The organism is Microbulbifer sp. ABF4_148, assembly GCF_056158985.1.
In genome coordinates this window covers 1,218,603-1,333,945 of the sequence record NZ_JBSWUI010000001.1, presented here as the reverse complement: position 1 = coordinate 1,333,945, position 115,343 = coordinate 1,218,603, and the positions used below count along the sequence as shown (strand labels likewise).

Sequence of the window (115,343 nt, the reverse complement as noted above, 5' to 3'; positions counted from 1 at the left end):
GCCATTGCCCCACACCACGATCGGCTTCGGGTACTGATGAATGCGGTAATCGAGGCGATATTCGTGGGTAAAGAAATCGGTAATAAATTCACCGGCCCCCGGCGCGTCGTAACTGCCAGACTCCCGATGCAGGGCCACCACATCGCCACCGGCACACAGCGCCTTCTCGCCAGCCCCTTCAATCCAGATACAGGCGACACTGTCGTCATGCTCCCACGCTTCCAGCTGTAGCCACAGGCCATCAATCATTTCCCGGTTAAGGGCATTGAGGGCCTTGGGGAGGTTGAGGGTCAGTTTGCCGATCGGGCCCTGACGTTCGACGATAAGAGGCAAATCCTGGGTCATTCTGCTTCCCGCTTGTGTTATTTGCGGCAAAGTTAAACATAGATAATGGGGTTATGGCATTACCATCTCCAGCCGTAAGCGATTGTTCATTCCCAACACAGCCAGACCGGTGGCGGCGTAGCGGCGGGGGGACTCTCTTCGAAACCGCTATGCATACATCCCTGTAAGCTGCGTCGGCGACGTCCCTGTCGCCGACGCTTTCGAAGAGAGTCCCCCCGCCACTCCGCCTTAAATCCTACCAGCAGACTCCGTAGCTTATTGAAACCAACAACCCTCCAGAGAAGGCGCTGGTTTCGGGAACACTCTGCGAGACCGTCTGCGGCCAGGACGGCCGCAGCCGAGCCTCCATGGATGGGTTGAGGGGGGGGGCGCCTAGCTCGAGTCTCGCAGAGTGTTCCCGGAATCATCGCCGCCACCGAGCTGCCCGAGCATCCGTAAAGCACAACCAGCCGACCACCAACAGGCCACAATGTCCAAAAAAGGGCATTAACAATGCAGGTTGCAGTTTCCGACCAACCTGCTAACTTGCGCGCAAAATCTGATCGACTGGAATTGAGCGCTAATGGCTGAATACGTATACACAATGAACCGCGTGGGCAAGGTTGTTCCGCCCAAGCGGGAAATCCTGAAAGATATTTCCCTGTCCTTCTTTCCTGGCGCAAAAATCGGCGTACTCGGCCTGAACGGTGCGGGTAAGTCCACGCTGCTGCGGATCATGGCTGGCGTCGATCAGGACTTCAACGGTGAAGCCCGCGCCATGCCTGGCATCAAGGTGGGCTACCTGCCGCAGGAACCCCAGCTGGACCCGGGGAAAGATGTGCGCGGCAACGTCGAAGACGGCGTGCGTGAAGCCATCGATGCCCTGCAGGGCCTGGAGCAGGTCTACGCCGACTATGCCGAGCCGGACGCCGACTTCGACGCGCTGGCCAAAAAGCAGCAGCAGTTTGAAGACGTGATTCAGGCGTGGGACGCCCACAACCTGGAGCACCGTCTGGAAGTCGCTGCCGACGCGCTGCGCCTGCCGCCGTGGGATGCGGATGTCACCAAACTCTCCGGTGGTGAGAAGCGCCGTGTGGCCCTGTGTCGCCTGTTGCTGTCCCGCCCCGACATGCTGCTGCTGGACGAACCGACCAACCACCTGGATGCGGAATCCGTATTCTGGCTCGAGCGCTTCCTGCACGACTTTGATGGCACCGTGGTGGCCATTACCCACGACCGTTACTTCCTCGACAATGTTGCCGGCTGGATTCTGGAACTGGACCGCGGCCACGGTATCCCCTGGGAAGGTAACTACACCACCTGGCTGGAGCAGAAAGAGAAGCGCCTGGAGCAGGAGCAGCGTGGCGAACAGGCCCGCGCCAAAGCCATGCAAAAGGAACTCGAGTGGGCGCGCCAGAACCCCAAGGGCCGCCAGTCCAAGAACAAAGCACGCCTGTCCCGTCTGGAAGAAATGCAGTCGCAGGAATTCCAGGCCCGCAACGAGACCAACGAAATCTACATTCCGCCGGGTGAGCGCCTGGGCGATAATGTGATTGAGCTGAATAACGTGAGTAAGGCCTTTGGTGATCGCCTGCTGATCGACGACCTGTCTTTCCGTGTACCCAAGGGTGCGATCGTGGGTATCGTCGGCGGTAACGGCGCCGGTAAGTCCACCCTGTTCCGCATGATCAACGGCGCCGAGCAGCCGGATTCCGGTGAGATCAAAATCGGCGAGACCGTGCAGATCGCCAGCGTCGACCAGAGCCGCGAAAACCTCGACGATAACAAGACCGTGTGGGAAGCCGTATCCGACGGCCACGACATGATCAAAATCAACAACTACGAGGTGGGTTCACGCAACTACATCGGTCGCTTTAACTTCAAGGGTAGTGACCAGCAGAAGCGTGTCGGCGAACTCTCCGGTGGTGAGCGCGGCCGCCTGCACTTGGCATATACCCTGAAGCAGGGCGCCAACGTACTACTGCTCGACGAACCCTCGAACGACCTCGATATCGAAACCCTGCGCGCCCTGGAAGAAGCCCTGCTGAGTTTCCCCGGCTGCGCCATGGTAATTTCGCACGACCGCTGGTTCCTCGACCGTGTTGCCACCCACATCCTCGCATACGAGGGAGACAGCAACGTGGTGTTCTTTGAAGGGAACTACACCGAGTACCACGAAGACTTTGTAGAGCGTATGGGCTCCGATGCAACACCGCACCGCATGCAGTACAAAAAGCTCAAGACCTGATCCCTTTCGGGACTTGACCTTCTGACCAAGCAAAAAAGCCAGCCCCAAGGGGCTGGCTTTTTTCATTGCACGATTCATCTCTATACGAAGTAAACGATGCACAACGGCGGGCCGAAGCGGCCGCTGCAGTTACCGGCGTCGCATAGAAGACACTACCCCTCAGGTTTTATGACTTCCATCGCATAGCGGTGGCGTGCCTGTCTGCTTACAGCCGCAGAAGAAGACTTTTTTGCTTTCGGTTGCTTCATATTTTACCGGGCTAAAGTCACTGCCCTTGTGGGACCCATCACAGAAGGGCTGGCTCTCACTTTTTCCACAGGCGCACCAGAAATAGCACTCTCCCGCCGTCACTTCTACGGCATATGGGGTGTCGGATGCTCGCTTTGGATCAGTCACTGGTCACGCTCCTCTATTCGGGCCCATTCGGTGCCATGCTCTATAAGCGTAGCCATATTCGCGCTTGCTGAGACTCTAATACCAATCGAATAGTCGTCCAATAAAGAGGGCGGCCAATGGCCGCCCTCTTCCGGTTTCCTGTGAACCTTATCCTTTCAGGTCAAAGCGATCCAGGGTCATCACTTTGTGCCACGCTTCAACAAAATCCTGCACAAACTGCTGGCCATTATCATCTGCCGCGTAAAATTCGGCGACGGCGCGCAACTCAGAGTTGGAACCAAACACGAGGTCTACCGGCGTCGCTGTCCACTTCACGGCATTGCCATCGCGATCACGCCCCTCATACAGACCTTCCTGCGTTGTGGATTTGCGCCACTGAGTGGACATGTCCAACAGATTCACGAAGAAATCATTGCTGAGGGTACCCGGACGATCGGTGAAGACACCATGCTTTACATCACTGTGGTTGGCACCCATGGTGCGCAGGCCACCGATGAGAACGGTCATTTCCGGAACGCTAAGGGTCAGCAGGTTGGCGCTGTCGATCAGCATATCCACCGGTGCCAAATGCGCTTCGCTGCTGTAGTAGTTCCGGAACCCATCTGCATTGCGCTCCAGGAAGGCGACAGACTGCACATCAGTCTGCGACTGCAGGGCATCGTTGCGGCCCGGTGCAAACGGTACGCTAACGTCATAGCCGGCATCTTGCGCCGCCTGTTCGATGGCCGCTGCACCGCCCAGCACAATAATGTCGGCCAGCGAAACCTGCTTGCCACCACGTGCGCTGCGGTTGAAGTCCTGCTGGACCTTTTCCAGTCGTGCCAACACTGCTTCGAGCTCTACCGGGTTGTTCACCGCCCAGTCACGCTGGGGTGCCAGGCGGAGGCGTGCGCCATTGGCACCACCGCGCATATCGGTACCACGGAAGGTGGCTGCAGATGCCCAGGCGGTACGGACCAGTTGCGGGATGGTCAGGCCGGTCTCGAGAATATCGGCTTTCAGGGCCTTGATATCGGCACGATCAATCAGCTGATAGTCCACCGCCGGAATGGGATCCTGCCAAACCAATACCTCTTCCGGCACTTCCTCACCCAGGTAGCGGGCACGCGGGCCGAGATCGCGGTGAGTCAGCTTGAACCAGGCCTTGGAGAAAGCCAGCTGAAATTCCTCGGGATTCTTTTGGAACCGCTCGGAGATCTTGCGATATTCAGGGTCGAAGCGGAGTGACAAGTCTGTGGTAAACATCATGGGCGCATGGCGCTTGCCAGGAATATGCGCATCCGGGACAAACTGTGCCTGGTCGGCATTTTCCGGCTCCCACTGGGTATGTCCCGCGGGGCTCTTGGTTTTTACCCATTCAAAACCAAACAGGTTGTCCAGGAACTGAGTACTCCAGGCAATCGGGTTCGCTGACCAGGCTCCTTCGAGACCACTGGTGACGGTGTCCTCGGCATTGCCTTTACCGCAGTTGTTCTTCCAGCCAAACCCCTGCGCCTCCAATGGCGCCCCCGCAGGCGCGGCCTCCAGGCACTTCTCGGGTTTGTGAGCGCCATGCGCCTTGCCAAAGGTATGGCCGCCGGCGATCAGCGCCACCGTTTCTTCGTCATTCATGGCCATGCGGCCGAAGGTTTCCCGAATGCGCTCTGCGGCAGCCCGCGGATCGGGATTACCGTTGGGACCTTCCGGGTTAACGTAGATCAACCCCATCTGGACTGCCGCCAGAGGCTTCTCCAGCTTGTTGCCATCGTAACGTTTGTCGGCGCCGAGCCATTCACGCTCGGACCCCCAGTACACCACGTCGGCCTCCCAGTCGTCCTCACGGCCGCCGGCAAAACCAAAGGTTTCAAAACCCATGGACTCCAGCGAGACATTACCGGCCAGCACCATCAGGTCTGCCCAGGAAATTTTATTGCCGTACTTTTGCTTGACGGGCCACAGCAGACGACGGGCCTTGTCGAGATTGCCATTGTCCGGCCAGCTATTGAGAGGCTCGAAACGCTGCTGGCCTCCACCTGCACCTCCGCGCCCATCATAGACGCGATAAGTACCGGCGCTATGCCACGCCATGCGGATAAAGAATGGACCGTAGTGTCCGTAGTCGGCCGGCCACCAGTCCTGGGAAGTTGTCAGTACTGTTTCAATGTCTGCCTTGACTGCATCGAGGTCGAGACTCAGGAATGCCTCAGCATAGTCAAAGTCTTCGGCCATCGGACTCGACTTTTCTGCATGCAGGCGCAGCGGCTGCAGGTCCACCATTTTTGGCCACCAGTCGGTGTTGGACATCGCAGAGGAAGATGGGGCTGCATTGGTATGTAGTGAAACGGCCGTCGCGAGTGCGACGGCAAAGGGAAGGGCTTTCTTAAGCATCACCAGGCGCTCCTTGTTCGCCAACTAAAGTACAGACAGACCTTATTCGGCGACGCCTACCACAGGAAATTAATCCTGCTTATGGCGCTGATAGCGAACCTGATTTTTTATTTCAACGATTAGAAAATACTAACAGCCTGATAAATTCACTTTATCGGCAATGCTACTTCCACACACAAATAATACAGACGATGACGGAAACACGGAGCGGTCTATTTGCCGCCCCGGGCTCCTTCAGACACAAAGGACTCGCGTCCAATTAATTGCCTATTTGCTCGTCGACAAAGGAGAGCATAGCTTCCAGTGCCTGCATACGGGTATTAGCGTTCTCGAGATAATGTGTCTCTTTTTCGAGTTCGACCAGCTTGACCTTCTTTTTTGCCTTTTTGAGTTTTTTATACATGTCTTTGGATTGTGAGAACGGCACAACCTGGTCATATTCTCCGTGGATCAGCAGAACCGGCGCCGCAAAGTCGCTCGCATACTCAGCCGGGGAAACGTCCTTCAGCCGCTGCTTGCCCGCGTCGCCATCACCGATGGAATCCTTCCAGTATGACACCACCCAGTGGTCATCGCCGTGCTGACGCTCCTCCTGGTAGAGCATGTCCCGTACGTCGGCCACCCCGTTGACTGAGACAACGCAGCGATAGAGTTCCGGTGTAAATGCGCCGCCTGCCAATGCTGCATAGCCCCCATAGCTGGAACCAACGATACATGTCCGATTGGCATCCACCATCCCCTGCTTGATGAGCAGCTGCAATGCGTCGGTAAGGTCGTCCTGCATCTTCCTACCCCACTCGCCGTCGCCAGCCTCACGATGTGCGTAACCGAACCCGGTCGAACCGCGGAATTGAGGCTGGATAACAAGGTAACCTCTATCGGCAAACGCCTGCGCTTGCCAGTCGAACGCCACGCGGTCATAGGCCGCCGGTCCACCATGCGGCATCATAATCGCCGGTAGTTGGCTCATGTCCTCTATGCGATCTCGCGGGATCGTCAGCAACAGGGGAATCGTCAGGCCATCACGTGACTTGAAACGGGTTTTCGCGATCGGGTGGATCATGTCTGAACCGATACCCGGACGGGCACTGGCCAGCAGAAGCGGAGCATCGTCACCGGAGACCTTAAGATACTCGCCGGAGACCTGGGATCCCTCGACATACACGATCATGTCGGACCAGCTCGCCGTCCAGTCTGCCAGAGACACGGAGTGCTCGGGGTACTGCGCCTGAACATTCTCCATCCGCTGCTGCAATTCGGGATCAACAAAGCGATAGGACGGTGTAAAACCAGAGTAGCGCACGCCCCACACGATGCGATCAAGCCCCATAAAGGTCTCCTCGATATCCGCATCCTCTCGGCCCCAGCCCGCGTTCGCAATTTCGCCGTCTGCCAGAGAGAGGGTGAAGAAGTCTTCACGATCCGTATCGGAATTGATCGCCTGGAATACCAGGGACTGGCGATCCGGCATCAATCCGATCACAGAAATATTCGGGATCTCGGTTTCTTCGCTGTAAATTTCTATCCACTCATCGCCCTGTTTAGACAGGATACGGTGCATATTCGATTTATTGTTGAAGATCTCGTGAACAACCACTTCACCGTTTTCGTTCAGCAGGAAGTCAACCGAGTGATCTGTACCCTTGAAATGTACCTTGGGGAAACGCGGTGCATCCAGCTCTACGCGCATCAGGGAAAAGCGCGGAGAATGGTCAGTTTTGCTATCCGGTACATAGGCGGGCATATAGGCGTACTTCTTATCCGGTGACAGGCCGGAAATCCTGCCCACAGCCGTTTGCCCCATATAGATCTTGTTACCCGGGGTCAGCAACTGCTGGATCTTGTTATTTTTCAGGTTTAAGGAAAAGGCAAGACTTACATCGTGCTTGTCGCCGCGGAAACCATACAGCTTGCGCATCTTCGAAGCGACAAAAATCAGCTGCTCGTCTGAAGCGAAGTACATCCGGCGCGGGCGGATTTCATTCAGGTCAACAGATCCAACCAGCTTGCCCTTTGCGAGGGAATACACCACGGCAATATCACGTCCCTGCTGCACCATGCGGTAGGCAATCATGTCTCCTTTTGGCGACACCGTCATCATGCTGACACCAGGCAGAGCACCATAGTCTTCCACCGTCAATTTCGCCGCGGCAGTGAGAGGCAAGAAGCTGAAAATGGAAACAATGACGACCAAAAGGCGAGAGCGGCAGCCAGTGGCATACCTCCCAAATACAGAGAAAAAGCTTGAATAAATATTAATCATCTCTAGAGATCTGTTTTGTTTTTTGTTCTGTGCAGTTGGCATGCAGATACTGAAAAATTTGCAAGCCGCCCGCTGCCGAAGGTTTGGTAACACTTCAGGCAGCGAGCACATCATACCAGAGAGACAAAATTCAGCACCCGCCCACACAGAAGCTTAGAGTGTTGAGCGGCTTCTTTCCGCCTGAATAAGGATATTTCTTGGCGTCAGCGTACGCTCACAAAATTCCGCCAACGCCACAGATGCGCCAAGCTCTTCCAGATAGAGCGCGCGATCCAAAACCAGCCAAAGTTCCAACGGTCTGCGGAACAAGTGTGTAACCAGTTCCATCCTTCGCAGCCGATGGACGCGCGCCCTACCCGCCTCCAGCCAGCGCTGCTCGTCTATCTCTGGCGGCAGCGCAATCTCGCGACGTGCCGCGGCCCAGCGCGAGAACTCCGTAAAACTACCCGAGAGCTTCTTTTTCTGTACGTTGGGTACCGTCAGGTATTCATCCCTACAACGTACTTCACGCTGCAATTCATCGAAGGCCATGCGGTACAGAAGCTCCTGGTTGCGATGCCTGCGCACACTGGCACCGGCAGTCACGGTCTCCTGCAACGGTAAATGCAGATCGTCACGGGTGAGCTGTAGCTGCCCTGCTAGGGCGGCCTTGGAAAGCGGGTGAAACACATCATCGCGGATCAAGTGATAGCAGCAAGGGGAGATACTCAGGCGACGTCCACCGGTCTCTGACCAGAGGCGCATCAACGTCGTGTGCAAATCGCCGCAGGCATGCAGTGCGACGGCATCTCTGTCAGGCGTCACCCAGTCGCTCGCCGCGGGGGAAAACGCATCGCACTCGACAAACTCCACCGGTGCATTGGCGCGCTGCGCCAACTCATGCCCCTCACCGCACAACTGCGGCTGCCATTCAAGGCTGGTGACGTTGCGATGATCACAAGCAGCAAATAGCCGTCCGAGGTGGCCCTTGCCCGCACACCATTCCAACAACGGGGCATCACTGGGCGGCTGCGCGGCAGCAAACGCGAGCACCTGCTGCCACTTGCGCCCGGGCACACCATGATCGAGTCGCTCGGGCGGACAGATGGTGCGAGGCGTCACCCGCGGGAGCCTGGCGAGTCGCTGGATCTCGCACAGGTCTGGTACCCAGCTCTGGAAAAACTCGACCGCTGCGACCGGGTCACTCTCCAGCTGGCTGACCTGCACATCGGTGAGCTGATCGAGGGCACGGCACAGCGCGGGTTGGGTTGCCGCCCAGTACCAGTCACGGTAGTGGAATGGCCGGAACTGCCACCGGTGACGGTTGTGGGCCAAAAGTCGATCGAGCTGCCGAAACCGCTGGCCCAGCTCTCCGATACCCACTGACATGACCACCTCGCTACTCATTCACAACCCAACAGACATCTGCAGAAGTTTACTGTGCGTATTTACTGAATCGAAAGGTGGCGCAGTGTACCATCCACAAAGCTCTGAACAGGCCCTTCGATTGATAGGCTAAGGAGCTCTTGCGCCAGCAGGGAGAAACCCGGCCTCGCAACCGATTGCTTGTCGTTGCCCAGGACGCCTTTAGATACAAGACCTGAAGCCTCTTCAGGACATCCAGTACAGCAAGTTCATGACCACCAAAACCATGCCCATTACCAGACCCACATTCCTGCTTGGCACCCTACTCTGCAGTGCCTTCGTACAAGCAGAACAGCTTCCAGAGACACTGGAAACCATTTCTGTGACCGCCGGGCGAGACGTCGTTTCCAATCATCGCTCCCTCCTGAACGCGGTCTATCTGGATCAGGAAACAGCGGAACTGATCGGTCATCAACATATCCAGGAGGCGCTCAATCGACTTCCCGGCGTCAATATTGCGAAGGGCAACGGGCAAGAGTACCTTCCTTCGCTTCGCTCACCGGTGTTAACCGGAGCGGGAGCCTGCGGCAGCATACTGACGGCGATCGACGGTATACCCGCGCGCGCCGCCGGGTTCTGCAATATTAATGAGCTGTTCGATACCCCGCACGAACTGGGCGGGGACGTCGAGGTGATCCGTGGAGCCGGGTCGGTGCTATATGGTTCCAATGCCATGAGTGGCGTCATCAATGTGCGATCACCGCAGGTGAGTGATAGCGCCTTTGGCGGCTTTGGCCTGGAAGTGGGCGCCAATGATTATCACCGGCTGACGCTCACTTCCAACCGCCCAGCCGAACTGCCAGCGCGACTGGATTTACTCGTGGCAGAGGACGGGGGATACCGGGATCAGTCCGGTTACCAGCAACAAAAGATGCGCTTCAAGCATGACGCCACATGGGGGAAATTTAATTTCTCGACGACAGTCAATGCCGCCAACCTCAATCAGGAAACGGCGGGCTACATTGTGGGGCAGGACGCGTATCGCTCCGAAGCAGCCAGCCGGGAAAACCCCAATCCGGAGGCATACCGCGATGCCGACTCTCTGCGCCTCGCCACCCAGATTGACTGGGCCAGTAGTGAAGATAGCAAGATCTTTGTAACCCCGTATTTCCGCTATACCAGCATGGCCTTCCTGCAGCATTTTTTACCGGGCACGCCCCTAGAGGAAAACGGTCATAAAAGCCTCGGTGTGCAAAGCGTCTACGTACGAAGCCTTTCTCCGACACTGGAAGTGAGCTACGGCCTGGATGCAGAAATCACCGATGGATTCCTGAAGCAGACACAGGCGGAACCCACGGTCGGTTCAGCATTTCTGGTGGAGACCATCCCGGCCGGCAAACAGTACGACTATGAAGTACAGGCAGCTTCAGTCAGCACCTTTGCGCACCTGTCCTGGATGCCGACCGACTACGCGACGCTCTACTTCGGCGCGCGAATTGAAACCACCCGCTACGACTACAACAACCGCATGGCGGATGGGCGCGTACGGGAAGACGGCACCGAATGTGGGTTTGGAGGCTGCCGTTACAGCCGGCCTGCCGATGACGAAAACCGCTTTACCAATGTATCCCCGAAACTGGGGCTCAATATTGCGGTGTCAGACAATTCAGAAATTTTCGCCAACCTTGCCCACGGATACAGGCCACCCCAGGCGACCGAGCTATACCGTTTACAGCGCGCACAAACCGTCACTGACCTGGACTCAGAATCTCAGGTGGGGGGTGAAATTGGCTATCGCTATACCCATGACGGGCTCGCCGTTGAATTCACCGGCTACGGGCTGGAGAAGGAAAATGTGATCTATCGGGACGCAGACTTTTTCAACATTGCAGACGGCAAAATCAGCAGTCAGGGGGCCGAGGCGGCGTTCAGCATGGATTTCGATGAGCATTGGTACACCCGCGCCGCGCTCAACTATGGGAAGCACCAGTACAAGGATAATCGCATTCTGGGGAATGCCAGTATTTACAACAACGCGGTCGATTCCGCCCCGACCGTCTTCGGCAATGCTTCACTCGGCTATCGCCTGGAGAATGGCGGGAAGATTGAACTGGAGTGGATCAACCAGGGCGACTACTACCTCGAACCGGAAAACCTGTATTCCTACGAAGGCCACGACCTGCTGAACCTGTATTCCAGCTTCTCTCTCGCGTCAGTCACGCTATCACTCAAAGTCCTGAACCTGACTGACGAGCGTTATGCGGAAAGAGCGGACTTCAGCAGTTTCTCGGGCTACCGGTACTTCCCTGGCACCCCGAGATCTGTCTATGCCGGTATTCAGCTGAGCTACTGATCGACGGCTTTATTCTGCAAGGGTCAGTCGTCCAAACACACTGGCATCCACCCAGCCCCAGTTACGCCCGTGAGGGGCGCGTTCTGCGATCGGGTGGCTGCCCATAAAGTGTTCCCGATCACCACCGTCGGCATCGATGTAGGCCGCCATAAAGCCCACTTCATCTCCCGCTTTTAATCGAATGGCGGGACTGCCCGACTGCGGCAGCCAGTCTTCACTGAACAGCGCGATACGCATTTCCCAGACAATCGGATAGGGAGATTCCGCACTGCGACGCCACACCGACTGCACATGGTCGTTATACAGTTGCGGCCCTACTTTACCGTGCTGGTCAGGGCCGATATCAACTACCTGATTGTCGATACCCACATGGTAGGCAAACGCGTTGTATTCCTGCTCGGGTTTAGCATCGGGGCCGCCATGGATGCCGCCAGAAGCATCGGGGTCGACAAAGATTTCAAGCGTATCGTCATCCCACCAGCGCTCTAAAGGGTTGGGGTAGGTATCGGAAAAATGATCGTCCTGAATCTCTGCAAGCAAATACAGGTAGCCCTCGGTCCATACCACTTTCAGGCGACCTGAATAGTCTTTGGCATCCGGCATCCCGCTGGCGGTGTTATCAATCAACATTTGATCGAGTGACATCCACGTGGCGCTTTCCCAGATTGCCTCTGTTGCCATACCGTCAACCGTCGGCGCCACCCGCGCGTGTGGCACGGTATAGGCGTATGTCGACGCGCTGGCGAACAGGCAACCTGCTACGACGCCACGGATCAAATTGCCTGTTTTGGGGAAGCTTGGTAAACACATAATCAGTCCAGTTAGTTTTCAATATCAGGTCGAAGGCCCGGAAGAGAGCCAGCCAGAAAGCGCGTCATCGAGGTGCTCCCCTGCATTCTCCAGCAACTCAGAGAGTGTCTGCTGCACGCGCAGCACAACCACATCTGGCTCATTGGCAGGATCCTCCAGATCGGCAAACTGGCTCGACAGTAAACTTGAAGGCATAAAGTGTCCGGAGCGATTTTCCATCCGCGCCTGAATCACTGCATGCTCACCATGCAGAAACAGGAACCGCGTTTGAAAGCCCAGCGCACGATAGCGATCACGATGCGCGTACCGCAGGCAGGAGTTGGACATTACCACCCCCCGGCCACGTGCCAGTGCGTCGACCAGGTGCGCACAGATACTATCGATCCATGGAGCACGCATGCATTCATCGAGCGGATGACCGGCCGCCATATGCGCACGGTTTTCCGCAGAGTGAAAGTCATCCGCCTCGACAAAATCCAGCCCATAGATATCCGCCAGCGCACCGGCCAGGGTGGTCTTGCCACTACCACTGACGCCACAACAGATGATCAGGGGAGGATGACGCACAGGATTGATGTCCTCTTTCACGTGCGAACACCCGGAACAAATACCTCGAGGTGATAGCGCCTTCCCGACTCGATATCCGCTACTTGCGGTTCGGAGAGTAAATCGCCATCGAGCTGGCAACGGATGTCCTGCAATCCCGGCTCCCGCGTGACGGTCACGTCGAACGTCGCCCCGCGAAACTCGCGGCGTATTTTTGCTGTCTGCCAGCTATCTGGCAACTGCGGATGAATCTTCAGGCCGCCGCGGGTGCCCCGCAGGCCGAACAGGTCCTCAACCACAACACGGTAAAGCCATGCTGCGGTGCCCGTGTTGAACAGATGGCTCGAACGACCAGCATGTTCCGGGAACTGATGGTAGGCCCCGCGATAGTAGTTGGGCACAAACACAGGGAGCTGACCGCGACGTAGCAAGTCGTCATGCTCCGGTCCCGGCAACATCTGCCTCAGTACCGCATATGCCTCATTCGCAAAGCCCTGCCGAAACAGTCCGTGCACATAAAAAATAGCGGCATGATTGTAGATCGAACCGTTTTCCGCCGTCCCGGGATACTTCTGCGTGACCCGACCAATGTCTTCGCGCATGCCGGTATACGCCGGCGATAGCATCATCGTACCAAAGGGGGTCGACAATTCCTTGTCGATGGCGGCCAGTAAACTGCGTCGCTGCTGGTCATCCGGTATATCTGCCATCAGCGCCCAGCTTTGTGGGTTCAGGAAGATCCTCCCTTCCGGATCATCGGCAATACCGAAGGGCTGTCCATCGTCAGTGATCCCGCGTGCGTACCAGCGACCATCCCACAGGTGCTCGTTAGCCGCGGCTTCGAGGGTTGCGGTATTGCGCAGGAACACCTGTGCCTGCTCATCGTACCCGGCGGCCGCACAGATCTTCGCCCAAACACCCATCGCATGGGCAGCGGCGATGGTGAGCCAACCCGACACCCCCTTGCCCCGGTACCCCACCATATTCATCGGGTCACACCAGTCACCCTGACCGATAAACAGGAGATCGCGCTCGTCTCGCTGACGGTACAGCCAGTGCAGGGCGTTCGTCACCCGATCGAAGACACTCAGTGACTCACCTTCGCCGGACCAGGGCGCTACGGGCTCGCTCAACAGCCCATAGTCGTCCGTCTCATCGAGATAGGCCTGCAGGCAAACGGGCAGCCACACGCAGTGGTCCGTGTGTGGTACCTGATTGATGTACTTCAGTTCCGCGGCGCGGGACAGCAGGATACCATCCGGCATGGCACCGCTATGCTCCTGCTGGGACAGCGCATGCAGAAACGCTTTCCGCGATGTGGCCGGAGCGATATAGCTCATCCCCATATGGTCCTGCAGGAAATTGCGTGTCTGCGGGTCAGTGGTCAGCCGGTTGACATCACCATGGTAAAACACCTGCCGCGGCAGCCAGTGGTTCACGAAGTGATCCAGACTCTCTTCCTCCGTGGTGATGTTGGCGCACCCTGTCCCGCTGGACTGGTAGCTCTCGTAGCGATCCAGCGCTTTTGCAAACTGACTCGCCCCTAAATAGGTTTCGCGCAAAAGTTCAATCTGTTGACGATCCCTCGCCGGACCGAACAGGAAACGATATTCCTGTGTCTCGCCTGCCGTCAGTCCGAGGGAATACTGCAGCGCAGCAACCGGGGTCTCATAGCGGGCGGTGCCGCATTCCAGCCGGGCGCTTTCAAGCGCAGACGGCGCATGCAGGCCGCCCTCGCCTTCAAAAACTTCGCGGCGAGTCTCATACGCCAATGGTTTCTGGTCTGCGAGAAAAAATGTGGAGTCACACAGGTCGCGGTTGCGGAAATAGTCCTCCACTTTCTGATAGGGCGTTACCGAGGATGCAACCACACCGCCCAGTACCTCATCGTACTCGGCGGATTGGTTCATCCAGCTCATATAGCCAACGGGAAAGTACGGGTAGACCGATAGTGTGCGTGAGCGATCGGTAAGATTAGTCACTGCCAGGCTCCACAGTTCCAGCGCTGCATCCTCCGGCAATGACAATGTCAGCAGGAACTCAATGCCGGCCTTCTCGATCCGCCACTGGATGTCGCCACGGCCCACCGAGAAATTAAACTGGTCCAGTGCAACACGGCAGGGTTCATAAGGCAGGGAAAATAGTGCGCCGTCCTCTTCGTCGCGCACATAAAAGAAGCGGCCCGGATGATGCGCATAGTAGGGCTGCTCCGGCTGCATAAATGTCTTGGCTTCCAGCGCAGGCCCATACGCATAGCGTGTCGGCTCAGGCTGCAGATGCTGCGCCACGGCAAAACCACGACAATTCATTTGAACCATCATCTGACGATTCCACAAAAAGCCGGCCGCTTTTGGCATGCTGACCGGGCACAACAAATCGACCCGGCCGTCCTCTCGACATGTTACAAATTTCGACAACTCTAATATTCCTCACTCTGCCGGCCCCGGATCAGGTGGCGAAACCCGACTCGTCTCGCGCTTCCAACTCTCGCTGTATGGTCGTCAAGCGATCGCGATCCAGACGGTAACCACGCAAGACAAATACGGCGATGAAGGCAAATAATGCGGGCACCAGGGTCTGCATCCATACGATACTGTTCAACGATGCTCCGGCTTGCATAGTGTTGGCCTGATAGCCACTCAGGGCCATCGCCCAGAGAATGACCGCCGACGCCAGTGCCCCACCCAGCTTTTGCGAAAAGGTCGCTGCCGAGAAGGTCATTGCAGTGGCGCGGCGGCCAGTTTTCCATTCGTTGTAGTCCGCGGCATCCGCGTACATCGACCAGGTGATGGGTGACTTGGGACCGAGCGCGAGACTGATGAGAATATTCAGCAGAAACATCAGTACAATTTCGCGAGGCCAGTCGGCACTGTCTGCCAGTACATTGCCCGCACCGTCGACCACCTGCACGCTGATCACCCGTCCAAGATTACCCGGTGCCAGTTGGAGCGCACTCCCGCCCTCTTGCACCAGCTGACGCTCCTCCTGAAACCACAGCACACCAGAGCGGTGTTCAAACCAGTGAAATTCTGCGTTGCCGAGACTGGTGCCCTGCTCTCCGAGTAATTGCTCCGCCTCCAGCGCAACTGGCTGCTCCGCCGGAATCGTCACAACACCCGTGCTCTCTGGCCGTGGGATCAGCGCAAACACGACGCTCAGGCAACCCACAATGGCCATGAGCAGCATCAGTAGTTTTGCCTTATCCATGAGCCTCGTCAGCCAGGGAGACAGCAGGCAACCGACCGCATAGGCCGCCATCTGCACGCCGATATAGGCTCCCATCAGGTCGGGACGCTCCACATAGTATTTGAAGTAGTAGGTGGCTGAACTGCCGCGGAATACGATCGTCATCATGATGATGAGCGCGAGCGCAAACAGGATGAGCCATGGGCCATTACTGAGCAGATCGCGAATATCCCGGGCCGGCGTACTGGTTTCTGTTGCCGTCGGCTGTACCCGCTCACGTGTGGAGAAAAAGACCGTAATAAAGCAGACGCTGGCGATCGCACTGTACAGAGCCATGGTCATCTGCCAGCCACGGGCTTCGCTTGCCCCTTCGGCAAAATACTCCGCAAGCCCAGGGGTACAGGCCCCAACGAAGATACCCGTCGCATAGGCGAAGAAAAAGCGCAGGCCAAAAATACTGTTACGCTCCCGTCCGTCGGCAGTGATGACGCCGGCCAGAGAAGAGTAGGGGGTACTCAACACGGTGTAACAGACCATCATGACGAAGTAGGTGGCGTATGCCCAGGCGAGCTTGCCGCCCTCACCCAGGTCCGGGGTACTCATCGTCAGGATTGCCGCACCAGCCATTGGTAGCGCACCGAACAGAAGATATGGGCGGAACTGGCCCCAGCGACTGCGAGTACGATCGGCGATCGCCCCCATGGCGGGATCCGTGCACGCATCTGCGATTTTGGTCACCAGAAACATGGTGCCCGCGGCGGCGGGTGTGATGCCGAAAATATCGGTATAGAAGTATGAGAGGTATGAACCGATAATGATCCAGTAAAAATTGAAACCGGCATCGCCAACCGCATAGCCGAGTTTCTCCCCCAGCCCCAGTTTGGCCGACCTTCCCTGCTGCATCGCTCGCCCCCACTTTATCGTTTTATATACAGGCGTAAACGCCTCCACTATACGGGCTAAGGTGGTCGGCACCGTTCGCTCTTGTCGCGATAACGGACCGCTTCAACGAAAGCGCAGGCGAGAGTGACTGTAGGGCAGCGATTCGACAGATGCCGGGACGGGGAGCGCCTCTGGTTACTGCGATGGACAGACAAAAAAGGGGATGCTCGGCGGAGCATCCCCTTTACTGCGAAATACGACTTTAACGCCAGTCGCTGTTACAGGCTAACGTTGACACCCAGGAAAATGCGTCGGCCGATGGCATCATAAATACTCTCATTGCCATCATAGCCGTCGACATATCCCGGCAGTTCATCGTCCAGCAGGTTGCGAACCCCACCGTTGATGACGATATTGTCATTCAGTCGCTGGCTGAAGTTAATGTCGTGGTAAATCTGCGAGTCCACGAACGCCGGGCTGGTATCCTCGGGGGTATCTCCATTTGGCGATACGTCGAAGCGGGCCTGCTCGTCGACCGCACGCATCACGTACCCAATGCGGGTGTCATTGAAGCTATAGTCGGCAGACCAACGGAACTGCCACTCCGGGTCACCCACTTCACCAGCCTCGAAGTTCACTTCATCCGGGCGATTCTGGAATTCGAAGACGTTCAGCTTGTCGAGATAGTTGGCTACCAACGTTGTGCGCAGGTTACCGTCGATACCGGCAATACTGAGCGGCGCATCGTAACTGGCGCGCAGGTCATAGCCACTGGTCTCCAGTGCCGATGCGTTGACGAAGCCAGAGCGCACCAGTGCGACATCGTTTTGGGCGTTACGATCGACCTGGGCACAGAAGTTCGCGTCCGGACCACCAGATGCATCGACACAGTTATCCAGAATCGACTGCGCGGTAACAGAAATGATCGCGTCGGTGATATCAATCTCGTAGTAGTCCAGCGTCAGCGCCAGTCCATCGACGAACGAAGGCTCCCAGATAATGCCCGCGGTAAAGGAGTCCGACTCCTCGGAAATCAAGTTCGGGTTACCGCCGCTGAGGGTTTCGATGGAGACATTGTCGTTGGCCTGGAAGCCTGCGGGGATACCCAGCGCGGCACAGTTTGCGGCACGATCCGGATCGTTATTGATCTGGTCCGCATCGCAGGGGTCACTGATATTGGCAAAGCCTGGTTGCTGCGGTGAAAACGCCTCGGTAATGTTGGGCGCACGCACGGCCAGAGACTGGGTCGCACGGAAAGTCACATCTTCAATTGGGCTGTACATCAAGCCCGCCTTCCATGCATTGGCAGAACCGGCGTGAGAATAATCGGCGTAGCGCACAGCACCGTCGACGCTCAGGCTGTTAACACCGGGCATACCTGCCAGCAACGGTACATTGATCTCCAGGAAGCCCTCGGTTACATCGAACTCACCAAATGAATCGGGGGTTGCCGCAGAGCCCAGCAACAGATTCTGCTTGCGGAGCGCATCGACTTGTTGCTCGGAGGTTTCTTCGCGGTACTCGAAACCCGCGGCAATGCCGACAGCCCCGCCCGGCAAAGTCAGGAACTCGGCCGTGTCAAACGCCACAAAACCGGAGTAAACCTTTTGCTCCACGATGGAGGTATCGGAAATCGGGGTAGAGATGAAAGCAAGGCTCTCTGGACTGCTGGAACGACCAAACGGGTTATAAGGCACACAGTTCGCGGCATTGGTTGCGGCCGGATCCGTGTAATCGACTCCCTGAGCGCTGGCGACCTGACTGCGGCAAGCGGCCTCACCGGTGGCCGGATCAATCACGGCATCCAGCGCCGCATCCAGATTACCTTCGATCACGGCGGCGGTTTGACGCAAAGTGTTGGTGGTGCGCCCGTAATTGAAAGACAGCTCATAGTCGACCGGCGTGGAGCTCGCCATGAACTCACCCTCAAAGCCACCCACATAGCGGAACAGTTCACGATCATTGTCGGCGTTGCGCGGTACGTCGGCGAGGAACTTGGCTAACAAAACCTGGGTCTGACCGGCGTCCAGCAATGTCTGGCGCAGACCTTCGTCCAGGAATGGATTCTCTTCAACATTGATAGCACGGTTGCCAAAGAAGAAGGCCGGCTGGAAAACCTGGTCGATTTCACTGGTGACATACTTGAACTCGGAGAAGAAGGTCAGCTCGTCGGCAATTTGATAGTTAAACGTAGAGTTGAAAATATTGCGCGTGAGACTTGGCATGACGTTACGATAGTCATCCAGCTCGAAGCAATAGTCACAACCATTGGGGAAGCTGCCAAACGCAAAACTGTTGGTCTGGTCACGCTCGGCCTGAAGGACCGGATTGCCCTGGTCATCAAAAACCCAGCGACCACCGGCACCACCGAACGGATTGATCACACCGTTTTCGTCGATCAATTCTGACACAACACGCGGGACGGCGATGCGGTCCGGAATACCATCATCTTCACCGGTGTCTTCCGGGTTGACGATCGTGCCCCAGTTATCGGTATGACGCAGGTCCGTCACCATGACATCGTCAATTTCTTCCTGTGCGAGGTAGAAGGTGAAGTTGCCTTTTTCATCACTGGTATTGAAGCCCGCGAGCAGGTTTACACCGCGGCTGCCAGAACCCACGCCTTCAACAGACTGGTCTCCGGTCAGATTAATCTCGAAACCTTCGAAGTCGTCCTTGGTAATGATGTTCACTACACCGGACACCGCGTCGGAACCATAAATTGCGGAAGCGCCACCGGTGACAATTTCTACACGCTCGATCAGGCCCGAAGGAATGGTGCCAAGGTCAACGGCAACCGAACCATTGGAGGAACCGACATGCCGGCGACCATCAATAAGGGTCAATGTACGGTCCGCACCGAGTCGACGCAGGTCAGCGAGGCTCAGTCCCGCGGCGGCATTGGAATCAGCGTTTCCCTGCAACGTATTGGTTGCACCAACCGTCGGCAGTTCCGCCAGGGCACTACCCAGGTCCAGCGAACCGAAGTTGGCCAAATCATCCGCGGTGAGTGCGGTCACCGGCGTTGGCTGGGTGAGGTTGCCTTCACGACTGATTCGCGAACCAGTGACAATCACCTCTTCCAGCTGGTCATCGGCAATCCGCTGTGCGTCTGCGCTCGCCTGCTCCTGTGCAATCACCTGCATGGAAGGGATCGCCAGCGACAAAGCCGCGACCCCCATCGTGGATCGAATTGCAGCAGAGATTAGGTTTCTCTTCATTGAATGACTCTCCATTATCTTTATTGGATAAGGTCACTTTTGATCCGACTTTTTGCACAAAACTCTGGCATCCCGTTCGGACCACAGACCCCCAGGCTGCTAACAACCGTTCCTCTCGCACAACAATCACCGACCACAGAAAATTGGAAGATGATTCAAAAAGAGGAACTGTTAACCGGTAGCGCTACGCAATACAGATTCATTCGGTTTTAAATTATGAAAATTTTGTCGCTTAGAGCACATAAATGAGCCCACGAAGTTCAGTTGTGAACGCTTTCAACACGCATTCGGCAGGATCGCAATATCCCAGACCAAAGACCAATCATTGCCTAGTCGCATCGGGAGAAGAAAATTGAAACAAGTCTTGAGAGAAACGATATTGCGGGCTTCGGCGAGGACATCCCGAGCCAACCAGATTCAGAAAATATTGAAAAAAGGAGGCATGAAGTTAGCAGCAGTAACGAGGATCAGCCTCAATAGAGCATGGCCCATTGCGGAGCCAGTGGAGCGAACGATACTGATCTTCGCCCGCTCCACTTTTCCGCGCATTAGATTGCGTCAGAACTTTTTATCCCATTGACCAGGCGCTGAATACCCAGCGGATTACCGTCGCGCAGTGCGGCCGGCAGCAGGCTCTCGGGAAACCCCTGGAAACAGATCGGATGCAGGAAACGCGCAATCGACATAGTACCAACAGAGGTAAACCGCGCATCGGTCGCTGCGGGGAACGGACCACCGTGCATCATGGCGTGACATACTTCGACGCCTGTGGGGAATCCATTGACCACCATCCGGCCCACGCGGCGCCGCAACACTTCCGTAAGGTCGGTGTAATCCGCCAACTCACCCTCCGCACAATGCAGCGTTCCGGAAAGCTGACCATTCAATACTTCTGCAACCGCCAGCATCTCTTCATGGCTACGACAGCGCACCACCAGGGAAGCCGGGCCGAACACCTCTTCCTGCAACGCCGGATTGTTCAGGAAGTCCGTTCCACTGACACCGAACAAACTCGCCTGGCAGCGGAAGCCGGCGGCATCTCCAGCGGTTTCGCCCTCAGCCAACACACTGACACCCGGCTGATCACGCAGATGACCGAGACCGCTCTGATAGCCGTTCAGGGTATTTTTATTGAGCATCACGCCGGCACAAACTCCGGACAGACGCTCTGCCGTCGCTGCCACAAACTGATCCAGCCCTTCACCATCGAGGCCGATGACCAGCCCAGGGTTCACACAGAACTGTCCGGTGCCCAGGGTCAGTGACCCGACAAAGCCCTCGGCAATCGACTTCGCGCGCTCTTCCAACGCCTGCGGCAGCAGGAACACCGGGTTGATACTGCCCATTTCGGCAAAGACCGGAATCGGCTCCGGGCGCTCATTGGCGAGTTTGAACAGCGCCATGCCACCAGCGAGAGAACCAGTGAACCCGACGGCCTTGATACCCGGCGCCTTGACCAGCGTCGCCCCCACCCGATTGCCCGCTCCAAGGATCAGGGAGAACACCCCCGCAGGCAGGCCGCACGCCCGCACGGCTTTGTCGATCGCCTGGGCCACCAGCTCGCTGGTGCCAGGATGGGAATTGTGGCCTTTCACAATCACCGGGCAACCGGCAGCAAAGGCCGCTGCGGTATCGCCACCGGCGACAGAAAATGCCAGCGGGAAGTTACTCGCTCCGAACACCGCCACCGGTCCCAGCGCCTGCTGGAAGCTGCGCAGGTCCGGACGTGGCAGCGGCTGCCGATCCGGCAACGCCGTGTCGATGCGTGCATCCAAATAGTCGCCCGCCACAATGTATTCGGCGAACAGCCGCAGTTGCCCGCAAGTGCGCCCGCGCTCACCCTCGGCGCGCGCACGGGGGTAACCGGTCTCAGCGGAGACCCGCTCCAGTAGTTCGTCACCCAGCGCCATAATCTGGTCGGCACAGGCATTCAGAAATTTGGCACGCTCTGCCGGCGCCAGATTGGCAAACGTGTTGGCGCAGGCGGTAGCGGCCGCTACGGCATCTTCCACCTGGGATTCGTCACCACCGACAAACTGCGGCTCCAGGTTTTCCCCTGTCGCAGGGTTCACGCCGTAAAAAGCATCACCGGTGCCGGCTACCCAGTGTCCTGCAATGAGTTGTTTTCCGCTGACGGTCATTGTTTGCTCCTGTCTCATTATTTAACGCGCACGAGTTTCCGGCGAATGGTCACCGGTGCATCTGTCGTGGTTGGCCGGGTGCATGTCGCCCGGATGCCAGTTGACACAAATTTTATATTGTACGCAAAGATATTTCAGCCCATTCACAAACAATATCATCAAACCTGTAAAATGAAAACGTTTACATTTTTTGGGTGCAGGCCGAGCGCTCTGGGGTTCAGCGCGATCTTTGCCGGATACCAACCCGACGAGTAGACTTCCCACTCCCGTTTGCTCCTCTGCAACCGACAGGCAGGTCACCCGTGCACATCTCCTCGCTGTATCACTTTCCGGTCAAGTCCCTGCAGGGCCACAGTACCCGCGCCCTTCCTCTGGATGCCTTCGGTGCAGCGGATGATCGTCGCTGGATGGTCGTGGACGAGGACAATCAGTTCGTCACCCAGCGTCGACTGCGCAAAATGGCGCAACTGCGCGCCACTACAGTCGGCGACCGGCTGCGTCTGGAGGCAAACGGCGAAGACCGGATTGAAGTCGAAGCTCCCGGCGCCGACGCTGTACGCCGCGAGGTCACCGTATGGGGTGATACGGTGACCGCCCGCGATGCGGGAGATGCACCTGCCGTCTGGCTGAGCCAGCATTTACATACCCCGGTCAGGCTGGTGGCCATGGGTGCCGAGTTTTCGCGACCGCTCGCCGCTCCGCGTCAGGACCGGCAGGTGGGTTTTGCCGATGCAGCCCCGTTACTGGTGATTGGCCAGGCCTCACTGGATGATCTCAACAGCCGTTTGCAGGAACCGGTTTCCATGTTGCGCTTTCGGCCCAATCTGGTGGTGAGCGGCTGCGATCCATTTGCCGAAGACCACTGGCAAACCCTGATCGTGCATTCGGCGTCCGGACCGCTCCGCTTCGATTGCACGCACCCCTGCGCCCGCTGTGCCATTCCCGGCCTGGATCCATTTACCGGCAAGGCCCAGAAAGAACCCCTACGGACCCTCGCCGGATACCGACGCTGGGACGATGGCCAGATTTACTTCGGTATGAACCTGGCACCCAGCGACACGCATTCCGGCGCTTCTCCCATATTGCAGGTCGGCGATCGCGTCGAGGTGTTATAAGCTGGTATCAACCGGGTTTGGCAAGGAACCGCCACAAGGAGAACCTGCAGCATGGGTATTACCCGTCAGTGCGCCGAACTGCTGGAAAGCGCCAGCCGCTTCCATGTCCAGTATGGCGACCGACTCGCCAATCACCTGCCAATGGTACTGATTGCCCTGGATCAACTGGATGCACCAGCGGAGCGCCTGCAGGACGCCTTTGAGCGCGGCGCCAGTCACTTGCCCCCGCGCCCGGTGGCGCCGGTAGAGCCCGTGTCTGATATACGTAACTGCCGGGGTGACAACACACAGTTCGCCAGTGCCCTGCACTACTACGAAACGCAATTACGCCAGCATGGCATCGACCAATGCCTGCGTAGCGAACTGCCCGCGCTCCTGCCCGCTATCGCCTGCTCGGCTTTTCACGGCGCTATTCGTACGGCCTATGGCATCGACGCCGCGCATTTGGAAGAAATCGCGATGGGCCTGACTTACTGGAATCTGGCTTATCAGGAGCTCTCCTGCAGCGCCGCGCGCACGCCGACCCCTGCGGCCACAGTGATTGGCGACGTGGCAAAAAAGTATCCGGAGATACAGGTTGCACCGGGCAACATTGCCGACCATATGCGCGGTGTAACCGGGCAACCCGGGTGGCAGGAAACCCCGGTTCAACCAGAGCGGTTATCTCTCGACGAAATCGCGACGGTGGCTCTACTCGCCTACCGCAGCACAGGCAACTTCACCTTGTTGCACGGTGTTACGGGCTGCCATGCGCTGCGCATTCTTTTACCTTATTGCGAGGATCCGGAACAGGCCATGCGCTTTTTCTGGGAGGGTCTGGTCATCGCGTACCTGAGTACCGGCCCCTTGCCGTTATCGATCCCTGAGGCTGAAAGCGACAGGGAAAGACTCACCGATTTGGAAGTGGACCAGCGGCGGGCCGTATTGCGAGCGCGCGCCCTCGAGAGTGACGACGATCATGTGGTGAAGCTCGCCTATTCGGCGCTCTCCGAGTTTTCCTATTACGGCGATCCGGAATATCTCAAGGTTTTTGGCTGAATCAACCCTGGCTACCGCTCGAAACCGGGTCAGGAAGTTTTCAGAGAAATAACAAAATAGCGCAATCACAGAATCGCGTGCTTCCATCATCAAAACAATAAGGAGAACCCTATGGCCCTGACCCCATCCTCAATGATTCCACTCGGTAGTGCCATGCCTGCATTTTCCCTGCCGGATGCAGCCGGGAAAAACGTCACCTCAACTGAGTTCGAGGGTGCACCGCTGCTGGTGATGTTTATCTGTAACCATTGTCCCTTTGTGAAACATATGGCGGAAGCACTGGCAGACTTCGGACGGGAGTATGCGAAAAAGGGAATGGCGGTCGTTGCCATTAACAGTAACGACTTTGCCGAATACCCGGCGGACAGCCCCGCCAAGATGCAGGAAGAGATTGCCCTGCGCGGTTACACCTTCCCCTATCTGGTAGACGAAGATCAGTCGATCGCCCGGACCTTTGATGCTACCTGTACGCCGGATTTTTTCCTGTTCGATAAAACGGGCAAACTGGCGTATCGCGGGCAGTTTGACAATAGTCGTCCAGGAAACGGGGAGCCGGTTACCGGTGCCGACTTACGTGCAGCCGCCGACGCGATCCTGAACAATCGGCAACCCGCGCAGGAACAGCAACCGTCGATCGGATGCAATATCAAGTGGAAAACCTGAGTATTTGATAAACGCTCGGGAAAGGGCAAAGGGGGCCAAGGGGGCTAAACAGGCTGAGAGCGCGACAGGGGCGACAGAAAATGTCGCCCCTGTCGCCCCAGGACGGGAGAATATTGGTCCGGCCTTTAGCCGCGACGCAGGAACTCCACCATCCACTTGGCGACAACGGACTCGTGGATATCATTCTGCAGAGAGGCATGGCCTTTCTCTACCAGGTCCTCACCAAAGATCTCTTTGCGCAAATCCATCAGGCTCTTTGAGTAGGGCTTGGTGAATTCCGGGTGGGCCTGGAATGTCAGCATGTGGTCCCCCACCTGCACGACTGCATTCGGGCAGAAATCACTCGAGGCCAGCACGCGGGCACCCGGTGGTACTTCCTGTACCTGGTCCTGATGACTGACCAGCAAGCTGAACTGATCCCGCGGTTCTGACATCCACTCCGGTGTTTCCTGGAACTCGTAGCTGTGTACACCAATACCCCAGCCTTTCTCGGATTTACGAGTTGCACCGCCCAGCGCCTGGGCAATCAACTGATGCCCAAAACAAATACCAATCGTGGGCTTCTTGCGCGCATTCAGTTCCCGCACGAAATCCATCAACGGCGCAATCCACGGCTTGTCTTCATAGACGCCCGTTTTGCTGCCTGTAATCAGGTAGGCGTCTACCTCGTCGATCTCTTTGGGGTAATGGCCACGCTGGACTTCGTAAGTGACAAATTCCAGCGAAGGATCCTGGGCTTGCAGCAGGTCTGCAAACATCTCCGGATATTCGCCAAATTCACCAACCAGCTCCTCGCGGACGTCATCAGTTTTCAAGACGCCGATTTTCATGTTTCACCACCGGTATTGTTATGTCTGTATATCTGTGTGCCACCTTCGGGCAGAGTGCCCGTGGCGCCGGCATTATGACACACTGTCAGGCGCTGTCAGCTTACCGAAGTGACGCGTCCAGTCACCCGATATGCGGGACGAGGAATCCCATCACCAGAGCCTGTGACTACACTGAATCCGACGCTCTAAATTCGGGATACTCCCGATGGGAAAAGGGACATGAAAGGATTCGGCCTGGCAGCCGCGCTGTGCGCCTTGTTACTGGGCAGTGGACCGGCACTTGCGGAATACAAGCAGGGCACCCTGATCGGCCGCATTGGCGCCGGAGAGGTTAATCCCGACGATGATTCCGGGTGGTTGCGCCTCGATGGGGTCGCTTTGCCCGACACCCGGGTTTATGTGGATTCGGGCCAGGCAGCAACCTTTACCGGCACCTGGCTGTTTGCTGACCACTGGGGGCTGGGGCTGCTGGCCGCGACGCCTTTCGAGCACGACCTGGACGTGCGCGGTCTTCCCGACCCGGCCGGCGGACCCCCACTGGGCCGTGTTTCCCTGGGAGATATCGAGCACCTGCCACCGACACTCACCGTGCAATGGTTCCCGGTCTGTACCGAGTCATGGGTACAACCCTATGTCGGGCTCGGGGTGAACTACACCACGTTTATGGATGAGAGTATCAGCCGTCAGGCGCAGGCCTATTTCGAGACTGCCCTTGGCGCAACGTCACGCGCGCGACTGGATCTGGATGACTCCTGGGGACTGGCCGGCGAAGTCGGCGTCGATGTCTCTTTCGGGCAGCACAGCCGCTGGCTGTTCAATGCCGCCATCTGGTATCTGGACATCGACACCGATGCCGATATTCGCTTCCGCAATGTGAATGGGACGCGCACGCGGATCAAAACCGATGTGGATATCGATCCGTTCGTTTATTCACTGGGGATTGGCTACCGCTTCTGAGCCCCTACATCACAGCAGGTCGAGCGGCACAAACTCCGCTCGGCCATCCCGCCAGCGCATCTCGCTACGCACGCCATACACCGCACCAATTCTCTCTTCGGTAAATACCGCGTGCGGATCGCCTTCGGCGACCACCTCGCCGTGATTCATCAGCACAATCCGATTGCAGAAACGCGCAGCCAGCCCCAGATCGTGCAGGGCCACCACAACGGTGTGGCCGCGCTCCGCCAGCGAACGCAAGGACTGCATCAACTGCAGCTGATGGCGAATATCCAGCGCGTTGGTGGGCTCGTCGGCAATCAGCAGTGGCGGATCGCCCACCAACAAACGCGCCAGCTGCACGCGACGCAGCTCACCGCCGGATAATTGTGTGACCGGCCGCTGGGCCAGCGCTGCGGCGTCGACCAGTTCCAGCGCGTCCCGTACGCGCTGATGACGATCTGCGACACGTCCCCAGGGCAACAGTCCCAGCGCGACCATATCCTCCGCGCACAGACTCCAGGCAGGCGCTTCTGCCTGCGGTAAAAATGCACTGAGTTGAGCGCGCTCACTACGGGATACCAGGGAAGCGCTGTGGCTGCCCAGTGAAATCTCACCGCCCAATGGCGACAGCACCCCTGCGAGCAATTGCAACAGGGTGCTCTTGCCGGCACCGTTCGGACCGACCACCGCGGTTAGCGCACCGGCGGGAAACGCGCACGAAACCTGATTGAGTACCGGCCGCTCTCCGCGCTGGAAGGACAGCTGATCACAGCTCACATCGAGCAAGTTAACGCGACTCACAGCTGACCCTCCCCACGACGGCGAAGAATCAGCCAGAAAAAGAATGGTGCTCCCAGAAACGCGGTTACGGCACCAATGCGCAACTCCTGGGTACCAACGGTATTGACGACCAGAATATCTGCGAGCAACAACAGCAAGGCGCCCGTCAGGGCACTGCCCCAGAGCAAATGTGCAGGATCCTGGCGCACCAGCGGGCGCACCAAATGTGGCACTACAAGGCCGATAAAGCCGATCGTTCCCGCAACCGCAACGCCGGCACCCACCGCTGCTGCAACACCCACCAGCACCAGCAAAGGGAAACGCCGCCCGCCATAGCCGAGTGACGCCGCACTGGTTTCGCCCAGCGCCAACGCGCGCAGGTAATTGCGCGAGAGAAACAGACACGCGGCACCGAGCAACACAAACGGCGCGGCGAGTAACAATTGGTCCCAGCCGCGGTTTGCCAGGGAACCGAGTAACCAGAACACAATTTCCTGCATGGCAAACATGCTCGGAGCGTAATTCAGGGCGAGCGCCATCAGGGCAGAAAGAAAGGCATTGATCGCGACGCCCGCCAATACCAGGCGACTTGTACTGGCGCCGCGCCCCGCCAGCATCCACACGCAGCTCGCGGCCACGAAGGCGCCGCCGATGGCCATCAACGGCAACAGCCAACCGGCTTTCCAGGCACCGCCCCACAGGCTGCCGTAATACAGCAGGACAATCGCCACCAGCGCGGCCCCGCTACTCACCCCCAGCAAGGCCGGCTCGGCCAGGGGGTTGCGCAACATGCCCTGCATGGCCGCCCCACCCATACCCAGTGCGGCCCCGACCAGGATCGCCAGCAAGGCACGCGGCAGCCGCAGTTGCCACAGAATCAGCGCATCACTGGCCTGGCTGTGCCAGCCTTCGCGGACCGCCGCGCCCAGATCAATCGTCACTGGCCCACTGCCCAGCGCGACCAAAACTGCCACGGGCAGCGCCAGCGCAATCAGGGGGAGGAAAAATTTCTTATTCGCCTGCAAGGGAAGCCCTTAACTCACGGTTTAACTCGGTCAGCTCGCGCAACGTGTCTGCCACCACCAGCGCCGGGCAAAAACCCAATTCTGCCGGCAGGCGATAGACACGACCGCGATCCAGATAATGACGCAGTACCGGATGCCGCTCTGCCAGGTGCGCGATGGAATACTCCTCACTATTGCCATACAGCATCAGGATATCCGGTGCTGCCGCAATGACCTCTTCCAGCTGCACACGCTGCAGCTGCCCGGCGCCATCGCGCGCCGCCAGATTACTGAACCCGGCGCGCTCCAGCAGCTCATGCTCCAGCATGCCACTGCCATAGGTAATATTGTTTGCCGAAAGGATCAGCGCCGTCACCGGTTTATCCTGTCCGGGCCCCTGCGACGCAGCATCCAACAGGCGCTGCAGCTTGCCACGCTCACCCTGCAGTTTTTCAGCGCCGCCCACGGCATCATCCAGCGCACCGAGCTGGGCATCCAGTTGCATCAGGCTGTAGGCATTCGGGATTTTTTCCACGCGAATACCGAACTCCTGCAAACGCGCCGCCGACTGCTGCGCACCAAACTGGCCGACCAGAACCAGATCGGGCTGCAACGCCAACAATTCTTCGGCCTGCCCGCGGTTTAACTGCACATGAGGCGGCAGGGGAGCGCGCCGATAGGGCCTGGTGTCAGACAGCCAGGTGACTGAGGTAATGCGTCGGGGCTCTACCCAGTGCAGCAGTATCTGGTCGAGACACAGGTTCAGTGAAGCAATGCGCTCTGCGGGCACCTCTGCGGATTCCGACTGCGCTCGGGCAACAGACGATACCTGCATCGCGAAGCACACGCACAGAACCCGGGCGATCACCCCATCAAGATTCATACGTCGATAGCCGCCAACGCTTCCGCCAGAGTTTTTACCGCGACAATCTCCATGCCTTCGATATCGTTCTGCAGGCGGTTGGCAGCGGGCACAATGGCTTTGCGGAAACCGTGCTTGGCGGCCTCGCGCAAACGCTCCTGGCCATGGGGTACCGGGCGAATCTCTCCGGCCAAACCCACCTCGCCAAAGACCATCAGGTCGCGCGCCAGCGGTCGATTGCGGAAGCTCGACACCACCGCCAGCAGCAGCGTCAGGTCGGCACTGGTTTCCATCACCCGCACGCCACCGACCACGTTAATAAACACATCCTGGTCGCCCACCAATACACCGCCATGGCGATGCAATACCGCCAGCAACATATTCAGGCGGTTCTGGTCGAGGCCCACAGCCACCCGGCGCGGGTTGCCCAGGCTGCTGTCATCCACCAGCGCCTGCAGCTCCACCAGCAGTGGGCGAGTGCCCTCCCACACGGAGGTCACCACCGAGCCGGCCGCCACTTCATCCGCGCGTTGCAGGAAAATAGCCGACGGGTTGGAGACTTCCTTCAGGCCCTGTTCGGTCATCGCGAACACACCCAGCTCGTTCACCGCCCCAAAGCGGTTCTTGTTGGCACGCAGGGTGCGAAAGCGGGCATCGTGGGAACCCTCCAGCAACACCGAGCAATCAATGATGTGCTCCAGTACCTTTGGGCCGGCGAGGCTGCCATCCTTGGTGACATGGCCCACCAGGATCAGCGCCGTACCGGTCTGCTTGGCATATCGGGTCAGGTAAGCCGCGCTCTCGCGCACCTGGGAAACTGAACCCGGCGCGGACTGCACTTCGCTCATATGCATGACCTGGATGGAGTCCACCACCATCACCCGCGGTTGCACATCTTTGGCCGCCAGGCACAGGCGTTCCACATCGGTCTCACTGAGCATCTGCAAATTGTCGGTGGGCAAACCCAGACGCTTTGCGCGCATGGCGACCTGCTGCAGGGATTCCTCCCCGGTCACGTACAGTGCGGGCATATGCTGGGACAGGTGGCACAGGGTCTGCAACAGGATGGTGGACTTGCCCGCGCCCGGGTGACCGCCGATCAAAACCACGGAGCCCGGCACCAGGCCGCCACCCAGTACCCGGTCCAGCTCGGACGTGGAGGTCGGGATCCGCGGCAGTTCACTCAGGTCGATTTCCGAGAGCTTCTGTACCTTGCCGGCACCGGCAGCGCCGGCGTAGCCACTCTGGGCATCGGTGAAGTTGGCCCCGCGGCTATCGCGATGCTCAGTGCCGAAACGCACCTCACTCAGGCTGTTCCAGGCCCCGCAGGCGCTGCACTGGCCGGCCCACTTGGAATAGTCGGCCCCGCACTCATTGCACACATAGGCGGTTTTGCTTTTCTTGGCCAAGTTGGTCCCCCGGGGCTGGCTGGTCGAAATCAGAGCGCAGAGTTTACCGCCCCGGGGCGGTGGGGGAGAAGGGTGAAATGCCCCGGTCGGTAGAGGAGTCAGGCGGCGATCTTGCCGCTCATCACATGGATACCGTCGTAGGGGAAGACGATTTCCGGGTCCGGTTCATCCGCGATCTGGTCGGTCTCGGGGCAATGCACCGTTTGCAGCAGGTGGCGGATCACGTTCAGGCGCGCCTGTTTCTTGTCGTTGGCCTGCACCACAGTCCAGGGCACCACTTCATTGTGGGTCATGGCGAACATCTCGTTGCGGGCCACGCTATAGTCGTTCCAGTGCTTTACCGCCACCTCATCAATCGGACTGACCTTCCACTGCTTGAGTGGATCCTCATGGCGGGCTTCCATGCGCTTTTTCTGTTCGTCTTTGTCGATATCCAGGTAGTACTTGATGATCTGGATACCGGAACTCACCAGCATATGTTCAAACGGCACCACCGAGACCATGAACTCCCGGTACTCGTCCTTGGTGCAAAACCCCATCACCCGCTCCACGCCGGCGCGGTTGTACCAGCTGCGGTTAAACAGCACCATTTCCTGGGTGGAAGGCAAATGGGGAACATAGCGCTGGAAGTACCAGCTTTCGCGATCGCGATCGGACGGTTTGCCCAGGGCTACCACCCGCGTCTCCCGCGGGCTGAGATGCTCGACGATCCGCTTGATACAGCCATCTTTGCCGGCGGTATCGCGCCCCTCGAACAGAATCACAATTTGCAGGTTATGGGCAATCAGATGCCGCTGTAGCACCACCAGCTTGATCTGCAGCTTGCGCAACTCTGCCTTGTAATCGTCGTTGTCTGACTTGCCCATAGTGCCTCCGGATACCGCTTCGGGGTGCAGGCATTACAAATTCAGACACCAATATAGTTTCCGCGAACGCGAACCAGCAGTCACAACAAGGGAAAGTTTGCCTAGCGGTGGGTTATCCGGGCAAACCCTTCAGTCACCTCGTTAACAGTCTCTGACAGGGCTGACACGCGCGCCCGCTCGATACCTTTCAGCTCCGCATCGAGGAAGGCCAGGGTGACCGCATTGGCCATTGTCAGTGCCTGTGCTTGCGGTGCCGCTTCCCGTTCCAGGCGACAGATCAAATTACCGAAGTAATGATCGGTCCCCTCTGTGACCAGCAGGGTATTCAGGCCCGCGGCACCGCGGTCAAAGCTCATCGCGTGCAGGCGCCAGTCCGGGAAAAAGCGGGGTTCCACATCCCAGGTGCCGGTGGTGACCAGCTGCGGAATCGTCATGTTCTGCCAGCTGTGCTCGTCAATCATGTCAAACATGGGGCCGGGCGGGCTGATGGCGACCACCGCCTGAATACGCGCATCGCGCACCTGCAGTCGGGCATTCGAATCGGGCACGGCAAAATCGGCCCCGCCGAGCATCTGCGCGGCAAAGGCGCCAAAGCTGTGTCCGGTGGCGGCCACCCGGCTGCGATCGATGCGGGTGTCGAGCAGGGGATATTCGCGCGCAAGCGTATCCAGCCCCTCGAGGATATTGATCAGGTCGCGGGGGCGCTGTTGCATCACGCCGTCCTGCCCATGGCGCATCGACGCCAGAATTCCGTTCACCATACCGCCCGCGTCGAGATGATCGGGCGCCAGCACCACATAGCCGTGACTGACCCAATGGCGAATGACAGCGTCATAAGCGCGACGGTCGGAAAAACTCCCGTGGGAAAACAACAAGAGCGGAAACCGTTCAGCGGCTTCCGGATAAAACGCGGTGAGCGCCAGCGCCCCATCCGGAGTCATCAGGGAAATTTCCGGTATCACCGTCACCGCATGGGGACCGGGGTCAATGCCATAAATGCGGGACAAATCGGCATCCACAGGCATCGGCTTCGCCTCGGCCAGCACGACCGGAGCCGGTGCGAAAAACAGTGCATAAGTGCCCCACCCGCCGAACACCAGCACCAGCAAGGTCAGAACCAAACGCCGCAACCGTTTCATGGCAACGTCTCCCCATCAATGAAGGCAAGCAGGTCGCCAATCGCACCCTCCTCATCCTCGACCGGCAACAGGTGGCCCGCGCCCGGATAGATGTGCAATGTCACCGGCGCACCGCCGCTTTCGATCAGGTCGCGGAAGCGTCCGGCCTGGGCCACCGGTAACTGGGGATTTTTCTCCCCCCACATCAGCAGCGTCGGCGCCTGTATTTGAGGCAGCACATCGACAGTGTGGGGAGACTTGAAGTCCTGCATACGGCCGATAATGCCGCGGCGGGTATCGAGATTGCGGAACCCGCGGATAAAGCCTGACTTGAACGCATCGCTGGCCCGGTTATCTGCCGTCAGCCAGTCCACGAAATAGTTCAGAGAGGGATCGGGAAGATAACGCAATACCCAGTAGGCACCATCCGGCACGCCGCCACTGTCGGCCTGATCGTGCCCCTCCAATCCGCCGGAGTTCACCAGCACCAGTTTTTCCACTCGCTGGGGATTTTCTGCAGCGTAATTAAACAGGGTCGCGCCTCCCATGGAGGCACCCACCAGGATGGCTCTGTCGATGCCGTGGTGATCCATAAAGGCCTGCAAGGTATCCATAGTGCCCTGCAGCGAATAATCGCCATCGGACGCCAGTGACGACAGGCCATGACCAGGCACATCAAACCGATACACCGGGCGGCTCTGGGACAGTTCCGCTACCCAGCTATCCCACATCCCCATATGGAAAAACATGGCATGTACCAGGATAACGGGGGTCTTCCCCTGATGATCGCGACCGTCGACGCGATAAGCAATTTGAGCAGGACCGGTATCCAGATACGCGACCCCGCTGGCGAAGCCGGTATCCCGCATCGGCTGGTCGCGGTACGCAACACCGCCGTACAGCGCAAATAGCAGTATCAGAACCAACAGCGCCCCGATCAGACGCAACAACCACCTCCAGACGAAAAGAGCCATGATGACATCCCCGTTTACCAGGCAGATGGCGAAATACTGCTTTTATCCCCTGCCGGATTGCATTGTTTTTTCACAATCGTAAGCAACTGCGGCGCCCGACGACCCGCCACAGAAAGCCAATCAAAAAAGATTGCCTTTTCCTGATCACAGATCCAGAACAATCCCGGGGAAAAATGGCTTTTATCAATTTTTTGCAAAAGAATCCGCCCGGCGGACGGAGGGGAAGACATGGCGAAAGGCGGCTCATTGGCCAAGCGCGTTTCGATCACGTGATAACCGAACGCGCCTGTCCACGCGCAGCGGGTTAGCGCACCAGCAAAAAACCTACTCGCTCGTCGCGATTGCAGGAGAAGCCTAGACGAATCGGTCCTTGCGCCAGATAACGTTAGGGCGCTGCCAACAGCGCCGGCTGTTCGGTGCCCAGCGTTTCTCGCCACCAGGTCAACGCCCTGGGCGGCTGCGCGATAGAGACGGCCTCGCCCATCAACGGTGTGACCAGGTGTACCTCGCGGCGCTCGGCTTCGGCCAACGCTCGATCAAGCGGTTCAAACCAGTCGTGTAAGGCCAGATCAAATGTACCGTTGTGGATCGGCAGCATCGCGCGGCCACCCAGGTCCAGATGCGCCTGCACACTCTGCTCCGGCAGCATATGGATTTCACTCCACAGGTCGTTGTACGCACCGGTTTCCATCAGGGTCAGGTCAAACGGCCCAAGGCGTTCACCAATCTCGCGAAAGCCCGGGAAGTAACCACTGTCGCCGCTGAAAAATACCCGGGTTTCCCCGGACTGTATTGCCCAGCTCGCCCACAGCGTGTGATCGCGATCCATCAGTCCCCGGCCGGAAAAGTGCTGTGCCGGCGTGGCGGTCAGTTTGAATGCGCCCACTCTGACGGACTGCCACCAGTCCAGCTCGACGATTTTGTCGGCGGGAATCCCCCAGCGGCGCAGGTGCGCCCCCACCCCCAGCGGGGTCACGAAGCGTTCAACACGATGCTGGAGCGCCAGCACGCTGGCTTTGTCCAGATGGTCGTAATGGTCATGACTGATCACTACGGCGCGCAGCATGGGAATTTCCTGAATGGCCAACGGCAGCGGATGGAAACGCCTGGGCCCGGCCCACTGTACTGGTGATGCGCGCTCACTAAACACCGGGTCAGTCAGTACATACTCACCTCCGAGGCGCAGCAGCACGGTGGAGTGGCCCAGACGATACACGGCATCTGTGGCGCCGGGCGCTGTGAGTTCGGCAGCGGGAATTGGCCGCAATGGTACCGGTGTAGTGGGCGCCGGTGCCGCACGCTCGGCACGGAAGTAGGCCTTGCCGATTTCCCACACATTGGCCGCTCCCACGCTGTAGTCCATATGGGTGTTACGGAACTTTTCCTGCGGTGTGGCGCAGGCGTTGATCAAACTGACCGTCATTACCATGACTCCTGTGACGACTATCCAGCGAATCTTCATTCAGTGCCCTTTTCGTTAACACCAAAAGTAAACTATACGGTGTAGTTTAGGTTTGCCCTGGGAAAAAGTAAACTAGTCAGTGTAAAATTCATTTCGATGACACCGAGCGCTACACTATGGCGCCTGAAACGACCGGATGAACCATGAGTCAAACAAAGCTGACCCGCAGCGAACAGAAACGCCAGGACATTCTCGACGCGGCCAAACAGGCATTCCGGGAACTGGGGGTACAGGGCACCAGTATGGATGAGCTGGCCGCGCGTGCGCAGGTTTCAAAACGCACCGTGTACAACCACTTTGCCAGCAAGGAAATTCTGATCCTGGAGCTAGTCAGTGCCCTGTGGCAACAAGCCACCCAGCCCATGGGCGAATCGTTTGATCCATCCGCTGACCTGCACACCCAGCTCTGCCGTTTGATCGAGGCAGAGATTGAGACCATTTGCAGCCGCGAATACATCGAGCTGAACCGGGTCGCCTTTGAATACTTTTTTCATCGGACGGAAGAACTCAAGGCGGAGATGGAAAAATTCAATGCCTACGAGACCGGTATCAAACTGTGGATTCGTGCGGCTCGCGATGCCGGCAGCCTGGTCCCACTGGATGAGGAAATTGCCAGCGGGCAGATTCACAACCTGATCAAGGGCAGCTGTTTCTGGCCGCAATTCCTGCAGGTGGGCCCGCTACTGGATGCCGAGGAAAGACACGCGCTGGCCGATCGCACCGCGGCGATGTTTCTCAACCACTACCAGCAAACCTGAACTGCTATCGCCGGCACTTTTGTGACTTTCTTGAATAAGATGATCGATCTACCTGAATGTCACATGATGATTTTGGCGAACAGAGCTATTGACGATATCATCGCAGAAAATGGTTGAGGCCCCATCTCGCCTTTCTATTTTATCCATTTCCAAACAACACAATAAACAAGAAAAACCATGCGTATTTTATTTCTGCTATGCAGCCTGGTCGCTCCAACTTTAGCACTCGCGCTGGACAACCTGGAGACATTTGGCCGACTCCCTGTTGTTAAGAGCTTCCAGATCTCACCAGATGGCGATCGGATCGCCTACCTGAAGGAAAATAAAGGAAAGTTTTTTATTGTTTCCCAGCAAATAGGAAGTGCAAAAAACCCGCAAATATTTGGTTTCACTGAAGGTGCGATCCGGAGTTTTACCTGGGCCAATAATCAGGTGATTCTGGTAAACGCCACTCAACCCTATTACTCGGAAGCCGATTACGAGCGCTTCACCTTGCATAGGATGGGAATGTGGAACGTCGTTAAGAACAAAATGGAATGGGCGTTCAATTCTTCCAGATTCAAATACAACGTTGCCGCACCCAAGCTCGTCAGCAAACTGCCCAATGATGACAAACATGTCCTGCTATCGTACTACTACAAGGGCACGGGAACCGGAAACCAACTGAATGCGGTATACAAGGTAAATGTATTCTCAGGCAAGAAAAAAGAAATATTCCAGGGCAAGAGTGCTGGAAACTGGATTGCCGGGGATGATGGCGACATCATCCTGTACCGGGAAAAACATAGAAAACTGGATCGCACTCTGACCTATCTGCGATCCAAGGATAAAAACAGTTTTGGCCCAATACGGGTTTCTGGCGGTGATCAGAGTGAATATTTTTACGGCCACACTGTAGGCATCAGCAAGGATCGCAGCAAGCTGTACTACACAAGCACGAATGAAGACAGCGTCTACTTACTTTATGCCGCTCAACTAGAGGGCGACACAATTGGCAACGGCGCACCCATCGGCCCTCTGCAAGATCATGAATTTGATCTGGAAAGCCTGAAGTATGATTACAATACCTCGCGTCTTGCAGGTTATTCTCTCATCAAGGATTTTGAAGAATCACGATATCTCGATAGCCAGCTCCGGCAAATTTATGCCGATTTAGGGGCAACCTTTCCAAACGCAGAAATCTCTTTAACATCTTACTCCGCAGATAAGCGAAAAGTAGTCGCGCGTATATCGGGGCCACAGAACCCACAGCAATACGTTCTATATGACATTACCGCGGGCGCCCTGCAATTGCTCGGACAAGGCTACAATATCGGAGACGATGTTTCTTCACTCGGGAGGGTAGAGTCTTTCAATTATTCTGCGAAGGACGGCCAGAAAATCCACGCCTATTTGACTCTTCCTGCCGTACTAAAAGAACACTCACGCCCCCCTTTAATCGTATTGCCACACGGCGGCCCGGAAAGTCGCGACACCATGGCATTTGACTGGATACGCCAGTTCTATGCAACTGCGGGGTTCGCGGTATTTCAGCCGAACTTCAGGGGATCTTCCGGCTATGGCAACAACTTCGCAGAGCTGGGTTACGGCCAGTGGGGAAAACTAATGCAGACCGATGTTGACGATGGCGTTCAGGCGCTGATCGACAAGGGCAAAGTTGATGCCGAGCGAATTTGTGTCGTCGGTGGTAGCTACGGCGGTTACGTCGCCATGTTTGGAGCGGTTGCCAAACCGGACACCTACAAGTGTGCTGTTTCCTTCGGCGGCATTAGCGAGCTGGGCGCCATGTTTTACCACGCAAGCGAACAAAGTCGCGGCCTAGCCTACTGGGGCATCTCGATTGGCAACGAAAATGATCCAGAAGAGCTGGACAAGTTCTCACCGCTCGAGCTTGTTCACAAAGACATGTCCCCGATCCTTCTGCTTCATGGCGACAAAGATACTGTGGTACCACCATTCCAGTCTGAAAAAATGTTCAAAGCAATCAAGGCAAAAGGACTGAAGCACAGCCGGCTAATCATGCTGAAGGATGAGGATCACTGGTTCAGCAAGGGTGAATCTCGCCATCGTTTTCTCAAGGAGTCACTGGCGTTTATTAACGAGAATATATAGAACAACGCTGGTAATTTTGCGCGACGCATTAAAAAGTCAGCAAACAGAAAACTTCCTTTAGCTTAGAGAAACCATCGGTGCTCAGTACCGGTGGTTTCTGATTACTCAACGGTTAACACTCCGCGGTACATCTGCATTTGGCAGTGAAACGGATAATTACCTGGCTGCAGAACGGGTAGCTGGATGGCCCGGGATACATTTACCGGCAGTTGCGCACTGACTTCGAGATCCGGGAACAATACATATTCCGCACACGGACTCGGATCCTCGCGTAAGAAGTGCAGCGTCACCGACTGGCCCGCCGGTACACGCAGCTGATCAGGCTCATAGACACCATTGCGCACAATCACTTCGATCGGCTGTCCCGCCACAGCGGCCACTGCCGGTACATCTTTTTGGCCATCATCACGCACTTTTGCAGCCAGCCAGAACCACCACACGATCGCGGCGATCAACAACAGCCCGAGCAGGTTAATCAGTAATGTCATGATGCCTCCCCCTTACCTGACGGTCGGAACCAGCGCAGGCGATTGGCATTGCTCACGACCGTCACCGAGGACATGGCCATGGCCGCACCGGCAACCACCGGACTCAGCAAGGCGCCGGTAAAGGGATAGAGCACCCCGGCGGCAATGGGAATCCCCAGGGTGTTGTAAATAAAGGCGCCGAACAGATTCTGCTTGATGTTACGCAGCGTGGCGCGCGACAGCTCGATGGCATCAGCCACACCGTGCAGCGAAGAACGCATCAGGGTGACGTCAGCGGTTTCGATGGCAACATCGGTACCACTGCCAATGGCGAAGCCGACGTTTGCCCGTGCCAACGCCGGCGCGTCGTTAATGCCATCGCCAGCCATACCCACGTTCGCGCCAGCGGACTGTAATTCCGCAACAATCCGCTCCTTGTCCTCGGGCAACAAGTCGGCGTGCACACTGTGAATACCCAACTGCTGTGCCACTGCTTCCGCCGTATGACGATTGTCCCCGGTGAGCATATGTACCTCCTGGCCCAGCGCGAGCAATCGATCAACCGCCGCGCGCGCGTCCGCTCGGATCGGGTCGGACACGGCGATCACTCCTGCCAGACGCCCATCCACCGCCGCGTACATCGCCGAGCGTCCCTGCTGCGCGAGCGCCTCAATACGGCCAGGCCAATCTTCCAGCGCAATGTCGGCATGTTCCATCAACCGCCGGTTACCCAGCAGTACCTGACACCCGTCTACCTGACCCCGTACGCCCTGTGCCGTCACTGCGGCGAAATGCTCAACCTCGAACAAACCCAGTTGCCGATCGCGGGCGGCTTCCACTACCGCCTCTGCCAGCGGATGTTCGGAGCCCTGCTCCAGGCTCGCCAGCAACGCGAGCAATCGGCTATCGCCACCGGTGAAACCTTCGCGGGTTTCGATCTCGGTCAGCCGCGGGCGTCCCTCGGTCAGGGTGCCGGTTTTATCCACCACCAGCGCATTCAGGTCGCTGGCCTGCTGCAGCGCCTTGCCATTGCGAATCAACACACCGTATTCCGCCCCCTTGCCGACGCCCACCATCACCGACATCGGCGTCGCCAGCCCCAGGGCGCATGGGCAGGCGATAATCAGTACGGTGGTCAGTACCACCAGCATATGTGCGGCCCGGGGTTCCGGGCCCCAGTTAAACCAGACCAGGGCAGAGAAGACAGCGATGATCATCACCGTCGGCACAAACACCGAGGAGATGCGATCTGCCAGTTGGGCAATAGGAACACGGGAGCTCTGTGCGTTGCGCACCATTTCGATGATGTGTGCCAGTCGGGTATCAGACCCAACCCGGTCGGCGCGGAACAACAAGGTGCCGTTCTTGTTCATGGTCCCGGCGGACAGCGCATCCCCGCGCTTCTTGGGAACGGGGACCGGTTCTCCGGTAAGCATGGACTCATCCACCAGGCTCTCACCCTCGGTCACCTCCCCATCCACCGGCAGCTTCTCCCCGGGGCGCACCCGGATGAGATCGCCGACCCGGACCTGCTCCAGCGGCACATCCTGTTCACCACCATCGCGCACAACCCGCGCCTGTGGCTCCTGCAGGTCCAGCAGTTTTTCCACCGCGGCGCTGGTGCGCCCGCGCGCGCGAATCTCCAGTGCCTGACCGAGATTGATCAGGCCAATGATCATCGCACTGGCCTCGAAGTACACATGTCGTGCCGCCTCGGGCAGCCACTGCGGCACCAGCACAACCGCCATGGAGAACAGCCAGGCAGCGCCCGTTCCCAGGGCTACCAGCGTATCCATGGTCGCGCTGTGATGGCGGAATGCCTGCCAGGCTCCGGAGAAAAAATGGCCACCGCAAAACACCAGTACCGCCAGTGTGACCAGCCCGACCACACCCCAGGCCAGTTGATCAGCCGGGGTATTGACCATCATATTGCCGCCGGCCAGCCCCCAGATCATCAGGGGGATCCCCAGCCCCAGAGCCAGTCCGCAACGCAGTAGCAGGGCCCGAAAGTGGGTGCGCTCCTCGCGGCGCTGTTGTTCGCGGCGGTCGCGTTCGCTCTGCTGCGCCAGTTCCGCACCGTAGCCGGCAGAGGTGACGGCCGCGATACAGTCGGCACTCGGCGCATTGCCCCGCACTGACAGGGTACGATCGGCCAAATTGACCCGGGCCTCGTCCACACCGGGCACGTCGGCCAGGGCCGTCTCGATGCGGCGCACGCATCCCGCGCAGGTCACTCCGCTGAGCTGATAGGTTCGGGTTTCAGCCATATTCCTTCCTGGTTCTTCGACATTTACCGCCACTTCGCTACCTGTTCACGACATTTGGCCACCGCAGACCATGCTTCCGGTACCTGACGATAGGCCCAACGGCAGCGGACATGTTACCGCTGTTGCGGACCCACCGGACAAATTTGGCCGTCATCTGCGCCTGCGCGGGGACTGGCACAGTGGTAGAATCGCGCCATGACTCACCCGCTGCTACCGGAACGCCCCCTCTGCATCTCGCCCACTCTGGCCGCCACCATCGGCCTGGAGGAAGCGGTGTTGCTCAGCGCGCTGGGGGATCTACTGCCGTTCCTGCCGGTGGAATCCCATCCCGGCCGCGACTGGTACAGCGTAGAAGGTAGCCAGCTGCGACAGTTACTGCCCTTCTGGCAACCAGCCGATATCCAGCGGGTTGCTACCAGCCTGCGAAACCAGGGTGCCATCCTGCTGGGCTCCGCGCCCTATGGCAGCAGCGAGATGCTGAAGTTCTCACTCCCGGCGGATGAGCGAATGCCCACCGCCCAGAGCAACTTCAGCCACGCATATCCGACCAGCGGCCAGACGACCCAAGCCGGCGCGACTAACCTGCCCGCCCAACGCAGCGCCAATACCATTGCACCCTCGTGGCAACCCGATCGGGAAACCCTCGCACGGATTGCCCAGCTGGGGGTGCCAGAACATTTTGTGCGCGAGCAGCTTCCGGAATTTGTCACCTACTGGCGCGAACGCGGCGAGCCACGCCATTCGTTTGGCGCCCTGTTCCTGAAGCAGGTTAAAAGCAAGTGGGAAGCCTTCCGCGCGACGGCCCAGCGCAAGCAACCGCTGCCGACAGACTGGCGACCGGGCGAGGACACCCTGCGCAAACTGTCCGATGAGGGGGTACCGAGTACCTTTGTACAGCGCGGGCTGCAGCGCTTTGTGGATTACCACCGCAACAGCGGCAAACTGTCGATTTCCTGGGACCTGGAATTCAATGACTGGATTACCGAAGACTGGGAGAAACAGGACACGCCATTTATCGAGAAGCGCAAACCCACACCGATGACCCGCGATTGGCAGCCCAGTGAGCACACCTGGGAGCAGCTGCGTCGCCTCGCCATCAACCCGAAGTTTGCCGCCGAAGTGCTGCCCGAATTCATCTACAAATGGCTGGAACGCGGTGGCCACAGCGCTCGCTGGGGCGAGCAGTTTATTGAATATGCACGCGAGGAATGGGCCTACTACTGCCAGGGTATCGAGAAGAATCCCGTGGCCAAGCCCATTCCACGCAACTGGCAACCGGGCGGCGACTGCTTGAGCCATCTGGTAAACCATTGTGAAATAGACCGGGACTTTGCCCTTGGCCTGGTACCGGAGTTCATTCTTTACTGGCGCAGCCGCAACGAGGCGCGCAAAAGCTGGGATGCCATCTTTGTACGACATGCCCGCCACCACTGGGCAGAGCGCAACAAGCTGGCGATAGGACAGACACATGGCACACAACAACCAAACACTGACAACCAGCGCAGCGACAACCAAAGGACAAGGGACCGATCCGTCCTCGACATCGTCACAGACACAGACTGGTAGCGACGAGCAGCTCAATGCGCGCAAGCGTGCCCTGAACGAAGTGTTTGGCCTGCTAAAGCTGGGCTATCACAACCAGTTCAACGCCGCCTTCCCGGATACCGAAACACTCAACCACGCCAAGCGCCTGTGGCTGGAGTCACTGGCAGCGTTCTCGCCGGAGCAAATCGTCGCAGGCGCCAAGCGCGCCATCAAACAAAGCGAGTACCTGCCCACCATCCACAAGATGCTGCAGCTCTGCGCCACCGGAGACAACGGCCTGCCGGACGCCCGTGCCGCATACCGCGAAGCCTGCAACGCCCCGAGCCCCAAGGCCAACTGTGCCTGGAGCCACCCGGCCGTGTACCACGCCGGGCGCGAGGCGAACTGGTTCTTCCTCGCCAACAACGCCGAGTCCGTCGCCTACCCGGTATTCGCAGAACACTACCGCACGATCTGTGCGCGCGTGCTGGAAGGGGAGAGCCTGCCGGCCCCGGAACAGCCGCTGCTGGAAGAACAGCCGGGCAAGCCGCTCAGCAAGCGCGAAAATGCCGAAAAAATGGCGGCGCTGCGGGCAGAATTGGACCTTTAACACAGAAAAACGGTTTTTTACGCCGACAATGGATACAAGTGTCGGCATCGCGCGTAACAACCCCGGTTAGTCGTGCGACACAAAGCAATAACAACTTACTTATCCACAAAACAGCAGGTATCGCCATGACCCGGACTGCGCTTCTGCTCGTTGTACCCTTACTCGCTCTGACCGAAGCAGCCAACGCGAACTTTTTCTCCCACCGCTATGGCGGGCTCAGTCTCGGCTCTGCCGAACTGGATGGCTTCTGTCAGGCCAGTCAGACCAGCATACAGTCGCTCAACAATGCGGACCGATTGTCGGTGCCCGGTGACTGTGACAGCGGAAGCGAACACATCAAACTTTATGTCGGCTGGCGCTGGAAACCTCACCTAGCATTTGAGGCCAACCTGCAGCAATTGCGCAACAGCGGCTTTGATTTCCGACTCAGTGATGACCAGGGGCAGTACCTCAACATTGAAGAAGAAATGGAGACCAGTATTCTCAGCGGCCATGCGGTCGGCCATCTGCCGATCTATGCCGGCCTCAGTGCCTACGCCAAAGTCGGGCTCGGGTTCTGGAACGCCAACCTGAAGGAAAGCCAACGTGGCGAGGTGTTGCTGTTAGTCACCGACGGTGAAAATATTTTCGAGGAACTGGTCGCTGTCGATGGCAGCACCACGGTGAACGACAGTGGCTTCCTCTATTCCTATGGCGCCGGGCTCAGCTATCGCCACAACAACAGCTGGACCCTGCGCCTCGAGTGGGAAAATCTCGCCGACGTGGGCAGTGATGACCTCCTCGGCCAATACGACCTGCAGACCGCCTCACTCGGCTGGAGCATGCACTTCTAATCGGCGCAACCGGCGGACGGACACCTAACGTTGCCCGCCGTCCGCCCCAGGGTCCCCGGCATAGGTTTCTCCTGCCGGGCTCTTGTTCCGATCCAGCGCAAGCCCCGCCGCAATGTCTTGCCAGGACACCAGCTTGAAGTTCTGCGCGGCGTCCGGCAAGCGGTTGCGGCCATCCTGTACCACCAACATCCCCTGCGGGAATTCCGGTCCGAGAGGCGCACTGGTCACGTCCAGACCATCCGTTTCAGAGCTGCCATCAACACCCAGTTGCAGATTGTTCCCCACCCGGAAACGACCGAAAAATTCGCGGCCATCGCGGCTGAACACAGCATAACTGTCATCCCCCTGACTGGACGCAACCAGATAGCCCGCATCACCAGCCAGGTACAGCGCCAGCCCCTCGACATCCGCAACCAGTTGCTCGCCATCAGCCTCTGCCACCAGCGTCGCATCACCAAAGGTTGCCTGCGCGACGTTCTCCAGCAACCAGATACCGCGATCTTCTTCCCCAAAGAACAGGCGCCCGTTACTGTCATCCGCCACGCACCCTTCGACCTGTCCACGAGTTTCCAGCTTCGCCAGCGGAGCGAGTTGCCACTGTGCGGGCAACTCCCGCCAGCCAATTTGGAATTTATGCAAGGCCCCTAACTTGTCGGAAACCCATGCGAGCAATTGATCTCCACTCTGTTGCAGGCAGATACCGTAGGGATCGCCCATCTCCATGGCACGATGCCCCAGGTGTTCCACAGTCCCCACTGCAGTAATGCCAAACAGCTCCAGGCCAATTTGACTCCGGTTGGTCGCCGCGGCCAGCGCCACATAGGGTAAGCCCGCATCCTCGGGCAGCACGCGCAAATCTACATTATTCAAACGTCCGAGCGGAAACTGTGCGCGCAACTCTCCGGCGAGGTTGTAGACATTCAACCCCCTGCGCTTGTCAGTAGCCAGTATCAGACTGGCCTGTGGTTCGCGCGCATTGACCCAGATAGCGGGGTCGTCCGCCGCATCTCCGGCAGACTCTACCGGCTGCGTTTGTGCAACGGCCGGGACTTGCGGCAATGCGTTCTCCACAGGCACTTGCAATTGGGCTTCGGCACTGCCCGGAGTGTGAATAGACACCAACGATTCATCGTCCGCACTCAACACCAGCAACTGATCGCGATATCGTGCCAGCGCGCGTGCCGGGCCAGAGATTCTGGCTCGCGGATTACGCGTAGCGAGCGTGCCGTCCGCGGCAAGCGTGAAAGCCGCGACGCCCTCTTCGGCAGCGACCCAGAGCTCTGCGTGATCACCACGCGGCTGGCGCCACAGATCTTCAATACCGCTTGCAGGCAAGTTGGTATGCTTGAGCTGCTTGCGCTCCTCGTCGCGCTCCGCACTCGCATTCAATTGCCACACGCCAAAGGGTTCCTGTGCGACCAGTAACTGCGCACTCAGAGAATCCGTAGCACAGGCGGTCACGCCCGGGCCAGTCAAAATGGAGCGCACTTCTCGTGCGCGTATGCGGCCAGGACCTCCGGCAGAGGGCGCTTGTGTATAGAACACCAGTTCTTTAGCAAGCCCCTCCTCACCAAAGGTATACAGGTGTGCTCCCCCGGCCTGTCGAGAAAAACACAGCGCGGACTGGGGCGGCATTTCCAGAGACGTCACCGCTGCAAAGTGGGGGGCACTTGTCGAGTCGCCGGGGAGTAGCCGATGAATGCGTAGCTCACCACGGTCTTCAAAGTAGGCCGCGACTAACCAGCTGTCCTGCTCCCAGGGAATCGCTGCCAGTCGCTCGACACTGCCCGGCTCTACCGCCACCTCTGCTGCAGCCTCGTTTCCCAGGTCGAGCAACAACAGACCGCGCGCCTCGCTGGCGGCCAACAAATAAGCTTTGCCGTCCAAATCCAGAGGCTGCAACCTCGCAACTTCCAGGCCATTCATCGCCAGGCGGGACGTTTCTGCCGCGGCTGTCGGCCCCCTGTCGGAGACTGCGGCCGCGCTGTCACCGTGATCGGAACAGGCTCCGACGAACAAACTGACAACCGCCGCTCCGAGTACCGCGATGATTCTGCTACAAACTTTTCCGGATGCAGATTCGCTACACTTCAACATCAATCTTCTCTCCAAACACGACCACTTCGATGGCCGCACTTTTTCATTATTGGCAAACGCAAAAAGCCCGGCACCTTCACCCCAGGTGCCGGGCTCGCCTTATCGGCGTGACTTAGAAGCTGGCGTAGCGCAGACCCAATACATAGGTAGACCCGTACTCCTCGTACTGACCGTTGAAGCCGCGACGATTTGCGTAGAAGGCTTCGTCAGTCAGGTTTACGCCGCTGAAGAAGACCTGCAGGCCGTTGTCGAAGCGATACTCTGCGCTCAGATCGACTTGCATGTGATCGTCTTCATACAGGTCAAACGCCTCGTCTTCCATATCGACTTCCAGCAGGCGTTCGCCCTTGAAAGCGGCAGACAGACGCACGCTGAACCCTTCACGCTCGTAACCAACCATCAGGTTTCCAACCATATCGGATTGCTGCGGCAGAGAAATCGTATTGTCACGGCCACTGGCGGCACCCAGCCCAAGATCCGCTTCGGAATCGGTGAAGGTCGCATTGGCACGGAGCAGCAGACCGTTATCGAATCCGCGCGTCCACGCCAGCTCGGCACCAGTCAGTGACGCACTTTCACCATTGATCGGCTGCAACACTTCCGCCTCATCGACCGGCATGCCACCGACAAAACGGGTCAGATCAACACTGTCGCTGACATCGGCAACCACAATAAAGTTGTCGATATCCTTGTGGAATACACCCGCGGAGAACATACCCAGCGTATCGGCGTAGTACTCGAAGGAGAAATCCAGGTTGCCGGATTCAAACGGATCCAGCGCAGGATTACCGGCTTCAACTTCCAACTCACCCTCGTCATATTCGATCGCAGCGGGGGAAGGATTGAGATAACCAAATGACGGGCGTGCCAGAGATTCGGTATAGGCTGCACGCAGAACGATATTATCGCTGTAGTCGTATTTGAGGTTGATGCTCGGGAACAGGTTCGCGTAGTCGTTATCCGCCGACGTAGCGGTTACATAGACCTCTTCGGCAACTTCCTGCGCACCCGCTACCGCCTCAGCGGACTCTACCACCGCGAAGCCATTGGCAGAAAAGTCAGTGCTTTCGTAACGCAGACCATAGACCAGGCTGGCCTTTTCAAACTCTACCCGGTTCAGCACGTACAGCGCAGAAATATTTTCTTCCATCTCGTAGTCGCGAGTGGAATCCAGAGCCGTGTCGCTCTCGTTGAGTTCAAAACTGCTCAGATTGGCGCTGATAAAGCGATTCAGCGCACCCTGGTTAACTGCGGGGCCGAAGCCGGCAATGCCATAATCGAGAGAAGGCTGGACGAAGTCCGCCAGCGTGAAGTCACCGCCAAATCCGTCGTAGACCGCCGCATTCACATCGCTGGATTTTTCGCGACGACGCTCGTGCAGGCCAAACTGCAGTTCACTGATGCTATCGCCCAGCTGGATCTCGCGCGTCAGATCGATGCGGAAGCTCAGCTCTTCATCTTCAGTGAAATTGTTTTCGACAACCAGCTCGTCGAGCTCGTAGTTGGCTGCTTCAAACGCCGCCTGTTCGGCCGTCATATTCGGGATTTCGCCGGCGCTGGTGTAACCGAGGCGCAGCCCTTCCTGTACAAATACCGTATCACGGCGGCCAGGCTCGTTTTCCTCAGACTGGGAAAAGCCGAGTGCATACTCAACGCCCCACTGCTCGAGCGTTTGCTCGCCGCCCGCCACAACAGACAGAATCTTCTGCTCTTCAAAGCGGTCCTTCAGCTCTTTTTCCAGTGCTGCGTCTGACCAGATGGCACTGCCGTTGGCAATGGTATCCGGATCGTCATTTTCTTCATCCAGCTTGAATGAGTTGCGCTGACGCTGCTCGTCATCGGAGAAATCGGAATACAGGGTACGCAGGTACAGCGCGTTGTCTTCGTCCAGCTGCAGATCAAAGTTTGCAGCCAGTCCAATACGTTCACGGGTAATGGTGTAGTCGCGCTGCTCAATTTCCTTGGCACCGACGGCAGAGGTTCCATCGATCGCATCCAGCGGCTCCCAGGCACCATCCGTTTCGATATTGTCGGAACCAAACTTGCGATCCTGCCAACTGGCCGCGAGTGCAATACCCAGTTTGCGTTCGCCGTCCAGCTCGACGATATCCGTCATGGTCCCGGCAATCTTGGGACTGTTTTCTTCCGCAAGGTCGTTGTAGCTGTTTTCGACACTCATTTGCATGGTACGACCATCCCGATCGAACCCACTCAGACTTTTGATCTCGATCGCACCCCCGATAGAGTCCGCACTCATATCCGGTGTAAGAGTTTTGAACACCTCGAGGCTGGCGAGCAGATCGGAAGGAATGACATCGAGTGCGACCGAGCGACGCGAGGATTCTGGCGCCGGAATGTTCATCCCGTTGATGGATGCGGCATTCAGGTTGGGATCAATACCGCGAACACCAACGAAGCGACCTTCGCCCTGATCGCGTTCAATAAAGACGCCGGGCATACGCTGCAGAGCCTCACTCACATTGGCATCTGGCAGCTGGCCGATCGCGTCAGAGGTCAGCACAGCGACGACTTTGTCGGAATTTCGCTGACGCTCAATCTGGCTTGTAGCGTTCGCGGCCTGCGCGGTAACCACAATGGTTTCCAGTTCTGCCTCGACTGGCTCCTGCCCGAAGGCTGGTGCCGCGGCAATGGCCAGCGCCAGTGCACTGAATGGCATTGGGGCAAAGCGGGATTTTGCCGGCGCGTTTTTACTCATGGTCATATTTTTGACTTCTCCGAAAGTTAGGCTGTTGGCGTTTTATTTGGCCGGCAGGCTAGACTTTCGATGTGAACATCGTGTGACCTTTTTTTGAAAGTTAAAACGCACACCAATGTATTGCGTCGAAAATAATTTTTATCCCGCACGTGAACGTGCCTTTTTTCTGCAATAGAACCATGAAAAATACGCCAGACAATCCCGGCCGCCGCCAGGCGCTGAAGACCCTCGGCGCCGCCGGTGCGCTCGGAACCGGATCATTACTGCTTGGAGGCTGCCAGCGCGCTTCGGATGGCACCACGACGAATGCCCTGACCTTCACAGAAATCCCGCATGCGCTGGACGACCGGCATCACGTCCCGGAAGGCTATGAAGCGCAAGTGTTGCTGCGCTGGGGAGATGCACTATCAGCAGATATGCCAGAGTGGCAGCCGCTAAAGATGGACGCCGCTGAGCAGGCAAAACGCTTCGGGTATAACAATGACTTTATTGCGTTTTTGCCACTGCCATACGACCAGAAAAATGACACTAAGATTGCAACTCATCGTTCCGACCGGGGACTGCTGTGTGTCAACCATGAGTACACCCAGCCCCATCTCATGTTCCCCGGCTATAACACTGAAGAAAAAGCCACCCGTGGCGTGAGCGCGGAACATGTCGATATCGAAATGGCCGCCTGCGGACACACCATCGTAGAAGTTCGCTTCGACAACGGACACTGGCAGACTATTGAAGACAGTACATTTAACCGGCGTATTACGGTGAACACCCCCATGCAAATCGTCGGACCGGCTGCGGGCAGTCCGCGCATGCAGACCTCTGCCGATCCGAGCGGCACACGGGTGCTGGGTACATTGGGCAATTGCGCCGGCGGCAAAACCCCCTGGGGAACGGTACTCATTGCCGAAGAAGGATTTGCCGGCGCTTTTCAAGGCGATCCGGACAATGTTGCGGACGCGCGGGAAGCGCACAATCACCAATCGTTCGGAGTTGCCAACGACAACCGCAACTGGGGGGACTACCACGATCGCTTTGATGTCGAGAAAGAGCCCAACGAGCCGAATCGATTTGGCTGGATGGTGGAGCTGGACCCCCTCGACCCTGCGAGCACGCCGCGCAAACTCACCAACCTGGGCCGCTTCGAACACGAGGGCTTTACCCTGGTGACGAAAGCCGGACAACCGCTGGTCGCCTATGGCGGCGACGACGATGAACACCAGTTTGTATACCGCTTCGTGTCGCGGCAACCCTACTGGCCGGAAGCAGGTCGGGCCAACCGGCAATTACTCACCGATGGCACGCTGTATGCCGCACGCCTCAACGAAGATGGCAGTGGGGAATGGCTGCCACTGCTATTTGGCCGGGGACCACTCACGCCCGCCAACGGCTTCCAGAGTCAGGCCGATGTGCTCATCGATGCCCGTCACGCAGCGACGCTGCTGGGTGCCACGCCGCTGGATCGGCCGGAAGACGTGGAGACCAATCCGCACAATGACTGCACCTATGTGATGCTCACCAAAAACAAGAAGCGTGAAAAGACGGATGCCGCCAATCCACGCCCGGCCAATGTGGCGGGCCATATTCTCGAGCTCGTCCCCCCCGGTCAGCAGGGTAACCGGGACCATGTCTCGGATACCTTCCGCTGGAACCTGTTTCTGCTGGGCGGCAACCCCAATGCCGAGGACCCGCGCGAGCGCGGCGCCTATGGTGAGGCGAGCCCCGGTGCGGTGTCGCCGCACGGCTGGTTCGCCAACCCGGACAATGTGGCCTTCGATCCCCGCGGCAATATGTGGGTAGCAACCGACGGCTGCGAACGTTTTGGCTTCCACGATGGCCTCTGGGCGATGGCGACAGACGGTGCACAGCGCGCCATTCCCCGTCACTTTTTTGGGTGTCCTGTGGGAGCGGAAGTGTGTGGTCCGGAATTTACCCCCGACGGGACCACGCTATTCGTCGCTGTCCAGCATCCTGCGGAAGACTCCACGTTTGAAAACCCGCAACACCGATGGCCTGACCGCAACCCGGCCCTCCCGCCACGTCCGGCGGTACTGGCTATTCGGCGCAAAGATGGCGGTGTGGTTGGCAGCTAGGCGTTCAGACCACAAAAAACTGCTGCAGCCCGAGTAGAACGTTGGTGGTAGCCACAGAGGCGAGGATCAGGCCCATAACACGGCTGACGATGTTGGCGCCTGCCTCGCCGATCCAGCGGTAGATCCAGTTGGCCGCCAACAGCAGCAGCAATACGATCGCCAGCACTGCCAGCATCGCTGTTGCCGTACGCATTTGGTGAATGGGATCAAACCGGTAGTTGTCGGTCAGTACCACCGCCGCGAGCATCGCCCCCGGCGAGGCAATCGATGGCACAGCCAGCGGAAACAGCGCGGTCTCGTGGCCACTTTCCGCGATTTCGATCTCCCGCTCGGGTTTACCCTGGCCAAAAATCATGGTGAGCGCGAACAGGAACAACACCACGCCACCCGCTACCTGGAACGCAGACAGCGGCACACCGATGGTCTCCAGCAGATACTGCCCCGCAAACAGGAACAGCAGCAGGATGGCTGTGGCGACAGCAACTGCCAGAAACGCGATTCGACGGCGCTGCCACTCCGAGTGGCGCGCAGTCACCACGATAAACACCGGCAGCGTCCCCACTGGATCAATCACAGAGAAGAAAAAGACAAAGCTACTGATCCAATCGTTCAATTAACGCTCCCCGAGGCCGTGCTAACATCGGCGGTAACATCGACGAAGTTCCGCGTCCCCAGAAGCTCTCTCTGACGAGAGGCCTCAAATGGTGAGATCCCGCGAAATCGCGGACTTGCCAGTCCCGGCCAGCGCGTTGCGCCTCGGACGGGCACAGGGCAGGCCCCGGCAGAGCCGGGACTCTGCAAGAGTTTAGTCAGCATGAGGCTGGACCCGTAACACAAAAGGCGCCGATGAGCCCGACAACCAGGCGGAACTACTGAGAAATATGGCGACAGGCCCCCGAGCATGACCAATCACTCTCCGACAGCGCGGCGAATCGCCAAAACGATCCTGAACGGATTCGACGCCTATTTTGCGGATTTCCAGAACATCACGCTGGGCGCCAAAGCCCGCTTTGAGATGGCCGCCTGGCAGGCTGTGCACCATTCCAGTAAAGAGCGGATCGACCTCTACAAGACCAAGGTCAACCAGGTGGTAAAACTGGTGCACTCGGTGACCAGCAAAGACACCAACCAGACCGAACTCTGGCGCGAAGCCCGCGCCACCTTTGCCCAGCTGGTGGCAAGCCATAGCAACTACGAAATTGCCGAGACTTTTTTCAACTCGGTGTTCTGCAGCCAGTTCCAGCACTCGCATATTCACGACAGTAACCTGTTCGTGAAGCCCTCGCGCACACCCGATGACAAGCCCCTGCGGGATTACAGCATCTATATCAGCTATTCCGGCCGCGACGGCCTGGAAAACATGATTAGCGACATCCTGCAGGACTACAGCTTTTCCATCCCCTGGGAAGACCAGCAGCGGGATCTTCAGGACATCTGTAGCGCGCTGCGCGACAAGCCACTGCGTCACCTGGAAAATGAGAAGCAGCTGCGTGTCGATATGCTGGAATCGGTGTTTTACCGCAACAAGGCAGCCTATCTGGTCGGGCGCCTGATGTTTGCCGGTGAAGTGATCCCGTTGATTCTGCCCTGCCTGAACAATGGCCGCGGCGGTGTCTATGTCGATACGGTCATTTTCAGTAACGATGCGGCGAGCATTATTTTCAGTTTTACCCGCTCCTACTTTATGGTGGACGCGCCCATTCCGTCGCGATTTGTGCGCTTCCTGTCCACCATCATGCCGCTGAAGGAACGGTCGGAACTGTACAATTCCATTGGCTTCCACAAGCACGGCAAAACCGAGTTCTATCGCCACGTCCTGGCCCACATGAAGGTGAGCAACGACAAGTTCATCATTGCACCCGGCATCAAGGGCATGGTGATGAGTGTGTTTACGCTGCCGTCGTACCCGGTGGTCTTCAAGGTCATCAAGGACAAGTTCGACCGGCCGAAGACCGTGACCGAGGCCATCGTCAAGGAGAAGTACAAGTTTGTATCCCGCTCCGATCGGGTCGGTCGCATGGCGGACACCCAGGAGTACACCAACTTTATTTTCTACCGTAATCGCTTCAGTGAAGAGTTGCTACAAGAGCTACAGGAACTGGCCCCGTCCAAGCTATTGATGGATGAGAAATGGGTCATCATCAAGCACCTGTACGTCGAACGCCGTATGGAGCCGCTGAACCTGTACCTGCAACATGCCAGCGACATCGAAATTCGTGAAGCCATGGAAGAATACGGCAATGCCATCAAGCAGCTGGCCGCCGCCAATATTTTCCCCGGCGATATGCTGCTGAAAAATTTCGGGGTCACCCGCCATGGGCGGGTCGTCTTCTACGATTACGACGAACTCTGCCCGCTGACCGACTGCAACTTCCGGCGTATTCCGGAGGCCCGCAACAGCGAGCAGGAGCTGTCCGATCGGCCATGGTATACGGTCGATGAAGCGGATGTTTTCCCGGAAGAGTTTCGCCTGTTTTTCTCCGGCAACCCAACCGCACGCGCGGCCTTCGAGGCGCAGCACAGCGACCTGTATGACTGCGACTATTGGTTGGAGTTACAGGAGCGTATCCGCGCCGGACGTATTGAAAGCGCCTTCCCATATCGACGCAAGTGGCGCTTCAGACGTCGGGGCCAAAACGAATCGTCGGCATGAGTTTACGTCTATAGTGGTATGAGGAGCCTATCGCGAGAGGTAAGGTTGTGCGATTTTACGGCTTGGCCACCATTCTTTCCCTGCTGCTGTTGGTTGCTGGCTGCGGCCATTTGCCCAGTGACATGAAAGACGTCTACGGCGCCCATGCATCGGTCCGCGCCTCGGACAAACCCGATGACAAGGCCGCCAAGGTCCATATCACACGCTGTACCGCCCGCGCGCGCGGCTACAAGCGCGTGCGCTTCTCCCGACTGTACGAATTCACCGGCGATGGTGACCAGCCCTTCCGTCGCGCCCAAAATACGCCCACCCAGTATGACGTTTATGCGTACGTGTGGGGATTCCAGAGCTGCGAGCAGACCGGCGACTGTGAAAACGGTGACCACTACTGGCTAATCGAACGCGGGCCCGGCAATGATTTCTCCACCTGGGTGGTCACTCCGCAGTACCCACGCATCGTCGTGCAGTCCCGCTGTCGCAACAAGCTCAAGGTGGGCGAGCGCTATCGCTTCTCCTTCAGCAATGGACAACTGGTCGGTTTCACTCGCTAGGCGCCATCGAAGGCTAGCTGACTGTGTCGGTTGATGCTGACACAGCCGCATCCGCCTTTTTCTTCAACAGCCGATAGATACTGTCCTGCGCCCGGCACGGTTTACCCGGGCGCTCGGCAATGCGGGTATTGCTCTGGTCGGTATCCAGTACCCGCGCCTTCTGATTATCGCTCCACTGCAGCTCCATAATGTCGCGGACGGTCTGCTTGTGGACCGGGTCCAGCACCGGGAAGGTGACTTCCACCCGGTGATCCAGGTTGCGCGTCATCAGGTCTGCGGAAGACAGCCAGACATCCTCAGCACCCCCATTGTGGAAAATATACACGCGCGCATGCTCAAGATACTTATCCACCAGGCTGATCACACGAATCTTATCGGACAGCCCGGGGACTTCGCAGGTCAGCGAACACATGCTGCGGACGATGATACGCACGTCGACGCCGGCACTGCTCGCACGATATAGGCGCTCGATGACTTCCGGATCCACCAGGTGATTGCATTTAAAGAACAGCGCCGCCGGTTCACCGTTCTCCGCGGCAGCAATTTCGCGATCAATCCCGCGTAACAGGGCGGGCCGGTTTGAATAGGGGGAAACGGCGATCTGCTCATACTCCGGACGCAGATGCGTGTACTGCAGGAATTCGAATACCCGATCCACGTCGGCACCGAGCGCCTGATCCGCCGTCAGCAGACTGAAATCACAATAAACACGTGCTGTGCTTTCATTGAAGTTACCGGTTCCCAGATGACTGTAAAAACGTTTGCCACCGGGCTCGTCGCGGATGATGGAAACCAGTTTGCAGTGCACTTTCAAACCGGGCACACCGTAAATCACCTCAACACCGGCGTCACGCAACTCATTGGACCAATGAATATTGGCCAGTTCGTCAAAACGTGCCTGCAGCTCCACCACGGCCACAACCCGTTTGTTATTGCGCACGGCGTTCACCAGCGCAGCCACGACGCGGGAATTCTTGGCGACCCGATAAAGGTTAATACGGATCTCCCGCACCTTCGGGTCGATGGCCGCAGAGGCCAGCAACTTGGTGATTGCGCCAAAATCGTGGTACGGGTAATACAGCAGCTGGTCACCACTATTGAGCACATCGAAGATACTGCCGTCGGACGTGAGTCCCGGCAGCGGACGCAACGGGCGATAGCAATGCCTGGCAGTATCCGCAGGGAAGCCCATAAAGTCCTTCGAGTTATGGTAGCGGCCACCCGGGGTATAGCTGTCGTAGCGGCCCATTTTCAGTTTTTTCTTCACCAGTGCCAGTACGACTTCCGGCATGGCCGCATCATACGCGAGGCGCACAGGATCGGCCTGTTTGCGTTTCTTCAGGGATTTCGCCACCCGGTCAACGATGTTCTGTGTGATCTCCTCGCCCAGCTCCAGTTCGGCATCGCGACTGATCTTGAACATATAGGCATCGGCACGCGCGATTGGCAGCACCTGGCGGAAAACATCAGCCAGGCACGCACGAATAATGTTATCCAGGACGATGTAGACCTTTTCCTGCTGCCCCTCACGGGAAGGGATCACCACAAAGCGTGACAGTGTATCCGTGGGGATCTCCATTGCGGCGAATCGCTCGGAGCTATCTTCCAGGCGAAGATGAATCGCAAAGTAAATACTCGCTTCATTCAGCAATGGCATCGTCGGGCGATCATCGATAAAGAATGGCTCGAGTTCCGGCAGTACCTCGCGATGGAAATAATCCTCCACGTAGGTGCGCTGGCGTTCCGAGAGCTGCTGCTCGTTGACGATATGGATATTGTGCCGGTCCAGGTCTCCCAGCACCTTCAGATAGGCACTGTAGGAGCGCCGCTGCAATCGCAATACTTTCTCGTTGATCGCGGAGAGTAGTTCGGAGTACTGCTCTTTCTTCTTCGCGTCTTTGGTAAATGTGGCAATGCGGCGTACGTCCGCAACACGAACGCGATAGAATTCGTCGAGGTTGTTGGAAAAGATCCCCAGAAAGCGGACACGTTCAATGATTGGTACGCTCTCGTCTTCCACCTCCTGGAGTACGCGTTCGTTAAACGACAGCCAGCTAAGCTCTTTGGGGTACAGCGGGGGTTTCTTTTCCATGGATTGGCAGTATGTGGCATCTCTGGGCCCATTTGCGCGGATGACTATAAAAGTTCCCGCGAAAGGGTGTTGGACAAGTAAAGCAGTTTGCTACATTAATGTGACAATATTTTGACGGGGTATTCGATGCCAGAAGACGCCGAACGCTACGCAGCGCTGGACCTTGGCTCCAACAGTTTCCACCTGCTGCTGGCGGAATTCCGCGACCAGCGCCTGGTACGCCTGCACACCGACCGCTCCATGGTGCGCCTCGCTGCCGGACTGGACGACGAGCGCAATCTCGACCCGCTCGTAGCCGAACGTGCGCTCGATGCGCTGCGTCGCTTTCGTCCGGTCATGGAGCAGCTGCCCGAGGACCACATTCGTGTGGTCGGCACCAATACCCTGCGCGCGGCAGCCAATGCAGACGGCTTCCTCGAATCGGCCGAAGCTATTCTCGGTGCACCCATCGAGATCATCAGCGGCGTCGAGGAAGCGCGCCTGATCTATACCGGGGTGATGGCCGCCGCCAGCGGCGCACCCCGCACCCGCTGCGTGATCGATATTGGTGGTGGCTCCACGGAGCTGGTCCGCGGCGAGGCCACCCCCAAAGTGCTGCAGAGCCTGTTTATGGGCTGTGTTTCCTATAGCAAGCGCTTCTTCGCCGACGGCGTCATCATTGGCAAGCGTAAAAACAATTTCCGCCGCGCCGTTCGCGCGGCTCGCGCCGAGCTGCAGGAGTTTCAGCACCTGGCCGACGGTGCCGAAGTCATTGGCGCCTCGGGTTCCGTCAAGTCGGTTGCACGGGTGCTTAACGGCGGTGAGATCGGCCAGATCCTTTTCGGCCCACTGGAGGAACTGGCAGAAAAAGTCGCCAATACACCCACGATTGAAGCACTGGATCTACCAAATCTGGATATCGAACGCCGTCCGGTGTTTGCTGCGGGCCTGGCGATCCTTTATGCCCTGTTTGCCGAACTGAAAATCCAGCGCATGACGGTGTCCCCCTATGCCATTCGCGAGGGGATCGTTTATGACCTCGCCGGCCGCCTGCATGGTGGCGACCGCCGCGCAGCCACGGTCGATGCCCTCGCGCAACGCTGGGAGGTGGATGAAGACCAGGCTTTGCGGGTAACCAAAACAGCGCTTTGCCTGCTGAAAGAATGCAACCCCAATGCCAGGGGAGACTTCTGCCGCCGCCTGGAATGGGCCGCTCGCCTGCATGAAATCGGCCTGGCGCTCTCCCACAGTAATATGCGCAAGCTCGGCGCCTACATGTTGGAACATGCCGATCTCGCCGGCTTCGCCCGCAGCGAACAGGAGCATTTGGCACATCTGGTGCGCAACCAACGCGGACGTATCAAGCCGCCGCGGGAGCATTACGGCTTTCACCCCCGCGCAGACCTGTTGCTTTGCCTGCGCCTCGCATGCATCCTGCATCGCGATCGCAGCGACCGTGACTGCACCGCACTGCATCTGCAAACGCATGCAGGCGGTTACCAGATTGCGGTACAGCAGGAGTGGCTGGACGCACATCCGGCCATCGAGGATCTGCTCTACCAGGAGATTGACTACTGGGAACCAAAAGCGACGGACGTCACCCTGAGTACCCAGTGAAGCCATACCATGAAACTTGACCAGCTGACACTCACACACGAGTTCGCCAATTTAGGTGAAGCCTTCGGAACCCCAACGGCGCCGACGCCGTTCGACAACCCCCACCTGATTCATGTCAACCCAACGGTGCTTGCGCTACTGGGTATCGACACCAGTGAAGCTGGCAACCCCGCGTGGGCCAGAATCGGCTGCGGTGCTCAACTGCTACCGGGTAGCGAACCTTTCGCGATGAAATACACCGGCCATCAGTTTGGTGTGTACAATCCGGACCTCGGCGACGGGCGCGCCCTGTTGCTCGGCGAAATCACGCACAACGGCACGCCCTGGGAACTCCACCTGAAAGGCGCCGGCAAAACACCGTATTCACGCTTTGGCGATGGACGTGCGGTACTGCGCTCGACGGTGCGCGAGTATCTCGCAGGAGAGGCGTTGACCGGCCTGGGGATTAACAGCACTCGTGCACTGTGTATCGTGGGCAGTGATGAACCGGTCACGCGAGAGCAGATCGAGCCCGGTGCAATGTTGATCCGGGTGGCGCGCTCACATATTCGCTTCGGACACTTCGAATACCTCCACTACACCCGTCAGCTGGAAGCCCTGCAGCAACTCACCCACTATACCTGCGCAAGATTCCTGCTCGAGGTCGCGCAGTCCAGCCCCGCCGAGCAGGCTGAAGCACTGCTGCGCTACACGACCCGACAAAGCGCCATACTGGCGGCCGGATGGCAAGCCATGGGCTTTGCCCACGGCGTATTAAATACCGACAACATGTCGATTGTTGGCGATACCTTTGATTTCGGCCCCTACGGTTTTCTCGACGATTACGAGCCCGGCTTTATCTGCAACCATTCGGACCACACTGGCCGCTATGCCTTCGAACAGCAACCGGGCGTCGTACTGTGGAACCTCAATGCACTTGCACATGGGTTTTCCTCACTTCTCGACGCGGAAGTGCTCAGGGATTGCCTGGAAACTTTCCAGCCGTTGCTGACCGACGAATATGCGACGCGCATGCGCGCACGACTGGGGCTTGCACAGGAAGAAGACAGCGATCGACAGCTCTGTGCCGACTTGCTCGTGGTCCTGGAAAAGGGGCGTACAGACTACACACTGTTTTTCCGCGCCCTGTCGCACTATCGGGGCGAACGGCCAGCCACGACACTGGCCGAACTGGTGGATGTTTCCCAGCATTCCGCGCTCGAGCAATGGCTGAATCATTACGACCAGAGACTCACGCGTGAAACCCGCGACAGCCAGGCTCGGAACCGCGCCATGCTGGCGGCCAATCCCAAGTTTCTGCTGCGTAATTACCTCGCACAAAACGTCATTGAGAGCACCGCCGCTGGTGATTACCAGCCGCTGCAAACGCTACTGACACTGCTGCAATCCCCCTTTGACGAGCATCCCGAATATGAATCGTGGGCAGCGGCGCCACCGGAGAGCGGTAAGCACCTGCCGATCAGCTGTTCTTCGTGATCGGTGTCGCAGTGCCAGCCAGGTTGCCAGCTCAACGCATGGGAACACGGCTACACTGAAAATGCGTTTTCGCCAAAGTGCTGACTCGGGTTATCATCCCGGTCACCAATAATTTAAGGGTAACCAAGATGTTGAGAAACCTTCTGCTGCTGGTCTGTAGCCTTTGCCTGAGCGCGACCGTAAATGCCTCCGATATCGTCGGGAAATGGCGCACTATCGATGATGAAACTGGCAAGCCCAAGTCCATCGTCGAAATTTATGAGCGCGGCGGAAAGTACTACGGACGCGTCGTCGACCTGCTGATGAAGCCCAACGATACCCTGTGCGAAAAATGCCCGGGCCCGCGTCGCGGCCAGCCAGTTGTCGGCATGGATATCGTTACCGGCATGGTCAAGAACGGTGACATCTACGAGGGTGGGGAAATCCTCGACCCCACCAAGGGCAAAGTGTACGACTGTAAAATGTGGCGTGAGGGCAACCAGCTCAAGGTACGCGGCTACCTCGGCTTCTTCTATCGCACGCAGGGTTGGCAGCGGGTGGAGTAATTCCTGCGCTAAGCGGATGCAAGAAAGGGCGAACTGGGTTCGCCCTTTTTTATTGCCAAAAACCTGTGAACGCTTTGGTCAATCACCCTGCACTTTCGCTTTCTTCCCGCGTTGCGGTATGGTGATGCAAAAAACGGAGTCCAGCAGCTATGATCCGTCTGCAGGAATGGCGACTGAGTGGCAACACGTTCTTATTCAAAGGCTGGCCAGTGTTTACGCGTACTGGTGGCAATCCAGGCGGTCCGGCACTGCTGCTGATCCACGGTTTCCCAACCGCTTCGTGGGACTGGAATAAAATCTGGCCGGCACTTGGCGAGCACTTCTCCCTGTACACACTGGATATGATCGGCTTTGGCGACTCCGCCAAACCCATGGAGTTTTCCTATCGTATCAGCGAGCAGGCCGACCTGATTGAGGCGTGGCTACAGGACTGCAACGTTTCCACTTACCACATCCTCGCGCATGACTACGGTGATACGGTCGCCCAGGAATTACTGGCGCGCAACCTGGAGCGCAAGGCAAAGGGAACAGACCCGCAGCTCTCACCGCGGGTTTTGAGCACCTGCCTGCTCAATGGCGGACTCTTTCCCGAAACCCACCGCCCGGCATTGATCCAGAAGCTGCTGCTTTCACCCCTCGGGCCTCTGGTGGGCAAACTCACCAGCAAGCGCACCTTCGCCGCCAACCTGAAACGAGTTTTCGGTGAATCCACCCCACCCACGGCCGAAGAGATCGACAGCTTCTGGGAGCTACTGCTGGCCAACGAGGGCCGCAAAGTGCTTCACCGACTCATTACCTATATGCCGCAGCGCACAGCGAACCGCAGCCGATGGGTCGGCGCAATTCGCGATGCCCAGATTCCAGTGAAATTGATCGATGGCCTGGCCGATCCCATCTCCGGTGCGCATATGGTGGCGCGCTACCGTGAACTGATCCCGGCCACGGACGTTACCGAGCTGCCAAACATCGGACATTATCCCCAAGTGGAAGCGCCCGTGAACGTTGTCCAGACATACCTGTCCTTCGCGGCAGACTTCACCTGAGCGATTGAGTGACGCAATTCCCGGACCACGGGTCTTGAGTATTTTTTCCCACTGCCATGGCAGAGATTGCCCATCGGCAAAACCTTTTTCCCCGATGCGTGCCGTCACGGGACAACGGCCTATTGATGAACGGTTTTACTCAGCTGGCCCACCTGTCATCAAACTGAAATAAATTGGAATCCCCCCACCAAATCCGGTAAATTCCGCGCTCATTTTTTAACCATCACACCCTGACCAACAGGTCGTGAGATGAGAGTGGCTCCCGCCATCGACAGCTCCAATAGAGGTAACCAATGAAGCTGACCAAGTCCCTGCTACTGCTGGCCGCTGGCCTGGTATCGGTAGCAGCCCGCGCCGATGTGATCTGGAACGACAACAGCGTAAGCCTGCTGCACGGTGGTGATTACAAGATCAATTACAGCCTGGGCTCGGACGATTCCAGCCGCTCAGTGGTTACTCTGGAACACGCGAGTGGCCACACCTGGGGCGACATGTTTATGTTTGCCGATTACCTCTACTCTACCGACGGCCACGACGAGCTGTATGCGGAGTTTTCCCCACGCCTGAGCCTCGGCAAGCTGGGCGGCAAGGAGCTGGCATTTGGTCCGGTGAAAGACGTGCTGGTCGCCACCACCCTGGAAGTTGCCCGTTTTGACGATCCGGATCGCCTGACCGCGACCGGCGAATCCTTCGTGAACAAGCTGGCCGGTGTCGGTGTCGACCTGGATGTACCGGGCTTCGCCTTCTTCCAGGCCAACGTGTATCACCGCATGAACGACAGCAAGGCTGATAATGAGCAGCTGACCCTGGCCTGGGGCCTGCCGTTCAGCCTCGGCGGTGAGCAGTTCCTCTACGACGGCTTTATTGACTGGGCGAGCGCCTCCCGCGATGCGCACCCGAGCATGAACTTCACTTCCCAACTGAAGTGGGACCTGGGTGCACGCTGGGGAGAAGCAAAAACCCTGTATGCCGGTATCGAGTACGTGCACTGGAATGACAAGTTCGGCATCAAGGACGGTACCTTCGGTATCGACTCCAACGAACGCAACGTCAACCTGCTAGTGAAGTACCACTTCTAAGGTACGCCCCGGCACAATACATCGCACACAGTAACCCGAAGACGGCGGCCGACAACCCGGCCGCCTGCAACCGAGTGACACTTCCATGCTAGAGAAACTGTTCAAACTGTCGGAGCGCCAGACCAGCGTCCGCCAGGAAACCATCGCCGGTATCACCACCTTCCTGACGATGGCTTACATCATCTTTGTAAACCCGAACATTCTGGCCGCTGCCGGCATGGACAAAGGTGCCGTATTCGTCGCGACCTGTCTCGCCGCCGCCATCGGCTGCCTGATCATGGGCCTCTATGCCAACTACCCGTTCGCGCTGGCGCCGGGGATGGGCCTGAATGCGTTCTTCAGTTTTGTGGTCGTCGGTGAGATGGGCTACAGCTGGCAGGTGGCACTGGGTGCAGTGTTTATCTCCGGTATCGTGTTCCTGCTGCTCAGCATGTTCAAAGTACGCCAGTGGATTATCGACAGCATTCCACTGTCACTCCGTCAGGCACTTGCGGCTGGTGTCGGCCTGTTCCTGGCCATCATTGCGCTGAAGAGCGCCGGCATTGTGACTGCCAGCCCAGCTACCCTGGTGACCCTCGGCGACGTTACTTCCGTCGAGGCGGTACTGGCCACCCTGAGCTTCTTTATCATCGCTGCACTGGCCTACCGCCGTGTACTGGGTGCCGTGATGATCGGTATTCTCGTCGTGACCCTGATCGCGCTGGTACTGGGCAAAGTCAGCTACAACGGCGTGATCTCCGCCCCGCCGAGCCTGGCCCCGACCTTTATGCAACTGGATATCGCCGGTGCCTTCGAAGTGGGCATGATCAGCGTGATCTTCGCCTTCCTGTTTGTTGACCTGTTCGACACCGCCGGCACCCTGCTCTCCGCTGCCGACCGCGCCAAGCTGCTGGACAAGAACGGCAAGCTGCCGGGCATGGGCAAGGCGCTGATGGCGGACAGCTCGGCTTCCGCGGTTGGCTCCCTGCTGGGCTCCTCGACCACCACCACCTATGTGGAGAGTACCGCAGGTATTGCCGCCGGCGGACGTACCGGCCTCACCGCCGTGGTGTGTGCGGGCCTGTTCCTGCTGGCTATCTTCTTCTCACCGCTGGTGGGTATGGTGCCGGCCTACGCCACCGCTGGCGCACTGATGTACGTTGCCGTCCTGATGACCTCCGGTCTGTCTTCCATTGACTGGGATGACATCACCGAAGCCGCGCCGGCAGTAGTCGCCGCGGTGATGATGCCGCTATCATTCTCGATAGCCAACGGCATCGCGCTCGGCTTTATCGCCTATGCCGTCATCAAGACCCTGAGCGGCCGTGCCAGCGACGTCAGCATCAGCGTATACGCACTGGCAGCCCTGTTCGTAGCCAAGTTCATCTTCTTCTAAGGAGCGGCACCGTGAAAAAGCACTTCATCAGCGCAGAGCAGCTCCTGCGGGATTCCTACGCCCTCGCGGCGCAGATCTTCGACAGTGGTTTCCGCCCCAATTACATCGTGGGCGTGTGGCGCGGTGGCGCACCGGTGGGTATCGCCGTACAGGAATTGCTGCACGTGATGGGCGTGGATGCAGACCACATCGCGATCCGCACCTCGTCCTATACCGGCATCGGTGAGCGCGACAAGCATGTGCGCGTGCACGGCCTGACTTACCTGATCAAGCGCCTGGAATCCCACGACAACCTGTTGATTGTGGACGACGTACACGACTCCGGCCTGAGCATCGACCAGACCATTATGGATCTGCAAAAGGCGTGCAAGAAAAACACCCCGGAAATCCGCGTGGCCACGCCGTACTTCAAGCCGAAGAACAACAAGACCAAGCGCGAGCCCCACTACTATCTGTACCAGACCGATGAATGGCTGGTGTTCCCGCACGAGATTGATGGCCTGAGCAAGGCCGAGATCCTCGAGCACAAGCCGGAGCTCGCCGCTTATATCAATCAGATCAATACCGCTGATTAAGCCTGCGCCCACCGGAACGGGCACGCACTACCCGCCTCGGTTGAGTCAATCATAAAAAGGGACCTGCCAGGGTCCCTTTTTTATATGCGCGATGTCGACACCCGTCGTCACGCGACTTGCGCTCGCCAACGCCTTCATGGTTTCGCAATCCCATCCCACTATCATGTCGGCCAATGGAGCGCAGCCGGAAAGACACGGCAGCCGACCTATACTGAATATTCTGAAGCACCTCCCAACCTTCACTGTTGGAAACCAGTAGATACCAGCAAAAGAGCAGCAGGATTCCCCATGGGACATCGGATCAAGGGTCTACTGACCAGCGCGTTGTTACTGCTCACTCTCACGGCCAGCGCATCGGCGGAGTATCCCCCAAAGCAGTTACCGGAGCGGATGCTAGCGCCAGAGTCCGCAACCTGGAACACATTCGAGTTCCGTCCCGGCGTGAACATTCGCTATGTATCCATGACACCGGAAGGGCCGCCTCGCGGCACCCTGGTCATGGTGCATGGATTAACGGCGGCACCAGAGTTTCACTTTGAACTCTTCCGCCACTTTCTCGATAAAGGGCTCGCGGTATGGGCGCTGGACATGCCCGGCCAGGGCAAGTCACCACGCTGGCTCGATAACTCACAAAAAGTCTTTATCGATGATTTTTCCACCTATGTAGAAGCTGTCGATCACCTACGCACCAAGGTCATGCCAGATGACATCGACAAACCCATCTTCCTGATGGGCATCAGCATGGGCGGCCATATCGTTACCCGCTATGCCGGTGAGCACCCGGGCAAGTTCGATGCGGTGATCGCCGAAGTGCCCATGTACGACATTGTGGTGGGCAACAAGCCAGTGTGGCTGGTGCGCGCCATGGCATGGTTTGGAGACACCTTTGGTCTCGCCGAATCCTATATCCCCGGCGATACGGACTGGGCGCTGAAAGCTGATTACCAGCTGGAAGACAGCTGCTGCACCACCGATCCGCAACGGGACCTGGTCGGAACCTACTGGCGCCTGAAAGAACCGGAATTGCGCATGGGCGGCGTTACCTACCGCTGGCTCAACAAGGCCTATGAGTCCATGGACAGGGTGAACGAAGAGGCGTTTCTGAAGCAAATTGAAGAGCCGGTTTTGATCCTGAGTGCCGGCAAAGACAACCTGGTCAACAGCGAGGTGCACCCGGACATCTGCGCAGCCATCAAGGACTGCGAGCTGGTGTATTTCCCGGAGTCAAAACATGTGCCGACGATCGAGCGTGACGAGATACGCAACAAAGCACTGGCGGCAATCGATCAGTTTTTGGAAACGAAAGGCGATCTGCATTGAGTCACCGGCTTTGCTGGATGAATTGCCCCACCAAGATGAGCGACGCCGGGACACGACTCTCAGCAGCAACCGGCTCCGCAATCTGTTCGATGGAAAAGCCGTTGCGTACAAACAAGCCGACCCAATCGCTCAGCGTACGGAAATACCATGGAGCAGGATCCGAAAATGCATCATCAAATCCTGCCCATGATCCCTCACGCCAGCCACTGGTATAGCAGGATTCCCCACAACTAAACGCAGGATGTAAAGTCTGCACAACCAACCGCCCACCTTTGTTAAGCACCCGCGGCACGTTGCGGAACACCTGCTCAACCGATTTCTCCCCCAGCAGGGAAAAATTGCACACTGCAAGATCAAAAGTGTCCGCCAGGGTACGCGAAGAAATCGCCGCATACTCGAGCAAGTGAAATTCTGCTCCGCCGAGCGCCTGCGCCCGATCAAGCAGTGCTGCAACCGCATCAATACCAACAACGCGACAACCCTGCTTCGACAGAGCCCGGGCCAGCCAGCCCTCACCACAGCCAATGTCCAGAATGTGCCGCGCACCGGTCGCGTACACCGCATCCACTATCGCCTGGTCGGTGACCAGGCGACGGCTTTCAATTTGCTGGTCTTCAACTGCAGTAGACCAGGGCTCCGCGTTTTTCCGCCAGCTGGCCAGAATCCGCTGCTCATCCGATGAGGCCATGATGCAACTCAGTGCTTAGTGAGCGGCAAGCTGGGACAGGGACGGCGCCTCCAGTACCACGACTTCACCCAGCCCCAGCGCATTCAGGTTGCCCAGTTGTGTTTCACGGTCGCCCACCACCAGCCAGATCATGCTGTCCGGGGTCAGGTAGCGCTCCGCAATGGCCTGCACGCCGGGAACATCCATACCACGTACCGTGGCCTCACGCTCCCGCACATAATCGGCGGGCCAGCCATAGTGGCTCATGTTTTCCAGCAAGCGCAGTTTGGCACCGGCGGTTTCAAAGGCACGGGCATTGCTGCGCACCAAATAGGACTTGGTCGTTTCCAGATCGTTGTCCGAGTAGGTCGTCGGGTAGTTTTCCAGGATGTCGTGTATCAGCTGAACGGATTCCGCGGTGACATTGGCACGCACGCCGCTGCCAATGGAGAAGGTACCCTGCTCCTTGCCGCCGGAAACACCCGAGCGAATGCCATAGGTATATCCCTTGCCCTCACGTAACTGCTGCGTCAGCCGCGACGCAAAACCACCGCCGCCAAGGATGTAATTGGTGAACTCGGCTGGAACGAAGTCCTCTGAGACTGCGGGCATGGCTTCACGGCCAATACGCAGCACGGACTGCTTGGCTCCGGGGACATCGACAAAGTACAGGCCGGGCTTCGCGGCGACGGACTGTGGCTGCGGCACGCTCACGTCACGGGATGCCCAACGCTGGCCGAGGGACTTGGCCGTTGCGAGGAAGTCTTCCTGAGAAAGATCCCCAACCAGATGCAGTCGCCCGATGGAAGGCGACAGGTAGTTGCTGTAGTAGTCCTTCAGGTCATCCATGCTGATGGCTTCGACGGACGACTGCGTACCCAGCAGATTCTGTCCACGAATACTGTCGTCGCCATGGCGCAAGCGCGCAAATGTATTGGCAGCAATCGCATTGGGCTCGGCTTCGGCGCGCTTCAACTGGCTGGTTACCCGTTTTTTCGCCAGGGCAAGCTCTTCCGCATCCCAACGGGGCTCCAGAAGTATTTCCTCTACCAGCGCAAACACTTCAGGGAAATTACGCGCGAGGGTGGTGCCGTCAATGCGGATCGCATTCTGCGTAGCAGAAACCGAAATGGTGGCGCCGAGTTTCTGGATGGCAATTTCCAGTTCTTCCGGTGTGCGCTTGGCAGTACCGCGCTGCATCAATGCGGCAGTCAGGTTGGCGACACCGGGCAGTTCCAGCGACTCCTGCAGCTGGCCGCCATCCAACACGAGGCTAAAGCGCACGGTGGGCACTTCGCCATGTTCAATACCGTATACCCGCAGGCCATTGTCGAGTTTGGCCTGCCACACCTCCGGTACCGCTGCCTGGGTGGCCTCACCGTAGGCGGGCTCCACGGAGCGGTCGAAGGTGGACGGGGTGCGTGTATATTCTGCTGCTGCCGATGGATCGACCGCTTCTTCCGCACCGTTGACAATTTTCTCCTCGACCACCAGCGCGCGGGAGGAATCCGCCAGGGCCAGGTCGGCCTGGCCTTTGGGCACAAAACTTACGGCAACATGTGGCCGACCCTTGAGATACTTTTCATAAACCCGTTTCACATCACCCGCGGTCACATCTAGTAGCTTGCGAATATCGTGGGTGGCGTAACCCGGGTCACCGGTGAAAACATCATACTGCGCCAGCTGCATACCCTTGCCGAGCACACTGGAGAGACTGTTGTAAAAACCGGCTTCCTGCCCGGCCTTGATACGCTGCAGGTCTTCTTCGGCAATGCCTTCTTGCTCAAACAGCGCGAAGGCCTGTTCGATCCCCTGGTAAACGTCATTCAGGTCACGGCCCTCGAATGCCTGCACCGACAGCTGCAGTTGGCCGGCCAGCTCAGAGCTGTAATCATACAAACTCACCCCGGGCGCCAGCTGCAGGTCTTCCACCAGCACGCGGTATAACGGCGCACGCTTACCCTGCGACAGGTATTCCTGCAGGACTGCCAGCGGATAGCTGTCCGGGAGGTAGCGCTCCACTCCCGGCCAGGCCAGGGTCAGCCCTGGTAACTTGGCGAAATTGTCTTCATGGAATCGCCGCACGGTCTGCTCAAGAACCGCGGGCTGCTTGGGCGCGCGCTCGATCTCTTCACCTGCGGGGATCTCATCAAAGTACTTGTGCACCCATTTGCGTGCCTGCACCGGGTCAAAGTCTCCGGCCACCACCAGCGTGACATTATTGGGCACATACCAGCGCTGGAAGAACTCCTTCACATCCTCCAGCGTCGCACTCTGCAGGTCTTCGAGTGAGCCGATCACCTGCCAGCTGTAGGGGTGGCCTTCAGGGTACAAATTACGGTCAATCACAAACTGGGAATGGCCATAGGGGCGATTATCGACCCGCTGGCGCTTTTCGTTTTTGACGACCTGTTTTTCTTTGGCGAGCACCGGCTCAGTGACCGTATTGATAAACCAACCCAGTTTGTCGGCTTCTGCCCAGAGCATTTTCTCCAGCGCATCGGCTGGAACAGTCTGCTGGTAGTTGGTGACATCGCGGGAGGTCCAGCCATTGGCGCCCGAGCCGCCAATACGCGCGCTCATGGCATCCAGACCGCCTTTACCGAGATTTTCTGATTCGAGAAACAACAGGTGTTCAAACAGGTGCGCAAAACCGGTGCGCCCGGTTTTTTCACGCGCAGACCCGACATGTGCGGTCAGGGAGACCGCGACAACGGGATCGGAGCGATCAATGTGGAACAGCACATTCAGGCCATTGTCGAGCTGGAACTGCTCGTACTCCACAGCAAATTCCGTTTGCTCACTTTCCCGGCCACATCCGGCCAGGCCCGCTACCAGCCCTATAATCGCGAGTACCGCGGCCACTATCCTGAGGCGCATATCTCTCTCCTGTTGGTTTTATGATGCGAAGATATCAGGCTTGGATATCGAGCAAAACCAATAGGAGATAAATAGCCATCACGCCAGTTGGAAAGGACAATCGAACACGGGATTGGTGTCGTGGAGGCCTACCCGGTTACCTCTCCCTCACCCAGTACACCAAAACGAATCAAGCCCGCCGTAATGAGCAAGGTGGCCACCACAGAACCCCAGCCTACAATCTGCAAGATCGGTCCCCAGGCAGACCAGGCACCATTTGCGCCATAGAACAACAAGTAGAGAAACGCGCCACCATTGCTGACAATCCCCACCCAGATCGGTCCCAGAGCGCGCTTGCCCTGCAGTGAGACATGCAGGCCAAAACCGTAACCCACGCACAATGCCAGATAGGCCCACCCCAGCAACCGTAAAAATAAATCGGTTTCCCGTACCGGCAATCCGGCAGCCGCCAGCCAGTCGGTGGGAAACAGCAAAAGCACCAGGCACCAAACCAGAACCGTGGCAGCAATCTTGAAAACAAAGACGCGAGAGAGAGCATTCATCGCAAGGCCACATTTTCTCTAGTTGTTAAACACTGGCGCACCGCTACTGTTGGCGCCACTCCTGCCAACCCGGCATGGTCGTCATGATCATACTACGGATAAATAGACGCCAGGGGAGTGGTGATGATTACAGGTCATGTCTCAACGGTAATTGTCATCTAGCCAATCCCCGCCAACGTATACACTGTGCTTTATTCTGTTCTTCAAAGGGGCCCCCATGAAATCGTTGCTTACTTGCCTGCTGGCGTTGTTGGTTTCCGCAACATCCGCTGCCAGGGCAGGAGAGATTGTCGTCCGTGTGGATAATCTGCCGCCAGAAGGCGTGCTGGTATTGCAGGTGTATGACAATGCCAACACCTTCGGTGATTTCCGCAATCCACTGATCGAGCGTCGCTATGACATCCAGCCCGATGGCACCTACGTCATAACCGACGTACCTGGTGGGCAGATCGCGGTACTCGGCTACCTCGACGAAAACCGCAACAATGCCCTGGACCGCAATTTCATCGGCATCCCCCGCGAGCCCCTGGGTCTGTCCAACAACTACCAGCCCAAAGGCCCACCCAGCTTCAGCCGCGCAAGCTTTCCCTTCCGCGATGGGGAAGTGCGGGAAATAAGCCTGGAGATCTACCAGGTACTCGGCGAACGTGGACAGTGGGGTGTTGGCCTCGGGGTGATCGCCCAGAGCAGCCCTTACGTGGGATCCGATACCACCACCACGCAAGTGATTCCCGCGGTAACCTATTTTGGCGAGCGCCTGCAATGGGTTGGCCCCAACCTGCGCTATGGCATTCTCGGTAGCGACCGCCTGCGTCTGGCAATTACTGCGTCTTATCGCCTGGGTGCCTATGAAGAGGATGACAGCCGTTTCCTGCAGGGGCTGGGCGACCGCGACAGCACCTTGATGGCAGGCCTCGGTGTCATCTATGAGTGGCAAGAGGGTACTGAGCTCGATGTGAGTTACGAGCATGATGTGCTCGACAATATCGGCGGCGGTATCGCCGAGATAAGCCTGTCCAAAGGGTTTCAGCTCGGCAATGTGCGGTTGAGCCCTCAGGTGGGTATCAACTGGCTGAGCTCAGACCTGGCCGATTACGAATATGGGGTGCCCGTCTTTGCCGCGCTGCCCAATCGACCGGCCTATTCGGTGAATAGCGCAATCACTTTTGAAGCCGGGGTCGGCGGATTGATCGAGATCACCGAGGACTGGCGTGTTGCTCTGAGTGTCTCCATCGAAATGCTGGATGATGAGATCACCGACAGCCCAATCGTCGGTGATGATATTGAAATCAACGGCTTCGCCGCACTGACCTACACCTTCTAAACCTGCGGTGCAGGGGGGCACAATACACGCCCCCCTGTATCGATCACCACCGCGCCAAACCGCTACTGGACGATATTGCGAATCGCCGTATTTACCAGGTAGGCGTTATCCCAATCAGGCCGAACCGGTGCTGCCCCACGCGCGGGCCCCATCCTTACAATCACCAGCTCCTCTGACGGCACCACATACACGCGCTGGGCGCCATAGCCCGACGCAAAGAATGTATCGTCGCGCAGGAAAGGCTCTGTGCGCTGATAGCCCTTGGTCAGCTGCAGCCAGGGGTTTTCACTGTGCGTATCCGCCGTCCAGATCTGGTAGCCATACCAGGAACTTTGCGGAGCAGGGGAAATCATTTTTTGAATAAAGTCCGCTGACACAATCTGCTTGCCATCGCGGGCACCTCGATTCAGTAGCAACATACCGAATGCGGCCCAGTCTCGCGGTGCCGCGATCAAACAACAATTACTGTGGCCCTTGCCGTTTTCCGCGTCCAGCCAGACTTCCGCATGACGTCCACCCATCGGATCCCATAATTTTTCCTGCAGGAATTGCGCATACGGTTTACCGGTGGCGCGCTCGAGGATCAACCCCAGCAGCTCACTGGCGCTGTTGTTGTATTCCCATTCCACCCCCGGCTCCCCCGCTATTGGCGTGCGCAGCAAGACCGGTGTGATCTCGGTACCGAACAACACCAGGAAATCATCGGAGTAGGGATTGATCGAAAACGGCGGTGCATACAGGCCGCTCGACATCACCAGCAGATCCTCGATGGTGATATCACCGCGGGCATCCTGATCCCACTCCGGGATATAGCGCCCGATCGGATCCATGATGCCACCAATGGAGCCCTCTTCGACCGCCGCCTGAATCAGTACTGGCAACACGCTCTTGTGCATGGATTGGGATTGTGCCGGACGCGCGGCGTCCCAGCCGCTGGCGTACCATTCCGACTGCACCACGCCGCGATGCATCACAATCAGGGAAAAGGAATTATGGCTTTGGGCAAATGCCTGCATCTGCGCCAGCGCATCAGCCTGGATCGTCAGACCTTCACGATCCGCCTGTGGCAACTCGAGAGGCTGCTGCCCTACCGCTACAGAGCGCGGCGTCAGTGCAGAGTAATCTCCATCCTCTGCGGTAAACATACCCACGAAACGGGAAGCCACCACGGGCTCGGAAAGATACAGATAGCCGACAAACACAGCCGGCAGTGAAACCACCACGGCCAGAATGATGGCCAAAACTTTGAGTATGCGCATGACTTATCCGGTGATTGACAGTGAGTTAGTGTGGATTCACCACACCAATATCCACATCTACGCGGAAAGCCAGGTTTGTCGCATTGACTAAAATCAAAGGCCGCCCGCAGCCTCCGGCAGGCGGCACCCTGACAATCTGGTCCTCAGGCCGCCCGGCTGTCTTTCCGGTACAGCACCACAAGAACCAGTAAATACACGGCAATCATGCCTGTCTGTAGCCAGTAAGGTAGCGTCGACTGGCCTGACTCCAGCACCGAGCCCAACGCCGCGGATGAGTTGACCGAGGTCAGCCCCAGTACCGTCAAGGCCAGCACAATGATCGCGCCCAGCGCGACGTCACGGTGTTTGGAGGCATAGTAAAACAACGCGATATACGCACATACTGCGAAGGCAATTATCTTGTCCTGATAGGCATAGAAAGGCGTGTCATAGTAGACGAACAACACCGGCACCTTGATACCGAAAAAGTGCGCGACCGCCATGCAGCAAAAATAGGCAACCCCGGCCAGGAACGCGTAGCGGGTAAGACTGGAATTCATCGGACCTCTCTCTATTCGATTGTCACCGTGCGTAGCGCAGTAACGCACCCACACTAAATGCATACGGAGCACCCTATGCGCGGTGAAAGCACTACTGCTGAAAATCCCCTCTAACAGGGGACGCATCGTATATGATGGTACCCCGCATCACCAGACCACCGGGTGCAGAGAATTCAAACAGATCAATCACATCGATGGTTGCCGGCTGGCCGCCGGACACAGTGCGGCTATAGGCGGCATGGATCGCGACCGTTGGTGGTGCGCCCACGCCGACAAGGAGATGGCGCAACTGATAGTGGCGATCTTGCACCACTTCGAATACAAAGCGGTAGAAATCCCGCGCCGAGACTGCCCCTTTGATAGGGGAGGTAATGATCGCCTCTGGCTCAAAGAGTGCCATCAGGCTTTCGAGGTCCCCAGCTTCAACGGCCCCGGTATAATGCCGCGCAAATGATTCGGCAAAACGTTCTGAATCCGCCATAACAGACCCGCTCAGTACCTCATTTGTAAAGTAGCGCATCTACGCAGGGTAGTGCACTCAACCAGGGCAGCATAGCTGCCGGAGGTTTTTCTGAATGAGCAAGCGATCGGCAAGATTAGCAGTAGTACCGCGACGACTACTCTCCCTTGTCGGGCCCATGGTTACGCTTCACCGCTTCTGCCAGGACGGAGCCGATGGCGGCACCGAACGCGATAGATAGGGCGATCCACAGCCCCACGTCGCCGGTGAGTCGTCCAATCACGGCGCCAAAAACGACGCCCAGCGCCACACCTGCGCCAATGAACGTTTCTCTTCCAGTGACCTTACCGGTATCTTCTTGTTCAGCCATCGCACACCCTCCGCGTAGATTTAGACCCTACCAGCTATCACGACCCCATCGCTCCGTAACAGGCGATCTACCCGACCTTCGTACCCGTGATCGCATAGACCAGCGGAATATCCTGCTCTTTGTGCGTCAGGTAGAACTTTCCGGCCTCGCGCTCTTCCATATTTTCGAAGCAGCTGTACGGGCTATAGGGATATTCATCGAGCTGCGTAATCTGAATACCAGCCTTGAGCAGTGCGTTCACAACATCACTCATAGGATGCGCCCAGGTGACCAGGGTCGATGTCTCACCGGTGTCATTTTCCGTATACGTACCCTCTTCCTCTACATCGGGCGCTTCACAATGGAAATAGGAGTAACCCGCAAAGATATCGTAAAACGGATGGAACTCTGCCATGTAAAAAGTCCCCCCCGGCTTCAGGCTGCGCGCCACCGTATTTGCCCATCGTTCAATATCTGGTAGCCAGCACAGTACGCCATAGGAGGTAAATACAATATCGAATTGCTGCCGGGAAGATTCACCGAAACTGTACAGGTCAGAGCAAACAAAGTCGCCGCTGAGCCCTGTCTGACTCGACAGAGCGCGTGCCTTGTCGATCGCCGTAGAGGACAAGTCCACACCAGTAACCGTGGCGCCCAGCCGGGCCCAGGACAGGGTATCCAGCCCGAAGTGACATTGCAGATGCAACAGACTCTTGCCGGCAACCTCTCCGAGCGCATCGAGCTCAATCTGGTTGAGTACATTCCTGCCCTGTAGAAATCCCTCCACATCATAGAACTTGGACGCGATATGGACCTCGGTTCGCTTGTTCCACGATGACTGATTTGTTTTCAGGTAATCCACATTCGGTCTTCCAAAAAGAAGCGCCGCAAAAGGGCACTCGGGGTAAAACGCCTAGCATACGGGTTCGAAGCGGGATCGCCTAGTCAGTAAGGATTACCGTCGGATTTACCCCGGTCTCACCGTTCAGTTGACGGAATGGCTGCGTCCTGACCATCGCGTATCGCCGTATATGACGGCGACAGTATCTCGACATTCGCCTGCGTAAATTGATCGAGAATATTGCGATTCAGATCTGAGTAGACTCCAGGTAAATCGCGGGCCAGTTTGGTATAGGCGTTGATTTCATAGCAGACGCTATAGTCTCCGAGACTCTTCTGCAGCACAAACGGCACGGGCTCCGGCTCAATCGCATCCGTATGCCGTGCAGCAGCCTCCAGTAGTGCATGCACTTGGCGCCAGTCGACGTCATATCCAATACTGACACTGACATGAACCAGGTGCCCTATAGCCCCGGACTCATCGGAATAATTCACTACCTGGCTGTTGAGGACCGTGGAATTGGGTATCGTCACGATCTCATTCTTCGGGCTCCTCACCCGGGTCGCGACCAGGGATCGCTCCACCACCTGCCCGAACGCCTCGCCAACCCGAACAATGTCCCCCACATTAAAGGCACGCGTGTAAATCAGGATAATCCCGGAAGTCACATTTCCCATCGCCGCCGTAGATCCCAAGGTGACCATGGCGCCAACAAACAGGGACACGCCCTTGAAGGCGGGTGACTCCGCGCCAGGCAGTAACGGCACCACCATCGCCAGCGTCAGCATCAGAACCAGAAACCGCAGGATTTTATAGGTGGGCTCACTCCACTCAGGGTGAAATCCCGGAAAAACGATATAGCCTTTCTGCAAGGCAACCTTGACGACATAAAGTAACTTAAGCGCCAGCCACGCATAGAACAGGATAACCAGCAGACTAATCAGGGACGGCAGGTAGCCTTCTATGGCCTCCCAGAATTTAAACACTGGCGCCAGAAAGTAGTCTGCGAATGGACGCGCGAGGGGCTCTGCGCCTGGCAGCACACGCAGTAAAACCGGGATATACAGATAGATGGCGAAGAGCGCCGCCAGGGCATGTACTACCTGAACAACAAGCAGCAGCAACTTCCGCAAAGCGGGGGCGGTTAGCAGCTGCATATCCTGAACCGCCAGCACCCAACCAGACTGAAGCAATCGGCTATCCACCTGCTCGCACAGGCTGCGGAATAGCCGCCTCAGGGCCGCAAGTACACCCACCAGCAGCGCGGTGAGCGCCAGCGCGAACAATAGCTGCATACCATTCGAGCCAGCCAACAACGCATCCATACGCCAAGTCCCTTCGACTCGCCAGCCTGTTCCGGATCTCCCCCGCAACCGATACGTATCGATACCGCAATTCCACGGGGACAGCCTACACCTATAGCACAGTCACAATATTTGCCAGTAAGACGCGAAAAACTACAAACTTTTGAAGCAGCGCACTCGTGATGCTGGTCATGCGAAGGAACTTATTGTGGGGGCGCATGGCTATGCGAGCGAAGGGAATCTACGACGCTCGTTTTTTCCCATACGAAGCTACGGCCTATCCCAATCAAAAAAGGCGAATCACATCGGGATAGGTTTCCGTTGCCCACTCGTGGCAGAGATCAAATAAATACTGAGTCAATTCAGCCTCATCGATATCGGAGGGTATTTGGATCCCGGCCGCTCGCCGCTTACCTTCCACGCCAAGATAGAAAGTCGACCAGCCGCCAGCAATCTGCTCGACCAACACTTCGCGCCCGAAGACACTGTACATATACAACTCCATAAACATGTAAGCCCTATTACGCTCACGATCGAATTGAACAGATGGATATTCGATACCATCCGGCAGCACTCGCGACCAGCCAGACAAAAACCGTAGTGCCCACGAACTGACCAAACATCTGGAGACCGAGTTTAGGCCAGAAATCGATTTCCTCTGTAAACAGTGGGTGCCATACGTAAACCAGGGATAAATTACCCGGCAGTAGGAAGATCTCGTATCCCGGCATGCCTCCACCCCAAACTTTCCAGTTCAGGATGAATGCAACCAGACCAATAGCAACAGCGACCATGCCAGCATAGATCGCTACAATCAGGGATTTACGCAAAGCCCTTATCACTCTTGATTAGAAAGAGGACGTACCTCATACGTTAGAGAAATTTTCTTCCGGTGGCTGCGATAGCCCTGACGGCGTCACTCTGCTAAACCGCTCCAATAACCGTATCAGTATATACGGCGTAACGAATGCGTACGTAATCACGGCCGAAGCAATGATCTTTCCAGAATACAGAAACAGGCTTGATGCAAGCCCAAATCCTACAGAAAACCAAATCGCCAGCCGATGCGAAGGCCGCACCACAAAGCAAGTCGCGACAATCGTGATAATTAAACTGACCGGAAGCTTTACGAAACTCATTAAAACCACGAAATCTGCCAATGTGGGGCCGGATACTGCGTATAAAACCAAATAAGACAAACCAAGACCAACAATATTGGCAATAAGGTAGGCTTTCGCAACCGCAAGAGGTGCATTAAAAAGAAGGGCTCGTGGATCACTGATATAGTAGCCAACGCTACGACTCTTCTTGACAAGGAATGCCGAGAAGAGCATCGGCAGCACGACAAAACTCCCCATGAGCAACAGCATCTGATTGAGCTCCATGCCATTCAACAAAAGTATCATCAGGAGTCCGACAAAAACGCCAAATGACGCGCCCACAATCAGCCGACCATAATTCGTAAGCGAAAGGCCTTTCCTGGGCCATAGAAGTAGTACTGGTGTTCCCAGAACAAACAAAATCAATAAGGGAAATATAATGAGGTGCATAGTGCGCCCTGAGAACAAAAAATTTGATCATTACAAAGCGGGAAACACTCAGAGACGCCACCAGCCTGAGGCCGATACCGACCACATCCCGATATATTCCCTTTCTGGAAAGGCTTTAATGACATGGTTGCAACCCACTCTTCGCGTAAAGCCTTTGAGCGTTTTTGGCCTGGTCTCGTGAAATGTAAGCGCCAGGAGAAGACATACCATTATCCTGGATATACTGCAGAGCGCTTATTGACGAAAGGCAACTGATATAAAACATAGTGCGCCGGAGCTCTTGGGCATCTTTGACCTCAGTAGCTTTGATCGCGAGTAATTCTGCCGTAGCCGCCGCCTGTCCATTAGCACCCTCCGCTACTGCAGACAAAACGCTTTCTTGCATAAAGAAATACGTACTTGCCATACCAATAGCAATTCCGATTGTCAGACTTACTACACAGAGTACCAATCTCACTGAAAACGACCCATGTTAACAAGTAAACGGACAAGGGGCATGATACCTGTCTTTCATGCATCTATAGCTCATACTTTATCATCGTTGCGACAGAGCAGAGAAACAGGCTATGCACAATGTATATAGTGAGTGAGGTGCTGAGTAAACACCATATGATCTCGTGCAATTCAAGACCCAGTCTCCGGGGAATATTCAATTGGAGATAGCCGGATCATTATAAATATGCCGCCGAGGAAATTTCCCTGTCTGGAACTCTGGCACTAATGTAGCCCGCCTCGCCTTTTAACGCACCTTGCTTGAACTCCATACGAAACTCAGATCGTGATTTCTTTCCAGCGGAATCCCTGATTTCGACAACAAGATGTTTGCCGTCCAGACTCTCACAGCTCGAACCTGTCTCATATGACCATGTCGCTACTTCGGCCTTCCCAAATTGATTTCCATCAAAAATATCCAACTTGAATGGCAATTCGAGCTCGCTGCCTGAGATGTCTAGGATCGCCACATCAACATAAAAACCTTGAGGTGCTTGCACAACAACAATGGTCAAGTCTTCGTTAAGAAAATCAACAGGCACCAGTGGAGGCAATGGTACTACGGGAGACACTGCAACCGTTTTCATTTCCTCCGGACAATTCACATGAACGGGAAAACTTTCGCTCCAGTCGGTTTGTGTGATCTGTTGCAGTGATAGCTGGTTATATCGCGATATTGTGTTCACGGCGCATCCTGAAGTAAACACATAAGTTAAAACAACAAACAACCAATAATGCTTCATCGAAAATTCAGCCTCTAACTTCCCAACCGAGCACAGATAACTGTGCCTCGCCCTGCCATTACTTGGTAAAACCTCGACGAATCTGAACCACGAAGGCCAGCAACGATACAACAAACATCAAGGCCAGCATGTAGCGGAACCAAATTAAATAACTAGTCCAATCCGAAAATCTCATAAATATCTCGGCTTCACTTTCTATGCTAACGACATGCTCGTTGTAGACCAGATATGCTATTTCAAAATCATTTCGCTCTAAAAACTTCTCAAATTCTTCGCATGGATCGTCATGAGGTAGTGCATCAGTGGAAACCGAATGCCGAACGGAGAGTCTTAACCTGCGTTTCGCCAGATCATCACGACAATTGACATAATCCATTTTTTTGGATACGACGTGCAGCTCAATATCAGCTACTTCCAACATCGACATTTTCCAAGTGTCGACACAAAGATAACCCAGAAGCACGCAAATGAAGAACATTACAGCGTTATTTAAATCTCTACTTCTCGTCATATTCAGTTGCTTACCGCCGCCAGTACAGGCGAAGCATGTAGTGCTGATTTCCGGCCGAACAGCAGATTCAGCACTCGAACTTGCTAAGCTTGTTGTCGCTTCTTGAAACTATGGAATTGAAAAGTACCAACAACACCCATTGTGTAGAACCAGAGGAAAACCAAGGCGAGAGGAAGACCACTCGTAGTGCCAGCTTCAGACCACATTAAGACCTTATTTGCGGCAAAAAGCAGCAACATCAAAATGGCGCACACGCGACTTTTTTTATAGATACCGAAGGCGAAAATAGCCATCAGAAAAACATCAACAAATGCAAAGGCATTAAGACCCAATATATCGTTACCTGACATAGAGATTAGCGTGAAGATGATGGTAATAACTATTGATACGGTTCCAGCAATCCACGCACTCTTAATTTTCTTAAGTATCTCCTGCGGCACTTCGATATTCACTTCCTTTTGAAGATCCGATTTAGGGGCCGAATAAACCTCTTCGTTCATAGATTTCTCCTTACATTTGATATTCCAATAACCGGAACGTAGCGTGAGCCGCTCCAGCTATGCGTAGGATGGGGACAATAGCAGGTGGCTATTTGTCATACTTTACGCCATGACCATAATCCATAATCTCATTTTCGCCGCCATTGTAGTCATTGACACCTTGCCTCTTATGACCAGGCAAGGGAGATGGCGCATTGAAGATAAACCAAAAGAATACGAGACCTATTACCGGCATAAGAAGTGCGACACTCCAAACAAGTTTGGAAACATTACCTGCTCGACTACGCCACAGACACACAAGACTCATAATTACAAAAATGTAATTTATGGATAGAGCTATATACGGGCCAATATTATTCATCATTTTTCAGCAACACGTCACATTCATCTTTTTCTTTTAAGCGCACTCTTCTCCGTCCGGACGTAATAGAGGTTAGGAAGCACCCTTTTGCCATCAACTTAACCGGAATTTTACGCACGCTCACTGCGTGATTTTTCCGCAGATCAAAATATTAGGATTTCCTCTACTCCACCCTTTTAGTCAGACTCTCTTCTTTTTGGAATACCAAAAAGTGAGGACCGCTGATTACTACTCCGCAGCTCAAATTCTTTGTGACCCTAGACCAGTTCTTATCTAAGAGAGCGGAAAACGCCATGAACAATACATGCTATCTTCACACAAGCAGGCTTGATGTGATGCGGCAAATAATACAACCCAACGCACATATATTCTCGAGTTCATCCTTATACATTACGTACTGGCTGCGACACCGCTATAGCCGTCTGGCAGCATTAGCTCGTTAGGTTCCGCGACCTTCAGTGGGTGCGCCGCATTGTTGATTAGAAACTCCTCTAGCTCACTTAGCTCAACAGGCAAGTCCGGTCCCTCGTGTGAGCCACAGCTAATGAAGCGGAATCCAGCTGCATACAGAATTTGAACTTTGCGCCACTGTCGACTATCGGTCTTTTTTGGAGCCTTAAAGCTTCGCCCCATTTTATGCATGCAGGCCGAACATTCCGGACATGGATGGCAGGGAGCTTCACCAGTGTATTCAACGGGTCGTTTATAGCTTTTACGACAGTTAAAACATGCGTGTGCGACGAGGTACTCTGGACCGCGATGAAGGGGTTTTGGATCAGGACGGGTTACTCCCCTGGTTCCCGTAGCCTTTCGTAGCTCCATTCTGCGATGTTTCTCTAGATCCATGCTCATGAGCCTCTCAATACCGCTAATGTTATACTCAACGCGATATGGCGACGCAGAGCTGAGTTGTAAAATCCAACCGCAGCAATCATCACTGAGTTAAAGTAATGCTAACGAAATCGGCTATTTTTAGTTCTGCCCGCGCTTACTGGCTACCACTGCACTCGCATTAGTCGCCCGCGCCGCCCATGCGACTTCATTGGACACAATCGTTTTGCCAATTGGAGCGATAGCAATACCTGCCAATTTCAGGTGCTGCAGCCCAAAGGGTATACCGATTATCGTTATAAAACAGACCAAGGCCGAGAAAACGTGGCCGATCGCAAGCCAGAGCCCACAAAAAACAAACCAAATGATATTGCCAATCAAGCCAAGAGGCCCGGTACCAATATCTTCTCTCCACGTTAGCTCATCCCGGGAAATGGCCTCTTTTCCGAAAGGAAGAAACGAGAACAAGCCTATAACAAAACATGCCCTACCCCAGGGAATCCCGACAATTGATATAAATGCGACAATAGCGAAGATCCACCAAGCGACCCCCATGCAGAACCCGCCCAAGATAAGCCACAGTAGATTCCCAATAAGCCTCATTTCATCTCTCTATTACTGAATATCCCAAAGTACATGTTGTGCCCGCCATACAAGCGAAAATTTTTGGTGATTACAATCCACGAACTATCCAGCTTTATCGCCGCCCGGTAAATTTCATCGAAAAGGCGCCGTTACTGCTACAAGAGCAATACCAAGATACAGTGCAATCGGAGAACAAAATAACGCGGGACCCTTCTGCTTCTCCAAAATGGTGTTAGCGCTCCCCACTAGCCGCACCTTCCCAATATAGATGGTTCTCGCACATTAGAATCGGATGCAGCCACCTCCGACCATGAACATGAATTTGATCTCTCTCGCAGTTTGCTCAGATGAATCCCCTAAGCCGCCGATCCATTTCCATCCAGACTACGAAGCACGTCGGTATCAATTTCTGCAGCTTCCATTATTTTTGATATTACTGACATACTTGTGTATCCAACACTTGGTTACGTGGCACTGATCTGCTAGCACTTTTTAATTTGCAAACCCTGAGAACGACAAAGCGAATCAAAGACTCAGATACCCCTATTCAATCACTAGCCAGTCTAACGAGGAAACTTAAACTCAAAACCCCGAGTTTTTCCTTTGAATCCGCTCTCAGACTTTTCAAATTGTGATAATTCCAGTGATTTTATAGAACTTCTTTCAAAGAAATTTTTTGGGGATGAATCGACTACAATAATATTTTCAGCATTACCATCCGGGGAAATATCAAATTCCAGAATGACCCACCCTTGAACACTTTTTCTTAGTGCAACCTTTGGGTAGAGAGGCGGCGTTAAGCTTATAGGTAAAGGCGCACCCAACTCTCTATACTTACTTATTATCTCCTCGGAAGGGACGACGGACCCAACCTTTTCAGGACAGTCTCTATAAGAAAAGCAGGCGTCAGGCCCAAATGGACTAACACATGCAGACAACAAAACACAAAAGAAAACCAAAAAAACTGTCTTACCAAACAAAATAGAAACCCTCAATCTGAAAAGTCAATCTAACGCCTCGCTCATGGGGCCGACTTTGTACGCTTAATTTCGCGAAAATGGGAGCGCAGCGACCGCGCAACAAAGTGCACAAAGTAAGCGGTCGCCTTGCAACGCTTTGTTAGGTAATCTTTGCACCCTAGTCATGCGCCATTCCTTGTATCGTGCTCGCTGGCAATTTAGCCAGATTAGACTTAAAACCAGAGCCATAAGAGTAACCACCAATTTGAAAGCACAAATCTCTCGGATAAGACTCTAGGTTGTATTTACCATAAAATACTGCGCCCTTTCTTTCTGGACGACCATAGACCTCTATATCTTGTGAAAAAGAGAGCGGTATAACGGCGTAATATAGATTTTTCCCAGAACTTTCTTTCTGTGACACGGACATTAGTTTAATTTTTTCTAGATCAATAGTTTGGGTGTATAAACTACTCTCTTCTGAATAGAGTCCGCTTCCAAATATAGGTGTGGATCTTTGCTCACAAAACCACCTATTTATACTTAACGGGTATCCTCGCCCTTGGGCATATCGAATAAGGTCAGTGCCCGTCGACAATCCAACAACTAAAAATTCATCGATTAGCCATGATTCATGAAATGGCTTTTCAACAATTTTATCCAAGCTTTCTCGAGAAACTATTCCAAATTTAGAAACCATTAAATCCCGAGGCATATTAGATACGCAAGCAGGCAACAGAAGGCTTACGGCTGAAATAAAAAATACTTTATTCCATCTTTTCAATGTCGCACTTCTCCATCTCCTAACGCCCGCAATAGGCGCAAATTTGGAGCGCCAGCGGAAAGATTGTCCCCTTCTGCTTGCACTTGTTAACTAATGCTCTTTGGTGCCATTACAATACAAAATGCCACCAAAGGCACGAGGCCAACCAACATAAGAGTAAGATTGGCTTTTGAGCGCCCACTGCTACCGAAGAATACGCCTACCAACCCCAAAACTTGAATGGCGACTACAGCCCATACCCAGGTTGAAACTGTTATGTACACCTCGGCCAATTCAGTTGACGTGAAGGCTGGTATTACCGCAGTCAGCAAGTACCCAAAGAATAGGAGCGTCGCTGAAAGCACTATTCGGTTAACTATGTAGTTGCTACGATCCATATTCTTGAGAAGTTTACGTCCGCAACAGTAGAATATTTGGAGTGGTTTGGTTTGTGCTTGCGTAGCGGTAAGCTCAGGCCAAACCATGGAGAAGATTTCCGCCTGCTTGCGCTTGTTATGAGATTCCATTCTGCCAGTGAACGACGCTATTTGATTTAAGTAGCCGATAAGCTGACAGAAACGCAACTACCTCAAAAGCTGCAACCACTGTTGTATAGAGGAATCCATATTCGATGGTGTTCCATACGCTAAAAATAAACAAGATTCCAGCCAAAATCAGGAACGTATTCTTGTGATCGGTCTTTTTTATGGCTACATCCCAGATGATCCAGGCCACGATAAGTACCCAAACCATGTCCATGGTATAGATATAAGGGTCGTACCCGTCACTCTCAGTATAGAAATCCATATCTAAATATGTGCCTACGAACATTGAGCATGCAGACACAAATAGCAGCAGAACTATTACTTTTATCTCGTTAGGCATGATCTTACTCATAACAGTTAGATACTGGTCAAAGTGGTCACATGTACCCGGCCAGCATCCAGAGGACAGCTTTCACGCCAGATCACCAATAAACCACTGCCAAAACACTAATTTTCTATGCAGATGGTCCAAGCACCAAAATGGATACTGTCCATTGTGTCCAGTATCCCAAAATTCTACTTGGTTGCATTCCGCCTCTAACTCTCTAAATTACCTGGTGTTTCCCCCGGGTAAAAGATTGAGCCGGGATACTGGTTACACTGTTCTTTTTGGTAATCAGGTGCTAGTGCCAGGCAATAAAAAAGGGCGATAAGCCCTCTTTTATATACACGTTAATTAATCACCTCGATCCGGTCCACCTTCTGGAAGCCGCGCGGTAGTTTGTTGCCGCGACGGCCGCGTTCGCCGTGGTAGTGCTCCAGCTCGGAGAGTTTAATTTTGGTGTGGCGCTTGCCGGCGTGGATGACCAGTTGTGCTTTGCCTTCGAGCACAGCAACGCCGACCACAATTTCCTCACGGCTCGCGGCGCGGGCGGAGGGGATATTGATGATCTTGTTGCCCTTGCCCTTGGAGAGTTCCGGCAACTCCGAAACCGGGAAGACCAGCATGCGGCCTTCACTGGTGACGGCGGCGAGAACGGCCTCTTCCGGATTATCCAGAATGCACGGTGGCAGTACACGGGCGTTCTTCGGCAAAGTGAGCATGGCTTTGCCCGCCTTGTTGCGCGACTGCAGGTCCGACAGCCTGGCGATAAAGCCATAACCGGCATCACTGGCGAGCAGGATCTGCTGGTCGTCGGCGCCCATCATCAGGCCTTCGAAAGTGGCGCCGGAGGGCGGGTTGATACGGCCACTCAGGGGGTCGCCCTGTCCCCGTGCAGACGGCAGCGTATGCGCGGCAATGGCATAGCTGCGCCCGGTGCTGTCGAGCAGCAGGGCAGACTGGTTGCTCTTGCCGCGGGCGGCGAACTTGAAGCTGTCGCCGGACTTGTAGTTGAGGGCGGTAGGGTCGATTTCGTGGCCCTTGGCGGCACGGATCCAGCCTTTTTCTGACAGAACGACGGTGACCGGGTCACTGGAAAGCAGGTCGGCCTCGTTGAAGGCCTTGGCTTCCTCGCGCTCAACGATGGGCGAGCGACGCTCATCCCCGAATTCGTCGGCGGCCTGCATCAGCTCTTTCTTGATCAGGGTCTTCAGGCGGCGGGCGCTGTCGAGGGTCCTGGTGAGGGTATCCCGCTCTTTTTCCAGGTCGGCCTGCTCGCCACGGATCTTCATCTCTTCCAGGCGTGCCAGCTGGCGTAACTTGGTATCGAGGATGTAATCCGCCTGCACCTCGGTCAGCTCGAAGCGGTCCATCAGGGCCTGTTTGGGCTCGTCGTGGGTGCGGATAATCTCGATCACTTCATCGATATTGAGGAAGGCGATCAACAAACCGGCCAACAGGTGCAGGCGCTTCTCGACCTTGTCGAGGCGGAACTGGAGGCGACGGCGGGTAGTGACGGTACGGAAGCTAATCCATTCGCCAAGGATCTTATCGAGGGATTTGACCTGCGGACGCCCGTCGATACCGATCATGTTCATATTGATGCGGTAGTTGCGCTCGAGGTCGGTGGTGGCAAACAGGTGGTTCATCACCTGATCCATATCCACCCGATTGGACTTGGGCACAATAACCAGACGGGTCGGGTTCTCATGGTCCGACTCATCACGCAGGTCAGCCACCATTGGCAGCTTCTTGGCCTGCATTTGCGCGGCGATCTGCTCGAGGATCTTGGCACCACTCACCTGGTGCGGCAGTGCAGTGATGACGATATCGCCATCTTCCTTGGTCCACAGTGCGCGCATCTTCACCGAGCCACGACCGGTCTCGTAGACCTTCATGATATCGGCACGCGGGGTAATGATCTCGGCTTCGGTGGGCATGTCCGGGCCAAGAATGTGCTGGCACAGGTCCGTCACGGTCGCCTTGGGATTCTCCAGCAGGGCGACGGTGGCATTGACCACTTCACGCAGATTGTGCGGCGGGATATCCGTGGCCATACCCACCGCAATACCGGTGGTGCCATTCAGCAGGATATTGGGCACCCGCGCCGGCAGCACCGCCGGTTCATCCATGGTGCCGTCAAAGTTGGGCTGCCAGTCGACGGTACCCTGGCCCAGCTCGGACAGCAGCACTTCGGAGTACTTGCCCATGCGGGATTCGGTGTACCGCATGGCGGCGAAGGATTTGGGGTCATCGGGGGAGCCCCAGTTACCCTGACCGTCGATCAGCGGGTAGCGGTAGCTGAAGGGCTGCGCCATCAGCACCATGGCCTCGTACACGGCACTGTCGCCGTGCGGGTGGTACTTACCGATCACGTCACCAACGGTACGCGCAGACTTCTTGTACTTGGCCGTATTCTTCAGGCCCAGCTCGCTCATGGCGTAGACGATACGCCGCTGCACCGGCTTGAGACCGTCGCCGATATTGGGCAGGGCGCGGTCCAGGATCACGTACATGGAGTAGTCCAGGTACGCCTTCTCGGTGTATTCCTTTAGCGGCAGGCGCTCGGTGGCCTCGTACACAGAGGGTTCACTCATACAACGTCGCTCTCGTTATTCTGTTGGCGAAAGGCCCGATTATGGCGGCAAGCGGCGGGAGGTTCAAAGGGGAGAGGCAATGCCGCGGTGCGCAGAAGCGCCCCGCGGGAGTGATAACGGGCCTAGAAGCCGAAGTTAAAGGAGAACTGCAGGGAGTTCTCTGCGCCCTTATCGCCCTGATAGGCGAAATAGGCCACATCGGCCGAGTACGCGTGATTGAGCACAAAACGAGCAAATGGCTTCAGGTAGGTATCACTCTCTACGCTGATGCCCTCACTGTAGCAATCGACGCAGCTGTTGATGCCGCGCTCGAAATCCATGTACCGATACCCCGCATTAAGCCCCATGACCACACGCTCACTCACAGGATATTGAACACCTGCGTCGACAAAGATGGAGCCGGCGTCGACAGAAGATGACTCGGTGGACTCGTCACCACTTACGGTGTTTTCCACACGCTGTCTGAACTTGGCCTCATCGTCAACGAGAAAAAACGTGGCGCCCACATTGAAGTTCAACAACCCGCGTTCACCGTGATAACTCGCCCCCAGGCCAAAACCGCTATCCCCGATGCCATTGGATTGCGCAACGTCGCTATTGATTGACAGGGTCTCCAGGTGCCCAGCCCAGTAGCTGCGGTACTGGTGAACGCTTCCGACATCGTCTTGCGCAGTTGCTGCGGAAGCCAGTGCACTGGCCGCGAGTAATATGAGAGTTTTTGTTTTTTTATACACAGGTATCTATCCCCAAGAAAAATGCATTGGCATTAAATTCGCTACTCTTGGGGATTGCAAATCCGCAGCGAGAACCAGCGGTTCAAACTGGGACACGGTGCTCATTGCGCGGCAGGGTACGCACCTAACGGGAGAATCGCACCCGTGGCTGGCCGGTATCGCGGCCATTGTAGTCCGGTGCACAGCGGATAAATTCCTTGGCCTCGATACCCGCATCGATCAGGAACTGCTCTACCGCCAGGCTGCGTCGGCCGGCCAGGTCCTGCAGTGCCTCAAACGCCTCCACCGGTGGGTTCCGGTAGAAGTCTTCCCGGGACCGGACCTGCACCAGTGGGCCCAACTGGGTATTGATGGCATGCCAGTCCTGAGGGTTCGACACCCCGCAGATTCCCGGGCGCGCATTGGGGTTTTCATTGAGCCGCAGAATCATCTCGGCCAGTTCCGCTTTTGCCTGCGGGGATAGGTCCGAGCTACCGGGCGCAAAGTAGACGTCCGGGAAGCGCGGCGAGAAGTAGCGCTTCCAAGCCCAACGCCCCAGGGTGAACACACCGATCGGGGTCACATAAGCCAACAGCGCCTCCATAATCGCCCGTTGCAACAGCTTGCCGAAGATCAGGCTCAGGTTGAACTTGGGATCAAACAAGTCACCGGATACGGGCAGCGTCAGGCTGACATTGCCATTGAAGTCTTCCATCAGGAATAGGGCAAAATGCAGCGGAATCATAGTCGACTCCACCGGCAACTGGTCGGTGTCACGGACACGTCGCACACGGATCTTGTCCAGCTGCATATAGGCGGTGGCATCGACCTTGTTTTCCCGCACCACAATATTCACCCGAGCATCCAGCTGTCCCTGCAGAATTTTGTAGCCGAGCAGCTGCGCCATATAAGGTGTCGCCGGGATCATATCGACATTGGTCATGTAAGCCTGCAGGTCCGCATCCCACTTTTTGTTATCCAGATAGTCGATCTGCCCGGCGATATGCAGCTCGCCAAACTCGGCGGGGTTGGCGCTGAGTACCAGCGATGCCGGCGGGTCGATGGGGGAGTTGCTCACGCCGCGCAGTTCCAGACTGACGTTTTGCAGCGGCATGCGCGAGCGATGCCGCTCGCGTCGATCCACCCAGGTGAAAATACCATCGCGCACCGAGACGCTGTTGATGCGGTATGAAAACCCTGCGCCACCGCCCGACTCCCGTCGCACCGTGTTATCGCGACCGAACAGGGCATAAAAACGATCGGCATCGGAATAGCGGTCATCTTCGTGGCGCTGTACGAGGAAGTTCGGTTTTTCTACCAGTACCCGGTCGAGCTGTAATTGCCAGCGCCCCGCTTGCCGGGAGACGTCGAGCCCCTCGAGCTTCAGTAACGAGAATGCCCCCATAGACGGATGTTGACCGAAGTCATCCATGCCCTGTTCCCGCTGTAACGCCATAGCGCCGGCCGTTTCCAGCAGTGGCGCGCGCACGCCTTGTGTACCGATACTCAGCACCGGGGATTTCAGCGAGGCCAGGCGGGCCAGTTCGTTGCCGCCAAGATCCATCACCCGCAGACCATTCACGTCGAAACGCGTGAGCTCGGTGTCCCCGCCACGCCGGTAGTTACCCGACAGCGCAATTTGCTCAATACCAAAACAATGGTTGAAGGAAGCCAACTGCTTGCGCGGCAGACAGGAGGCGATTTGCGAAGCCTGCAGGTCTTCTACGCCAACCCCGTTGCCGATCCAGATACGCGCCGCATGCGCTTGCCCCAACTGCAGCAAACCGGCCGGCAGTCCGGAAGGGAATTCACTGTGGGTCAGGCGCAGGGCCTGTGTACTGAGCCCACTCAACATCGTGCCGCCCTGTCCCTCTCCGGCCTGTATCCGATCTACCTGCAGTGACTGTGCCTGGGCACACAATGGCGCTTTCCACAGGCGCGAATCCCGCGGCCCGCTGTTGCCGAACAGGGCTGCGGGCTTATCGATACAGCCATCGAGCGCCACCACGGAAAACTCCGGCGTCGAACCGGGACTGTAACGTGCCCGCTCGAAATGCAGCTTGCGAATCTTCACCGGCGGTTTCTTTCCACGCAGGAGCACCAACCCGTTCAGTTTGACCGGCGTGTCGATCACTACCGGTGCCTGCAATTTTTGCGCGCCTGGCAGGGCCAGCGCGTCAATCTCGATGCATTCGCCGCGACACAAACGCGCGCCGCGAAGTAGCACACCGCCCACCTGCGGCCAGCCCTCGCGGGGCCAGTGCAAGCGCGCCCAGCGCAGGGTCGATACATTGCCCAACGCTGCGAGGTTCACTGCGTCGGCAGTGAGCGCGCCCAGTGTCATCCGCGGCAACGACGGATCGGCAGACACGGTAATGCGATTTTCCCCGGTAAGCGCGACCTGCCCCAGCGAAACGCATCCCCGCCCTAGCCATTCTGCCGCTTGGGCGGGCAACATCTGGCCTGCGTCACAAGCGCTGAACCCACCAAGGCGCGCGCTGGCAAACTGCAACTCGGTACTGCCCCAGGTCAGTCCGTCCATTACAAAGAAATCGGCGCCGGCCATGGACTTGCCACGCGGTGCCTGCAGAAGTTCCACAGAGCCGGTGGAGAGCCGCCCGCCGCCATTGCCACTCAGGCGCAGGTTTTCAATGGCAACACAGCGCGGCAGATGGGTTTGCTGATCGTCGTGCGGGCGACAGGCCAAAAACTCGGCCGCGCCAACATTGCGCGCGGCCATCACCGATGGCCGCTGGCCCGCCTCGCGCTTTAATCGCAATTGCTCAATCTGGATGGTTTTCAGCACTGCAGAAAAATTCTCTTCGCCAGTGCGCCACTGCGCCTCCTCGAGAACACTCCCGTCCATGACCAACAAGGTGTTGTCCTTGCCATGCCGCAGGAAAAATTCGGGGCCGAGAGACAGCGCCTGCAAACGAATACAGCGTTCTGCGGTGGCTTCACTGGCTGCCGACGCCCGACCGCCACCCGGAAAACAGGCAATGGCGCGGTTCGCTGCCAATGCCGGCAATGCCAGTACGAGCTCACCGGGTGCGCTGCGATAATCTGCCAGCGGGACGCTAACCGTCTCGATATCCAGCACTTCACTGCCATCGCGCGTTGTCGCGCGCGCATGATCGAGGGCGAATTCCGCCAGTCGCAGCTCGAATGTCTGCTGCCCCCAGCGTGCCATCAGTGGCTTCGGCTGACTGAGTGATTCCGCATCGATACAAACTGGCAGGGTGTCCGGTGAGGAAGAGAGCAGGTTCGCCCAGCTTTCGGGCAAACATCCCTCGACGCTGGCCAGCGCGAAGTTTTCCAGCGACAGGTCGCCATATCCCCCGGTCGCTTCGTCACCTGCAGCAAACGGGTCACCGGTCCCCGAGCCAGCCACCGCGCTGGCAGCATCTTCCTCTGCCGTCGCCTGGGGTCGCTGGCGGGCGACTTCTTGCGGGAGCGACCCTTTCTCGCTGGGCTCGTCTTGCGGGTCGGCCGTCGCCCACACGCCGCCGGGCAACAGCTCACCGTTGGCACCAAAAATTGAAATGCGGGTGGGCCCGTATTGCGAAGTACGCAACTGAAACGGACCGCTTTGCCAGCCGCGCAATTGCAGCCCGCCGGCTCCGGGCTGATCGCTGAGATGGATCTGTTCCAGTTTCAGGGCCCCACCGAGCAGATAACCGTCACTACCCGCCTTCCAGGCAAAGTCGCCTTCGCCCTTCACCTGTTTGATGTCCGCACACAGAGGGCGCATTTTTTCGGGCAGGGCAGCCTCTGGCACACAACCGGACAGAGACTTCAAGTAAATATCCTGTAACAACAGTGGCGCGTCGCCGTCGGGTATCGCCCGCAACTGCTGCCAGTTCAGCGTGGAGAGCTCAAACAGCCGCTTGCCGTCCTGATGGAAGTCCAGCTGAGCCAATTGCAGCGGCCCACTCTTCACGCCCAGGGAGATCGTTTCCTCTTGCGATGGGAAGCGAATCGTCAATGTCTCGGGGACTTTCAGGCCAAATGCCTGCAGGCAATATTCATCGCGCTTCCACATCCGCCCCGGCACACAGCCATTCGCGCTTTCCATGCGCGGCGCCTGCAGGGTCATCTGGCGGGTTTTATGTTCGTACTTGAGCGCGGCAAATTTTGCGGTGGGCGCAGTCAGCGGGTTGTGATGGCCGCCCGCCACATCGATCAGTTGTAAATCCTGCACCTGTCCATTGGTGGTTTCGAGCGCAATCCTGTCTTCCCAGTTAAACCCCCAGGGTTCCGGTAGTGCCAGCGCGCCGGCGCGCAGGCAGAAATGCGACAGCGCGTCGCGCCAGCCCGCAGGGCACCAGTCAAACTGACTGGCGCCTGCACTTTGCCAGTCAATACGCTTGTCCCGCCGCACAAATTTGAAGGCATTGATGGCAATGGCCTCGGCCCGCCAGTCCTGCCAGCGGAATTCGGCAAGGCGCAACATCAACTCTTCAGCGCTGCCGCGCTGCCAGTGGACTTCGGCTTTGGGGCCAAAACCAAAGTAGAGACTGCCATGCAGATTCAGAGAGCGCACTGCGGAGCAATTTCCCGGAAGCTTGTCGAGAAACGTCATGGCCTCGGCCCAGCGTTTTGGCGGGCAGGCGGCAAACCGGTCGGCAGACAGGGTGTCGGCAGTAATGGTTTCGGCCTGGCGGTCGTATACGGCGTCGGTCAGCTCGAGGTTTACCAGCGCGGTATCCACCATTTTCGAGCCGGTCAGGCGGCTGTAGGCCTCGCGCAACTGCAGATCGCTGGCACTCACCAGCACCTGTAACGGTGTACCGGTGACCTCGCGCTGCACCTTGACCGACAGATCGTCGGCGGCCAGTACACCGAAGGCGATGCAATCCCTTTTTTTCCAGTATGCCGTCGCGGTGTAACAGAGCCGGCTGTCGCGCAGCAAGACGGTGTCTGCATCGAGCTCGAGATTGCGCGGCTTGCGCTGCCCACCCTCACCGAGGTCCCAACCAAATACCTCCCATACGCGCTTGCTGACGTCACCGCGGTGCGATGCCAGATCAAACACCACGCCATCACCCAGAATTTCCTTGGCGTGCAACTTGCGGCGCAACAGGTGCCACCAGCTGTAATTGAGTACGATTTCGCGCGCACGCAATCCGCGCCCTTTGGGATTCTTTAAATTCACACCGTAGATATGGACCTGGAGTGTGGGTACCGATACGTACAGGTGACGGATCTCCCCGGTAACACCGCGCTGGGCTAGCCAGCCTTCGAGACGCTCGGCAACCATTCGGGAGGCGAAAAAATTGAGGAGTCCAACGACGAGCAGCAACACCACCAGCCCCCACAGAATTTTCTGCAGGAAAGGGGATACGCCATTTTTGGGCGCCATGCTTTGATAGGGCTTTGGCATTATCGGGCGCTTGCTGCTTTGACATGGAGTTTTGGCAGGCGCTATGGTCGCCAAACGCCAGACGATTTGCCCCAACGCGCGATCACCTTTGCCGCGTGCGCTTTTCGGGCAACCCTTAAATTAAAGACCAGTTGCGTGTTTTTTTTGTACGCTGACGCGTACATTCGCCATAATGCCGCGCCCCGGGCTGCGAAACTGCGCACAAGGGATAGACTGGTTAATAATCGATCAAGCCAAGTTGGCGGCACGACATGCAGAAGCACCCGGATTATCAGGACATTGTGCTGGTGGGCGGCGGACACGCCCACGCCATCCTCTTGCGCATGTGGGCAATGAATCCCCTGCCCGGTGCTCGCCTGACACTGGTTTCACCGCAAACCCATGCGGCCTATTCTGGCATGTTGCCGGGTCTGGTCGCAGGTCACTACGAACTGGACGACACCCACATTGACCTGGTCAGGCTCTGCCGCGCGGCAGGTGCACGTTTCATCCAGGCCTGTGCCCACCAGATTGACCCGGTGACCCGGCGCATTTCACTGCTGGGGCGCCCCGATCTGGAATACGATTTACTGTCGCTCGATACCGGCGCCACCCCGGCACGAGAGCTCCCGGGCTCGGAACTGGCGATCCCGGTCAAACCCATCGGACACTTCCATCGCTACTGGCTTCAGCTCAAAGAGCGCGTGCAGCACACCCGCGCGCGGGTGCGCATTGGTGTCATCGGTGCTGGCGCCGGCGGCTGCGAGCTGGCCATGGCGATGGCCTTTGCGCTGGAAGAGCAAGTGTACTCCGGCCGGGTAGAAGTCCACCTGGTGCACGCCGGACGACAAATCCCCCACGGCTACCCATCGTTGACGCGCAAGCTGGTGGCGCGCGAACTCAAGCGCTTGCAGGTACGCGTGCATCACAACTGGCCCGTTACGGCCATTACCGACGCGGGCGTCAAGGGAGAGGGTGAACAGTTCCTGGAGCTGGACGAGGTCATTCTCAGCACCAACGCCTGTGCGCCACCCTGGCTGGCGAACGCGGGACTACCGCTGGACTCGGCGGGCTTTGTTGCCGTAGATGACTACCTGCGCAGTACCGGATTCGCCAACGTCTTCGCGGCCGGGGATGTGGCCAGTTTTTCGCGTCAGTCCTTACCCAAGGCTGGCGTGTACGCGGTGCGCCAGGGCCCCGTGCTGTTTCAGAATTTGCGCGCGACACTGACCGGAGAAAAACTGCGTCGCTATCGCCCACAGCGCAACTTCCTCAGCCTGCTTTCCTGTGGCAGCCAACGCGCGGTGGGCTCACGCAATCACCTCGCCGCAGCCGGCGATTTTATCTGGCGCTGGAAAGATCATATTGATCGCACCTTTATGCGGCGCTTCAGCGAGCTGCCTATCGGCATGGACAATAGCACCGCGTCACGATGGCGACGGCAGCCGGTGCTCAATGAACGCTCCGGTGTGACTATTCAGCAAATGCGCTGCAACGGATGCGGCGCGAAAGTTGGTGCGGAAGTGCTGCAGCGCGCCCTGCGCAGTTTACCCCCGCAGCAGTCGCCGCTGCTTCTGCGCGGTACCGGCGATGACGCCGCCGTTATGAAACTGCCTGCCGGCAAACTCCTGGTACAAAGTTCCGACCAGTTACGTGCACCGGTCTCGGACCCCTGGCTGTTTGGCCGACTGACAGCCCTGCATGCCCTGTCAGACCTTTTCGCCATGCATGCGCGTCCGCATTCCGCCCAGGTGCTCGCGACCTTGCCCGTCGCAGCGCCGGAGATTACCGCCAGGGACCTGCAACTGTTATTGGCCGGTGCCGTGTACGAACTCAACCGACATGACTGTACCCTGAGTGGCGGACACACTTCTGAAGGCGCCGAGCTGCAACTCGGACTGACGGTGAATGGCTTTGCCGACAGTGAAACCCTGTTGGCAAAAACCGGGGCGCAGGCAGGGGACTGCCTGATACTCACCAAGCCTCTTGGCGTAGGCACGATTCTCGCAGCCGAAGCCGCTGGCGCCGCCCACGCGCGCTGGTATCAGCATGCGCTCGACACCATGCTGCGCAGTAACGCCGAGGCCGCGGAAATCCTCGCACGCCATGACGCGCGCGCACTCACCGATGTCACCGGCTTTGGCCTGCTCGGCCACCTGCTGGAAATGCTCGGCGAAAATGGCGCGCTCGGCGCAACGCTCATTGCTTCTGAACTGCCACTGGTTGAGGGCGCGGCGGAATGTGTCGACGGCGGCTGGCTCTCCAGCCTGCAGCCTCAGAATGCAAAGTTTTACGCACAAGTCGCCAATCCGGACGGCTGGCAGCCCCTGCCCCATTGGTCGCTATTGTCCGACCCGCAAACCTGCGGTGGACTGCTCGCGCCGATACCTGCCGAGCGCGCGGCGCATGCGGTGCTGGCCCTGCGCGATGCCGGCTACCTGCAGGCTACCGTTATTGGCGTGGTACGCGAGGTTGCCGGCGAAGAGTCGCTGACACCGATTCAATTGCTACGCGAAGGCGACTGGCACACCCTCAGCCAGCCCACCAAAGTGGAAGTACCCGGCCAGGTTTGACCATCCCCTGCCCTAGCCCCCACACTGGCTCTTCCACCACGGGAAGGGGGGCAAGGCCATGCAAGACACTTTTCATAAAATTGTTATTCTGACCGGCGCAGGTATTTCCGCCGAATCGGGCATCCGTACGTTTCGGGATAATGACGGCTTGTGGGAAAACCATCGCGTTGAGGATGTCGCCACCCCCGTGGCCTTTGAGCGGGACCCCGCGCTCGTACAGCACTTTTATAATGCCCGGCGCGTGCAGCTCCTGTCCGGTGATATCGCCCCCAATCCAGCGCATTACGCACTGGCCGAACTGGAGCAGTCGTATCGCGGCGAAGTCTTACTGGTAACACAGAATATTGACGACCTGCACGAACGTGCCGGTAGCCAGAACCTGATCCATATGCATGGAGAGCTACTCAAGGCCCGATGCCAACACAGCGGCAATTTGTTTCCACAACACCAGAACCTGCAAACCGATACGCCCTGCCCCTGCTGCGGCGAACCGGGTAACCTGCGCCCGCATGTTGTGTGGTTCGGCGAAATGCCTCTGGAGATGGATCGGATTTTTCAGGAACTCGACGAGTGCGATTTATTCATCAGTATCGGTACATCGGGCAATGTCTATCCCGCTGCCGGTTTTGTTGAGTGTGCCAATCTGGCCGGTGCGCACAGTGTCGAGCTGAATCTGGAAGCCAGCAATGTGGGGGACGCATTTGCAGAACATCATCACGGTCCGGCTAGCCAGGTGGTGACGGCGTATGTGGAGGATTTGCTGCGTCGGGATCGCGCCGAGATCTAGCGCGAATCGGAGACCAAGAAACCAAAAAGGGCGCCGGTAAAGGGCGCCCTTTTTGTTCTGTCGCGACTCACGCCGCTCAGATTTTCCAGGTTTTCACGATCTCGAGACCGTGCTCCTCAATCCACTCGTTCAGTTGGCGAGGATTGCGCTTCTTCTTTTCGATGGTGCCGCCCGTGTAGGGGTTGCGGTAGTGGCCGGTATCCAGCTTCGGCTCGCTGCCTTTACCAGGGGAAGCCTGACGTGCGCGGCGCGGTGCCTCGCCCTCTTTTCTTAGGGTACGGGCGATGCGGCTTTTCAACGTCTTTACATATTCCGGCGCGTCGGCATCATCCAGCTGGGCCACCAGCCACTCGACGATTTCGTCACCGCGTGCGACAAAAAGCTCGTCTTCACGCATTTTGTATTCAGCGGCAATATTGACCAGGGCCTTATCAAACGCGATAACTCCCTGTTTCTTTTTCTCCGCCTGGGCCATTTGCTCCTGAAGTTCCTGGATTTTGGCCTGGTGTTCTGCAATTTGCTGTTCGATCTGGTCAAATTCGGAAAACATTGATTACCTCTAAGGTAGTGTTATTAAACGCGTCTATGTTTTTGTTATTCGTTTGCCTGTCGTATCCGCAAACACGCAGGGCATATCCTCTCAATAAACAAACGCGAGGAGACAAATGGCAGGCGTGGATTCCTTCCACCAGTTGTGTTGCGGATCAATTCCCTATCGAAATAGTGTCGGACACGCGGAGCCGCCCAGGCCGCTCGTTGTATTACGCTCCGACCCTGACTTTGGTCCTCTGTAACCGGCAATTTATTACGCTGCCAACCGATATAAGCCGACTGGCCGGAAATAAATTGTTACAGATTTGTTACAGTAATTTCTGAACACCATAAAAACCAACGATATAGACATCCTTCATAAGAAGTAGCCTGATATCCAAATCGGGGTTCGCACGAGATAGCACTGTATATATAGACCGATACGTGGAAACTTTCGATAGGTCCGGTAAATACCGGGGCCGCGAATGTTAAGCCAATATCCGTAAATAGCAACAAGCAAAAGCCACAATAGGATTAGGTTCCAAGAAATACGCGCCATCGCAAAATTCAACGCCGCAATTGTCCTAAACTTGAGGGGAATAGTTCGCCTGCAGACAAATGGCGGGAAGCGGACAGCGAGGAGTAAACCATGGCCAAACCACGCGATATCCACCAAATGCCAACCCTGGCCGCCCTGATGACCCCCTTTCCACTGCATATCGATATCAACGCCACCGTTGAAGAAGCACTGGCCATGATGGAGGAGCATCAGGTTCACCACTTGCCGGTAACCCGCGACGGTGACCTGGAAACCGTGATTACCCGCAGCGATATCGAACGCGCCCAGTCTCCTGGTCACCGACTGGAAGAGCAGCAACTGTACGTCTCAGACCTGTGTGCGCGGCGGCCGTATATCGCAGATCTACACGACCCTCTGGATAAGATCCTGCTGGCCATGGCCGATACGGGTATTGGGTCTGTACTGGTGATGCGCGAAGGTGAACTGGCCGGCATCGTCACGGTGACCGATGCCCTGCGTTTTTGCAGCAACTTTTTGACTGAATTATCCCAACCGGTCGACGACTCGATCGCGTAACGTGCGCGTCCGCCGGCGGAACACACTGACCGCAATATGGCGCCAAAAGCATCCTGCTACAGCGGCCAGACCCATAACAGCATGGGCACGCTCACCAGTACCACGAGAATTTCCATCGGCAGCCCCATCTGCCAATAGTCACCAAACTGAAATCCGCCGGGTCCGAGAATCAGGGTGTTGTTCTGATGCCCGACCGGCGTGAGGAAAGAACACGAAGCACCGATCGCCACCGCCATCAGGAAACTATCGGGATTAACCTGCAATTGGTTGGCCGCACTGAGGGCGATGGAACACATTACCGCCGCTGTTGCCGCATTGTTCATAAAATCCGACAACGTCATGGTGATCACCAGGATCAGCACCAGAGCGATCACCGCGTTGTCCTGCACAAAGGTTTCCAGCATCCACTGTGCGAGCACATCTGCTGCGCCGCTGCGATCCATGACTTCTGCCACCGTGATCAGCGCACCCAGCAATACGATGACCGAGCCATCAATCGCCTCGTACGCACTGCGCAGGGGCACCACCTTGAGGGCCATAAAGGCAAGCACGCAGGCAGCAAACGAAATAGCCGCGGGGAGCAGACCAAACGCGGCACCGGCGACAGCCAGCGCCATCAATACCAGTGCGACCGCAGCCTTTTCTTTGTTGGGTATGGAGATTTCCCGCTGGGCCAGGGGAACGCACCCCTGGTCCGATGCGAAGTTCCGCAAACTCTCATCGGAGCCCATCATCAACAGGGCATCACCGGTCCGGATTGGCGTGGAACTCAACCTTCTAACGGATCGACGTCCCTGGCGGGACAGTGCCAGCATGTTGATGGCGTAGCGCGCTGGCAGTCGCAACAAACGGGCAGTGCGTCCGATCAGGTTCGAGTCGGGCATGACTACCAGCTCACGCAACTGCATGTCTTCCTGATGGGCCCGCTCACGCTCTTTTTCCCGCTCCTTGTGCTCGCGCGCGTCGGGCTCTTCTGCGGTACGTTGCGAACCCGGCAACCGTCGCCGTGCCAGCAACCCAAGGCGCGGCTTGTCCTCACTGTCACTTTCCTCGGGCGCCGCGGCGAGTTTCAGTCCGAGCGTCGAGACGGCTGCGGTGAGGGCACCGGGCTCCGCCTCCAGCACCAGAATGTCACCGCTGTGGATACGCTGGGTTGGGAAGGCCGGCTGCACCCGCGCATTGTTCTGGACCACCCCCACCACCTGCGCGTCACTGTCCTCCAGCATGCGCGACAGCTCCCAAACCATCTTGCCGGCTGCGGCACTTTTTTCCTGCACCAGCGCCTCGGTTAAATAGGTACCGGTATCGAAGGTCGCGGCGCCGGCCTGGGTGCGTGACGGCACCAATCGCCATCCGATTAAGGCAACAAACACCACGCCGGCCAACGCGACCACAATGCCGACCGGGGTGAAATCAAACATGCCAAAGCTACCCAACCCTGCCGAATCGCGAAAACCGGAAACGATCAGGTTGGGCGGCGTGCCGATCAACGTGGTCATGCCGCCAAGAATGGTGCCGAATGACAGCGGCATCAGGACTTTGCCTGGCGGTAAATGATGCTTCTCAGCCACATCCGCCGCAATCGGCATCAACAGTGCCATGGCACCGACATTGTTCATAAAGCCCGACATCAGCGCGCCAACGGCAATCAACGCGGCGATGGCGCCGGTAATGCTGCGGGTTTTGGGGATCAGCTTTTGCGCCAGCAGATCCATGGCGCCCGTCGCCTGCAAACCACGGCTGAGCACCAGCACGCAGGCGACGGTAACGACCGCAGGGTGACCGAAGCCGTCGAAGGCATCTTCTGGCGCCAGTAGCCCGGTAAATACACACGCGAGCAGCGCCGCCATGGCCACCATATCGTGGCGCCAGCGCCCCCAGATAAACGCCACCACAGTAAACGCGAGGATGACCAGTATGACGACCTGATTGAGACTCATGCCAGGTTGGCGTTTCCTTTGCGTATTGATGGGGTAGTTGATGCCAGCCCGCGCAACCGACGCGAGTCCGGTGCGGGAATTATTCCGGGCTAAACCCATATTTCAGGTTACACTGGCGCCGAGATTAAGGAGTCCCGATTTGCGCCAGAACACCAGTAATTTCCTCCAGCTGTTTCTCGACGATGTGCCGTTGATGGATGTGCGCGCGCCGGTAGAGTATGCCCGTGGCGCTTTCCCCCATAGCGAAAACCTGCCACTGCTGGATGATCGTCAGCGGGAAATGGTTGGCACGGAATACAAACGCAGTGGTCAGGACGCGGCGATCGAGCTCGGCTGGAAACTCGCCACCGAGGAAGTGCGCGCAGATCGACTGGCCCACTGGCAGGCTTTCGTCCAGCGATATCCGCAGGGCTACCTCTATTGCTTCCGCGGTGGACTGCGTTCCCGCACCGCGCAAAAACTGCTGCACGACGCGGGGATTGATTACCCGCTGGTTGAAGGTGGCTACAAAGCCATGCGCACCTTCCTTCTCGAGCAAACCGAACAGCTGTCTGCACAACTGCCGCTGGTAGTCATCAGCGGGCACACCGGCAGCGGCAAAACGGACCTGCTCGCCTACGCACGTCGGGCCATTGACCTCGAGGGTATCGCCCGGCACCGGGGCTCCAGTTTTGGCCGGACGGGTACCGCACAACCCGCGCAAATCGATTTTGAAAACAGTGTGGCGGTCGCCATGCTCAAGCTGGCACAAAAGGAAGGGGAGGTTTTTGTCGAAGACGAGAGCCGCCTGATTGGCCGCTGCGCTCTGCCGGAACCACTGCAGCAGGCGATGGCACCGGCGCCGCGGGTGCTGGTAGAGGAGCCGCCGGAGGCGCGTGCCAAACGTATCGTCCGCGACTATGTTGCGAGCGCACTGGAACGATTTGAAAACGCCGCAGAAGGTCCGCGACAGGCACTGGGCGAAGACTTGCGCGGCAACCTGTCGCGTATCCGCAAACGCCTCGGCGGCCTGCGTCACCAGCAGCTGGATGACATGCTCACCGACGCCAATAGCGAGTATGTCGCCGGGGGCAGTGCGGAGGTTTATATACCGCTGGTGATGGAATTACTGCGGGACTACTACGACGGCACCTATGACTACCTGATGTCGAAGCGGGACGGGGAAGTATTGTTCCGCGGCAGCTTTGCCGAAGTGGCCGAGTGGCTCGAGGCCCGCTAAACCACTTTCCTTTTTTCGCGCTGCCCCTCAGGGATTGGCGATTGCGCGGCTCAGGTTAAAGCGCCGTGCAAGAATCCGGTCGCGCAGGCGCCGCGGCAACCAGCGCGCCATCCACGGCAACAGCCTGCTGCGGTTGCCCAACCGCACCACACTGCGCGGGCGTTTGCGCAACAATTCTTTTGCCAGCTTGCGCGCCAGTACGCTGGCGAGTGTGGCGTTATGCTGCGATTCCTGCGCGCGTGCGCGCACGGCATCTTCCTGCCGCTTGTACCAGGAATCCGGTGCCAACATACCGCGCAGAGAAACCTCTGCATGGCGGCCAAATTCCGAGGCAATGGCCCCGGGCTGCACCGTCATCACGCGAATGCCGAAAGGTTTCAATTCGAGCCGCAGCACGTCGGAGAGCGCATGCAGTGCCGCTTTCGACGCACAGTAAGCCCCGGAAAAGGGCGTGGGCAGGACGCCGGAGACCGAGCCAATATTGCAGACCAGCCCGCGACGGGCACTGCGCATCAGCGGCGCACAGGCGCGAATCAGCGCCATCGGGGCAAACACGTTGGTCTGGAACTGCTTTTCCAGCGCACGGGTATCCAGCTCGAGCAACGGCCCCATCTGGCCAAAGCCCGCGTTGTTAATCAGGATATCGAGCCGGCCGTAGGCCGCCTTCAACGCATGCACGACCCGATTGATATCCGCCTGGGAATTCACATCGAGTGACTCGGTGGCAATGCCCATATCGGCCAGCTCCTGCAGGCTCTCGGGGCGCCGCGCGGTCGCGATCACAATGGTCCCGCGGCGGTGCAGCGCCAGCGCCAGTTCGCGGCCAATCCCGCTCGAGCAGCCGGTGATCAGCGCGACCCGGTCCGGTACCACATAGCCTCTGCCGATCTGCGCGAGGCTCTCTGCCGCAAAAGCGGCATCCGAGGGACGATAATTGGAAATAGGCGGTTTGCTCACTGAACTGCTCCCTTCAACCACTACTCTCAGGCTGGAAATACGGGTTTTCAATCAAGCCAAAAACATTGCCGTACGGATCGAGGAAGGTCGCCATCAGGATCCCCTCGCCAACATCCACGACATCACTGTGCTGCCGCGCACCCAAAGCGTTGATCCGCTCCACTTCCGCCGCCATGCTGGTGACGCCCCAGTAGGCCACCACACCATCCGCTCGACTGGTGACATTGCGCGCTTGCGGGTCGAGCCCCAGTTCGAATCCACCGACATTGAAACCCACATAACAGGCCTCATCAAAATAGGGCTCCACCCCCAGCAGGCTGCTGTACCAGGCTTTGGCCTCGCCGATGTCGGCCACGCCGTAAATCACGGTGCGCAATCCGAGGAAGTGCCCCATGTGAGACTCCTGTTGTGGTTGTTTTCTCCGTTGCGCCTGTGCGAGTGGCGGCACGAGCGACGCATTGCCATGCATAAGGGCCGCGCGTAGTGTGTACACGCTAACCGCGCAGGGGTTTATTGCAGGGCCTGTTCCAACTGCTCGAGCAGATCCAGAGGCTCCAGTTCCTCGCCTTCCAGCTCACGGTTCCAGTTAATACCCACCAGCAGAACATCTTCGTGCATGCCGGTCAGCCAATCGTCCATAAACTCTTCAAGGTCTACCGCCACCACTGCGTAACCGGCCCAGTCGTCCGCGACATGCGCCTCGGCAAATTCCCGCTGGGACCAGAACGGCATGACATCTACATCGGCGCGCTTGTCGGATTCACACAGGGCAAAACCCTCTTCTCCCTCCAGCGTCCACACGCAGCCCTGCTCGGCACTCTCCGGCAGGAATCGCGCGCAGTTGTCATCAAAATCATCACTTAGAGGTTCAATTGCCATAGGTCCGACACTCAATAATTTGTCGGCAGTTTACGCCAGAATGATGCCGGCATGTAGCAACCCGACGGGCGTATTGCCCTACAGGTGTAAACGGTGCCCCTGCTGGCGCAACCACTGCCTGTGCACACGGTAATCGGGACATACCTGTTCAACCAGCTGCCAGAAAGCCTGACTGTGGTCATGATGACGCAAATGACACACCTCGTGGGCCACCAGATAGTCCACCACCGGCTCTGGTCCCAGGCAGACCAGCCAGTTGTATTGCAGCTCTCCACGCGCGGTACAGTGCCCCCACTTGCTGCGGGTCCGGCGCACTTTGATAGCGGCGGGCAGTAACCCCAGCAACGCGGCGAGCCGTTCCGACTTATTCGCTAACAATGCGAGCGCCTCGCGCTGGTAAAGGCGCTGCAGGCCCAGGCGAATTTGCGCGGAGTCAGGGGATTTTGCGCGCAGGTAAAGTCGAATGCCATGGCTGTCGATACCGCTGTCGACAGGGCGCGCGACGCGCATCAGGGGCAAGGATTGATCGAGCCAGGGAAAGTATTCACCAAAGGCAAACTGGTGCTCGGGGATTTCCGCTGCACGCTCGCTCGCGCGCAGCAACTGTTGGCGCACCCAGTCGATATTCTCGCGGAAGAATTGGTGCCCATGCTGGGCCGCACAGCGCTGTGGGATGCGCACCTCGGCACCGGCCTTGCCAATCACCAGACCGAGGCGCTTGCGGCGCGGGGATCGCACCAGCCGGTAAGGCACACCATCAAAGGAAAATTCGCTCATACCGCTCGCAAGAACATCGGCCACCGGATCAGGAATGACGCACCACCGCCATGGTGATGCGCGATATACAGTTCAACTTACCGCGCTGGTCACAGATGCGGATTTCCCATACCTGGCTGGTGCGCCCGAGATGGATCGGGCGGGCGGTGCCCGTGACCACACCATCGGCGACCGGACGCAGATGGTTGGCATTGATCTCCTGGCCCACACAGTATTTTTCTGCGCTGTCGACCACTAGATTCGCCGCGACAGAACCCAGCGTTTCAGCCAATACGACACTGGCACCGCCGTGCAGGATGCCCATGGGTTGGCGCGTGCGGTGGTCCACCGGCATGGTAGCCGTGAGATAGTCGTCACCCAGCTCGGTCATCTGGACATCCAGATAACCCGGCATGCAACCTTCGGACAGTGCATTGACCTCTTCGAGGGTCGGCTGGCCATGCCAGATTCCCATCGCCCTTCTCCTCAGCGTAAAAAGTCGTAATCGAATGCGTGGAAGCCGAACAATTCCTGTTCCACGAGTCGCAGCGAACGGCGCAGAGCACGGCGCTGATGCTTCAGCTCGCGACGCAGCGTTTCATCTTCCGTCTCGGCCAGTGTGGCATTGACGGAATAGAGTTCACTTTCCAGATTGTCGCGGCGATCCAGCAGGCGGCGATAGTCCTGTTCTATCTGGTAAACCTCGAGGCCACGGGAATATTCCGCCATAAACAGGTCAGCGGCAGGTCCCGTGCAGACACCCTCGTAGTTGCGCCCACGGCGCCCCTGATAGTAGCCATTTTCCGGGGTACAAAATTGCTCTACCCCCTCCTCGTGCCCACGTAGCCAGGACTCGGTATCAATGCGCACACCGTATTCCTGACACTTTTGCGCGATCCGGTACACCATGCCCTGACCGCGCCCGGCGGCACCATCTTCGAGGCCGCGCTCATACCAGAGGCCGGCGCGGCACTGATCTTCCGAGATCACCGCACAGCCGGACAGTGCGACCATCAACAGGACGCTCAGCAGTGCCATCAGGTATTTAAATGTTTGCATCGCTCTTGTTCCCCGGCGTTTCTGACTGGACTTACTGCTTCCGCATTTTGCCGATGCCAGTTGAACCGTTGCTGAATCAGCCGAATCGTTTATCGGCAACAAAGGGATTAGTCTGGCGCTCCTGCCCAAAGGTGGACATGGGACCGTGCCCGGGGATAAAGCGTACTTCGTCGCCCAGCGCCCAGAGCTTTTGTGTGATCGATTCAATCAGGGCGTCGTGATTGCTGCGGGGAAAATCGGTGCGACCAATGGAGCCGGCGAACAAGACATCGCCAACCAGCGCCAGGTTGCTCGGGCGGTGGAAAAACACCACATGCCCCGGGGTGTGACCCGGGCAATGGTGCACTTCCAGCACTTCATCGCCGACGGTGACACTGTCCCCCTGCACCAGCCAGCGATCTGGCGTAAAGGTTTCCACCGGGGGAAAACCAAACATCTGTGCCTGGGTGGTGATTTGCTCGATCCAGAAGGCATCTTCTTTGTGCGGCCCTTCCACGGGCAGGTCGAGCTGCCTGGAGAGCGGCGCGGTGCCGCCGACATGGTCCAGGTGACCGTGGGTCAGCAGGATCTTTTCCAGCTTCAGGTCGCGCTCGGCAACCGCCTGCAGGATGCGCTCGATATCGCCACCGGGGTCGACCACCGCCGCTCGCTTGCTGTCATCACACCACAACAAGGTGCAGTTCTGCTGGAACGGAGTGACCGGGACGGAGTGAAACTGCAGGGACATAGCTACCACCAGATGAAAAAAGTTTGCGGGCTGCGCCGAACACGGGCGCACCGCGCGGGATTATACCGCGACGGCGGCCTGCGAGCGCGCCCCGGCGCCAACACGGGATTTACCCCGTTTCAACAGCTGGCGCACATCATCGAGCAGGTGCTGCTGGACCAGCGGGCTATCCCAGTAACCGCCGTGGGCCACGATCTGCGGCCCGAGGTTGGTGCCAGCCCAGTCCCCCAGCGGACTGGTCTCGTAGTCCCGGTACACCGACTGGTTATAGGAGGGGCTGAGCGGCTTCAGCGGCCAGCCAAACAGGTCGTCGGGGTGGAAGAAGTTCTTCCAGCGAAAATTGTATCCGCGGGTGTTCGAGGTCACTGCCTGGATTTGTTCCCGCGACAGGGCGGCGTTCCAGAGCGGCAGCACCGGCCCGAGGCTGTACCAGTGACTCAGGGTCTTGAGCCGCAGAAACAGGTCACGGGCCGACCCCTTGTGCACCCCTTTGGGCCCACCATCACGCCAGAGACCATGATTAATCGTCGGACGCTGTGCATCCCAGAGATAGTTGGATACCGCACTACAGGCCACGGAGTGGCTCAGCAGGATCACTGGTGCGGTATCGCCGGCTGCGCCAGCAGCCCGCTCCAGCACCGAATACAGAGACTGCTGCCCCTTGTCATAGGCGCCACCACGCTGCTCGACGTCCGTCAGCTGTGCGGCGCCCTCGGCTTGGGCATACAGAAGGAATTTGCGCGCCCTGAGGAAATCCATATCGCGCTTCTGCATCCCTTCAAAGATGCGCTCGATACCACTGTGGAGATGGGCGCTGCAATGAAAGGTCTCGGTGTGCACCCGCGACCAGTCGTCCCCCAGCGCCTCGCGCAAGCCGGCAAACAGGTGATCGGCAACGCACGCATCTTCCGCGCCCGGCCCCTGTGCGGCCAGAATGACAATGTCGGCCATTTTTTTGTCCCTGATAGTGTGGGCCCGGCTTCTGGGTCCGGGCTTCATCGGATTTATTGTTGTAGTGTTCGCCGCGCTTTCGGCACTGTGAACTGCCGTCGCGGGCTCAGGACATCGCTTAAACCATCAAAACTATCACTTGCTACGGACTTTGCATAGGCGCCCTAAGCCTCCCCCCCGGGGGAGGCGCCTGATCGCTGGCAGCCATATTCTGAGCGTGCATAATTGTGCCTGTACAAAAAATCCAACCACCGGGCCAGCAATCAGCGATGCTACTAGCCTCAAAATACAGCCTGCCGGACTGTCCGGAGCACACCCTCGTTCGCTCACGCCTGCTGTCGCGACTGGGGGAGAGTCATATAGACCAGGTAATCCTGGTGACCGCTCCTGCCGGTTATGGCAAAACGACCCTGGTCTCTTCGTGGGCCTCCACCCTGGAGACACCGGTGGCCTGGGTCTCCCTCGATGCCGGCGACAACGAGCCAGCCCAGTTCTGCCGCTACCTGGTCGAGAGCGTTCACCGCGCCACCGGCAACGGGGTACCGGAAACGCACAGCCTGGTCGAAGCCCAGCAGCGCACCGACCCCTCTGTGGTGGTCAGTCAGCTACTGGCGGAACTGCGCGCGCTGCCCAGCGAACTGCGCATCGTGCTCGACGACTATCACCAGATCGACAACGACGCGGTTCACGACATCATCCGCTTCCTGCTGCGTCATGCACCGGCCGGTATTGGACTGGTAATGACCAGCCGCAGCCAGCCGCCGCTCGGTCTCGCCAGCCTGCGCGTGCAGGGCCGCCTGCTGGAGCTCGATAGCGGTGAGTTGGCACTCACCACCGAGGAAACCGCACAACTGCTGGAGCAGCGCCTGCCGTTCTCCCTCGGCAGCGACCGTGTCGAGCAGCTGCACCAGCTCAGTGAAGGCTGGCCGCCCGCGGTACAGTTGTTTGCCCTGACCGTACGCGACCGTGAAGAGGTCGACCGCTACCTGGGTGAGCTGGAACAGGGCCACAGCCATATCCTCGACTACCTGGCCGAGGAAGTGATGGTGCGGCTCGATCCGGAGCTGCGCGAACTGCTGGTGCACACCTCGATCCTGACCCGGGTCAACGCACTGCTGGCCGAGCGAATGAGCGGCCTCAGCGGCGGACAGCAGTTGCTTGAGCAGGCGGCGCGCCGCGGCCTGTTCCTGCAGGCCCTCGACTCCAGCCGCCAGTGGTTCCGCTATCACCCGGTATTCGCCCGTTTCCTGCAGCGCCAGCTCACTGACGGCGAGCAGCTGCAGCGCCTGCACCGCACCGCCAGCGATACCTGGCAGGAACTGGGGCAACCCCTTGAGGCCCTGCGCCATGCCCTCGCCGCCGCTGACCGGGAACGCCTGAAAGACCTGCTGCTGAGACAGGGCGAGCAGTTCCTGCGCGAGGGCCAGACCCGCGTGCTGAACGACTGCCTGAGCTGGCTGGGGGAAGAGGCGCTCAACCGCAATGCACGCTTCTCCCTGCTGGCCGCCAAGATGGCCCGGGACAACTTCGAATACGACCAGTGCGAGAAGATTCTCAGTGCCGCCGAAGCCTGGCTGGTCCGGGAAGACCCGCAGCAGTGGCGGGACTTCGAAGGCGCCTTTGCCACCGTGCGCGCCCAGGCCGCCGTCGCCCGCGGCCAGACCCTGGTTGCCAAGGAATACGCCGAGGAGGCCCTCGACCTGCTACCCCAGGATCAGGCCGGCGAACGCGTCGCTGCGCTGCTGGTGACCGGCGAGACCAGCTTCTGCCTGGGCGAACTGGATGAAGCCATCAACAACATGCAGGAAGTCGAGGCCCTGGCGATCGCCGAGCACGACTATCCCAACGCCGCGTGGGCCATCTGCCAGCAAACCGAAATCGCCATTGCCCAGGGCCTGCTGAAAAAAGCCTCGAGCCTGCAGGAGCGGGCCCAGCGGCTCGTGGACGAGCAGCAGCTCACCGGCCTGCCCATCTCCGAATTTATCGTGCGCCTGCGCGGCCAACTGGCCTGGGAAGATTGCGACCTCGAAGCCGCAGCGGCTTCCGCCCGCCAGGGGATGCGCATCAACCGCAAAGTGGGCGAGCGCTGGCTATTGCAGGAATACACCCTGCTGCTGAAAGTGGCCCAGGCCCGCGGCGAGCGCGACGAAAGCCTAGAGTGGCTATCCCGGATTGACCGTCTGCTCGCCGGAGAGCGATATCACCGCGACTGGGTGGCCAATGCCGACGCCGCACGCCTGCGCACCTGGCGAGCGCTGGGCAACCAGCAGGCTATTGCCACCTGGCAGGAACAGGCCCCGCCGGTGGCGGATCGCCCCAGCAACCACTTTGAGCAGTGCCATGGACGCAACCATGTGCGCGCGCTGATCGAGATGCATCGCTGGTCCGACGCCAATCGCCTGCTCACCCGACTGCAGCAGGTAGCCCGGGAATGCGGGCTGGTGACTGACTGCCTGCGCAATCTGGTGCTGGAAGCCCATTTGCTGTGGCTGCGTGAAGAGCGCGACGGCGCGGTTCGCGCGATGCAGGAGGCCCTGAGTATTGGTGTCGAGCGGGACTTCAAAGCCAGCTTCCTGCAGATTGGCAAGCCGGTGATTGTGATCCTGAAGGCCGCGATTGAAGCGGGCCTGAGTGAAGCAGAACAGGAAAAGGCGCAGGAACTGATTCGCCTCGCGCAACAGCAGCCGGAGCTCGACGGCGGCATCCGTATCGAGCTGGATGAGACCATTATCCGCGAGATCCTGGAGAGCGATGCGGTACCGGACTTCCTGCGCCACTCGCCCCTGACTCCGCGGGAGTGGCAGGTACTGAATGCGATCCATTCGGGGCTCTCCAACGAGCGGATTGCCCGGCACTTCAAGGTCGCGCCCAGTACCATCAAGACCCATATCCGCAGCCTCTACCAGAAGCTGGACGTGAAAGACCGACAGGAAGCCATCGCGCTTGCGGAGCAAATGCTGCGCTCGGTACAGGACCACCCCTCCGATCCGACCTGATCTTCGGTTACCCTCCCCCGGCCGGGGGGGAGGCAGCGAGCGACGCCCGTCGCCATACTAGCCCCATCTTGACCTTATCCTACAAAGCGTTTGCTAGATGGTACGTAGTTATGAGTGGCAGCAATACCGAATGGTGGCGTAACGGCGTCATTTATCAGATCTATCCGCGCAGCTTTTGCGACGCCAATGGTGATGGTATTGGCGACCTGCCGGGCATTACCAGCAAGCTCGACTACGTGAAATCCCTCGGCGTCGATGCCATCTGGATCTCTCCGTTCTTCAAGTCACCCATGGCCGACTTTGGCTATGATGTGTCCGATTATCGCGATGTAGACCCGATCTTCGGCAATCTGCAGGACTTTGATGACCTGATCGCCGCCGCCCACGAGCGTGGCCTGAAGATCATTATTGACCAGATCCTGAGCCACACCTCTGACCAGCACGCCTGGTTCGAGGAGAGCCGCAGCAGCCGCGACAACCCCAAAGCCGACTGGTATGTGTGGGCCGACCCCAAGGCGGACGGCAGCGTACCGAACAACTGGATGTCGAATTTTGGTGGCAGCGCCTGGCGCTGGTGCACCCGTCGCCGCCAGTACTACCTCACCAACTTCCTGAAGGAGCAGCCGGACCTGAACCTGCACCACCCGGAAGTCCAGGAGCAACTACTGGCCGACCTGAAATTCTGGCTCGACCGTGGAGTCGATGGCTTTCGACTGGACGCCATCAACCACGCGTTCCACAACCAGTCTCTGCAGGACAATCCGGCGCGCCCGCTGAATCTGGATGAGAATGGACAGGCACCGGTCAACACCTACGAGTATCAGTGGCATATCCACGACAAGTCCCAGCCGGAGAATCTGGAGTTCCTGCAGCGCGTACGCGCCCTGATGGACCAGTACCCCGGTGCGATGACCGTGGGCGAAGTCGGTGACGACAATACCCACAAGATCATGGCGGATTACACCACCGAGAACCGCCTGAACATGGCTTACAGCTTCGACCTGCTGAGCGAAGAGTGTGGTGCCGAGTTCCTGCGTGAGACCCTGCACAAGAACCAGCGCGTGATTGAGGAAGGCTGGCCCTGCTGGTCGATCAGCAACCACGACGTGCCGCGCTCTTTCACCCGCTGGAATCACGGCTTCGATGCGGACCAGGCGTTTGCACGCTCACAACTGTTCCTGCTGACCCAGCTGGCCCTGCGTGGCAGCGTCTGCCTGTACCAGGGTGAAGAGCTGGGCCTCGACGAAGCGGAAATCGCCTTCGAAGACCTGCAGGACCCCTACGGCATCAACCTGTGGCCGGAATTCAAGGGCCGCGATGGTTGCCGCACACCCATGCCCTGGTTCAACGGTGGCGAAATCAATGCGGGCTTCTCCAAGGTGAAGCCCTGGCTGCCGGTGGCCGATGAGCACAAGCACAAGGCCGTTAACGTGCAGGAAGACGACCAGCATTCCATGCTGAACCGCTTCCGCGCGCTGCTGCAGTGGCACCAGGAATGGCCGGGCCTCGCCGTGGCCGAACAGGAAATTATCGATACCGGCAATGACCTGCTGGTGTTCTACCGCCGTAACGGCAATGAGACGTTTTATGTTGTGGCCAACTTTGGCCACCAAGCAGCAGAGCTGGCACTGCCCGAATCTCTGGCAGATGCGGAAGACATCACCCCAGCAGCCTTCGGCGGTGAAGTGACCACCGGCAAACTGGCGCTGCCGGTCGCAGGTGCACGGGTACTGCGCACCGTCGCCAGCTAAGAGAGCAAAAGAAGAAAAGCTGAACTGTTTCAGAAGCTCCCGGGGCTAGAACCGCCATTCGTCATCCCGGGCGCTTCATTTTATTTCCTCAACCCTTGAGCAAGTCATTTGTATGGCATGTATCCTTTCCGCCGGCCCCTTAGCCGGCTTTTTTTTGCCTGCAATTCGGCCTCACTCACTACTGGATTGACGCTTGCGACGGAACAAGCCCGTCCAGAAAAGCCCCTCCAACAATAGCCCCAACACCAGAAAGAGCAGGCCGCCCCGCGGAATACCAAAGGTATAACAGGCGATGGCACCGAACAGGCACAACAGTAATAACACGATGCGGGTCAGGGTTTTCAATGCTTACTCCTTGTCTCTTATGGGCAATCCATACTAAATACCAGTCTCAGGCTACCTGTCATGTCCCAAGAAAAAAACCGGGACATAAAAAAAGGCGCCCGAAGGCGCCTTCTCAAATTACGTAGAAAACCTATCAGGCCTGATGGATTTCCTTCGCAACACGCTCAGCAGTGGTGATCGCACCATCGATGTAGCCGAACACTTCGACCTCAGTATGCTCACCACAGAAGTGAATGTTGCCTTCCTGCAGGCCAGCTGCACCCCACCACTCAGTGTAATCACCAAAGGCCTGGGTAGAGTAAGAGCCCTTCGACCAGGGGTTTGCCCACCACTTGGACTGCATCGCAGTTCCTGTAAATGCGCTGCTGGTTCCCGGGAATACGTTGTCCACGATACCGAAGAAGTGATTGAGGTCACTGGTTTTCGGCGCTTCAAATGGCGTATCACCACCAATGTTTTTGCCATAATCGCCACCAAAGAAGTTAACGAAAATACCATCGGTACTACCGGTAACTGAAGTGGAATCCCAGGTGTCAAACAGCTCGGGACGACCAACGTAGGTAACGCCATTGGGAGTAAACTGCTCTCCATTGACCACCTGAGGGAATGTCCACGGACGGCTGGAGCACTGCATGGCGATTTTACCATTGCTACCGAAAGACATACGCTCAATTGCAGCACGTTTCTGAGGGCGGAATGCCTCATACAGAGCTGGCTCGATATCTACATCACGCAACATGGAGAACGGCAGCGCCAATACCAGACGATCGCAGGCGTACTCATAGCCATCATCAAAGGTCAGATTATATGGCCCGTTAATATCACCGCTGATGGCAATCAATTTGCGACCAGTTTCAACAGTACCTTCTGGCAGCTCTTCGACCATTTTGGTAACTAACTGGTCGTTACCACCATTAATCCGAAAACGCTCATCGGTACCGGCGAGCGGCAGCGCGGTATTGATCGGGTTCCACGCCAGCAGGTAGATCAGGTTCAGCGCGGTGGTTTCTTCCGGCTGGATACCGTATTCCGCGACGATATCTGCCTGGAATACCTGCCCCATGTTAGAGCTGGCACCGATGCCAACCGCATCCAACCAGCTATTTACATCGACATAGTCGAGGTCACGATGCAAAGCGTTGAAGTTGTCATAAGTGGGCGGCCAGGGCGCATCTTTCTGAGCTTGTTTGAAAATCTTGTAAACGTCGCGCCACTCTTCATTCAGCTGATGCTCTGAATAGTGCTGACCATTTACATAGTAGAGCTCATTACCACCGGGAACCGCGTTACCGTTAACGTCTTCCACGTCCAGGCCCAACTGGCTGGCCAGATTACGAGTCGCCGTGTGCTCGGTAGAAATCAGCTCACCACCGCGCTCCACCGGGCGACCGAAAATAGTGCGGTTGGTATTTACACGCCCACCGACACGGGTATTGCCTTCGAAGACCTTGCTGGCAGTACCATATTGCTGCAAGCGATGCGCACAGCGAATACCACCGATACCGCCACCAATGATGGCTACGCGACCCGGGTCGGACGAACCACTTGGGGCAGCCTGAGCAGAACGCGGAGCAGTACCCAGCGCACTGGCAGTACCAATGGCAGCGGCACCGAGGCCCAGCTGCTTCAGGAACTGGCGGCGACCATCCGGATTGGCGTTTTTGCCACCATGCTTGAGGCCTTCGTTGATAATGTCGAAGCTCTCGTCGGCGGAAACACCGGTCTTGTCGGAGAGCTCCTGCGCAGCACGCATGCGGCGCATCAGGCCCGCGAGGGGCGACAGGGATTTACGGCTTCTCATTGTTGTCATCCTGTGAGATTGAGTGAGGACCCTGGTACCGCTTGGGCCATAGTTCTATAAAACGCGCCATGCCGGGAACTCGATGGCTATATCAACCGGCATTTTCATGCTAAATAGCAATATGTCGCTCAATTCTACACATCATGGTGACAATTTGAATAAAAATTCGAAAAAGATCACAGAAATTAAAAAAAATTCACAAAAACAATCACTTGAAGCTCATAGCTCGTCACATTTTTTGATCATCTAGTAGATTTTTACGCCAAAAGGCCTATTTCTCTTCGCGCTAGTGGCGCGTCCGCTAATACCCAAACGATGTAATACCCGCCTATCCAGCACCCTAACATCGTCCCCACTTGTCGCGGCGATGCCGCAGCGAGCCCATCCTGCGGAATAACCGGGACAACACCGGTTCCGCTTGGGGAAAGCAACAACCCGTTTTGAAACCGGCCAACCGGCCCGACCTTTTGCCCGGTGCCTGTGCGGGTACTGCCAAGTTGGGCAGTCGTTTTACAGAGAGAGGTGCGCAATGCAGAGCCGTCGTTCCCTTTTAAAATTTTTCACCGTGGTAACCGGGCTGATTGTCGGAGGTGGTGCCCTGATGGCACCGCCACCGGTGGAGGCGCGGGATTATCCCCACCCCTACATGCGACACAATTCGATGAATAACGGGCACGCCTGGTGGCGTCCCTCGTATGGCAGCGGCGGCGCCGCCTACATTCGCATCGACCTGAGCGACCAGATGGCCTACTTCTATCGCGGTGGCCGCCTGATTGGTATGTCGCCGGTCTCTACCGGTAAAGCGGGACATCGTACGCCCACGGGTACCTTCCGGATTACCGAGAAGAAGACCCACCACCGCTCTAACCTGTACGGGCAGTACGTCAGCCCGCGCGGCTATGTCATGCGCAGCAACGTGGACGTGCGCCGCCACAAGCGTCCCGCGGGTTCGCGCTTCCGCGGCGCATCGATGGACTTCATGATGCGCATCAATGGACCGGTTACCATGCACGCAGGTCATGTCCCGGGCTACCCCGCCTCGCACGGGTGCATTCGCATCCCATGGCATATGGCGCGAATCTTCTACTCCAACGCGCCGGTCGGCACCAAGGTTAGCGTGGTGCCCTGATCCGAAATCACACTGACCGAACCGAACAGGCCTGCCACCGTGCAGGCCTTTTCTTTGCCCGCGTCCTTCTCAGCGTTAATCGCTGCATCGCGGCGCCAGCGCCCTGGCGATCACCGGCACGCACGCCCTCGTAGTCAGACTACCCACCCTGTGGTTCACAGCAAGTCATTGTCCGACAACCTCACTGGCAGGCGTATCCGGCCGCTGTCCCGCCAATTGCTCGATTTTTTAGAACAAAAGGTTCAGATATTTCCGTTTTTTTTCTGAAGGCCCCAATTGGATACTGTGCGCATTCACATTTCGATCCTCTGGAGACAACGATGAATCTTTTGGTAGTGACCAGCAGCGTATTTGCCGGCGGCGGGCAGTCCTCCGCTCTGGCAGAGAAATTTGTCCAACAATGGCGAGAAGCGCACCCGAATGCGGAGATCGCCGAACGCGATGTCACCAGCAACCCGGTTCCGCACCTGGACGGCGAGCGTATCGCTGCGTTGTTTTCGGCCAAAGACAAACGAACCCCAGCGCAGCAGGAAGTCATCGACTTCGCCGATGAACTGCTCGCAGAAGTCACCAGCGCCGATGCCATTGTACTGGCCGTTCCAATGTACAACTTCGGTGTACCCACTCAGCTCAAGGCATGGCTGGATCACCTCGCCCGCGCAGGGGTGAGCTTCCAATACACGGACAATGGTCCGGCCGGCTTACTCAAGGACAAGCCGGTCTATATCCTTGCCGCACGCGGTGGTGTTTACCACGCGGCCGGCCAGGATTACCAGGCACCGTTCCTGCGCCAGTTCTTTGGCCTGCTGGGGCTCACCAGCCTGGAGTTTGTTTATGCGGAGGGGCTGAATATGGGCGACGAGGCCAGGGCAAAATCCCTCGATGAAGCCGAGCAGCAAATCGCCAGCCTTATTTCGGCATAAGCCGCATGGGTGATCCGCTCTTCTGGCCCCTGGCAATCCTCGGGATACTGCTCACCGGCATCTCCAAGTCAGGGTTTGCCGGTGGTGCCGGTGTGTTGGCGGTCCCCTTGCTGGCACTGGTGATACCGGTACCCGTCGCCGCTGCACTGACACTGCCATTACTGATTGTGATGGATGCCAAGGCGGTCTGGCTCTACCGACAGCATGTTCATCTCGCCAACTTGAGAGACATCCTGCCAGCGGCCATCGCGGGCATTGCGATCGGCGGGGTGAGCTTCGCCTGGATTTCAGAAACGGTGTTGCAACTGACCCTGGGGCTGTTTGCCATGCTGTTCGCGGTGTGGGGGCGGCTCGCGACATTTTTCCGAAAATTCCACAACCGCTGGACGACCTGGGGATGGGCGGGCCTGTCCGGCTTTACCAGCACACTGCTGCACGCCGGTGGCCCGCCTATCAATATGTACTTTATCAGCTGCAATTATCCGAAGCTTGTCTGGCTCGCCACGGCCAGTGTCTTCTTTGCGATGATGAACCTGATCAAGCTTATTCCCTATAGCCTCAACCAGCAGTGGCAAGCGGCCTTTATCGGTGTCTGGCTATGGCTGTTGCCGGTGGCCTTTGCGGGCGTCTGGCTGGGCTACCGCCTCCAGAATCGTATTAGCGAACAGCATTTCATGACCTGCTGCCGGAGCTTGCTGTTGGTATCCGGCGCACTGCTTATTCTGAAACCCTTTTTCTAAAACCCTGTTAAGGAAAACGTATGGCACAGCGACTTTCGGCAAAAACACATGATATTGGCGGTATCGATGTCACCCGGGTTTTACCTAACGGAAAACAATTTATGGTTGGCCCATTTATTTTCTTCGATCATATGGGACCCAGCACATTTGATGCAGGCAACGGTATCGATGTCCGACCGCACCCTCATATTGGCCTTGCGACCATTACCTACCTGTTTGAGGGCAGCATCCTGCACCGCGACTCCCTCGGCAACAACCTCGAAA

General features: G+C 57.4%; 94 protein-coding genes (2 of these 94 cut by a window edge). 33 read left to right on the top strand and 61 right to left on the bottom strand.

From position 1 onward, the window contains the following. Window positions 1-345 carry the 5' portion of an enoyl-CoA hydratase/isomerase family protein gene (locus ACXAD0_RS05815; RefSeq protein WP_475087421.1) on the bottom strand. 759 nt of this gene lie to the left of the window's left edge, so 345 of the gene's 1,104 nt are visible here — the first part of the coding sequence; it begins with the start codon at window positions 343-345; its stop codon lies beyond the left edge, outside the window. Between the two features lie 562 nt (window positions 346-907). Here ACXAD0_RS05815 and ettA point away from each other — a divergent pair. Further along, the gene (gene ettA, locus ACXAD0_RS05810) at window positions 908-2,572 is read left to right on the top strand and encodes an energy-dependent translational throttle protein EttA (protein WP_475087420.1); all 1,665 of its coding nucleotides are present in this window, start codon (window positions 908-910) and stop codon (window positions 2,570-2,572) included. A gap of 159 nt (window positions 2,573-2,731) precedes the next feature. Here the strand turns inward: ettA and ACXAD0_RS05805 are convergent, their stop codons facing one another. From ACXAD0_RS05805 to ACXAD0_RS05790, 4 genes are all read right to left on the bottom strand, one after another. Further along, window positions 2,732-2,923: a CDGSH iron-sulfur domain-containing protein gene (locus ACXAD0_RS05805; protein WP_475090316.1), complete on the bottom strand. Its 192-nt coding sequence runs from the start codon at window positions 2,921-2,923 to the stop codon at window positions 2,732-2,734. A 192-nt stretch (window positions 2,924-3,115) separates the two neighbouring features. Beyond that, the gene (katG, locus tag ACXAD0_RS05800) at window positions 3,116-5,335 is read right to left on the bottom strand and encodes a catalase/peroxidase HPI (RefSeq protein ID WP_475087419.1); all 2,220 of its coding nucleotides are present in this window, start codon (window positions 5,333-5,335) and stop codon (window positions 3,116-3,118) included. A gap of 259 nt (window positions 5,336-5,594) precedes the next feature. Continuing rightward, the gene (locus tag ACXAD0_RS05795) at window positions 5,595-7,469 is read right to left on the bottom strand and encodes an alpha/beta hydrolase family protein (RefSeq protein WP_475087418.1); all 1,875 of its coding nucleotides are present in this window, start codon (window positions 7,467-7,469) and stop codon (window positions 5,595-5,597) included. Window positions 7,470-7,751: 282 nt separating this feature from the next. Further along, the gene (locus tag ACXAD0_RS05790; protein ID WP_475087417.1) at window positions 7,752-8,984 is read right to left on the bottom strand and encodes a methyltransferase; all 1,233 of its coding nucleotides are present in this window, start codon (window positions 8,982-8,984) and stop codon (window positions 7,752-7,754) included. Window positions 8,985-9,213: 229 nt separating this feature from the next. On the opposite strand from ACXAD0_RS05790, the gene ACXAD0_RS05785 reads away from it, so the two are divergent. Next, the gene (locus tag ACXAD0_RS05785; protein ID WP_475087416.1) at window positions 9,214-11,295 is read left to right on the top strand and encodes a TonB-dependent receptor; all 2,082 of its coding nucleotides are present in this window, start codon (window positions 9,214-9,216) and stop codon (window positions 11,293-11,295) included. A gap of 9 nt (window positions 11,296-11,304) precedes the next feature. Here ACXAD0_RS05785 and ACXAD0_RS05780 read toward each other — a convergent pair whose 3' ends face one another. From ACXAD0_RS05780 to ACXAD0_RS05755, 6 genes are all read right to left on the bottom strand, one after another. Then, window positions 11,305-12,105: a sugar-binding protein gene (locus ACXAD0_RS05780; RefSeq protein ID WP_475087415.1), complete on the bottom strand. Its 801-nt coding sequence runs from the start codon at window positions 12,103-12,105 to the stop codon at window positions 11,305-11,307. A 24-nt stretch (window positions 12,106-12,129) separates the two neighbouring features. Continuing rightward, window positions 12,130-12,693, bottom strand: a complete 564-nt coding sequence (locus tag ACXAD0_RS05775; protein WP_475087414.1) for a gluconokinase — start codon at window positions 12,691-12,693, stop codon at window positions 12,130-12,132. After that, on the bottom strand, window positions 12,690-14,972 hold the full coding sequence (locus tag ACXAD0_RS05770) for a GH36-type glycosyl hydrolase domain-containing protein (protein WP_475087413.1): 2,283 nt from the start codon (window positions 14,970-14,972) through the stop codon (window positions 12,690-12,692). Before ACXAD0_RS05770 ends, ACXAD0_RS05775 begins: the two co-directional genes overlap by 4 nt. A 127-nt stretch (window positions 14,973-15,099) precedes the next feature. After that, the gene (locus ACXAD0_RS05765) at window positions 15,100-16,740 is read right to left on the bottom strand and encodes an MFS transporter (RefSeq protein WP_475087412.1); all 1,641 of its coding nucleotides are present in this window, start codon (window positions 16,738-16,740) and stop codon (window positions 15,100-15,102) included. Between the two features lie 257 nt (window positions 16,741-16,997). Then, window positions 16,998-19,940 carry a TonB-dependent receptor domain-containing protein gene (locus tag ACXAD0_RS05760; protein ID WP_475087411.1) on the bottom strand — a complete coding sequence of 981 codons (2,943 nt, stop codon included), beginning with the start codon at window positions 19,938-19,940 and terminating at the stop codon, window positions 16,998-17,000. A 548-nt stretch (window positions 19,941-20,488) separates the two neighbouring features. Beyond that, on the bottom strand, window positions 20,489-22,081 hold the full coding sequence (locus ACXAD0_RS05755) for an aldehyde dehydrogenase (NADP(+)) (RefSeq protein WP_475087410.1): 1,593 nt from the start codon (window positions 22,079-22,081) through the stop codon (window positions 20,489-20,491). A gap of 302 nt (window positions 22,082-22,383) precedes the next feature. Here ACXAD0_RS05755 and ACXAD0_RS05750 point away from each other — a divergent pair, with 302 nt between their 5' ends. The 3 genes from ACXAD0_RS05750 (at window position 22,384) to ACXAD0_RS05740 (ending at window position 24,897) form a co-directional block, all read left to right on the top strand. Beyond that, window positions 22,384-23,196, top strand: a complete 813-nt coding sequence (locus ACXAD0_RS05750) for an MOSC domain-containing protein (protein ID WP_475087409.1) — start codon at window positions 22,384-22,386, stop codon at window positions 23,194-23,196. 51 nt (window positions 23,197-23,247) lie between these two features. After that, window positions 23,248-24,234 carry a questin oxidase family protein gene (locus tag ACXAD0_RS05745; RefSeq protein WP_475087408.1) on the top strand — a complete coding sequence of 329 codons (987 nt, stop codon included), beginning with the start codon at window positions 23,248-23,250 and terminating at the stop codon, window positions 24,232-24,234. Window positions 24,235-24,345: 111 nt separating this feature from the next. Beyond that, the gene (locus ACXAD0_RS05740; RefSeq protein WP_475087407.1) at window positions 24,346-24,897 is read left to right on the top strand and encodes a thioredoxin family protein; all 552 of its coding nucleotides are present in this window, start codon (window positions 24,346-24,348) and stop codon (window positions 24,895-24,897) included. A gap of 125 nt (window positions 24,898-25,022) precedes the next feature. On the opposite strand, the gene ACXAD0_RS05735 is transcribed toward ACXAD0_RS05740, so the two are convergent. Beyond that, window positions 25,023-25,727, bottom strand: a complete 705-nt coding sequence (locus tag ACXAD0_RS05735) for a glutamine amidotransferase-related protein (RefSeq protein ID WP_475087406.1) — start codon at window positions 25,725-25,727, stop codon at window positions 25,023-25,025. 219 nt (window positions 25,728-25,946) lie between these two features. Here ACXAD0_RS05735 and ACXAD0_RS05730 point away from each other — a divergent pair, with 219 nt between their 5' ends. After that, a complete protein-coding gene (locus ACXAD0_RS05730; protein WP_475087405.1) occupies window positions 25,947-26,684 on the top strand; it encodes an OmpW/AlkL family protein in 738 nt (245 codons plus the stop codon). A 9-nt stretch (window positions 26,685-26,693) separates the two neighbouring features. Here the strand turns inward: ACXAD0_RS05730 and ACXAD0_RS05725 are convergent, their stop codons facing one another. From ACXAD0_RS05725 to ACXAD0_RS05685, 9 genes are all read right to left on the bottom strand, one after another. After that, entirely contained in the window at window positions 26,694-27,467 is a 774-nt protein-coding gene (locus ACXAD0_RS05725) for an ABC transporter ATP-binding protein (protein WP_475087404.1), read from the bottom strand. Beyond that, window positions 27,464-28,471: a FecCD family ABC transporter permease gene (locus tag ACXAD0_RS05720; protein ID WP_475087403.1), complete on the bottom strand. Its 1,008-nt coding sequence runs from the start codon at window positions 28,469-28,471 to the stop codon at window positions 27,464-27,466. The genes ACXAD0_RS05725 and ACXAD0_RS05720 overlap by 4 nt, the downstream gene beginning before the upstream one ends. Then, entirely contained in the window at window positions 28,458-29,333 is an 876-nt protein-coding gene (locus tag ACXAD0_RS05715; RefSeq protein ID WP_475087402.1) for an ABC transporter substrate-binding protein, read from the bottom strand. The genes ACXAD0_RS05720 and ACXAD0_RS05715 overlap by 14 nt, the downstream gene beginning before the upstream one ends. Then, entirely contained in the window at window positions 29,330-30,721 is a 1,392-nt protein-coding gene (gene radA, locus ACXAD0_RS05710) for a DNA repair protein RadA (RefSeq protein WP_475087401.1), read from the bottom strand. The genes ACXAD0_RS05715 and radA overlap by 4 nt, the downstream gene beginning before the upstream one ends. 98 nt (window positions 30,722-30,819) lie before the next feature. Beyond that, the gene (gene ppk2 / locus ACXAD0_RS05705; RefSeq protein WP_475087400.1) at window positions 30,820-31,587 is read right to left on the bottom strand and encodes a polyphosphate kinase 2; all 768 of its coding nucleotides are present in this window, start codon (window positions 31,585-31,587) and stop codon (window positions 30,820-30,822) included. 101 nt (window positions 31,588-31,688) lie between these two features. Beyond that, window positions 31,689-32,726, bottom strand: coding sequence for an alpha/beta hydrolase family protein (locus ACXAD0_RS05700; RefSeq protein WP_475087399.1), 1,038 nt, complete (start codon window positions 32,724-32,726; stop codon window positions 31,689-31,691). Continuing rightward, a complete protein-coding gene (locus ACXAD0_RS05695) occupies window positions 32,723-33,679 on the bottom strand; it encodes an alpha/beta fold hydrolase (RefSeq protein WP_475087398.1) in 957 nt (318 codons plus the stop codon). The genes ACXAD0_RS05700 and ACXAD0_RS05695 overlap by 4 nt, the downstream gene beginning before the upstream one ends. A gap of 14 nt (window positions 33,680-33,693) precedes the next feature. Further along, window positions 33,694-33,948 (bottom strand): hypothetical protein, encoded by a 255-nt coding sequence (locus tag ACXAD0_RS05690; protein ID WP_475087397.1) that lies wholly within the window; start codon window positions 33,946-33,948, stop codon window positions 33,694-33,696. Window positions 33,949-34,064: 116 nt separating this feature from the next. Beyond that, window positions 34,065-35,102: an MBL fold metallo-hydrolase gene (locus ACXAD0_RS05685; RefSeq protein ID WP_475087396.1), complete on the bottom strand. Its 1,038-nt coding sequence runs from the start codon at window positions 35,100-35,102 to the stop codon at window positions 34,065-34,067. A gap of 182 nt (window positions 35,103-35,284) precedes the next feature. On the opposite strand from ACXAD0_RS05685, the gene ACXAD0_RS05680 reads away from it, so the two are divergent. Further along, window positions 35,285-35,899, top strand: a complete 615-nt coding sequence (locus tag ACXAD0_RS05680; protein WP_475087395.1) for a TetR/AcrR family transcriptional regulator — start codon at window positions 35,285-35,287, stop codon at window positions 35,897-35,899. Window positions 35,900-36,076: 177 nt separating this feature from the next. Then, entirely contained in the window at window positions 36,077-38,011 is a 1,935-nt protein-coding gene (locus ACXAD0_RS05675) for an alpha/beta hydrolase family protein (protein WP_475087394.1), read from the top strand. Between the two features lie 101 nt (window positions 38,012-38,112). Here ACXAD0_RS05675 and ACXAD0_RS05670 read toward each other — a convergent pair whose 3' ends face one another. After that, window positions 38,113-38,499 carry a cupredoxin domain-containing protein gene (locus tag ACXAD0_RS05670; RefSeq protein WP_475087393.1) on the bottom strand — a complete coding sequence of 129 codons (387 nt, stop codon included), beginning with the start codon at window positions 38,497-38,499 and terminating at the stop codon, window positions 38,113-38,115. Further along, window positions 38,496-40,745, bottom strand: a complete 2,250-nt coding sequence (locus ACXAD0_RS05665; RefSeq protein WP_475087392.1) for a heavy metal translocating P-type ATPase — start codon at window positions 40,743-40,745, stop codon at window positions 38,496-38,498. Before ACXAD0_RS05665 ends, ACXAD0_RS05670 begins: the two co-directional genes overlap by 4 nt. Window positions 40,746-40,940: 195 nt before the next feature. Between ACXAD0_RS05665 and ACXAD0_RS05660 the strand changes: the two genes are divergently transcribed. The 3 genes from ACXAD0_RS05660 to ACXAD0_RS05650 all read left to right on the top strand — a co-directional run bounded on the left by ACXAD0_RS05660 (window position 40,941) and on the right by ACXAD0_RS05650 (window position 43,712). Beyond that, on the top strand, window positions 40,941-42,311 hold the full coding sequence (locus tag ACXAD0_RS05660; protein ID WP_475087391.1) for a DnaT-like ssDNA-binding domain-containing protein: 1,371 nt from the start codon (window positions 40,941-40,943) through the stop codon (window positions 42,309-42,311). After that, complete coding sequence (locus ACXAD0_RS05655) at window positions 42,214-42,879, top strand: replication protein P (RefSeq protein ID WP_475087390.1); 666 nt, start codon at window positions 42,214-42,216, stop codon at window positions 42,877-42,879. The genes ACXAD0_RS05660 and ACXAD0_RS05655 overlap by 98 nt, the downstream gene beginning before the upstream one ends. A gap of 125 nt (window positions 42,880-43,004) precedes the next feature. Beyond that, complete coding sequence (locus ACXAD0_RS05650) at window positions 43,005-43,712, top strand: outer membrane beta-barrel protein (RefSeq protein ID WP_475087389.1); 708 nt, start codon at window positions 43,005-43,007, stop codon at window positions 43,710-43,712. A gap of 24 nt (window positions 43,713-43,736) precedes the next feature. On the opposite strand, the gene ACXAD0_RS05645 is transcribed toward ACXAD0_RS05650, so the two are convergent. Both ACXAD0_RS05645 and ACXAD0_RS05640 read right to left on the bottom strand, forming a co-directional pair. Then, on the bottom strand, window positions 43,737-45,809 hold the full coding sequence (locus tag ACXAD0_RS05645; RefSeq protein ID WP_475087388.1) for a phytase: 2,073 nt from the start codon (window positions 45,807-45,809) through the stop codon (window positions 43,737-43,739). A 112-nt stretch (window positions 45,810-45,921) separates the two neighbouring features. Next, window positions 45,922-48,531: a TonB-dependent receptor gene (locus ACXAD0_RS05640; RefSeq protein WP_475087387.1), complete on the bottom strand. Its 2,610-nt coding sequence runs from the start codon at window positions 48,529-48,531 to the stop codon at window positions 45,922-45,924. A 173-nt stretch (window positions 48,532-48,704) separates the two neighbouring features. Here ACXAD0_RS05640 and ACXAD0_RS05635 point away from each other — a divergent pair, with 173 nt between their 5' ends. Beyond that, window positions 48,705-50,615, top strand: a complete 1,911-nt coding sequence (locus tag ACXAD0_RS05635; RefSeq protein WP_475087386.1) for a PhoX family protein — start codon at window positions 48,705-48,707, stop codon at window positions 50,613-50,615. A gap of 4 nt (window positions 50,616-50,619) precedes the next feature. Here ACXAD0_RS05635 and ACXAD0_RS05630 read toward each other — a convergent pair whose 3' ends face one another. Then, the gene (locus tag ACXAD0_RS05630) at window positions 50,620-51,228 is read right to left on the bottom strand and encodes a MarC family protein (RefSeq protein WP_475087385.1); all 609 of its coding nucleotides are present in this window, start codon (window positions 51,226-51,228) and stop codon (window positions 50,620-50,622) included. 288 nt (window positions 51,229-51,516) lie between these two features. Here ACXAD0_RS05630 and aceK point away from each other — a divergent pair, with 288 nt between their 5' ends. Both aceK and ACXAD0_RS05620 read left to right on the top strand, forming a co-directional pair. Beyond that, window positions 51,517-53,268 (top strand): bifunctional isocitrate dehydrogenase kinase/phosphatase, encoded by a 1,752-nt coding sequence (gene aceK / locus ACXAD0_RS05625; protein WP_475087383.1) that lies wholly within the window; start codon window positions 51,517-51,519, stop codon window positions 53,266-53,268. 47 nt (window positions 53,269-53,315) lie between these two features. Further along, window positions 53,316-53,819: a hypothetical protein gene (locus ACXAD0_RS05620; protein ID WP_475087382.1), complete on the top strand. Its 504-nt coding sequence runs from the start codon at window positions 53,316-53,318 to the stop codon at window positions 53,817-53,819. A 13-nt stretch (window positions 53,820-53,832) separates the two neighbouring features. On the opposite strand, the gene ppk1 is transcribed toward ACXAD0_RS05620, so the two are convergent. Continuing rightward, window positions 53,833-55,911 carry a polyphosphate kinase 1 gene (ppk1, locus tag ACXAD0_RS05615; RefSeq protein WP_475087381.1) on the bottom strand — a complete coding sequence of 693 codons (2,079 nt, stop codon included), beginning with the start codon at window positions 55,909-55,911 and terminating at the stop codon, window positions 53,833-53,835. A 126-nt stretch (window positions 55,912-56,037) separates the two neighbouring features. On the opposite strand from ppk1, the gene ACXAD0_RS05610 reads away from it, so the two are divergent. The 8 genes from ACXAD0_RS05610 (at window position 56,038) to ACXAD0_RS05575 (ending at window position 64,920) form a co-directional block, all read left to right on the top strand. After that, complete coding sequence (locus ACXAD0_RS05610; RefSeq protein WP_475087380.1) at window positions 56,038-57,507, top strand: Ppx/GppA phosphatase family protein; 1,470 nt, start codon at window positions 56,038-56,040, stop codon at window positions 57,505-57,507. A 9-nt stretch (window positions 57,508-57,516) separates the two neighbouring features. Beyond that, window positions 57,517-58,983, top strand: a complete 1,467-nt coding sequence (locus ACXAD0_RS05605; RefSeq protein WP_475087379.1) for a protein adenylyltransferase SelO — start codon at window positions 57,517-57,519, stop codon at window positions 58,981-58,983. Window positions 58,984-59,111: 128 nt separating this feature from the next. Next, the gene (locus ACXAD0_RS05600; RefSeq protein WP_475087378.1) at window positions 59,112-59,528 is read left to right on the top strand and encodes a DUF2147 domain-containing protein; all 417 of its coding nucleotides are present in this window, start codon (window positions 59,112-59,114) and stop codon (window positions 59,526-59,528) included. 149 nt (window positions 59,529-59,677) lie between these two features. Then, the gene (locus ACXAD0_RS05595; RefSeq protein WP_475087377.1) at window positions 59,678-60,571 is read left to right on the top strand and encodes an alpha/beta fold hydrolase; all 894 of its coding nucleotides are present in this window, start codon (window positions 59,678-59,680) and stop codon (window positions 60,569-60,571) included. 293 nt (window positions 60,572-60,864) lie between these two features. Continuing rightward, entirely contained in the window at window positions 60,865-61,650 is a 786-nt protein-coding gene (locus tag ACXAD0_RS05590; protein ID WP_475087376.1) for an outer membrane protein OmpK, read from the top strand. Between the two features lie 85 nt (window positions 61,651-61,735). Next, entirely contained in the window at window positions 61,736-63,025 is a 1,290-nt protein-coding gene (locus ACXAD0_RS05585; protein WP_475087375.1) for an NCS2 family permease, read from the top strand. A gap of 11 nt (window positions 63,026-63,036) precedes the next feature. Then, window positions 63,037-63,600: a phosphoribosyltransferase gene (locus tag ACXAD0_RS05580; protein WP_475087374.1), complete on the top strand. Its 564-nt coding sequence runs from the start codon at window positions 63,037-63,039 to the stop codon at window positions 63,598-63,600. Window positions 63,601-63,888: 288 nt separating this feature from the next. Next, window positions 63,889-64,920, top strand: coding sequence for an alpha/beta hydrolase (locus ACXAD0_RS05575; RefSeq protein WP_475087373.1), 1,032 nt, complete (start codon window positions 63,889-63,891; stop codon window positions 64,918-64,920). 1 nt (window position 64,921) lies between these two features. On the opposite strand, the gene ACXAD0_RS05570 is transcribed toward ACXAD0_RS05575, so the two are convergent. From ACXAD0_RS05570 to ACXAD0_RS05560, 3 genes are all read right to left on the bottom strand, one after another. Next, entirely contained in the window at window positions 64,922-65,608 is a 687-nt protein-coding gene (locus ACXAD0_RS05570) for a class I SAM-dependent methyltransferase (RefSeq protein ID WP_475087372.1), read from the bottom strand. Between the two features lie 15 nt (window positions 65,609-65,623). Further along, window positions 65,624-68,467, bottom strand: a complete 2,844-nt coding sequence (locus ACXAD0_RS05565; RefSeq protein ID WP_475087371.1) for a M16 family metallopeptidase — start codon at window positions 68,465-68,467, stop codon at window positions 65,624-65,626. A 128-nt stretch (window positions 68,468-68,595) separates the two neighbouring features. Then, a complete protein-coding gene (locus tag ACXAD0_RS05560) occupies window positions 68,596-69,009 on the bottom strand; it encodes a hypothetical protein (protein WP_475087370.1) in 414 nt (137 codons plus the stop codon). Between the two features lie 217 nt (window positions 69,010-69,226). On the opposite strand from ACXAD0_RS05560, the gene ACXAD0_RS05555 reads away from it, so the two are divergent. Next, window positions 69,227-70,333, top strand: coding sequence for a MipA/OmpV family protein (locus ACXAD0_RS05555; protein WP_475087369.1), 1,107 nt, complete (start codon window positions 69,227-69,229; stop codon window positions 70,331-70,333). 62 nt (window positions 70,334-70,395) lie between these two features. Here ACXAD0_RS05555 and ACXAD0_RS05550 read toward each other — a convergent pair whose 3' ends face one another. The 19 genes from ACXAD0_RS05550 to ACXAD0_RS05460 all read right to left on the bottom strand — a co-directional run bounded on the left by ACXAD0_RS05550 (window position 70,396) and on the right by ACXAD0_RS05460 (window position 91,940). Beyond that, the gene (locus ACXAD0_RS05550) at window positions 70,396-71,592 is read right to left on the bottom strand and encodes a serine hydrolase domain-containing protein (RefSeq protein WP_475087368.1); all 1,197 of its coding nucleotides are present in this window, start codon (window positions 71,590-71,592) and stop codon (window positions 70,396-70,398) included. A gap of 143 nt (window positions 71,593-71,735) precedes the next feature. After that, window positions 71,736-72,131 carry a hypothetical protein gene (locus tag ACXAD0_RS05545; RefSeq protein ID WP_475087367.1) on the bottom strand — a complete coding sequence of 132 codons (396 nt, stop codon included), beginning with the start codon at window positions 72,129-72,131 and terminating at the stop codon, window positions 71,736-71,738. A 91-nt stretch (window positions 72,132-72,222) separates the two neighbouring features. Further along, a complete protein-coding gene (locus tag ACXAD0_RS05540) occupies window positions 72,223-72,612 on the bottom strand; it encodes a nuclear transport factor 2 family protein (protein ID WP_475087366.1) in 390 nt (129 codons plus the stop codon). A gap of 136 nt (window positions 72,613-72,748) precedes the next feature. Further along, entirely contained in the window at window positions 72,749-72,961 is a 213-nt protein-coding gene (locus tag ACXAD0_RS05535; protein ID WP_475087365.1) for a glycine zipper domain-containing protein, read from the bottom strand. A 67-nt stretch (window positions 72,962-73,028) separates the two neighbouring features. Then, window positions 73,029-73,802, bottom strand: coding sequence for a class I SAM-dependent methyltransferase (locus ACXAD0_RS05530; RefSeq protein ID WP_475087364.1), 774 nt, complete (start codon window positions 73,800-73,802; stop codon window positions 73,029-73,031). Window positions 73,803-73,918: 116 nt separating this feature from the next. After that, window positions 73,919-75,106, bottom strand: a complete 1,188-nt coding sequence (locus ACXAD0_RS05525) for a mechanosensitive ion channel family protein (RefSeq protein ID WP_475087363.1) — start codon at window positions 75,104-75,106, stop codon at window positions 73,919-73,921. Between the two features lie 265 nt (window positions 75,107-75,371). Then, the gene (locus ACXAD0_RS05520) at window positions 75,372-75,578 is read right to left on the bottom strand and encodes a DUF7661 family protein (protein ID WP_475087362.1); all 207 of its coding nucleotides are present in this window, start codon (window positions 75,576-75,578) and stop codon (window positions 75,372-75,374) included. 34 nt (window positions 75,579-75,612) lie between these two features. Further along, window positions 75,613-75,915, bottom strand: coding sequence for a hypothetical protein (locus tag ACXAD0_RS05515; protein ID WP_475087361.1), 303 nt, complete (start codon window positions 75,913-75,915; stop codon window positions 75,613-75,615). A 36-nt stretch (window positions 75,916-75,951) separates the two neighbouring features. Continuing rightward, window positions 75,952-76,635: a hypothetical protein gene (locus ACXAD0_RS05510; protein WP_475087360.1), complete on the bottom strand. Its 684-nt coding sequence runs from the start codon at window positions 76,633-76,635 to the stop codon at window positions 75,952-75,954. A gap of 671 nt (window positions 76,636-77,306) precedes the next feature. After that, window positions 77,307-77,870, bottom strand: coding sequence for a hypothetical protein (locus ACXAD0_RS05505; protein WP_475087359.1), 564 nt, complete (start codon window positions 77,868-77,870; stop codon window positions 77,307-77,309). A 58-nt stretch (window positions 77,871-77,928) separates the two neighbouring features. Further along, on the bottom strand, window positions 77,929-78,291 hold the full coding sequence (locus ACXAD0_RS05500; protein WP_475087358.1) for a hypothetical protein: 363 nt from the start codon (window positions 78,289-78,291) through the stop codon (window positions 77,929-77,931). Between the two features lie 173 nt (window positions 78,292-78,464). Continuing rightward, on the bottom strand, window positions 78,465-78,881 hold the full coding sequence (locus ACXAD0_RS05495; protein ID WP_475087357.1) for a hypothetical protein: 417 nt from the start codon (window positions 78,879-78,881) through the stop codon (window positions 78,465-78,467). Window positions 78,882-80,214: 1,333 nt separating this feature from the next. Beyond that, window positions 80,215-80,676: a YccF domain-containing protein gene (locus ACXAD0_RS05490; protein WP_475087356.1), complete on the bottom strand. Its 462-nt coding sequence runs from the start codon at window positions 80,674-80,676 to the stop codon at window positions 80,215-80,217. A 545-nt stretch (window positions 80,677-81,221) separates the two neighbouring features. Next, on the bottom strand, window positions 81,222-81,482 hold the full coding sequence (locus tag ACXAD0_RS05485) for an energy transducer TonB (protein ID WP_475090314.1): 261 nt from the start codon (window positions 81,480-81,482) through the stop codon (window positions 81,222-81,224). 313 nt (window positions 81,483-81,795) lie between these two features. Next, the gene (locus tag ACXAD0_RS05480) at window positions 81,796-82,401 is read right to left on the bottom strand and encodes a hypothetical protein (protein WP_475087355.1); all 606 of its coding nucleotides are present in this window, start codon (window positions 82,399-82,401) and stop codon (window positions 81,796-81,798) included. Between the two features lie 492 nt (window positions 82,402-82,893). Next, window positions 82,894-83,265 carry a hypothetical protein gene (locus ACXAD0_RS05475; protein ID WP_475087353.1) on the bottom strand — a complete coding sequence of 124 codons (372 nt, stop codon included), beginning with the start codon at window positions 83,263-83,265 and terminating at the stop codon, window positions 82,894-82,896. 332 nt (window positions 83,266-83,597) lie between these two features. Continuing rightward, window positions 83,598-85,844, bottom strand: a complete 2,247-nt coding sequence (gene parC / locus ACXAD0_RS05470; RefSeq protein WP_475087352.1) for a DNA topoisomerase IV subunit A — start codon at window positions 85,842-85,844, stop codon at window positions 83,598-83,600. Between the two features lie 122 nt (window positions 85,845-85,966). Beyond that, window positions 85,967-86,578: a hypothetical protein gene (locus ACXAD0_RS05465; RefSeq protein ID WP_475087351.1), complete on the bottom strand. Its 612-nt coding sequence runs from the start codon at window positions 86,576-86,578 to the stop codon at window positions 85,967-85,969. A gap of 124 nt (window positions 86,579-86,702) precedes the next feature. After that, window positions 86,703-91,940 carry a DUF748 domain-containing protein gene (locus ACXAD0_RS05460; RefSeq protein ID WP_475087350.1) on the bottom strand — a complete coding sequence of 1,746 codons (5,238 nt, stop codon included), beginning with the start codon at window positions 91,938-91,940 and terminating at the stop codon, window positions 86,703-86,705. A 251-nt stretch (window positions 91,941-92,191) separates the two neighbouring features. Here ACXAD0_RS05460 and selD point away from each other — a divergent pair, with 251 nt between their 5' ends. Further along, entirely contained in the window at window positions 92,192-94,492 is a 2,301-nt protein-coding gene (gene selD / locus ACXAD0_RS05455; protein ID WP_475087349.1) for a selenide, water dikinase SelD, read from the top strand. 58 nt (window positions 94,493-94,550) lie between these two features. Beyond that, window positions 94,551-95,279, top strand: a complete 729-nt coding sequence (gene cobB / locus ACXAD0_RS05450) for a Sir2 family NAD+-dependent deacetylase (protein WP_475087348.1) — start codon at window positions 94,551-94,553, stop codon at window positions 95,277-95,279. 76 nt (window positions 95,280-95,355) lie between these two features. Here cobB and ACXAD0_RS05445 read toward each other — a convergent pair whose 3' ends face one another. After that, the gene (locus tag ACXAD0_RS05445; protein WP_475087347.1) at window positions 95,356-95,829 is read right to left on the bottom strand and encodes a hypothetical protein; all 474 of its coding nucleotides are present in this window, start codon (window positions 95,827-95,829) and stop codon (window positions 95,356-95,358) included. A 630-nt stretch (window positions 95,830-96,459) separates the two neighbouring features. Between ACXAD0_RS05445 and ACXAD0_RS05440 the strand changes: the two genes are divergently transcribed. Further along, window positions 96,460-96,906 carry a CBS domain-containing protein gene (locus ACXAD0_RS05440; RefSeq protein ID WP_475087346.1) on the top strand — a complete coding sequence of 149 codons (447 nt, stop codon included), beginning with the start codon at window positions 96,460-96,462 and terminating at the stop codon, window positions 96,904-96,906. Window positions 96,907-96,962: 56 nt separating this feature from the next. On the opposite strand, the gene ACXAD0_RS05435 is transcribed toward ACXAD0_RS05440, so the two are convergent. Next, window positions 96,963-98,846, bottom strand: a complete 1,884-nt coding sequence (locus ACXAD0_RS05435) for an SLC13 family permease (RefSeq protein WP_475087345.1) — start codon at window positions 98,844-98,846, stop codon at window positions 96,963-96,965. Window positions 98,847-98,985: 139 nt separating this feature from the next. On the opposite strand from ACXAD0_RS05435, the gene mnmH reads away from it, so the two are divergent. Further along, window positions 98,986-100,065, top strand: a complete 1,080-nt coding sequence (gene mnmH, locus ACXAD0_RS05430; protein ID WP_475087344.1) for a tRNA 2-selenouridine(34) synthase MnmH — start codon at window positions 98,986-98,988, stop codon at window positions 100,063-100,065. A 27-nt stretch (window positions 100,066-100,092) separates the two neighbouring features. Here mnmH and ACXAD0_RS05425 read toward each other — a convergent pair whose 3' ends face one another. The 8 genes from ACXAD0_RS05425 to ACXAD0_RS05390 form a co-directional block, all read right to left on the bottom strand. Continuing rightward, complete coding sequence (locus ACXAD0_RS05425) at window positions 100,093-101,022, bottom strand: SDR family oxidoreductase (protein ID WP_475087343.1); 930 nt, start codon at window positions 101,020-101,022, stop codon at window positions 100,093-100,095. Window positions 101,023-101,035: 13 nt separating this feature from the next. Continuing rightward, a complete protein-coding gene (locus tag ACXAD0_RS05420; protein WP_475087342.1) occupies window positions 101,036-101,416 on the bottom strand; it encodes a VOC family protein in 381 nt (126 codons plus the stop codon). A gap of 116 nt (window positions 101,417-101,532) precedes the next feature. Then, the gene (locus ACXAD0_RS05415) at window positions 101,533-101,901 is read right to left on the bottom strand and encodes a DUF2750 domain-containing protein (protein ID WP_475087341.1); all 369 of its coding nucleotides are present in this window, start codon (window positions 101,899-101,901) and stop codon (window positions 101,533-101,535) included. A gap of 78 nt (window positions 101,902-101,979) precedes the next feature. Further along, complete coding sequence (locus tag ACXAD0_RS05410) at window positions 101,980-102,678, bottom strand: M48 family metallopeptidase (protein ID WP_475087340.1); 699 nt, start codon at window positions 102,676-102,678, stop codon at window positions 101,980-101,982. A 28-nt stretch (window positions 102,679-102,706) separates the two neighbouring features. Then, complete coding sequence (locus ACXAD0_RS05405; RefSeq protein WP_475087339.1) at window positions 102,707-103,132, bottom strand: hotdog fold thioesterase; 426 nt, start codon at window positions 103,130-103,132, stop codon at window positions 102,707-102,709. Between the two features lie 11 nt (window positions 103,133-103,143). Continuing rightward, entirely contained in the window at window positions 103,144-103,716 is a 573-nt protein-coding gene (locus tag ACXAD0_RS05400; RefSeq protein WP_475087338.1) for a DUF2799 domain-containing protein, read from the bottom strand. A 76-nt stretch (window positions 103,717-103,792) separates the two neighbouring features. Then, window positions 103,793-104,443 (bottom strand): MBL fold metallo-hydrolase, encoded by a 651-nt coding sequence (locus tag ACXAD0_RS05395; protein ID WP_475087337.1) that lies wholly within the window; start codon window positions 104,441-104,443, stop codon window positions 103,793-103,795. Window positions 104,444-104,503: 60 nt separating this feature from the next. After that, a complete protein-coding gene (locus ACXAD0_RS05390; protein WP_475087336.1) occupies window positions 104,504-105,394 on the bottom strand; it encodes a hypothetical protein in 891 nt (296 codons plus the stop codon). Between the two features lie 269 nt (window positions 105,395-105,663). Between ACXAD0_RS05390 and malT the strand changes: the two genes are divergently transcribed. Together malT and ACXAD0_RS05380 are read left to right on the top strand one after the other, a co-directional pair. Then, window positions 105,664-108,390 (top strand): HTH-type transcriptional regulator MalT, encoded by a 2,727-nt coding sequence (malT, locus tag ACXAD0_RS05385; RefSeq protein ID WP_475087335.1) that lies wholly within the window; start codon window positions 105,664-105,666, stop codon window positions 108,388-108,390. 110 nt (window positions 108,391-108,500) lie between these two features. After that, window positions 108,501-110,141 carry an alpha-glucosidase gene (locus ACXAD0_RS05380; RefSeq protein WP_475087334.1) on the top strand — a complete coding sequence of 547 codons (1,641 nt, stop codon included), beginning with the start codon at window positions 108,501-108,503 and terminating at the stop codon, window positions 110,139-110,141. Between the two features lie 171 nt (window positions 110,142-110,312). On the opposite strand, the gene ACXAD0_RS05375 is transcribed toward ACXAD0_RS05380, so the two are convergent. Both ACXAD0_RS05375 and ACXAD0_RS05370 read right to left on the bottom strand, forming a co-directional pair. Continuing rightward, complete coding sequence (locus ACXAD0_RS05375) at window positions 110,313-110,486, bottom strand: hypothetical protein (protein WP_475087333.1); 174 nt, start codon at window positions 110,484-110,486, stop codon at window positions 110,313-110,315. Window positions 110,487-110,619: 133 nt separating this feature from the next. Continuing rightward, complete coding sequence (locus ACXAD0_RS05370; protein WP_475087332.1) at window positions 110,620-112,287, bottom strand: flavin monoamine oxidase family protein; 1,668 nt, start codon at window positions 112,285-112,287, stop codon at window positions 110,620-110,622. A 529-nt stretch (window positions 112,288-112,816) separates the two neighbouring features. Between ACXAD0_RS05370 and ACXAD0_RS05365 the strand changes: the two genes are divergently transcribed. The 4 genes from ACXAD0_RS05365 to ACXAD0_RS05350 all read left to right on the top strand — a co-directional run. Beyond that, window positions 112,817-113,416: a L,D-transpeptidase family protein gene (locus ACXAD0_RS05365; protein ID WP_475087331.1), complete on the top strand. Its 600-nt coding sequence runs from the start codon at window positions 112,817-112,819 to the stop codon at window positions 113,414-113,416. Window positions 113,417-113,736: 320 nt separating this feature from the next. Further along, window positions 113,737-114,339 carry an FMN-dependent NADH-azoreductase gene (locus ACXAD0_RS05360; protein WP_475087330.1) on the top strand — a complete coding sequence of 201 codons (603 nt, stop codon included), beginning with the start codon at window positions 113,737-113,739 and terminating at the stop codon, window positions 114,337-114,339. Window positions 114,340-114,344: 5 nt separating this feature from the next. After that, complete coding sequence (locus ACXAD0_RS05355; RefSeq protein ID WP_475087329.1) at window positions 114,345-115,079, top strand: sulfite exporter TauE/SafE family protein; 735 nt, start codon at window positions 114,345-114,347, stop codon at window positions 115,077-115,079. Window positions 115,080-115,099: 20 nt separating this feature from the next. Next, window positions 115,100-115,343, top strand: partial view of a pirin family protein gene (locus ACXAD0_RS05350; protein WP_475087328.1) — the beginning only. Its footprint extends 635 nt past the window's final position; only the first 244 of its 879 coding nucleotides appear in the window; the start codon lies at window positions 115,100-115,102; its stop codon lies beyond the right edge, outside the window.

What these genes read in the sequence shown, in the direction of transcription:
- ACXAD0_RS05600 (WP_475087378.1), top strand. Translation starts at nt 59,112, where the DNA reads ATGTTGAGAAACCTTCTGCTGCTGGTCTGTAGCCTTTGCCTGAGCGCG.
- parC (WP_475087352.1), bottom strand. Translation starts at nt 85,844, where the DNA reads ATGAGTGAACCCTCTGTGTACGAGGCCACCGAGCGCCTGCCGCTAAAG.
- ACXAD0_RS05685 (WP_475087396.1), bottom strand. Translation starts at nt 35,102, where the DNA reads ATGACGGTCAGTTTGATCAACGCCTGCGCCACACCGCAGGAAAAGTTC.
- ACXAD0_RS05435 (WP_475087345.1), bottom strand. Translation starts at nt 98,846, where the DNA reads ATGAGTCTCAATCAGGTCGTCATACTGGTCATCCTCGCGTTTACTGTG.
- ACXAD0_RS05545 (WP_475087367.1), bottom strand. Translation starts at nt 72,131, where the DNA reads ATGAATTCCAGTCTTACCCGCTACGCGTTCCTGGCCGGGGTTGCCTAT.
- ACXAD0_RS05360 (WP_475087330.1), top strand. Translation starts at nt 113,737, where the DNA reads ATGAATCTTTTGGTAGTGACCAGCAGCGTATTTGCCGGCGGCGGGCAG.
- ACXAD0_RS05780 (WP_475087415.1), bottom strand. Translation starts at nt 12,105, where the DNA reads ATGTGTTTACCAAGCTTCCCCAAAACAGGCAATTTGATCCGTGGCGTC.
- ACXAD0_RS05605 (WP_475087379.1), top strand. Translation starts at nt 57,517, where the DNA reads ATGAAACTTGACCAGCTGACACTCACACACGAGTTCGCCAATTTAGGT.
- ACXAD0_RS05510 (WP_475087360.1), bottom strand. Translation starts at nt 76,635, where the DNA reads ATGCACCTCATTATATTTCCCTTATTGATTTTGTTTGTTCTGGGAACA.
- ppk1 (WP_475087381.1), bottom strand. Translation starts at nt 55,911, where the DNA reads ATGGAAAAGAAACCCCCGCTGTACCCCAAAGAGCTTAGCTGGCTGTCG.
- ACXAD0_RS05645 (WP_475087388.1), bottom strand. Translation starts at nt 45,809, where the DNA reads ATGTTGAAGTGTAGCGAATCTGCATCCGGAAAAGTTTGTAGCAGAATC.
- ACXAD0_RS05525 (WP_475087363.1), bottom strand. Translation starts at nt 75,106, where the DNA reads ATGGATGCGTTGTTGGCTGGCTCGAATGGTATGCAGCTATTGTTCGCG.
- ACXAD0_RS05635 (WP_475087386.1), top strand. Translation starts at nt 48,705, where the DNA reads ATGAAAAATACGCCAGACAATCCCGGCCGCCGCCAGGCGCTGAAGACC.
- ACXAD0_RS05550 (WP_475087368.1), bottom strand. Translation starts at nt 71,592, where the DNA reads ATGCGCATACTCAAAGTTTTGGCCATCATTCTGGCCGTGGTGGTTTCA.
- ACXAD0_RS05400 (WP_475087338.1), bottom strand. Translation starts at nt 103,716, where the DNA reads ATGCAAACATTTAAATACCTGATGGCACTGCTGAGCGTCCTGTTGATG.
- ACXAD0_RS05610 (WP_475087380.1), top strand. Translation starts at nt 56,038, where the DNA reads ATGCCAGAAGACGCCGAACGCTACGCAGCGCTGGACCTTGGCTCCAAC.
- ACXAD0_RS05495 (WP_475087357.1), bottom strand. Translation starts at nt 78,881, where the DNA reads ATGAACGAAGAGGTTTATTCGGCCCCTAAATCGGATCTTCAAAAGGAA.
- ACXAD0_RS05505 (WP_475087359.1), bottom strand. Translation starts at nt 77,870, where the DNA reads ATGAAGCATTATTGGTTGTTTGTTGTTTTAACTTATGTGTTTACTTCA.
- ACXAD0_RS05415 (WP_475087341.1), bottom strand. Translation starts at nt 101,901, where the DNA reads ATGGCAATTGAACCTCTAAGTGATGATTTTGATGACAACTGCGCGCGA.
- ACXAD0_RS05475 (WP_475087353.1), bottom strand. Translation starts at nt 83,265, where the DNA reads ATGCCTAACGAGATAAAAGTAATAGTTCTGCTGCTATTTGTGTCTGCA.
- ACXAD0_RS05660 (WP_475087391.1), top strand. Translation starts at nt 40,941, where the DNA reads ATGACTCACCCGCTGCTACCGGAACGCCCCCTCTGCATCTCGCCCACT.
- ACXAD0_RS05380 (WP_475087334.1), top strand. Translation starts at nt 108,501, where the DNA reads ATGAGTGGCAGCAATACCGAATGGTGGCGTAACGGCGTCATTTATCAG.
- ACXAD0_RS05790 (WP_475087417.1), bottom strand. Translation starts at nt 8,984, where the DNA reads ATGAGTAGCGAGGTGGTCATGTCAGTGGGTATCGGAGAGCTGGGCCAG.
- ACXAD0_RS05520 (WP_475087362.1), bottom strand. Translation starts at nt 75,578, where the DNA reads ATGTACAGTGTCTTCGGGCGCGAAGTGTTGGTCGAGCAGATTGCTGGC.
- ACXAD0_RS05595 (WP_475087377.1), top strand. Translation starts at nt 59,678, where the DNA reads ATGATCCGTCTGCAGGAATGGCGACTGAGTGGCAACACGTTCTTATTC.
- ACXAD0_RS05420 (WP_475087342.1), bottom strand. Translation starts at nt 101,416, where the DNA reads ATGGGGCACTTCCTCGGATTGCGCACCGTGATTTACGGCGTGGCCGAC.
- ACXAD0_RS05445 (WP_475087347.1), bottom strand. Translation starts at nt 95,829, where the DNA reads ATGTTTTCCGAATTTGACCAGATCGAACAGCAAATTGCAGAACACCAG.
- ACXAD0_RS05500 (WP_475087358.1), bottom strand. Translation starts at nt 78,291, where the DNA reads ATGTTGGAAGTAGCTGATATTGAGCTGCACGTCGTATCCAAAAAAATG.
- ACXAD0_RS05640 (WP_475087387.1), bottom strand. Translation starts at nt 48,531, where the DNA reads ATGACCATGAGTAAAAACGCGCCGGCAAAATCCCGCTTTGCCCCAATG.
- ACXAD0_RS05735 (WP_475087406.1), bottom strand. Translation starts at nt 25,727, where the DNA reads ATGAAAATCGGCGTCTTGAAAACTGATGACGTCCGCGAGGAGCTGGTT.
- katG (WP_475087419.1), bottom strand. Translation starts at nt 5,335, where the DNA reads ATGCTTAAGAAAGCCCTTCCCTTTGCCGTCGCACTCGCGACGGCCGTT.
- ACXAD0_RS05460 (WP_475087350.1), bottom strand. Translation starts at nt 91,940, where the DNA reads ATGCCAAAGCCCTATCAAAGCATGGCGCCCAAAAATGGCGTATCCCCT.
- ACXAD0_RS05370 (WP_475087332.1), bottom strand. Translation starts at nt 112,287, where the DNA reads ATGAGAAGCCGTAAATCCCTGTCGCCCCTCGCGGGCCTGATGCGCCGC.
- ACXAD0_RS05575 (WP_475087373.1), top strand. Translation starts at nt 63,889, where the DNA reads ATGGGACATCGGATCAAGGGTCTACTGACCAGCGCGTTGTTACTGCTC.
- ACXAD0_RS05715 (WP_475087402.1), bottom strand. Translation starts at nt 29,333, where the DNA reads ATGAATCTTGATGGGGTGATCGCCCGGGTTCTGTGCGTGTGCTTCGCG.
- malT (WP_475087335.1), top strand. Translation starts at nt 105,664, where the DNA reads ATGCTACTAGCCTCAAAATACAGCCTGCCGGACTGTCCGGAGCACACC.
- ACXAD0_RS05785 (WP_475087416.1), top strand. Translation starts at nt 9,214, where the DNA reads ATGACCACCAAAACCATGCCCATTACCAGACCCACATTCCTGCTTGGC.
- ACXAD0_RS05410 (WP_475087340.1), bottom strand. Translation starts at nt 102,678, where the DNA reads ATGAGCGAATTTTCCTTTGATGGTGTGCCTTACCGGCTGGTGCGATCC.
- ACXAD0_RS05680 (WP_475087395.1), top strand. Translation starts at nt 35,285, where the DNA reads ATGAGTCAAACAAAGCTGACCCGCAGCGAACAGAAACGCCAGGACATT.
- ppk2 (WP_475087400.1), bottom strand. Translation starts at nt 31,587, where the DNA reads ATGGGCAAGTCAGACAACGACGATTACAAGGCAGAGTTGCGCAAGCTG.
- ACXAD0_RS05740 (WP_475087407.1), top strand. Translation starts at nt 24,346, where the DNA reads ATGGCCCTGACCCCATCCTCAATGATTCCACTCGGTAGTGCCATGCCT.
- ACXAD0_RS05755 (WP_475087410.1), bottom strand. Translation starts at nt 22,081, where the DNA reads ATGACCGTCAGCGGAAAACAACTCATTGCAGGACACTGGGTAGCCGGC.
- ACXAD0_RS05395 (WP_475087337.1), bottom strand. Translation starts at nt 104,443, where the DNA reads ATGTCCCTGCAGTTTCACTCCGTCCCGGTCACTCCGTTCCAGCAGAAC.
- ACXAD0_RS05535 (WP_475087365.1), bottom strand. Translation starts at nt 72,961, where the DNA reads ATGGCTGAACAAGAAGATACCGGTAAGGTCACTGGAAGAGAAACGTTC.
- ACXAD0_RS05730 (WP_475087405.1), top strand. Translation starts at nt 25,947, where the DNA reads ATGAAAGGATTCGGCCTGGCAGCCGCGCTGTGCGCCTTGTTACTGGGC.
- ACXAD0_RS05760 (WP_475087411.1), bottom strand. Translation starts at nt 19,940, where the DNA reads ATGAAGAGAAACCTAATCTCTGCTGCAATTCGATCCACGATGGGGGTC.
- ACXAD0_RS05490 (WP_475087356.1), bottom strand. Translation starts at nt 80,676, where the DNA reads ATGAGGCTTATTGGGAATCTACTGTGGCTTATCTTGGGCGGGTTCTGC.
- ACXAD0_RS05570 (WP_475087372.1), bottom strand. Translation starts at nt 65,608, where the DNA reads ATGGCCTCATCGGATGAGCAGCGGATTCTGGCCAGCTGGCGGAAAAAC.
- ACXAD0_RS05665 (WP_475087392.1), bottom strand. Translation starts at nt 40,745, where the DNA reads ATGGCTGAAACCCGAACCTATCAGCTCAGCGGAGTGACCTGCGCGGGA.
- ACXAD0_RS05675 (WP_475087394.1), top strand. Translation starts at nt 36,077, where the DNA reads ATGCGTATTTTATTTCTGCTATGCAGCCTGGTCGCTCCAACTTTAGCA.
- ACXAD0_RS05565 (WP_475087371.1), bottom strand. Translation starts at nt 68,467, where the DNA reads ATGCGCCTCAGGATAGTGGCCGCGGTACTCGCGATTATAGGGCTGGTA.
- ACXAD0_RS05390 (WP_475087336.1), bottom strand. Translation starts at nt 105,394, where the DNA reads ATGGCCGACATTGTCATTCTGGCCGCACAGGGGCCGGGCGCGGAAGAT.
- ACXAD0_RS05695 (WP_475087398.1), bottom strand. Translation starts at nt 33,679, where the DNA reads ATGGCTCTTTTCGTCTGGAGGTGGTTGTTGCGTCTGATCGGGGCGCTG.
- ACXAD0_RS05355 (WP_475087329.1), top strand. Translation starts at nt 114,345, where the DNA reads ATGGGTGATCCGCTCTTCTGGCCCCTGGCAATCCTCGGGATACTGCTC.
- ACXAD0_RS05765 (WP_475087412.1), bottom strand. Translation starts at nt 16,740, where the DNA reads ATGCAGCAGGGAAGGTCGGCCAAACTGGGGCTGGGGGAGAAACTCGGC.
- ACXAD0_RS05745 (WP_475087408.1), top strand. Translation starts at nt 23,248, where the DNA reads ATGGGTATTACCCGTCAGTGCGCCGAACTGCTGGAAAGCGCCAGCCGC.
- ACXAD0_RS05365 (WP_475087331.1), top strand. Translation starts at nt 112,817, where the DNA reads ATGCAGAGCCGTCGTTCCCTTTTAAAATTTTTCACCGTGGTAACCGGG.
- ACXAD0_RS05540 (WP_475087366.1), bottom strand. Translation starts at nt 72,612, where the DNA reads ATGGCGGATTCAGAACGTTTTGCCGAATCATTTGCGCGGCATTATACC.
- ACXAD0_RS05770 (WP_475087413.1), bottom strand. Translation starts at nt 14,972, where the DNA reads ATGATGGTTCAAATGAATTGTCGTGGTTTTGCCGTGGCGCAGCATCTG.
- selD (WP_475087349.1), top strand. Translation starts at nt 92,192, where the DNA reads ATGCAGAAGCACCCGGATTATCAGGACATTGTGCTGGTGGGCGGCGGA.
- cobB (WP_475087348.1), top strand. Translation starts at nt 94,551, where the DNA reads ATGCAAGACACTTTTCATAAAATTGTTATTCTGACCGGCGCAGGTATT.
- ACXAD0_RS05700 (WP_475087399.1), bottom strand. Translation starts at nt 32,726, where the DNA reads ATGAAACGGTTGCGGCGTTTGGTTCTGACCTTGCTGGTGCTGGTGTTC.
- ACXAD0_RS05560 (WP_475087370.1), bottom strand. Translation starts at nt 69,009, where the DNA reads ATGAATGCTCTCTCTCGCGTCTTTGTTTTCAAGATTGCTGCCACGGTT.
- ACXAD0_RS05670 (WP_475087393.1), bottom strand. Translation starts at nt 38,499, where the DNA reads ATGACATTACTGATTAACCTGCTCGGGCTGTTGTTGATCGCCGCGATC.
- ACXAD0_RS05590 (WP_475087376.1), top strand. Translation starts at nt 60,865, where the DNA reads ATGAAGCTGACCAAGTCCCTGCTACTGCTGGCCGCTGGCCTGGTATCG.
- ACXAD0_RS05555 (WP_475087369.1), top strand. Translation starts at nt 69,227, where the DNA reads ATGAAATCGTTGCTTACTTGCCTGCTGGCGTTGTTGGTTTCCGCAACA.
- ACXAD0_RS05655 (WP_475087390.1), top strand. Translation starts at nt 42,214, where the DNA reads ATGGCACACAACAACCAAACACTGACAACCAGCGCAGCGACAACCAAA.
- ACXAD0_RS05405 (WP_475087339.1), bottom strand. Translation starts at nt 103,132, where the DNA reads ATGGGAATCTGGCATGGCCAGCCGACCCTCGAAGAGGTCAATGCACTG.
- ACXAD0_RS05440 (WP_475087346.1), top strand. Translation starts at nt 96,460, where the DNA reads ATGGCCAAACCACGCGATATCCACCAAATGCCAACCCTGGCCGCCCTG.
- ACXAD0_RS05585 (WP_475087375.1), top strand. Translation starts at nt 61,736, where the DNA reads ATGCTAGAGAAACTGTTCAAACTGTCGGAGCGCCAGACCAGCGTCCGC.
- ettA (WP_475087420.1), top strand. Translation starts at nt 908, where the DNA reads ATGGCTGAATACGTATACACAATGAACCGCGTGGGCAAGGTTGTTCCG.
- aceK (WP_475087383.1), top strand. Translation starts at nt 51,517, where the DNA reads ATGACCAATCACTCTCCGACAGCGCGGCGAATCGCCAAAACGATCCTG.
- ACXAD0_RS05650 (WP_475087389.1), top strand. Translation starts at nt 43,005, where the DNA reads ATGACCCGGACTGCGCTTCTGCTCGTTGTACCCTTACTCGCTCTGACC.